This is a genomic window from Nonlabens agnitus (genome assembly GCF_002994045.1).
GTDB lineage: Bacteria > Bacteroidota > Bacteroidia > Flavobacteriales > Flavobacteriaceae > Nonlabens > Nonlabens agnitus.
The window spans coordinates 115,344-230,686 of the sequence record NZ_MQUC01000003.1 but is presented as its reverse complement, the minus strand read 5'-3'; the positions used below and the strand labels follow the sequence as shown (position 1 = coordinate 230,686).

113 protein-coding genes (2 of these 113 cut by a window edge) are annotated in these 115,343 nt (G+C 40.4%); 39 read left to right on the top strand and 74 right to left on the bottom strand.

Features of this window, described 5'->3' with window-relative positions:
• The 6 genes in view from BST86_RS01235 to BST86_RS01210 are tightly spaced (at most 2 nt apart) and all read left to right on the top strand, a layout consistent with a single transcriptional unit that may run on beyond the window.
• A protein-coding gene (locus tag BST86_RS01235) for a phytoene desaturase family protein (RefSeq protein WP_105981669.1) crosses the window boundary here: on the top strand, positions 1–664 show its end. The gene continues 803 nt to the left of window position 1, outside the view; the window shows 664 of its 1,467 coding nt (coding positions 804–1,467); the start codon falls outside the window, past its left edge; its stop codon occupies positions 662–664.
• Positions 661–1,500, top strand: a complete 840-nt coding sequence (locus BST86_RS01230) for a phytoene/squalene synthase family protein (RefSeq protein WP_105981668.1) — start codon at positions 661–663, stop codon at positions 1,498–1,500. The genes BST86_RS01235 and BST86_RS01230 overlap by 4 nt, the downstream gene beginning before the upstream one ends.
• A gap of 2 nt (positions 1,501–1,502) precedes the next feature.
• The gene (locus BST86_RS01225) at positions 1,503–1,949 is read left to right on the top strand and encodes a sterol desaturase family protein (protein WP_055412127.1); all 447 of its coding nucleotides are present in this window, start codon (positions 1,503–1,505) and stop codon (positions 1,947–1,949) included.
• A gap of 1 nt (position 1,950) precedes the next feature.
• Positions 1,951–3,408, top strand: coding sequence for a 1-hydroxycarotenoid 3,4-desaturase CrtD (crtD, locus tag BST86_RS01220; protein ID WP_105981667.1), 1,458 nt, complete (start codon positions 1,951–1,953; stop codon positions 3,406–3,408).
• On the top strand, positions 3,405–4,028 hold the full coding sequence (locus BST86_RS01215) for a carotenoid biosynthesis protein (RefSeq protein ID WP_105981666.1): 624 nt from the start codon (positions 3,405–3,407) through the stop codon (positions 4,026–4,028). Before crtD ends, BST86_RS01215 begins: the two co-directional genes overlap by 4 nt.
• On the top strand, positions 4,004–5,149 hold the full coding sequence (locus tag BST86_RS01210) for a lycopene cyclase family protein (protein ID WP_105981665.1): 1,146 nt from the start codon (positions 4,004–4,006) through the stop codon (positions 5,147–5,149). Before BST86_RS01215 ends, BST86_RS01210 begins: the two co-directional genes overlap by 25 nt.
• Here the strand turns inward: BST86_RS01210 and BST86_RS01205 are convergent.
• A complete protein-coding gene (locus tag BST86_RS01205) occupies positions 5,141–5,854 on the bottom strand; it encodes a DUF3291 domain-containing protein (RefSeq protein ID WP_105981664.1) in 714 nt (237 codons plus the stop codon). The genes BST86_RS01210 and BST86_RS01205 overlap by 9 nt on opposite strands.
• A 98-nt stretch (positions 5,855–5,952) precedes the next feature.
• Here BST86_RS01205 and ggt point away from each other — a divergent pair, with 98 nt between their 5' ends.
• From ggt to BST86_RS01190, 3 genes are read left to right on the top strand one after another with little or no spacing between them, the layout of a single operon-like run.
• The gene (gene ggt / locus BST86_RS01200; protein ID WP_105981663.1) at positions 5,953–7,641 is read left to right on the top strand and encodes a gamma-glutamyltransferase; all 1,689 of its coding nucleotides are present in this window, start codon (positions 5,953–5,955) and stop codon (positions 7,639–7,641) included.
• Positions 7,592–8,347, top strand: coding sequence for an acyloxyacyl hydrolase (locus BST86_RS01195; protein WP_146126683.1), 756 nt, complete (start codon positions 7,592–7,594; stop codon positions 8,345–8,347). The genes ggt and BST86_RS01195 overlap by 50 nt, the downstream gene beginning before the upstream one ends.
• Before the next feature lie 60 nt (positions 8,348–8,407).
• The gene (locus BST86_RS01190; RefSeq protein WP_105981661.1) at positions 8,408–9,190 is read left to right on the top strand and encodes an SDR family NAD(P)-dependent oxidoreductase; all 783 of its coding nucleotides are present in this window, start codon (positions 8,408–8,410) and stop codon (positions 9,188–9,190) included.
• 124 nt (positions 9,191–9,314) lie between these two features.
• On the opposite strand, the gene BST86_RS01185 is transcribed toward BST86_RS01190, so the two are convergent.
• The 5 genes from BST86_RS01185 to BST86_RS01165 form a co-directional block, all read right to left on the bottom strand.
• The gene (locus tag BST86_RS01185; RefSeq protein ID WP_055412119.1) at positions 9,315–11,582 is read right to left on the bottom strand and encodes an aconitate hydratase; all 2,268 of its coding nucleotides are present in this window, start codon (positions 11,580–11,582) and stop codon (positions 9,315–9,317) included.
• Between the two features lie 418 nt (positions 11,583–12,000).
• Positions 12,001–12,954: an AAA family ATPase gene (locus tag BST86_RS01180; RefSeq protein WP_105981660.1), complete on the bottom strand. Its 954-nt coding sequence runs from the start codon at positions 12,952–12,954 to the stop codon at positions 12,001–12,003.
• 19 nt (positions 12,955–12,973) lie between these two features.
• Positions 12,974–14,461, bottom strand: coding sequence for a peptidylprolyl isomerase (locus BST86_RS01175; RefSeq protein ID WP_055412117.1), 1,488 nt, complete (start codon positions 14,459–14,461; stop codon positions 12,974–12,976).
• The gene (locus BST86_RS01170) at positions 14,421–15,269 is read right to left on the bottom strand and encodes a hypothetical protein (RefSeq protein WP_242446429.1); all 849 of its coding nucleotides are present in this window, start codon (positions 15,267–15,269) and stop codon (positions 14,421–14,423) included. The genes BST86_RS01175 and BST86_RS01170 overlap by 41 nt, the downstream gene beginning before the upstream one ends.
• Complete coding sequence (locus BST86_RS01165) at positions 15,262–17,244, bottom strand: peptidylprolyl isomerase (RefSeq protein WP_105983909.1); 1,983 nt, start codon at positions 17,242–17,244, stop codon at positions 15,262–15,264. The genes BST86_RS01170 and BST86_RS01165 overlap by 8 nt, the downstream gene beginning before the upstream one ends.
• 122 nt (positions 17,245–17,366) lie before the next feature.
• Here BST86_RS01165 and BST86_RS01160 point away from each other — a divergent pair, with 122 nt between their 5' ends.
• The gene (locus BST86_RS01160; protein WP_242446428.1) at positions 17,367–17,840 is read left to right on the top strand and encodes an SRPBCC family protein; all 474 of its coding nucleotides are present in this window, start codon (positions 17,367–17,369) and stop codon (positions 17,838–17,840) included.
• A 46-nt stretch (positions 17,841–17,886) separates the two neighbouring features.
• Here the strand turns inward: BST86_RS01160 and BST86_RS01155 are convergent, their stop codons facing one another.
• Positions 17,887–18,522, bottom strand: a complete 636-nt coding sequence (locus tag BST86_RS01155; protein WP_105981659.1) for an SDR family oxidoreductase — start codon at positions 18,520–18,522, stop codon at positions 17,887–17,889.
• Between the two features lie 91 nt (positions 18,523–18,613).
• Between BST86_RS01155 and BST86_RS01150 the strand changes: the two genes are divergently transcribed.
• Positions 18,614–18,853, top strand: coding sequence for a hypothetical protein (locus tag BST86_RS01150; protein WP_105981658.1), 240 nt, complete (start codon positions 18,614–18,616; stop codon positions 18,851–18,853).
• Positions 18,838–20,223: an FAD-binding oxidoreductase gene (locus tag BST86_RS01145; protein WP_105981657.1), complete on the top strand. Its 1,386-nt coding sequence runs from the start codon at positions 18,838–18,840 to the stop codon at positions 20,221–20,223. Before BST86_RS01150 ends, BST86_RS01145 begins: the two co-directional genes overlap by 16 nt.
• A gap of 79 nt (positions 20,224–20,302) precedes the next feature.
• On the opposite strand, the gene bglX is transcribed toward BST86_RS01145, so the two are convergent.
• From bglX to BST86_RS01085, 12 genes are all read right to left on the bottom strand, one after another.
• Complete coding sequence (gene bglX, locus BST86_RS01140; protein ID WP_105981656.1) at positions 20,303–22,621, bottom strand: beta-glucosidase BglX; 2,319 nt, start codon at positions 22,619–22,621, stop codon at positions 20,303–20,305.
• A gap of 306 nt (positions 22,622–22,927) precedes the next feature.
• On the bottom strand, positions 22,928–24,154 hold the full coding sequence (locus BST86_RS01135; RefSeq protein WP_105981655.1) for a T9SS type A sorting domain-containing protein: 1,227 nt from the start codon (positions 24,152–24,154) through the stop codon (positions 22,928–22,930).
• 319 nt (positions 24,155–24,473) lie between these two features.
• Complete coding sequence (locus BST86_RS01130) at positions 24,474–25,382, bottom strand: glycoside hydrolase family 17 protein (RefSeq protein WP_105981654.1); 909 nt, start codon at positions 25,380–25,382, stop codon at positions 24,474–24,476.
• A gap of 1 nt (position 25,383) precedes the next feature.
• Positions 25,384–27,723, bottom strand: coding sequence for an MFS transporter (locus BST86_RS01125; RefSeq protein WP_105981653.1), 2,340 nt, complete (start codon positions 27,721–27,723; stop codon positions 25,384–25,386).
• A 16-nt stretch (positions 27,724–27,739) separates the two neighbouring features.
• The gene (locus BST86_RS01120; RefSeq protein ID WP_105983907.1) at positions 27,740–29,203 is read right to left on the bottom strand and encodes a glycoside hydrolase family 30 protein; all 1,464 of its coding nucleotides are present in this window, start codon (positions 29,201–29,203) and stop codon (positions 27,740–27,742) included.
• Between the two features lie 43 nt (positions 29,204–29,246).
• Positions 29,247–30,530, bottom strand: coding sequence for a glycosyl hydrolase family 17 protein (locus BST86_RS01115; protein WP_105981652.1), 1,284 nt, complete (start codon positions 30,528–30,530; stop codon positions 29,247–29,249).
• A 68-nt stretch (positions 30,531–30,598) separates the two neighbouring features.
• Positions 30,599–34,060 (bottom strand): hypothetical protein, encoded by a 3,462-nt coding sequence (locus tag BST86_RS01110; protein WP_105981651.1) that lies wholly within the window; start codon positions 34,058–34,060, stop codon positions 30,599–30,601.
• A 123-nt stretch (positions 34,061–34,183) separates the two neighbouring features.
• The gene (locus tag BST86_RS01105) at positions 34,184–35,029 is read right to left on the bottom strand and encodes a glycoside hydrolase family 16 protein (RefSeq protein ID WP_105983906.1); all 846 of its coding nucleotides are present in this window, start codon (positions 35,027–35,029) and stop codon (positions 34,184–34,186) included.
• A 31-nt stretch (positions 35,030–35,060) separates the two neighbouring features.
• Complete coding sequence (locus tag BST86_RS01100) at positions 35,061–36,512, bottom strand: Ig-like domain-containing protein (protein WP_242446427.1); 1,452 nt, start codon at positions 36,510–36,512, stop codon at positions 35,061–35,063.
• A 7-nt stretch (positions 36,513–36,519) separates the two neighbouring features.
• Positions 36,520–39,687 (bottom strand): glycoside hydrolase family 2 TIM barrel-domain containing protein, encoded by a 3,168-nt coding sequence (locus BST86_RS01095; RefSeq protein ID WP_105981649.1) that lies wholly within the window; start codon positions 39,685–39,687, stop codon positions 36,520–36,522.
• Between the two features lie 290 nt (positions 39,688–39,977).
• Positions 39,978–42,761, bottom strand: a complete 2,784-nt coding sequence (locus BST86_RS01090; RefSeq protein WP_105981648.1) for a helix-turn-helix and ligand-binding sensor domain-containing protein — start codon at positions 42,759–42,761, stop codon at positions 39,978–39,980.
• 58 nt (positions 42,762–42,819) lie between these two features.
• On the bottom strand, positions 42,820–43,587 hold the full coding sequence (locus BST86_RS01085) for a 3'-5' exonuclease (RefSeq protein WP_105981647.1): 768 nt from the start codon (positions 43,585–43,587) through the stop codon (positions 42,820–42,822).
• A 180-nt stretch (positions 43,588–43,767) separates the two neighbouring features.
• Between BST86_RS01085 and BST86_RS01075 the strand changes: the two genes are divergently transcribed.
• Positions 43,768–44,178, top strand: a complete 411-nt coding sequence (locus BST86_RS01075; protein WP_146126682.1) for a hypothetical protein — start codon at positions 43,768–43,770, stop codon at positions 44,176–44,178.
• A 2-nt stretch (positions 44,179–44,180) separates the two neighbouring features.
• Positions 44,181–44,561, top strand: a complete 381-nt coding sequence (locus BST86_RS01070; RefSeq protein WP_242446426.1) for a hypothetical protein — start codon at positions 44,181–44,183, stop codon at positions 44,559–44,561.
• Here the strand turns inward: BST86_RS01070 and BST86_RS01065 are convergent.
• The 5 genes from BST86_RS01065 to argS all read right to left on the bottom strand — a co-directional run bounded on the left by BST86_RS01065 (position 44,558) and on the right by argS (position 50,046).
• Positions 44,558–45,847, bottom strand: a complete 1,290-nt coding sequence (locus BST86_RS01065; protein ID WP_105981643.1) for an O-antigen translocase — start codon at positions 45,845–45,847, stop codon at positions 44,558–44,560. The two genes, BST86_RS01070 and BST86_RS01065, sit on opposite strands and share 4 nt — an antisense overlap.
• A complete protein-coding gene (locus tag BST86_RS01060) occupies positions 45,844–46,917 on the bottom strand; it encodes a DegT/DnrJ/EryC1/StrS family aminotransferase (protein ID WP_242446549.1) in 1,074 nt (357 codons plus the stop codon). Before BST86_RS01060 ends, BST86_RS01065 begins: the two co-directional genes overlap by 4 nt.
• A 65-nt stretch (positions 46,918–46,982) precedes the next feature.
• Entirely contained in the window at positions 46,983–47,282 is a 300-nt protein-coding gene (locus BST86_RS01055) for a hypothetical protein (RefSeq protein WP_105981641.1), read from the bottom strand.
• The gene (locus BST86_RS01050; RefSeq protein WP_146126681.1) at positions 47,279–48,205 is read right to left on the bottom strand and encodes a GNAT family N-acetyltransferase; all 927 of its coding nucleotides are present in this window, start codon (positions 48,203–48,205) and stop codon (positions 47,279–47,281) included. The genes BST86_RS01055 and BST86_RS01050 overlap by 4 nt, the downstream gene beginning before the upstream one ends.
• A gap of 56 nt (positions 48,206–48,261) precedes the next feature.
• The gene (gene argS, locus BST86_RS01045) at positions 48,262–50,046 is read right to left on the bottom strand and encodes an arginine--tRNA ligase (RefSeq protein ID WP_105981639.1); all 1,785 of its coding nucleotides are present in this window, start codon (positions 50,044–50,046) and stop codon (positions 48,262–48,264) included.
• Between the two features lie 79 nt (positions 50,047–50,125).
• Between argS and BST86_RS01040 the strand changes: the two genes are divergently transcribed.
• The gene (locus BST86_RS01040; RefSeq protein ID WP_105981638.1) at positions 50,126–50,551 is read left to right on the top strand and encodes a hypothetical protein; all 426 of its coding nucleotides are present in this window, start codon (positions 50,126–50,128) and stop codon (positions 50,549–50,551) included.
• Here BST86_RS01040 and BST86_RS01035 read toward each other — a convergent pair.
• The gene (locus tag BST86_RS01035; protein WP_105981637.1) at positions 50,548–52,224 is read right to left on the bottom strand and encodes an LIC_10190 family membrane protein; all 1,677 of its coding nucleotides are present in this window, start codon (positions 52,222–52,224) and stop codon (positions 50,548–50,550) included. The genes BST86_RS01040 and BST86_RS01035 overlap by 4 nt on opposite strands.
• Before the next feature lie 178 nt (positions 52,225–52,402).
• Here BST86_RS01035 and BST86_RS01030 point away from each other — a divergent pair, with 178 nt between their 5' ends.
• From BST86_RS01030 to BST86_RS01020, 3 genes are all read left to right on the top strand, one after another.
• The gene (locus tag BST86_RS01030) at positions 52,403–53,302 is read left to right on the top strand and encodes an ABC transporter ATP-binding protein (protein WP_105981636.1); all 900 of its coding nucleotides are present in this window, start codon (positions 52,403–52,405) and stop codon (positions 53,300–53,302) included.
• A 3-nt stretch (positions 53,303–53,305) separates the two neighbouring features.
• A complete protein-coding gene (locus BST86_RS01025; protein WP_105981635.1) occupies positions 53,306–56,977 on the top strand; it encodes a M1 family aminopeptidase in 3,672 nt (1,223 codons plus the stop codon).
• 104 nt (positions 56,978–57,081) lie between these two features.
• Positions 57,082–58,509 (top strand): SDR family oxidoreductase, encoded by a 1,428-nt coding sequence (locus tag BST86_RS01020; protein ID WP_105981634.1) that lies wholly within the window; start codon positions 57,082–57,084, stop codon positions 58,507–58,509.
• A 166-nt stretch (positions 58,510–58,675) separates the two neighbouring features.
• Here BST86_RS01020 and BST86_RS01015 read toward each other — a convergent pair whose 3' ends face one another.
• From BST86_RS01015 to BST86_RS01005, 3 genes are read right to left on the bottom strand one after another with little or no spacing between them, the layout of a single operon-like run.
• On the bottom strand, positions 58,676–59,365 hold the full coding sequence (locus BST86_RS01015) for a hypothetical protein (protein WP_105981633.1): 690 nt from the start codon (positions 59,363–59,365) through the stop codon (positions 58,676–58,678).
• Positions 59,366–59,400: 35 nt separating this feature from the next.
• A complete protein-coding gene (gene ctlX / locus BST86_RS01010) occupies positions 59,401–60,345 on the bottom strand; it encodes a citrulline utilization hydrolase CtlX (RefSeq protein WP_105981632.1) in 945 nt (314 codons plus the stop codon).
• Positions 60,345–61,265, bottom strand: coding sequence for a dimethylarginine dimethylaminohydrolase family protein (locus tag BST86_RS01005; RefSeq protein WP_105981631.1), 921 nt, complete (start codon positions 61,263–61,265; stop codon positions 60,345–60,347). The genes ctlX and BST86_RS01005 overlap by 1 nt, the downstream gene beginning before the upstream one ends.
• Before the next feature lie 194 nt (positions 61,266–61,459).
• On the opposite strand from BST86_RS01005, the gene BST86_RS01000 reads away from it, so the two are divergent.
• Together BST86_RS01000 and BST86_RS00995 are read left to right on the top strand one after the other, a co-directional pair.
• Positions 61,460–62,716: a DUF4198 domain-containing protein gene (locus BST86_RS01000; protein ID WP_105981630.1), complete on the top strand. Its 1,257-nt coding sequence runs from the start codon at positions 61,460–61,462 to the stop codon at positions 62,714–62,716.
• Positions 62,717–62,720: 4 nt separating this feature from the next.
• Positions 62,721–63,392, top strand: coding sequence for a HupE/UreJ family protein (locus BST86_RS00995; protein ID WP_105981629.1), 672 nt, complete (start codon positions 62,721–62,723; stop codon positions 63,390–63,392).
• Positions 63,393–63,560: 168 nt separating this feature from the next.
• Here BST86_RS00995 and BST86_RS00990 read toward each other — a convergent pair whose 3' ends face one another.
• The 35 genes from BST86_RS00990 to rpsL form a co-directional block, all read right to left on the bottom strand.
• A complete protein-coding gene (locus BST86_RS00990; protein WP_105981628.1) occupies positions 63,561–64,847 on the bottom strand; it encodes a citrate synthase in 1,287 nt (428 codons plus the stop codon).
• Between the two features lie 286 nt (positions 64,848–65,133).
• Positions 65,134–66,423: a phosphopyruvate hydratase gene (eno, locus tag BST86_RS00985; RefSeq protein WP_105981627.1), complete on the bottom strand. Its 1,290-nt coding sequence runs from the start codon at positions 66,421–66,423 to the stop codon at positions 65,134–65,136.
• On the bottom strand, positions 66,420–67,538 hold the full coding sequence (gene carA, locus BST86_RS00980) for a glutamine-hydrolyzing carbamoyl-phosphate synthase small subunit (protein WP_105981626.1): 1,119 nt from the start codon (positions 67,536–67,538) through the stop codon (positions 66,420–66,422). The genes eno and carA overlap by 4 nt, the downstream gene beginning before the upstream one ends.
• Before the next feature lie 76 nt (positions 67,539–67,614).
• A complete protein-coding gene (rplQ, locus tag BST86_RS00975; protein WP_055412086.1) occupies positions 67,615–68,091 on the bottom strand; it encodes a 50S ribosomal protein L17 in 477 nt (158 codons plus the stop codon).
• Between the two features lie 30 nt (positions 68,092–68,121).
• Positions 68,122–69,114 (bottom strand): DNA-directed RNA polymerase subunit alpha, encoded by a 993-nt coding sequence (locus BST86_RS00970; RefSeq protein WP_055412085.1) that lies wholly within the window; start codon positions 69,112–69,114, stop codon positions 68,122–68,124.
• Positions 69,115–69,134: 20 nt separating this feature from the next.
• The gene (gene rpsD, locus BST86_RS00965; protein WP_105981625.1) at positions 69,135–69,740 is read right to left on the bottom strand and encodes a 30S ribosomal protein S4; all 606 of its coding nucleotides are present in this window, start codon (positions 69,738–69,740) and stop codon (positions 69,135–69,137) included.
• An 85-nt stretch (positions 69,741–69,825) separates the two neighbouring features.
• On the bottom strand, positions 69,826–70,215 hold the full coding sequence (rpsK, locus tag BST86_RS00960) for a 30S ribosomal protein S11 (RefSeq protein WP_055412083.1): 390 nt from the start codon (positions 70,213–70,215) through the stop codon (positions 69,826–69,828).
• A 12-nt stretch (positions 70,216–70,227) separates the two neighbouring features.
• Entirely contained in the window at positions 70,228–70,602 is a 375-nt protein-coding gene (rpsM, locus tag BST86_RS00955) for a 30S ribosomal protein S13 (protein WP_055412082.1), read from the bottom strand.
• A 3-nt stretch (positions 70,603–70,605) separates the two neighbouring features.
• Positions 70,606–70,722 (bottom strand): type B 50S ribosomal protein L36, encoded by a 117-nt coding sequence (gene ykgO / locus BST86_RS00950; protein WP_015361145.1) that lies wholly within the window; start codon positions 70,720–70,722, stop codon positions 70,606–70,608.
• A 1-nt stretch (position 70,723) separates the two neighbouring features.
• Complete coding sequence (infA, locus tag BST86_RS00945) at positions 70,724–70,939, bottom strand: translation initiation factor IF-1 (protein WP_015361146.1); 216 nt, start codon at positions 70,937–70,939, stop codon at positions 70,724–70,726.
• A gap of 2 nt (positions 70,940–70,941) precedes the next feature.
• Positions 70,942–72,276: a preprotein translocase subunit SecY gene (gene secY / locus BST86_RS00940; RefSeq protein ID WP_055412081.1), complete on the bottom strand. Its 1,335-nt coding sequence runs from the start codon at positions 72,274–72,276 to the stop codon at positions 70,942–70,944.
• A 9-nt stretch (positions 72,277–72,285) separates the two neighbouring features.
• A complete protein-coding gene (rplO, locus tag BST86_RS00935; RefSeq protein WP_105981624.1) occupies positions 72,286–72,738 on the bottom strand; it encodes a 50S ribosomal protein L15 in 453 nt (150 codons plus the stop codon).
• A gap of 5 nt (positions 72,739–72,743) precedes the next feature.
• Positions 72,744–72,923 carry a 50S ribosomal protein L30 gene (rpmD, locus tag BST86_RS00930; RefSeq protein ID WP_105981623.1) on the bottom strand — a complete coding sequence of 60 codons (180 nt, stop codon included), beginning with the start codon at positions 72,921–72,923 and terminating at the stop codon, positions 72,744–72,746.
• Between the two features lie 5 nt (positions 72,924–72,928).
• On the bottom strand, positions 72,929–73,453 hold the full coding sequence (gene rpsE, locus BST86_RS00925) for a 30S ribosomal protein S5 (RefSeq protein WP_055412078.1): 525 nt from the start codon (positions 73,451–73,453) through the stop codon (positions 72,929–72,931).
• A gap of 17 nt (positions 73,454–73,470) precedes the next feature.
• Complete coding sequence (gene rplR / locus BST86_RS00920; RefSeq protein WP_105981622.1) at positions 73,471–73,818, bottom strand: 50S ribosomal protein L18; 348 nt, start codon at positions 73,816–73,818, stop codon at positions 73,471–73,473.
• A 12-nt stretch (positions 73,819–73,830) separates the two neighbouring features.
• Positions 73,831–74,373 (bottom strand): 50S ribosomal protein L6, encoded by a 543-nt coding sequence (rplF, locus tag BST86_RS00915; protein WP_105981621.1) that lies wholly within the window; start codon positions 74,371–74,373, stop codon positions 73,831–73,833.
• Between the two features lie 9 nt (positions 74,374–74,382).
• A complete protein-coding gene (gene rpsH / locus BST86_RS00910; RefSeq protein WP_105981620.1) occupies positions 74,383–74,781 on the bottom strand; it encodes a 30S ribosomal protein S8 in 399 nt (132 codons plus the stop codon).
• 19 nt (positions 74,782–74,800) lie between these two features.
• Positions 74,801–75,070, bottom strand: coding sequence for a 30S ribosomal protein S14 (gene rpsN / locus BST86_RS00905; protein WP_055412074.1), 270 nt, complete (start codon positions 75,068–75,070; stop codon positions 74,801–74,803).
• 2 nt (positions 75,071–75,072) lie between these two features.
• A complete protein-coding gene (gene rplE, locus BST86_RS00900) occupies positions 75,073–75,624 on the bottom strand; it encodes a 50S ribosomal protein L5 (protein ID WP_105981619.1) in 552 nt (183 codons plus the stop codon).
• Between the two features lie 2 nt (positions 75,625–75,626).
• Complete coding sequence (rplX, locus tag BST86_RS00895; protein WP_105981618.1) at positions 75,627–75,938, bottom strand: 50S ribosomal protein L24; 312 nt, start codon at positions 75,936–75,938, stop codon at positions 75,627–75,629.
• A 7-nt stretch (positions 75,939–75,945) separates the two neighbouring features.
• The gene (rplN, locus tag BST86_RS00890) at positions 75,946–76,314 is read right to left on the bottom strand and encodes a 50S ribosomal protein L14 (protein ID WP_055412071.1); all 369 of its coding nucleotides are present in this window, start codon (positions 76,312–76,314) and stop codon (positions 75,946–75,948) included.
• Positions 76,314–76,571 carry a 30S ribosomal protein S17 gene (gene rpsQ / locus BST86_RS00885; RefSeq protein ID WP_055412070.1) on the bottom strand — a complete coding sequence of 86 codons (258 nt, stop codon included), beginning with the start codon at positions 76,569–76,571 and terminating at the stop codon, positions 76,314–76,316. Before rpsQ ends, rplN begins: the two co-directional genes overlap by 1 nt.
• An 11-nt stretch (positions 76,572–76,582) precedes the next feature.
• Positions 76,583–76,765 (bottom strand): 50S ribosomal protein L29, encoded by a 183-nt coding sequence (rpmC, locus tag BST86_RS00880; protein ID WP_055412069.1) that lies wholly within the window; start codon positions 76,763–76,765, stop codon positions 76,583–76,585.
• Positions 76,766–76,774: 9 nt separating this feature from the next.
• The gene (rplP, locus tag BST86_RS00875) at positions 76,775–77,194 is read right to left on the bottom strand and encodes a 50S ribosomal protein L16 (RefSeq protein WP_041494977.1); all 420 of its coding nucleotides are present in this window, start codon (positions 77,192–77,194) and stop codon (positions 76,775–76,777) included.
• Positions 77,195–77,205: 11 nt separating this feature from the next.
• A complete protein-coding gene (gene rpsC, locus BST86_RS00870; protein ID WP_055412068.1) occupies positions 77,206–77,922 on the bottom strand; it encodes a 30S ribosomal protein S3 in 717 nt (238 codons plus the stop codon).
• A 5-nt stretch (positions 77,923–77,927) separates the two neighbouring features.
• Complete coding sequence (gene rplV / locus BST86_RS00865; protein ID WP_055412067.1) at positions 77,928–78,335, bottom strand: 50S ribosomal protein L22; 408 nt, start codon at positions 78,333–78,335, stop codon at positions 77,928–77,930.
• Between the two features lie 8 nt (positions 78,336–78,343).
• Positions 78,344–78,622: a 30S ribosomal protein S19 gene (gene rpsS, locus BST86_RS00860; RefSeq protein WP_041494981.1), complete on the bottom strand. Its 279-nt coding sequence runs from the start codon at positions 78,620–78,622 to the stop codon at positions 78,344–78,346.
• Between the two features lie 3 nt (positions 78,623–78,625).
• Complete coding sequence (rplB, locus tag BST86_RS00855) at positions 78,626–79,450, bottom strand: 50S ribosomal protein L2 (RefSeq protein WP_055412066.1); 825 nt, start codon at positions 79,448–79,450, stop codon at positions 78,626–78,628.
• 13 nt (positions 79,451–79,463) lie between these two features.
• Positions 79,464–79,754: a 50S ribosomal protein L23 gene (gene rplW / locus BST86_RS00850; RefSeq protein ID WP_055412065.1), complete on the bottom strand. Its 291-nt coding sequence runs from the start codon at positions 79,752–79,754 to the stop codon at positions 79,464–79,466.
• Positions 79,755–79,757: 3 nt separating this feature from the next.
• Complete coding sequence (rplD, locus tag BST86_RS00845; RefSeq protein WP_105981617.1) at positions 79,758–80,387, bottom strand: 50S ribosomal protein L4; 630 nt, start codon at positions 80,385–80,387, stop codon at positions 79,758–79,760.
• Complete coding sequence (rplC, locus tag BST86_RS00840) at positions 80,387–81,004, bottom strand: 50S ribosomal protein L3 (protein ID WP_055412063.1); 618 nt, start codon at positions 81,002–81,004, stop codon at positions 80,387–80,389. The genes rplD and rplC overlap by 1 nt, the downstream gene beginning before the upstream one ends.
• Before the next feature lie 71 nt (positions 81,005–81,075).
• Positions 81,076–81,381, bottom strand: coding sequence for a 30S ribosomal protein S10 (rpsJ, locus tag BST86_RS00835; RefSeq protein WP_041494987.1), 306 nt, complete (start codon positions 81,379–81,381; stop codon positions 81,076–81,078).
• Positions 81,382–81,391: 10 nt separating this feature from the next.
• Positions 81,392–83,533, bottom strand: coding sequence for an elongation factor G (gene fusA / locus BST86_RS00830; RefSeq protein WP_105981616.1), 2,142 nt, complete (start codon positions 83,531–83,533; stop codon positions 81,392–81,394).
• A 2-nt stretch (positions 83,534–83,535) separates the two neighbouring features.
• Positions 83,536–84,012 (bottom strand): 30S ribosomal protein S7, encoded by a 477-nt coding sequence (gene rpsG / locus BST86_RS00825; RefSeq protein WP_055412061.1) that lies wholly within the window; start codon positions 84,010–84,012, stop codon positions 83,536–83,538.
• A gap of 54 nt (positions 84,013–84,066) precedes the next feature.
• Positions 84,067–84,441, bottom strand: coding sequence for a 30S ribosomal protein S12 (gene rpsL, locus BST86_RS00820; RefSeq protein WP_055412060.1), 375 nt, complete (start codon positions 84,439–84,441; stop codon positions 84,067–84,069).
• A 167-nt stretch (positions 84,442–84,608) separates the two neighbouring features.
• Between rpsL and BST86_RS00815 the strand changes: the two genes are divergently transcribed.
• From BST86_RS00815 to rlmB, 5 genes are all read left to right on the top strand, one after another.
• The gene (locus BST86_RS00815; RefSeq protein WP_105981615.1) at positions 84,609–86,258 is read left to right on the top strand and encodes a BamA/TamA family outer membrane protein; all 1,650 of its coding nucleotides are present in this window, start codon (positions 84,609–84,611) and stop codon (positions 86,256–86,258) included.
• A 117-nt stretch (positions 86,259–86,375) separates the two neighbouring features.
• A complete protein-coding gene (locus BST86_RS00810) occupies positions 86,376–89,420 on the top strand; it encodes a SusC/RagA family TonB-linked outer membrane protein (RefSeq protein ID WP_105981614.1) in 3,045 nt (1,014 codons plus the stop codon).
• 10 nt (positions 89,421–89,430) lie between these two features.
• Positions 89,431–90,939, top strand: coding sequence for a RagB/SusD family nutrient uptake outer membrane protein (locus tag BST86_RS00805; protein WP_105981613.1), 1,509 nt, complete (start codon positions 89,431–89,433; stop codon positions 90,937–90,939).
• Positions 90,914–91,795, top strand: a complete 882-nt coding sequence (locus BST86_RS00800) for a DUF4843 domain-containing protein (protein ID WP_105981612.1) — start codon at positions 90,914–90,916, stop codon at positions 91,793–91,795. Before BST86_RS00805 ends, BST86_RS00800 begins: the two co-directional genes overlap by 26 nt.
• Positions 91,796–91,883: 88 nt before the next feature.
• Positions 91,884–92,615, top strand: coding sequence for a 23S rRNA (guanosine(2251)-2'-O)-methyltransferase RlmB (gene rlmB, locus BST86_RS00795; RefSeq protein WP_105981611.1), 732 nt, complete (start codon positions 91,884–91,886; stop codon positions 92,613–92,615).
• 2 nt (positions 92,616–92,617) lie between these two features.
• On the opposite strand, the gene BST86_RS00790 is transcribed toward rlmB, so the two are convergent.
• On the bottom strand, positions 92,618–93,298 hold the full coding sequence (locus tag BST86_RS00790) for a rhomboid family intramembrane serine protease (protein ID WP_105981610.1): 681 nt from the start codon (positions 93,296–93,298) through the stop codon (positions 92,618–92,620).
• Between the two features lie 88 nt (positions 93,299–93,386).
• Here BST86_RS00790 and BST86_RS00785 point away from each other — a divergent pair, with 88 nt between their 5' ends.
• A complete protein-coding gene (locus BST86_RS00785) occupies positions 93,387–94,682 on the top strand; it encodes a replication-associated recombination protein A (protein WP_105981609.1) in 1,296 nt (431 codons plus the stop codon).
• On the opposite strand, the gene BST86_RS00780 is transcribed toward BST86_RS00785, so the two are convergent.
• From BST86_RS00780 to BST86_RS00755, 6 genes are all read right to left on the bottom strand, one after another.
• On the bottom strand, positions 94,661–95,356 hold the full coding sequence (locus BST86_RS00780; protein ID WP_105981608.1) for a YjjG family noncanonical pyrimidine nucleotidase: 696 nt from the start codon (positions 95,354–95,356) through the stop codon (positions 94,661–94,663). The genes BST86_RS00785 and BST86_RS00780 overlap by 22 nt on opposite strands.
• Positions 95,349–96,656 (bottom strand): DUF7033 domain-containing protein, encoded by a 1,308-nt coding sequence (locus BST86_RS00775; protein WP_242446425.1) that lies wholly within the window; start codon positions 96,654–96,656, stop codon positions 95,349–95,351. Before BST86_RS00775 ends, BST86_RS00780 begins: the two co-directional genes overlap by 8 nt.
• Positions 96,653–97,351, bottom strand: a complete 699-nt coding sequence (gene radC / locus BST86_RS00770) for a RadC family protein (protein WP_105981607.1) — start codon at positions 97,349–97,351, stop codon at positions 96,653–96,655. The genes BST86_RS00775 and radC overlap by 4 nt, the downstream gene beginning before the upstream one ends.
• An 11-nt stretch (positions 97,352–97,362) precedes the next feature.
• The gene (gene yaaA / locus BST86_RS00765) at positions 97,363–98,124 is read right to left on the bottom strand and encodes a peroxide stress protein YaaA (RefSeq protein WP_055412050.1); all 762 of its coding nucleotides are present in this window, start codon (positions 98,122–98,124) and stop codon (positions 97,363–97,365) included.
• Positions 98,125–98,194: 70 nt separating this feature from the next.
• Complete coding sequence (locus BST86_RS00760) at positions 98,195–99,232, bottom strand: RluA family pseudouridine synthase (protein WP_394340895.1); 1,038 nt, start codon at positions 99,230–99,232, stop codon at positions 98,195–98,197.
• Positions 99,225–99,854 (bottom strand): PASTA domain-containing protein, encoded by a 630-nt coding sequence (locus BST86_RS00755; RefSeq protein ID WP_105981605.1) that lies wholly within the window; start codon positions 99,852–99,854, stop codon positions 99,225–99,227. The genes BST86_RS00760 and BST86_RS00755 overlap by 8 nt, the downstream gene beginning before the upstream one ends.
• 136 nt (positions 99,855–99,990) lie before the next feature.
• Here BST86_RS00755 and BST86_RS00750 point away from each other — a divergent pair, with 136 nt between their 5' ends.
• Genes BST86_RS00750 through BST86_RS00740 form a run of 3 tightly spaced genes read left to right on the top strand, consistent with a single transcriptional unit; the run spans position 99,991 to position 103,177 of the window.
• The gene (locus tag BST86_RS00750) at positions 99,991–100,971 is read left to right on the top strand and encodes a D-alanine--D-alanine ligase (RefSeq protein ID WP_105981604.1); all 981 of its coding nucleotides are present in this window, start codon (positions 99,991–99,993) and stop codon (positions 100,969–100,971) included.
• The gene (coaD, locus tag BST86_RS00745; protein WP_105981603.1) at positions 100,968–101,423 is read left to right on the top strand and encodes a pantetheine-phosphate adenylyltransferase; all 456 of its coding nucleotides are present in this window, start codon (positions 100,968–100,970) and stop codon (positions 101,421–101,423) included. The genes BST86_RS00750 and coaD overlap by 4 nt, the downstream gene beginning before the upstream one ends.
• Complete coding sequence (locus tag BST86_RS00740) at positions 101,420–103,177, top strand: M14 family metallopeptidase (protein WP_105981602.1); 1,758 nt, start codon at positions 101,420–101,422, stop codon at positions 103,175–103,177. Before coaD ends, BST86_RS00740 begins: the two co-directional genes overlap by 4 nt.
• Here BST86_RS00740 and BST86_RS00735 read toward each other — a convergent pair.
• The gene (locus tag BST86_RS00735; RefSeq protein ID WP_055413688.1) at positions 103,174–103,764 is read right to left on the bottom strand and encodes an NUDIX hydrolase; all 591 of its coding nucleotides are present in this window, start codon (positions 103,762–103,764) and stop codon (positions 103,174–103,176) included. The genes BST86_RS00740 and BST86_RS00735 overlap by 4 nt on opposite strands.
• 7 nt (positions 103,765–103,771) lie before the next feature.
• Here BST86_RS00735 and pyrE point away from each other — a divergent pair, with 7 nt between their 5' ends.
• Positions 103,772–104,422, top strand: a complete 651-nt coding sequence (gene pyrE / locus BST86_RS00730) for an orotate phosphoribosyltransferase (RefSeq protein WP_105981601.1) — start codon at positions 103,772–103,774, stop codon at positions 104,420–104,422.
• Positions 104,423–104,424: 2 nt separating this feature from the next.
• A complete protein-coding gene (locus BST86_RS00725; RefSeq protein WP_105981600.1) occupies positions 104,425–104,811 on the top strand; it encodes an orotate phosphoribosyltransferase in 387 nt (128 codons plus the stop codon).
• On the opposite strand, the gene BST86_RS00720 is transcribed toward BST86_RS00725, so the two are convergent.
• Positions 104,808–105,521, bottom strand: coding sequence for a biotin--[acetyl-CoA-carboxylase] ligase (locus BST86_RS00720; protein ID WP_242446424.1), 714 nt, complete (start codon positions 105,519–105,521; stop codon positions 104,808–104,810). The genes BST86_RS00725 and BST86_RS00720 overlap by 4 nt on opposite strands.
• A gap of 78 nt (positions 105,522–105,599) precedes the next feature.
• Between BST86_RS00720 and rsfS the strand changes: the two genes are divergently transcribed.
• From rsfS to BST86_RS00690, 6 genes are all read left to right on the top strand, one after another.
• Positions 105,600–105,971 (top strand): ribosome silencing factor, encoded by a 372-nt coding sequence (gene rsfS / locus BST86_RS00715; RefSeq protein WP_055412043.1) that lies wholly within the window; start codon positions 105,600–105,602, stop codon positions 105,969–105,971.
• A gap of 15 nt (positions 105,972–105,986) precedes the next feature.
• The gene (gene ftsH / locus BST86_RS00710; RefSeq protein WP_105981598.1) at positions 105,987–108,023 is read left to right on the top strand and encodes an ATP-dependent zinc metalloprotease FtsH; all 2,037 of its coding nucleotides are present in this window, start codon (positions 105,987–105,989) and stop codon (positions 108,021–108,023) included.
• 143 nt (positions 108,024–108,166) lie between these two features.
• Positions 108,167–108,712 (top strand): LUD domain-containing protein, encoded by a 546-nt coding sequence (locus BST86_RS00705; protein ID WP_231717774.1) that lies wholly within the window; start codon positions 108,167–108,169, stop codon positions 108,710–108,712.
• Position 108,713: 1 nt separating this feature from the next.
• Positions 108,714–109,535, top strand: a complete 822-nt coding sequence (locus tag BST86_RS00700) for a phosphatidate cytidylyltransferase (RefSeq protein ID WP_055412040.1) — start codon at positions 108,714–108,716, stop codon at positions 109,533–109,535.
• On the top strand, positions 109,525–110,175 hold the full coding sequence (locus tag BST86_RS00695) for a phosphatidylserine decarboxylase family protein (protein ID WP_105981597.1): 651 nt from the start codon (positions 109,525–109,527) through the stop codon (positions 110,173–110,175). The genes BST86_RS00700 and BST86_RS00695 overlap by 11 nt, the downstream gene beginning before the upstream one ends.
• Positions 110,175–110,453, top strand: a complete 279-nt coding sequence (locus tag BST86_RS00690) for an acyl-CoA-binding protein (protein ID WP_105981596.1) — start codon at positions 110,175–110,177, stop codon at positions 110,451–110,453. Before BST86_RS00695 ends, BST86_RS00690 begins: the two co-directional genes overlap by 1 nt.
• 106 nt (positions 110,454–110,559) lie before the next feature.
• Here the strand turns inward: BST86_RS00690 and BST86_RS00685 are convergent, their stop codons facing one another.
• Positions 110,560–113,193, bottom strand: coding sequence for a valine--tRNA ligase (locus BST86_RS00685; protein ID WP_105981595.1), 2,634 nt, complete (start codon positions 113,191–113,193; stop codon positions 110,560–110,562).
• 177 nt (positions 113,194–113,370) lie between these two features.
• On the opposite strand from BST86_RS00685, the gene BST86_RS00680 reads away from it, so the two are divergent.
• Complete coding sequence (locus BST86_RS00680) at positions 113,371–113,679, top strand: DUF1573 domain-containing protein (protein ID WP_242446423.1); 309 nt, start codon at positions 113,371–113,373, stop codon at positions 113,677–113,679.
• Here the strand turns inward: BST86_RS00680 and BST86_RS00675 are convergent, their stop codons facing one another.
• The gene (locus BST86_RS00675; RefSeq protein ID WP_172443287.1) at positions 113,680–115,020 is read right to left on the bottom strand and encodes an aspartyl protease family protein; all 1,341 of its coding nucleotides are present in this window, start codon (positions 115,018–115,020) and stop codon (positions 113,680–113,682) included. It lies immediately after the preceding gene.
• A gap of 73 nt (positions 115,021–115,093) precedes the next feature.
• Here BST86_RS00675 and BST86_RS00670 point away from each other — a divergent pair, with 73 nt between their 5' ends.
• Positions 115,094–115,343 carry the beginning of a pyridoxal phosphate-dependent aminotransferase gene (locus tag BST86_RS00670; RefSeq protein WP_105981593.1) on the top strand. The gene runs 941 nt beyond the window's last position, so the window shows 250 of its 1,191 coding nt (coding positions 1–250); the start codon lies at positions 115,094–115,096; its stop codon lies off the right edge, out of view.

The following is a 115,343-nucleotide window of genomic DNA, read 5'->3' as shown; positions in this document are numbered from 1 at the left end:
CAATGTGCTCTCTGGTGCAGATTATCATCATTCTGAAACTTTGCTTCCTGAAAAATTGAGACAATACTCAGAGAGTTATTGGGAAAGAAAAACGTTTGCACCTAGCTCTTTGATATTCTATGTTGGTTTTGACAAGAAATTAATAAATGTTGACCATCATAACCTGTTCTTTGATACGGATTTCACCAAACACGCTAATGAAATTTATGAGGATCCCAAATGGCCAGAAGATCCTTTATTCTACGCAAACTTTACATCAATAACGGATTCTAGCACCGCACCTGACGGCTGTGAAAATGGTTTTTTTCTAATCCCACTAGCTCCAGGATTAGAAGACACACCAGAATTAAGGGAAACCTATTTCAAAAAAATACTGGATAGGTTTGAAAAACTGACCGATCAAAAAGTGATGGATCATATTCTTTTCAAAGAGTCTTTTTGTGTAAACGATTTTAAAGAGGCTTATAATAGTTACAAGGGAAATGCTTATGGCATGGCCAATACTTTACTACAAACTGCATTTCTTAGACCTAATTTAAGAAGTAGAAAGGTAAAAAGTCTTTACTTTACAGGTCAGCTAACGGTTCCTGGTCCTGGCGTACCGCCTTCATTGATATCCGGTAAACTGGCTGCCCAATTGATTAACAAACATATCAATCGATGAAAAGTATTTTTGACGAGGTTTCCCGCCAATGTAGTAAGGCTGTAACTCATAATTATAGCACTTCATTTTCTCTTGCCAGCAAAATGTTGGGTCCAACTATACGCCAAGACATTCACAACATTTATGGTTTCGTTCGTTTTGCTGATGAAATTGTAGACACCTTCCACGATTTTGATAAACGCAGTCTATTGGACCGATTTGAGAATGATCTTAAACTGGCGATCGAAGAAAAAATTAGTTTAAATCCTATCCTAAATTCTTTTCAGGAAACAGTCAATAAATACAACATCACACCAGACATGTATGGAGCCTTTATCCACAGCATGCGTCTGGATCTAGACAAATCAGTTTATTTAACTGATGAAGAATATAGAAACTACATCTATGGCAGTGCAGATGTCGTAGGTCTTATGTCTCTCAAGGTATTTGTCAAAGGTGATCAACAGAAGTACGATGACCTTAAGGAAGACGCGATGAGACTAGGCAGTGCTTTTCAAAAAGTGAATTTTTTGAGAGACCTCAAGGCAGATCTTGATGTATTGGAACGCAGCTACTTTCCTAATACAAATCTGCACGATCTTAAAGAGGAAGATAAGGAACGGTTAATTGAAGAAATAAAAGCAGATTTTGATGCAGGTCTCAACGGTATTCAACGACTACCTGTAGAAGCAAAGTTGGGTGTCTACACGGCCTACATTTATTATCGTCGTTTATTGACAAGGCTAGAACGCACACCATCTGCTGAAATACGAAATACAAGAATTAGAGTACCCAACTATGAAAAAATTGGACTACTCGCAAAAGGTTACGTAAGTTACCGCCTCAACCTCATATAAAAATGCAAGTATTATTCTGGATCGCGATCTTTCTGGTTACCTTTTTAATCATGGAGTTCATGGCGTGGTTTATACATAAGTATGTCATGCATGGTTTCTTATGGAATCTACATGAAGATCATCATCACAAAACACATGATAGCTGGTTTGAAAAGAACGACTGGTTCTTTGTCTTTTTTGCCAGTGTAAGTATCACCTTTAAATTGCTCCATAGTTTTCTAGACCTGTGGTGGGCATTGCCCATAAGCGCAGGGATTTTTGCGTATGGTGTGGCCTATTTTGTAGTTCACGATATTTTTATTCACCAACGGTTCAAATGGTTGCGCAAGGCAAGTAACGTATATGCTAAAGGCGTGCGTCGAGCCCACAAGATCCACCACAAACATTTAGGCAAGGAGAAAGGTGAAAACTTTGGAATGCTCATCGTTCCATTGAAATACTTCAAGTAAGATGTTGCGCGCTGCCGTCATAGGCGCAGGTATTGGTGGACTTGCTGCAGCTTTAAGATTGCGTCATAAAGGTTACCACGTCACAGTTTTTGAAAAAAATGATTACGCTGGCGGCAAACTGCATGCTATAGAAAAGGATGGTTATAGGTTTGATCTAGGTCCATCGTTATTTACCTTGCCTGAGTTGATGGATGAACTGCACCAACTATTTCAAGAAAAAGTTGACTTTGATTACAGTTCTCAGGAGACTGCCTGTCATTATTTTTGGGAAGACGGCACTCAATTTCAAGCACCAGCACAACCTTCAAAATTTGCTTCAAAAGCTTCAGAGGTTTTCAATGAACCTAAAAAGAACATAGGTAAATATTTAGAAAACAGCAAGGACAAGTACGAAACCACAAAATCCTTATTTCTTGAAAAATCACTGCACAAGGCTAGCACCTATCTAAACCGAGACACCTTAAAAGCCATTGCAAAAATTCCGTTATTGGGAATAACGGGAACTTTGGACAGCTATAACCAGACGTTTCATAATCCAAAGCTCACGCAGCTATTCAACAGATACGCCACGTATAACGGCTCATCGCCGTATCAAACTCCAGGCATCATGAGCATGATCCCACATCTGGAGATTGGTTTGGGAACGTACTATCCGCAAGGCGGTATGCATCGCATCTCGCAATCCCTATATGAACTTGCAGACAAGGTTGGAGTGGAATTTCGCTTTCGCGAAAGCGTAACTTCCATCAATCAAAAGAACAACACAGTTACGGGAATCTCTACAGACCATCAGGATTATGAATTTGACCTAGTGGTGTCAAACATGGACATTTTCCCTACCTACAAAAAATTGATGCCAGACGTTAAGGAGCCTAAACGCACGCTGGAGCAGGAACGTTCCAGCAGCGCACTCATTTTTTATTGGGGCATCGATCATGAATTCCCGCAGCTAGGTTTGCACAACATTCTTTTTAGCGAGGATTATCCAACGGAATTCCAACACATTTTTGAACACAAAACACTTTTTGAGGATCCAACAGTGTACATCAATATCACCAGTAAATTGTCGCCAGAAGACGCACCAGCAGGTTGCGAGAATTGGTTCGTCATGATCAACGCGCCCGGTGATTACGGTCAAGATTGGGATCAAATGGTAAAACAGTCCAGAAAAAACATCATCGCAAAAATCAAAAAAGTCCTGAATGTAGATGTGGAACCACTCATTCAAACGGAATATATCCTCACCCCTCAAGACATAGAAAAAAACACAAGTAGCTATCGCGGTGCCCTTTATGGTGCGGCCAGCAATAATAAATTTGCTGCCTTTTTGAGACATCCCAACTTCAGCAAAATAAAAAACTTGTATCACGTGGGCGGTTCTGTCCATCCCGGTGGTGGCATTCCATTATGTCTATTAAGTGCAAAAATCACGGCAGATTTAATACCTGATGCCCAATGAAAAATGCAGCGATCATCTTTCTATGGGTCATTCATGTCAGTGCATTAATAGGTATTGCGCTGGGTTATGAGACTTTCTTTTTAGGGAAATCGCCGTTTACAATGCTTTACATTACGGCACTGTTAGCCGTCTTTTTTCCGATTATGGATCTCAAGACGCTTGGGCTTTTTGCATTATGTTTTGTAGTAGGAATGACTACAGAATGGATAGGCGTGCATACGGGCTGGCTGTTTGGCGAGTATAGTTATGGTGATAATTTTGGCCCAAAGCTGGATGGGATACCATTCTTAATTGGCATCAATTGGGCTGTGCTCACCTTTGTAACTCATGCCATCGCGAGTAAACAGACCTCAAGTCCTTGGGCTATTTCGTTCATTGGAGCAACTTTAATGGTGATTCTGGACTTTTTCTTGGAACAAATTTGCGACTATGCGGGATTCTGGAGTTTTACTGGTGGCGCTGGATGGTATAACTATCTATGCTGGTTTATCATCGCATTTATACTGCAATACATTGCCACGCTATTCAAGCTAAAAGGAGATTTCAAAACCTCTTTACACATTTACATCGTTCAACTCATTTTTGCCAGCATCCTATGGATCATCATCAGTACGATATAGCCATCATAGGATTAGGCAACGCAGGTAGTCAGGTGTTGCTGGCCATGCTGGAGCATCAAGGTTTTAAGGACCACAAGATTCTGGTTTTGGACGATTTTCAAGGTGAAAGCCTGGACAAGACCTGGAGTTTTTGGGAGAAGGGAACAGGAAAATGGGATCATCTCATTTCGTATGCATGGGACTTTGGAAGTTTTAAAACAGACGACTTAAAACTGGATTTTGATCTCACGCCCTATCGTTACAAACAATTGAAAAGCCGTGATGTCATCGCTTTCGCGAAAGCGAAACTCATCGACCATCCCAACTGCACCTTAGTAGAAAACAGAGTTGCCAACGTCATTGAAAATACCGAAACGGCCACCATCACCACCGAAGCAGGTTCCTTTGAAGCCAAGCTGGTTCTAGACAGTCGTATCCCAAGCGCTTTTTTTCAAGATACCCAATCGATCAAACTCCAACAACACTTTCTAGGTTGGGTGATCAAAACAGAAAAAGAGATTTTTGATCCGTCCAGATTCTTGATGATGGATTACCGTTTGCGAGATCCTGGCACGACAAGTTTTACATATATCCTACCCTATTCTGCCACAGAAGCTCTAGTAGAGTTCACATATTTCTCTTCAGAAATCGTGAGTAACCAGACCTACGAGAAGTATCTCAAAACATATTTGAGTGATTATTTGAATATTGAATCGTATGAAATCATCTCGACGGAACAAGGAAATATCCCAATGACGACGTACCGATTTGAACAGCATAATACACGGTTAGTGCATAAAATAGGAACAGCTGGTGGTTGGGTCAAACCCAGCACAGGTTACAGTTTTAAGCGCACCGAAAAGTTTGTGGGAATTTTGATAGACAATTATCTAAAAAGCAAACCTCTGGATGCTGGGATGTTCCTGAAGAAGTTTCGCTTTTATGATGACATCATGCTGGATGTTCTAAAACACCATAATGATCGAGGCCATCTCTTGTTCCAGAACTTGTATAAAAACAATCCTATCAAACGAATCTTATCATTTCTAGATGAGGAAACTGTACTGGCAGAAGAATTAAAAATCATGTTGCCACTTACCTCATGGCCTTTTATCAAAGGCTTTTTCAAAAAATTATTTTAGAGCCTCTGGGATTTCAAATTCTGGCCAGTCGCCAGTAATTTTATAGGGCTGAAATCTGGTAAAGAGTTCTTCTTTATACCACTGCAGTGCTTGGGTTTGTTGCACGGCATGTCTATGGTTCTTACCGCGATAGGCAAATTTCTTGAGGGCTTCTACATCATTCCACAAACTAAATGTAGCCATTTGGGTAACTGGTCTCTCGCCTATTCCAGCACTAAAAAGCAGATTGGAATTATCGACAAGATCCTTTTGTGATGTAGGCACATATTTCCAAAACCTCCTAAGCATCGATAGTTTTATAGTTGCTCTGGTAATCACAGCAATGAAAGGGTTTTCTGGATTCAGGTTTTGAGAAACCTCAAACGGATTCTGGCTGGACCATTGACCGTAAGCTTTAATATTTTTCAAATAAAATGTCAGTTGGTGGCTGCTATGTCGCTCATAACGGTTGCTCAAATTAGAACTTGAAAAATATTCCTGGGCGTGCGCAGCATCATCCCAAACCTGCAGCACTCCATAAACGGAGAAATCGGGACGTGGATCAAAATGTTCACGACCACTTCCCAGTAACTTATAAAAATGCAGTCCTTTCGTTTTCTTGAGCTTGCCATGTGCAAACTGCATCATCCCAAAAGCCCATAACTGATCTTTCCAGTTGGCATACTTGTAAAAGGTAAGCGTGGTGATTTGTTGAGTAGCTTTCATAGTCTATCGCAAAGTTATGGATAACTTGTTCTGTGGTCGTATAAAATCGAGACTGCTATCCACAATAGGTTGTATCTTTTTACCCTTAAAATGATACTATGCTGGTTCGTACCAAAAGTTTTCTAATTCTTATCCTTGTCAACCTCGGCTGGACCATTAGTTATAGTCAAACCTATGCTCGCAACGGCATGGTGGTTTCTGACAACCGCATAGCTAGCGAGATAGGTGTTGACATAATGAAAAAAGGTGGTAATGCTATTGACGCCAGCGTAGCGACCGCCTTTGCTCTGGCCGTAACGCATCCAGCGGCAGGGAACTTAGGTGGTGGTGGTTTTTTAGTGTATCGTCCTAATACTGGTGAAGCCACCACAATTGACTTTAGAGAAAAGGCACCTCTAGCAGCACATCCTAAAATGTTTTTGGATAAAAACGATTCATTGATTGTAGGCAGCAATCACAACAGCGCACTGGCCATAGGCGTACCAGGCACCGTTGCAGGATTGTATCTCGCACACCAAAAATATGGAAAGCTGCCATGGAACGAATTGGTTGAACCATCCATTGAAGTAGCTAGGAATGGATTCCCATTAACCTGGGCGCTTTATAACGAGGCGAACTATTTGAGAAATTCGACTAGCGCTCCTTCCTTTTTAAAGAAATACGTTTTGGATGACGATGGACATGCGCTGGAATTTGGCGATGTATGGAAACAACCCGAGCTGGCTCAAACCTTACAGATCATCGCAGATCAAGGACACGATGGTTTTTATAGAGGTCAAATCGCCCAGCAGATTGAAAATTTCATGAAGGAATCTGGTGGTATCATAACTAAAAAAGATCTAGAGAAATATCAGGCCATAGAGCGTGAACCTATTGTTTCTACTTTTGATGAATTTACCATTTACAGCATGCCACCACCTAGTTCTGGTGGTGTTACCATGGCTGCCATGCTCAACATTATGGAACTGGCAAATAAGGAGAGCATACCGTTCAACAGTACCGCTTATGTCCATTTAATGATCGAGTCCATGCGACGAGGCTTTGCAGATCGCGCCGAATTCCTTGGTGATCCAGACTTCAATCCAGACTTGCCGTTAGATCGCTTGATATCCAAAGAACACGCTAGAAAAAGATTTGAAAACATCAATATGGAGAAGGCGTCCATGAGTGAACCTCAAACATTTGGTCACCCCTATGATGGTGACAACACCACGCATTTCTCTGTAATTGATAAAGATGGAAATGCGGTAAGCGTTACCTATACTTTGGAACAATCCTATGGATCTGGATTAGGTTCTAGTAAACTTGGATTTATTTTCAACAATGAGATGGGTGACTTCAATCCAGTACCAGGAGAGACCAAAACCAATGGCCAGATAGGAACCGATCCCAATCTTATCGAGCCGGAAAAACGCATGTTGTCATCCATGAATCCTACTATCGTGGTAAAGGACGACAAGCCTTTTTTAATCATGGGAAGTCCAGGCGGGCGCACCATTATTAATACCGTATTTCAAGCCGTACTCAACGCTATGTTATATGATATGGACGTGAAACAATCCATTGAGTCCATGAAAATCCATCACCAGTGGTTACCAGATGTCACCTATTACGAGCAGGGCAAGCTGTCACCAGACACAGTAAACAATTTGAAAGAAATGGGACATCAAATGGTTCCCGTGGATCAATTGGGTCGCCTCATGGGCATACAGTTCAACCCGTCTGAAAACATTATTATTGGAGCTTCAGACAGCTCCAGTCCAGATGGTGCCGCCATTGGTTATTGAAGACTTTTCTATGCAACAAAAATATTTATGGAGTTCGCTTTCGCGAAAGCGTCACTACCCACAATTCCGTATTCAAACTACTGTCCTTTTTCTTATTTGTTTGCTCATTGCACAATTGGCAATTGCACAGATCGAAACAGTTGCCAATGATAAAGGCAAAAGAATTGGCTTGAATTTAGGGTATTCACAGCAGGATCGACCTCCCTTCAATGATGAGGATTATGCACATATTACTAGGTCCATAAAAATTCAATTAGCGCAGAAAGTCTGGAAAAAAGACCGACAAGCCCTAGAAATTTTGATCGAGCCATCAGTGTATTATGTGAACCACCAGCTTCTCAATCTGTTTTTTATAAAGCCAGACAAACCCAATTTTGAAGCACAACGCGCTCTTTTTACACAAAACCGATCTTATGAGGAGTATGCGCTCAATCTAGGATTATCCTACAGTTATAATTTGACATACGATTTACTAGCCTACGGGTTGGTCAGCATAGGCCCGATGACCGCAACCGCTGATACGGAACGACAGAAAAAAGGGTTTTCATTTTCTGATGTTTTAGGCGCTGGAATGCGCTACAGAATTGAAAATCTATCGTTTGACCTAAGATTTAGTTTGAGGCATGTGAGTAATGCCAACCTGCGATCACCCAACAACGGTCACAACAGCGCTGGAGTCGAATTGGGTTTTTCTTATCATTTGTGATATTTTTTGAATATGGATCGAAATTTGTAAAGTAGATTTCCATATTGCTACTAAATTGATATGAAAGAAACTGCCCTTATCACTGGTGCTAGCAGCGGCATCGGTAAAGAAATGTGTATCCTACACGCCCAAGCTGGAAAAGATTTGGTCATCATTGCTAGAAATGAAAAGGACCTCAACGGATTAAAAGCCCAATTAGAATCCCAATATGATATTCAGGTTCATGTGATCTCAAAAGATCTCACTGACGCTACTGCCGTCGATGAAATTATCAAGGATCTTGAGCAACATAGTATACAAGTGGAATACCTCATCAATAATGCAGGATTTGGAAAGGTAGGAATGTTTGCCGATAGTGATTGGGAAACTAGCTTGAGCATGATACAACTTAATGTAATTGCATTAAGTCACCTGTGCCGTAGAATATTACCTCAAATGCTAGAACGGAACAGTGGTAGAATCCTAAATGTCTCTTCAACGGCCAGTCTCATGCCAGGTCCTTTACAAGCTGTATATTTTGCTTCTAAAGCCTTTGTTAGATCTTTTAGCAATGCATTGTCAGAAGAGCTTAAAGAGTCCAATATCACCGTAACCAACCTAATGCCTGGAGCAACCGAAACAAATTTTGCCAAAACCGCTGGATTACAAGACACAGCATTATTTGACGATACCGCCAGCGCACATTCTGTAGCATCCACTGGTTATAAAGCGATGATGGAAGGCAAAATGGATGTCACTGCCGGTATCACTTTAGGTCAAAGCCTTATGCTCAAAGCAATCCCATTTACTCCTAAGAAATTAGTACTCAATCAAGTTCGAAAAATGCAAGAAGATAATTCGTAGCTCGTTGGCTTGTAATCATATTGACTTCATACCAATTTGGCTTTGAGTTAGATTTCATTTTATCCCATTAAAAAAAGCGTTGCCCTTGGCAACGCTTTTCTTTAAGGTATAAACTAAGCTTTTATTAAGCAGCGTTTTCTTCTTTGATCAAGTTCAAGGCACTTCCCTTGCGATACCACTTAATCTGGGCATCGTTATAGGTATGATTTACCTTAAATGTATCCTTAGAACCATCCTTGTGAACCAATTCTACCGTTAATGGTGTATCTGGTGCAAAGTTTTCTAGGTCTATGAAGTTGAAGGTATCATCTTCCTGGATCAGATCATAGTCAGACTCATTAGCAAAGGTAACACCTAACATTCCTTGTTTCTTAAGGTTGGTCTCGTGTATACGTGCAAACGATTTAACGATGACTACATAAACACCTAGGTGTCTAGGCTCCATCGCAGCGTGTTCTCTTGAAGAACCTTCACCATAGTTATGGTCTCCAACTACAACAGTTGGGATACCAGCTGCCTTGTATGCGCGCTGTGTCTTAGGAACAGCATCATACTCTCCATCAATCTGGCTCTTAACTAGATTGGTTTGTTTGTTAAATGCGTTTACTGCACCTATCAAACAGTTGTTGGAGATGTTGTCCAAGTGGCCACGATACTTCAACCACGGACCTGCCATTGAGATATGGTCTGTCGTACATTTTCCAAAAGCTTTGATCAATAGTTTTGCTCCCATGAGGTTCTTTCCATCCCAAGGTTCAAAAGGAGTCAATAACTGCAGTCGATCGCTATCTTCTGCTACACTTACTTTTACATTGCTTCCATCTTCTACAGGTGCTTCATAACCAGCATCCTCTACTTCAAAACCTTTAGGTGGTAGTTCAATTCCTGATGGCTCTTCCAACATCACCTCATCACCGTCTTCATTGATCAGCTTATCTGTCATTGGGTTAAAATCCAATCTACCTGAAATCGCAATCGCGGCAACCATTTCTGGTGAACCAACAAAGGCGTGTGTATTAGGGTTACCGTCTGCTCGTTTAGAGAAGTTACGGTTGAAGGAGTGAACGATCGTGTTTTTCTCATCGCCTTTCATATCACTACGATCCCATTGACCTATACAAGGTCCACAGGCGTTAGTAAATATGGTAGCATCCAAATCTTCAAAAATCTTAAGGATACCATCGCGCTCTGCGGTGAAACGTATTTGCTCAGATCCAGGGTTGATCCCAAAATCTGATTTAGGTTTTATTTTTTTCTTGACAGCCTGCTCTGCAATAGATGCAGCTCTAGTCAAATCTTCATAAGAAGAGTTGGTACATGATCCTATCAATCCCCAATCTACCTTAAGTGGCCAACCGTTCTTTTCTGCTTTTTCACCTAGTTGACCTACTGGTGTAGCAAGGTCTGGTGTGAATGGTCCATTTAAGTGCGGTACCAATTCGTCAAGATTGATCTCGATAACTTGGTCAAAATATTGCTCTGGATTTGCATAGACCTCATCATCTGCCGTTAGGTACTCTGCTACTTTGTCTGCAGCATCTGCAACATCTGAACGATCTGTAGCACGTAAATAACGAGACATGGACTCATCATACCCAAAGGTTGATGTCGTCGCTCCTATTTCAGCACCCATGTTACAAATGGTTCCTTTACCCGTACAGGATAGATTTTTTGCACCTTCACCAAAGTATTCTACAATGGCTCCAGTTCCACCTTTTACGGTTAGGATACCAGCCACTTTAAGGATAACATCCTTGGCGCTGGTCCATCCATTAATTTTACCGGTTAGTTTTACTCCTATCAGTTTTGGGAATTTCAATTCCCATGGCATTCCTGCCATTACATCAACGGCATCTGCACCACCAACTCCTACAGCGACCATTCCCAATCCACCAGCGTTAACCGTGTGGGAATCTGTACCTATCATCATACCACCTGGAAATGCATAGTTCTCAAGAACTACCTGGTGAATAATACCAGCACCTGGCTTCCAGAATCCAATTCCATACTTATTGGAAACAGATCCCAAAAAGTCAAAAACCTCACTACTTACATCATTTGCACGAGCAAGATCTTTTGCTGCACCTTGTTTTGCCTGGATCAAGTGATCACAGTGCACTGTAGTAGGTACGGCAACTTTGTCCTTACCAGCTTGCATGAACTGCAATAGCGCCATCTGGGCCGTTGCATCTTGACAAGCGATACGGTCTGGAGCAAAATCAACATAATCCTTACCTCTTGTAAAAGGCTTATCTGTGGTTTCATCCCACAAGTGTGAGTAAAGGATTTTTTCTGAAAGTGTCAATGGTTTACCTACCAGTTCACGAGCTTTATCCACTCGTCCAGGCATGGTCTCATACACTTTTTTGATCATGTCAATATCAAAGGCCATATATATGTTTATTTGTTAAAATCTTAATGTAGCGAATTTACGAAAACCTAGGGCTTTTTTAAAATAAAGCGCTTAACAAAGAGGTGTTCTTTAAAAGCACAGAATTCATTCCTAAAGACCGTAAATATTCCGATAATGGCAGCGAAATGATGTTGTAATTACCAGATTCACATTCTTGTTGTGAGGATGGATATGTATTCGCTTTCGCGAAAGCGAACTATCTACCAATCCACTGATTATCGACGGCTTTTTAACCACGTTTTTACGGCAAGCACAATCGCAACCGCATCGATAAGATAACCTAAATAAAAGAGGACTGTAGATAATACCGTGTTAACTTCTCGCAAGGGCGCACTTATTGCGACTAGTAGGCCGCCTAGAAATAATAAAAAGAGTGGCAAGGAGTAAGCGGCCATGTTTACAGAATCTGAGAAATCAGACTGTCCTCGGTATGACCTTCTGCCTCGGCTTTGTAATTTTTGATGATGCGATGCCTGAGGATTCCAGTTGCCACGGCCTTTACATCTTCAATATCTGGACTGTATTTTCCATGAATTGCTGCATGCGTTTTTGCGGCAAGAATCAAGTTTTGGGAAGCTCGTGGTCCAGCGCCCCAATCTAGGTATTGTTTGATGACCTCTGGCGCGGTATCTGATTTGGGCCTGGTTTTCCCTACCAACTTTACGGCATATTCAATCACATTATCTGCCACTGGAATGCGACGTACCAAATGCTGGATGTCTACTATTTCTTGAGCGTTGAATAATGGATTAATCACAGGCTTGTGGTTTGAAGTGGTTGATTTTACAACCATGACTTCTTCCTCATAAGTTGGGTATTCCAAATTGATGGCAAACATAAAACGGTCCAGCTGTGCTTCTGGCAACGGATAAGTTCCTTCCTGCTCGATAGGATTTTGAGTGGCTAGTACAAAGTATGGATTAGCCAGATCATAACCATGACCTGCAACGGTAACAGATCGTTCTTGCATTGCTTCCAGCAATGCGGCCTGTGTTTTAGGTGGTGTGCGGTTGATCTCATCTGCCAGGACGATGTTTGAAAAAACGGGTCCTTTGATAAACTTGAAATTGCGACTCTCGTCCAGGATCTCACTACCCAAAATATCTGAAGGCATCAAGTCTGGTGTGAATTGAATACGCTTGAATTCTAATCCCAAAGCATTAGAAATGGTGTTAACCATTAAAGTTTTGGCAAGTCCAGGAACACCTATCAATAGCGCATGACCACCAGAAAAAATACTGATCAATATCTGATCTACCACATGATCTTGACCTATAATGATCTTAGAAATTTCTTTCTTTAATTCTTTGTGTCTTATTACAAGTTGATCAATAGCGGCAACGTCTGACATAATCTATAGTGGGTATTTTCTATTTATTCCATTCTTGAAGCAACTCACAATCATCAAAGTCATCACCTATCTTGATGTAGGTATCCTTGATTTTTTCCTCGCGCCATTTTTCAATCTTGCGCACTTGCTTATCTCTAAGAGCAAGATCCTTGATCTTACCATAATCTGAGGAATAATCTGCCTCGTGGTCTTTTACTTTTCTAATCAGGTTCACGATAGTAAAAGAAGTAGATCCTGTACCTCTTGGATCCTTTTCTTCAATAATCCCACTAACATCACCTTCCTGTAAAAACTGTACGGAAGAAACGATACTGGACGATATGTATCTAGGAGCAATTTTTGCCAGGTCCAGCAAATTTTCACCAGTAATAGGATTCACAAACTGACCTCCTTTTTCTGCAGTTTCCTTTTCATCGCTTATGGCTCTTGCAGCATCTGCAAAAGTGGTGTCACCTTGAACGATCTTATCACGCATGGCATCAAGCTTAGCGCGAGCTTTAGACTCTTGCGCTCGACTAATGTATGGATACAAGAGAATGTGTCGCACGTCTCTTACTTGACCGCGTATTTTTTCTACGTACAAAATGTGCCACCCGAAGGACGTTTCAAACGGCTCGCTGATCTCACCTTCTTCCAAGGAAAATGCCGCTTCCTTAAACTCCTTTGCGTATGGGTCTGAACGTCGCATGGACAGTACGCCACCTTGACGCTCTGTACCTATATCCTCAGAATACAAGGTTGCTTTGGCGGCAAAATTGGCACCATTATTCAATACATCGTCTCTATACTGATTGAGCTTATCGATGGTTTCTTGAATAGCTTCTTCGCTAGGTTTTGAATTCACAACGATACGTGCAATCTCCACTTCTGAATTGATGAAGGGCCTTTTATCTTCTGGGATGGAATAGAAGAACTGACGCACCTCTTCTGGAGTGATTTGTACATCTTCAGTAAGTCTTTCCTGCATACGGCTGGCGAGTAGTTCTTCTCTATTAAGCACATCCAACTCGTCTCGCAGTTGTTGGAAACTATCCTTTCTAAAGAATGCTGCCATTTCTTCATCGCTGGCTCCATTCATTTGACTACGTAAAAAATCTATACGATTGTCTGTGGCACTGGCAATCTCTCTGTCAGAAACCGTGATACTATCCTGTATGGCATGGTGAGCATAAAGCTTTTGTCCCATTAGGGACTGCATCACGTCACATTTTGTAATGTCAGAAGCTCCAGTGCTTCTTCGTGCTTCTTTCAATTGCTTGTCGATATCGCTATCCAGCAACACATAATCACCTATAACGCCAGATACTCCATCGATCTTACGACGTATTTTGGTAGGCTTGACGGTATCATTCAACGCAGCAAGCACTTCTTGCTTGATGGCTTCATCCTGTTGAACGTTAGATGTTGTAGATGTTTGTGCTGTTGCCGCTTTCGCGAAAGCGAACACTACCAAAACACTAACCCAGCTACGGATTGATTTTAAGTCTATTGCTTTGAATTGCATCATTTAATAAGTCCTTTTCTATTTTTTTAATATAAGCCAACTTGCGCTGGTTGCGTAAAATCTGTTTAATGGTTGGGTTCACGTAGGAAAGAGGAGCCTGCTCGCCACGTCGCAGGATATCTTTAATGTGCAGCAAATATACGCCAAGACTATCTTCCAGCTTCCAGGTGCGACCGGGAATTAGGTATTGGGCCTCGTTTGCCGCAGTGATAGGTGTCAAGCGTTCCAACAGAATGCTTTTCTTGATCCAGATGCTGTCATTGAAAGAATAATTACGGAATCCCAACGACATGTCTTCCAGTTCCTTCAGGTTTCTTGTGCTGCCACCTTGAAAGAGCTCGTTCACTTTCTCCAATTCTGAATAGGTCTGATCTACCAGTAGGTATCTAAATTTGACCAAATCCTCATTGAGTATGAACTCATCTCTATGCTGCTGGAAATAATCCTTAGTTTCAGAAGCGGGTACGGTGGTGTCAAGATTTTGCTTGATGAGTTCCTGTAGGTAGGCCTGAGTATAAAGCTCTGTTTTATAACGTGAGATAAGTAGATCCAGATCATCCTGCTTTTCCTCACTGATGTTTTGCAAGGCGTTCTTCATCAACATCTGGTCTGTGGTCCAGTCGTCAATGTATTTTTGAACGATCAATACAGAGTCATTAGGTGTATAATCTGCCGGTAGGATATTCTGAATTTCAGAACGCAACAGATAGGAATCACCTATTTGAGCAATAGCGTCCACTTCCTGTTCCTTTTCAAAATAGGAACATGAAATGATGGTAAGCGAAATGATTCCTACTATAAGTCTACGCACGCGTTTTCTCTTCTATTTCCTTTTTGACTTTTTTGAGCACCTTATCGTGGATCTTAATGTCGCGACCTTCTCTTAAAGATTTCATCCACTCGTTCTCCAATTGCTGTTGGTAATCGTTGATGACCGCGCCACGAGCTTCTTCAAAAGTCTTTGCGGTAGGTTCTAAAACTTCCTTGACGTTGACCACCTTGTAAAACCCACTATCTTCTTTATCATAAACTCTGGAAACGCCTTCTTTCACCTCAAAATTTTGGGGTAATCTAGAATAGCCTTCTTCTACCACACCGCTGGACACCATCACCTTTGTGTTTCCTTTTTCATTGATTTGCTCTTTGATTTGATCAAGAGCCGTTCCATTTTCCAACAATTGCTTCACCTTGACAGCGGCTTCTTCCGTTGTGTTTTGAGTGAGATCAATGTCTAGTCTACGTTTCCATTGGTACTTTTCCTTGTTCTTTTCATAATAGGCCTGTTGCCCTAGAGAATCTACTTTGGCAGCTTCCCAAATTTTCTTCTCCATCAATTCAAACAACAACAATCCTTCTTTGTATTCTCCATAGATGAATGCAAAATCTTCATTGTCTCTTTCCAGGTGGTCGTCATAATAATCAATAACTGATTGGTTGACGAAATCCTTAAAATACATCTTCAATTTTTCTTCAAGACTTCCAAACTTCCTGTAATCCTTGACCTGTTTCTCTTGAACAAACTGGTAAAAATCGTTTTGCGAATACTCTTTATCTTCAATCTCAAATAAGCTAGCCGACGCTCCAGTGCCTATTTCCATGTTCCAACTACCTTGCATGAGAGAATCTGTTACCGCAGGAAATCTTTTCTTATACGAATTGATCCTCGGTAGTTTGACGTCGTATTTTGCTAAAAGTTTATTGGTGAACGACTCAGTTATTTTTCTGGATCGTGCAGATTTTTTGATTTGGTCTCTCAAACCAGATTCAGCGTCTTCAAAAGATGGTACTGGGAATCTTTCCAATAACTTGATGATGTGCCAACCAAATCTTGTCTTCACCGGCTCAGAATAGCTTCCTATTTCGGTTAAGTCAAAGGCGGCTTGTTCAAATTCTGGAGCATTAAGTCCACCAGTTCCAAACCTGGGAAGCTTGCCGCCATTTCTAGCAGAATTGATATCCTCAGAAAACTCTGTCGCCATCGCACTGAAATCTCGTCCAGATTCCAATTGTGAATAAATCTCATCGATGCGCTGTTTTGCAGTTATTGTAGTATCCTGGCGTTTGTCATAGGTCATGATATGCGCCACGACCACATCATCTGGTGTAGCCCTTCTATCATTTACTTTTAGGATATGATATCCAAAATCGGTTCTAAAAATATCGGATACCTTGCCGGTCTCAGTCTCATAAGCCGCAGTTTCAAACTCAAAGACCATTTTAAAGGGTCCAAACCATCCCAACTCACCACTTTCCTTGGCACTAGGTCCTTCACTGTGATTTCTAGCCACGGTGGCAAAATCCTCACCATTTTCCACTCGATCTTTGAGCTCTTTGATCCTGTTGTAGGCTACGAGTGTATCTGCCGGTGCCGCACTGCGATCTACTTTGATCAAAATGTGGCTCGCATTGACCTCGCTATTCATGCGCTCATAGGCCTCTTCCACCAAAGCTTCAGTGACTTCGTTATCAGTCAGATATGATTCGGCGAGACCGTCGCGGTAGGATTGTAATTCTGTTTTGTAAGACTCGTTGTTTTGCAAACCCATTTCTTTGGCTTGCAACAGTTTAAGACGGTAATCTATGTACAGCTGTAGGTAATTGTTCAGGTCCTTTTGGGATTCATCTTGAACGATATCGAGGTTTTTAAGATAAACCCGCATAAACGTTCCAGCGTCATAATCGTTCCCATCAATGGTCAACAAGGTTTGATCCTTCAAATCCTGAGCAACACAAAAAACTGAAAAACAAACAGTTACTAAAAACAATAAATTCTTAAATCGATTCATGATCATGTTTTAACCAGAGCGTTCAAAAATAGGTAAATCACTCAGGTGAACAAAACGCAGGCGACACCAGCTTATTATGTGAATTTTGTTAAGTTGACGGCTTATTCTCGTACTTAAGAACTATGCAAAACGAGTACCGTATCACAATCGACCAGCCATTGGAAAAACTCATGGAGTTATTTCTCAATCAAGACAACTTCAAGCACTGGCAACGCGGACTCATAGGTTTTGAAAACTTGACGCCCCAAATAGGCATGAAAGGCAGCAAACGTAAACTCAAGATTAAAACGCTTGTGGGAACGGTTACCATGACCGAAGAAATCACGAAACGAGATTTGCCTCGCCAGTGGGAAGCCACCTATCGCACAAAAGGAGTCGTGAATTATCAGAGTAATCGCTTTCGCGAAAGCGAAATAAATACAGAGCACGGCACCCAAGTTCAAACCGTCTGGGAAGCTACCAGTATTTTTAAATTCACCGGAATGATGCGGCTGGTAGCCGCTGCAAAACCAGAGCTTTTTGAAAAGCAAACGTTCCAATTCATGCAGGATTTCAAGGATTTTGCCGAAAACGGCACCTCTGTCAGTCAGCTATAAAAAAAGCGAGCCTAGAGCTCGCTTTTTTATCAATGTTGATTTTGGGTTATGATTCAGATTTCTGTTCCAGTGCTTTACCTATCAAGGTATCGCCTTCTAAAATCTCGAACGTAGAATGGTTTGCCACATCATCGTGCAATACACGACTCAAGACTTGTGCTACATCTGCACGCGGTATCTCTCCTTTTTTCTCTAATTTGTCAGTGAGAACGATGTGGTCTGTCGCGTCATTGTTGTTCAACGTTCCTGGTCGCACGATGGCATAATTAAGATTGGACTTTTTCAAATGCTCATCGGCATTGTGTTTTGCCCATAAATAATCTTGAAGCTCTTCTGCATTGGATGGAGCGTCTGCACCTCTCGAGCTGAGCATCACAAACTTTTTAATATTGTGTTTTTGAGACGCGTCGATCAATTTTTTGGCGCCTTCTTGATCTACTTCCACCACTTTTTTACCACCAGAACCAGCTGCAAAAATGACTTTGTCCATACCTTCTACGGCATGTGCGACATCCTTTTCTAGATCTGCCATGACTGTCTTGATGTTCTTGCTCTCAAATTGCTCTCTTTGTTCCTCTTTTCGTATCATCGCAATAGGCTCAAAGTATTGAGATTCCTGCAATAGATTTACTACTATATTTCCTGTGGTGCCTGTTGCACCTGCTACTAATATTTTTTCCATAGCCCCAAGATACAAGCAAAACCAGAGTGACATTGTGAATACTATGTTGTTTAACGCCTCTTTAATACGCACTGTTTAGTACTTTTAACCCATGAGAAACCTCAAACTGATCTGGGATTTTAAAGGTCCCGATGCCGCACAAACCGCGAGACATCATTTAATACACCTCAAAGAATATATAGAGGGCAATGAGGTAGACACTCTAGCTACTGGTGTTGAGGAAGTCACACCAATGCATCACTTATGTTTTGTAGCGGTCAAGGAACCTGATATGCCACAAGTGCGAGACGATCTTAAACCACATCGCGGACAATTATGGATGGAATCATAGAACAACTTAAAGATCTTTTGCCTCATGCTCGGCTATTTATGGGCGATTCTTTAAAAGAACGCTATAGCCACATATGGCGCATGAATGAGTCGCTGAAAGCGATGTGCCTCTTGTTGCCAGAGTCCACTGAAGAAGTGAGCAAAATCCTGAAGATATGCCATCAACACGACCAACCTGTCGTTGTTCATGGTGGCTTGACAAATCTTGTAGGTGGCACAGAGTCTAAAGGACATGAGGTCGTCATATCGCTGGAACGCATGAACGCCATTGAAGAAATTGATGAAAGTAGTCGCACTGCAACGGTACAATCTGGAGTGATCCTAGAACATCTACATCAATCTGTTGAGAAAAAAGGACTGTTATTTCCGCTCAATTTTGGGGCACGAGGCAGTGCACAAATAGGTGGTATTATTTCTTCCAACGCTGGTGGTTTACGCGTTCTCAAATATGGTATGACCCGTCAATTGGTTTTAGGAATTGAAGCTGTCATGGCAGATGGCACCATCATCAATTCCATGAAAAAGATCATTAAGGATAACTCTGGTTATGATCTCAAACAGCTTTTTATAGGATCTGAAGGTACTTTAGGGATCGTTTCTCGAGCGGTATTGCGTCTGCAGGAAGCACCCAGCAGCAGAAACGCCGCGTACCTTGCCGTCAATGATTATGAATCTGTGGTCACATTACTTAAATATTTTGACCAAGGACTGGCTGGCAAACTAAGCGGTTTTGAGCTCATCTGGAAAAACACCTATGAGCAAATGACGGCAACCAGTGAAGCTGTGCGGCCGCCATTGCAATATGATTATGAGTTCTACATCTTAGTAGAAACACTAGGAAGCCAGCCCAAAACCGATCAAGCAGAATTTCAAGAAATGCTGGAGAATGCCATTATTAATGAAATGGCTCTGGACGCAGTGATGGCGCAATCGCCTAGCGATGTGGACTGGTTTTTTAGGATTAGAGAAGATGTCAATAATCTGACCGACTTTATGACCCATGATCAACATTTTGATATCAGCATGCCGGTAGCGCTTATAGGCAGCTACATCCAGTCCTGCTATGATCGACTAGAGCACATCGAGGGCATTGAACAGATTTATGCCTTTGGCCACGTGGCAGATGGAAATATCCATTTCATGATTGGGAAGGAAAACCAGAGTGATGCCTTGAGACTGAAAATCAATGATGTTATCTACGGCGGTCTTGAAGCCATAGGCGGATCTGTAAGTGCAGAGCATGGAATAGGAATTGACAAAAAAGCCTATCTCAAAATAAGTCGCACGGCTCAGGAAATTCAGCTAATGAAAACGTTGAAACTTGCCATAGATCCTAAAGGCATTCTCAATCCCAATCGTATTTTTGACTAGATGGAGAATAAGTTCGCTTTCGCGCCTGCCTGTCGGCAGACAGGAAAGCGAACCCATCAACAATCATATTGCTCACCACCTATTGTTCCAATGTGAATCTGGCTTCTAAAGTCGCTTGCGAAGAACCACCTATCCAGACCTTAAACGCGCCATTTTCCAGTATCCAATCACCTTGATTATTGAAAAAACCTAATTGATCGCTGGTCAATTCAAAAGAGACTTGCCTTGATTCACCTGGCTGCAGGGTTACTTTCTCAAAGCCCTTCAACTCTTTGACGGGCCTAATGGTGGTCGCAAACTCATCCTGAATATATAGCTGGACAATTTCAGTTCCAGCAAGATCACCTGTGTTAGAGATCCTTGCGGTTACGACTACTTTTTGATTTTGACTGTAGTTATGATCTACCTGTACATTATCGTATTCAAAAGTGGTGTAACTAAGACCAAACCCAAACGGCCACAAGGGTTCATTAGGAGCGTCTTGATAATGCGAGTAAAAAACCGTTCCCTCATTATAACCGTCGGGACGACCGGTATTCTTATGGTTGTAGTAAATAGGAACCTGTCCTACATCAACGGGAAAGGTCATGGGCAACTTACCTGACGGATTGTAATCACCGTGCAAAACCTGTGCGATGGCGTGACCGCTTTGGGATCCCAACTGCCAGGCCTCTACGATAGCCGGAATGTTTTTCTTTGGCCATGGCAGCGCCAACGGGCGACCATTAGTAAGAACTAAAACGATATTGGGATTCACCGCGTGAATTTGTTCCAAAAATTCCTGCTGTAAACCTGGTAATCCTAGATCTGTCCTACTGCGCGCCTCACCACTTTGAAGTCCGTGTTCTCCCAGCATGACGATGACCGCATCTGCATTCTCGGCAGCTTTTAGGGCGGCAGCGGTACCTGTAGTATCGGTCTTATTGTATACCAACTCTTGGGTGAATTCTGCTTTTTGATCCACAAACACGGGACCGCGTTCAAAAACGACTTCGTTCTCCGTATAATTGGCAAAGCCTTCTTTTAGGCTAATGGCCGTGTTTTCTATGGCTCCTATTCTCCAGTTGCCCAGCACGCTGTTTTTATCCATCGCGAGATCTCCTAGCACGGCAATTTTACGTCCGCGTTTTAAGGGTAGCATTTCATTCTCGTTCTTCAACAAAACAATGGATTTTAGCGCCATGTCGAGCGCACCAGCTTTCATTTCTTCACTATTGATCACTTGCTTCTCAATAACCTCATCGCAATATTTGTAGGGATCATCAAAAAGGCCCAATTCAAACTTGACCTTTAGGATGCGTTTCACCGCATCGTCAATGATTGTTACAGGTACTTTTCCTTCTTCGACAAGTTGTTCCAAATGGTTCATATATACATAGGATTCCATATCCATATCTATACCGGCATTGACTGAAAGTCTGGCAGCAGCCTCATCATCTGGAGCGTAATGGTGATTGATCATTTCTTTGATGGATGCCCAGTCAGAAACTACAAAACCTTCAAAACCCCATTGATTTTTGAGAATATCCCTAAACAAAAATTCGTTAGCTGATGCTGGAATACCGTTCAAATCATTGAAGCTGCTCATAAATGTGCGAGCACCGGCATCCACAGCCGCTTTGAAAGGTGGTAACACAACATTGTACAAGGTAGAGTTCCCAATATCCACTGTGTTGTATTCACGTCCCGCTTCTGAAAAACCGTAAGCCGCAAAATGCTTTGCACAGGCCGCGATGGTAAATCGGTCAGATAAATCGTTCCCTTGAAATCCGTTGACTCGGGCTGTAGCGATCCTACTACCTAGATAAGGATCCTCGCCTGCGCCTTCCATCACACGACCCCAACGGGCATCTCGTGAAATGTCCACCATAGGTGCAAATGTCCAGTTCAATCCTGCTGCGGCAGCTTCTTTGGCAGCCAGTCGTGAAGAATTCTGAATAGCCTCCAGGTCCCAACTGGCAGCCTCGGCCAGCGGTATGGGCGCCATGGTCTGGTAACCGTGAATCACATCAAAGCCAAAAATCAATGGAATACCCAAACGTGTTTCTTCCACTGCTATTTTTTGAACCGCTCTAACATTCTCGACGCCTCTCACATTAAGCATGGAACCCACCAACCCATCACGTATGTCCTGCGTTTTACTTGCAGCATCGCTCGTTTTAGAAACCGGACCAGTAAAATCCCTAAATCCAGAGTATTGATTCATTTGCCCTATTTTTTCCTTTAGGGTCATTATATTCAAAACAGAATCTACTTTTCTGTCTAACTCGTTCACAGGCATATTTTTTTCTTCTTCTACTTTTGGGGTATGACTTTGGTTCATTGATGTGTGACAAGAATAGATGGTGACCAATAAAATCAGTATCACTATTCTATTTAAATAATGTTTGAAACTCATAAGGTTTTTGGTTTGATGGATTTTAATGGCTGTGGATGGACGTTCAGAATCTACCTAGAATCACAAAGATCTAGATTTAGAATTGTAAAAACGAATCACAGCTTCCTAAAGCTGTGGAATTGTGGTTAGACCAATGGATGTAAGAGAATTTTGGGGTAGTTCGCTTTCGCGAAAGCGATATTATTGATTTTTTATCGAATTACAATCGATCACAATCGATCACAATTGATCATTCTAAAACGGAGTCAAATAAAAAAATGGATTGTCTTTTCAAACAATCCATTTCTTGAGTCAAGAATTAAATTACTACTTCTTAATCAACTTAATAGTCGTACTTCCTGCGGAAGTATTGAGCTTAGCAAAATAGATACCATTGGATAAAGCAGAATTGTTAATAGATAAAGAATTACCATTCACAGTCTGGCTAGACACTTTGTTACCAAGTGTAGAGTATAAATCTACAGATTGAATAGTTACATCGTTACCTACAATATTCCAAACATCACTAGACGGATTAGGATATACTCTAATTTTAGATAAGTCCACATTTTCTGTACTAGCCGTTGCCTGCTTATACAAATAAACATTATCAAGATAAATGGTGCGAGCCTGAGGTTCTGCGCCTACCACTGTCAATACAAATTGACGCAACGCGTTACGTGGAGCACCGGCTGGAAGGGCTACATCGTAAGAAACCCATTCGCCAAGAGTTGTAACAGGATTATTTAGATCGATAGCAGATGTTTCACCATTGTTCCCATCATGATTAGATAACTTTGGATTTGCTACTAAGCCGGTGGCAAAGTCGGTTTGAATCCAATAATCCATGTGAAAATTTGTCATTTCTGAATTGTCTACAACAGTTCCCCAGTCAGTAAATAAAAATTGTCTATCAGATGGTTGTGTCGTAATTTTTAAAGTGTTGTTACCCTGGATAGATACCTCTTCAATATTTTGAGTTCCCACGTCAAAAGCTCCAAAAACTACATCTGGTTGATTTGTATATGCATCACTGAAAATAGAAAAATAATCTGCGCTATTTCTCGCTGGAGGATTTGGGGCAGCAACCTCTGGTGCTGGAGCAGGTTCATTAGTACCCTCATTTTTTGTCAGAGTAACATTATCAATTACTACGACTCCTACATCAGCACCCATATCAAAAATCACTCTACAATTAGCATCACCAAAATTTGAAGCCAAAAGAGTTAAACTATAACTAGTATTTGCGGTAGTTAAACTTACGGACTTCACATCAGCATTAAAAGGTGCTGCATTTTGTCCTATACCAGCTAGCATGGTTCGGTTACGATCTGACGATGCATCAAAGGTCATTGTGTAAGTCGCTCCTTGTTCAATCGTTAGAACCTGACTTAAATTAACAGTAAATGCTTGACCAGCCGTAGCTACATTTGCAAAGTTAAAACTGTTACCATTGTCCGTTTGAAGATTTGCGGCATTACCTGTCCATGGCGCAATACTTCCAGATTCAAAATCTCCATTAACAACCAAATTGGTTTGCGCTTGCAGAAACAAAGTTGTTAAGCTTAAAATAAATAATAAAGTAATTTTTTCATGTTAATATGTTTAAATTATTAATGAGTAATTGTTATAAATCTAATTACAACTATCTTAAAATAAGAATTTCATAATGCTACAAAAAACATACAATCATAATTTTTCCAAAACATAAGGAAAATCAGCTAATACGTTCGTTTATAAGGTTATCTAGCTACAAGCTAATCGATATTATCGACTGATGATGTAGTAATGTTGTATAGTTCATTAACAATTTGACGGTCCAAGACCTTTACTAAAACGTTTGAGTCTATATTAATTTTGAGGTTTTTGGTGACTAGAACTTTAAGTTCTCATGCTTATCCCAAAGTCCCCAATAGGCACCTACTTCTCCTTCATCACCTTTTTTCCAGGATTCATCAAATGATGAGAAATAAAATACATCAATGTTGTTTTCGTCAGACCAGCGTTGCGTATCAATAAAATATTTCATCGCATTAACCTCAGACGGATGAGCTCCTTTTAGACTTTCACCTCGGCTGGGCCATCCTGTTTCAGTTACGATAACAGGTTTTCCCTGACAAACAGAAGTTACCTGGTGGTACATATTATTCATGTGTCCCAAAGAGTATTCTATAGGAGTACCTTCCCAGAACGGATAGCAGTTGGTCAGTATGACATCTGAGTTTTGAACCAATTCTGGATGTACTACAAACTCATAATAGGCGTCCACATAACCTACTGGAATATCTGGCAGCGCATCTTTTACTCTTTTCATATAATCCAACAGTTGCTGCAAAGTGAGGTCGTTGCGGTATAACACCTCATTTCCTACCGCTGCAATATCGATATGACCATTTTTGCCTAAATCGATAAGTGCCTCGATCTCTTGCTCGTTCTTTTCTAAATCATCGCTAAGCCATGCACCAACGAGCGTTTTCAAACCTTGTTCATGGGCAATCTGTGATACGTAGTCATTTCCTTCTATACAAGAAAACGATCTGATCCATTTGACATGTGGCTTTAGGATTTTTATGCGTCGTTCTACCTGTTCTCTGGTGATATGATCTCCAGGTTCTTGACCATCTTCATACATGCTAAAGCAAATCCCGTGCATTCCTCGATTTAACGTATCACGCCATAGCTGTTTTAGACTCTCTTCATTAAAACAATCTACATTGATTCCTGTGGTCTCCGTAAAGTTCTTGCTGTTCCCTTTTACGAATTGTTCTTCTCTAAATGACATGTCAATATTTTAAGTTTTCGTTTTTATCCCAAATTCCCCAACGTGCACCTACTTCTCCTTCTTGACGCGCTTTCCATGATTCGTCAAAGGAAGAAAAGTAGAAGGTTTCAACATCTTTTTGTGAAGACCAGTTATTGACGTTGATAAAATATCTCATCGCATTTTCCTTAGAAGGGACTGCGTCTTGATTTTCCTTTCCTTGATTAGGCCATCCTGTTTCTGAAACGATGACTTGTTTCCCTTGGGAAACTTCCAAAACCGCACTATACATCCCATCCAGATAAGCTGTGGATTTGTCGATGTGACAACCTTCCCAGAACGGATAACAGTTGGCCAGTATGACATCAACTTCATCAATGAGTTCTGGATTCTCAACAAATTGATAATAAGCATCTACGTATCCAACTTTTAAATTAGGCAACTCTGCCTTGACACGTCGTATGTATTCAATAAGTTCAGTTACAGATAAGTCTTCTCTTAACAATACCTCATTACCTACAACAGCAATATCGACCATACCGCTTTTGGCTTGTTTCAACAAACCAGCGATCTCCAGTTCATTGCGATCTCTATCATTGCTGATCCAGGCTCCAGCGATACTTTTGATTCCTTTGGATCTTGCAGAAACCGGAATGAGTTCATTACCATCGGTACACGAGAATGATCTCACCCATTTTGTATAAGGCTGGATAACTTCCATCCTACCATCAATTTGGGTTCCTGTGAGTTGGTCACCTATATTCTGTCCTTCCAGATAGGGACTAAAACACAAACCGTGAACTCCCGCATTTAAAGTTTGATGAAATCGAGCTGCCAAGTCATCATCAGATAATTCAGACTCCACATCGGTTGGATAATTTGCCTCGCTATTGATGGCGATTAATGATTTGAGCTTGTTAAGTGCATAGAAGGATGATGTAGGTCTAATAGCTTTTCTCATTCTTCGTTTGGCAAGTTCTGCACTAATGACGTGAGATTTCTGCTCAGTTAATTCATATTTACGCATGATCCACATGGCACCTAATGTTCCAGCAATAGGCAAACCAGAATAGAACAATCTAATTCCTGTAACGGATGCTTCTGTATTTTCAGCATCAGGAACGAAGCCTACTAAAGTCATTATGGCTCCAGTTAATAAACCTGCGATCGCAAATCCAAATTTCACCATCCACCAATAGATTGCACCAAAAACTCCTTCTCGACGCTTTCCAGTGTTGAGCTCATCCACATCAATAACATCAGAAGTCATGGACATCATCAGTGTAAATAAACTACCTATACCAAAAGAGAAAAATGGTAGTGCAAACAAGAATAGATAAGGCTTTCCAGGCACAAATAAGAACCATAGCATGATGTAGCCTAGAATTGAAATTCCCTGAGATACTAAAAAGGCTTTCTTCTTACCTAGTTTTTTGGACATTCTTGCCACTATCGGAATTACCAAGAAGGTTGTTACCAACGCACCTATACTGCCCAAAAGCGTAGGCCATATTCCAGCAGCTGCGGCATCACCTGCAAACAAATAGTAGACGACTATAAAGAATGAAAAACCAGCTACCGTGTTAAAAGCGTTGAATATCAGAAATGTAGCATAACACAACCTTTTAAAGTCGTCAATTTTAAAGGCCTCTTTAAAATTCTCCACAATTTCCTTTAAACTACCACCAACTGTTTTAAGCGTTAATGGCGCCAGGCTATCATCATCTTTAGTGGATTTACTGTCTACAAAAAATGCTGGAATCATTGCCAAAATCGCACAAATCACAGCCACCCATATAGCTATGGTACGTGTTGCGACAGCGGCGTTTTCAAACCAATCTGGATCGTACATGATCACCCAAAACCATGGTGCAATCACCCAAGCCCATTGCCCTATCCATTGAGCCACAGCCATGATATCTGTTCGCTCGTGAAAATCATCGCTCATCTCATAACCCATCGCCACATAAGGCACGCTAAAAACCGTTAAACCCAAATAAAAGACCAGCGACCATAGCAGGAAATAGGTAAAATTATAACTCAAGCTATCCACTTCATACAACTGCCACATCATGGAAAAGGAGATTCCCATTACTATGGCACCAATAAAAACATACTGCCTACGTCTACCCCAAACTGACCTTGTATTATCAGAAATGAATCCCATAATGGGATCTGTAATGGAATCAAAAACGCGTGGTAAAAAGAACAAGATTCCCCACATCCAGGTAGGGAAACCCAAGTTTTGAACCAATACTACCATGAATATTCCCAGCGCAGCTGGAAACATTTGATTGGCCAGCATCCCTAAACCAAAGGCTACCTTCTGACCGAAATGAACTTTGTTTTTTGCAGTGGACATAATGTGATGGTTTAAGTTAGTTGTTTGGTAGGACTACGGTCTGTAAGCTTTGTGGGCCTAGCTTGATGTTGATCTCGCTTTCGCGAAAGCGTAATGTATAATCCTTCTGCTCCATTCCTTCATTGAAAATGACGAATGCAATGCTTCCGTCAGGATTCTTGGCTGCCGTAGCAACGAGATCCTTATCTGGATTATCTACCTCTATCATTTGCGCACCTGGCCTGATAAATTTGCTGAAGTGAGCCATCGTGTAATATAAAGGCGTGAAATAGACCTCATCTGCATCTGGATCTACAATAACAGGTGCTACACACCAGTTCTCAAACCAGTTGGGACCACCTTGCCTATCCAGCACCATGTTCCAGTCTACCCATCCATCTACCCAGTTGTTGAGACAACCTATAATGTCGCGCGCATAGCGGTTAACCGGCGCATATTTGGGATGCAAATATTTTTGCTCTTCACTGGCCCAGTCCCAACCCCAATCCGTGGCTTCCTTGGACCAATACCATGCGTCATCTCTCCAGTGCGGGATTTCAGAATCCACACAACCTTCTGTTTCAATCAAATACTTATCTGGTGCCTTGTTATGCGCATATTGTAATTCTTCTGGAAAAACTTCATAAGTACTTTCATACCAGTGGATCGCCGTACCGTCAAAATATTTAGAAGTTTCTTCATTTTCATACATCACATCTACCCATTCTCTTAATCCAGCTCTATTCTGATCGTATCCTAATATGATCTTATCACCATAACCATCGGCTTCAAGTTTAGGTCCCAAGTGAAACTGAACAAAATCTGTCATTTCCTTAGGTGTAAAATGCATGCTTTCCCAGTTGTTCCCGTTGCCGTGTGGTTCATTCTCTACCGTAAATCCCCAGATGGGAATACCTTCTGCCTCGTAGGCATCGATGTATTTTGAAAAGAAAAGAGCCCATGTGTCGTAGTATTTAGGCAATAAACTGCCGCCTACCCATGCGTTGTTGTCTTTCATCCATGGCGCTGCGGTCCATGGTGAGGCAAATATTTTGAAACCATCTTGTGAGGCTGCCATGGCATCCTTGATCATGGGAATTAAATCGTCACGATCTTCCTCAATCGTAAAGTGTTCCAATTCCATATCATCCTCTACTGGTGAGTATGAATATTGATCCAACGAGAAATCGCAACTGTTCATGTGCGTGCGCGTTAGCGAGTAATTGGCTCCTTCTCGAGAGAAGTAGGCGTCGATAATCGTGTCCCGATTTTTTTTACTCAATCGATTGAGTAAATAGGCCGAAGATTCAGTAAAAGCGCCGCCAAATCCAGTAATGGTTTGATAGGTTTTTTGGTCGTCAATAGTTATGATGCGGTCGCTCTTAGAATCCTGCGACGCTTCTATTTTAGCAAGCTGATTTCCAGCTGCAGAGGTCTCGTAGATCTCCACATTTAGGGCAGCATCTGATTCTTTGGTTTCTTTACAACTCATCAATGTCATTATAAAAATGGCTGACCATATTCCTTTTGATCTGTATATCCATTTATTCATAGCCTTTAAAATTTAGTCGCACTGGCGGCAGTTTAACGTGGCCCAGTAATTTTTTCTCGTCACCATCAAAACTTTTGGTAATCGCATGACCATTTCTGGTAAGTCCTTCAAACGTTCCTTCATCCACCAGATTCCACATCGCATATTTTGCCTCACCATCGATATTGAAAAGACCAAAATGATTCTCTGACCCTTGAGGATTTCCAGCATCCTTCCATTGTTCATCAAAGGCCTCAAAATAAAAACAGGAAATATTGTTTGATGTGGTCCATTCTCTCATCAAGTGATAATAACGACCTGACTTGTACTGATCTGCCGCGTGGGAACCTTCATCACCATAAAGATCGTTGGCATAGGTCGCCCAGCCTGTTTCTCCTATATGTATAGGCTTATTAACGCCTAGCGATGTCATGTATGCTTGAACACTGTTGTATTGATCCTTGGCATAATTGACCGACCTGATCATTGCATTTTCAACTTTTTGCTTTTTGGACAACAGCATGTTTTTAGGAGAAACTCCCCAAAACACAGGATTGTAATGAGTATCGTGCATGGGATAGGTATGCATGGAAATATAATCCACAGCCTTAATAAGCTCTTCTAGTTCTGGTACATGATATAGGTCCTCGCCGCCGCCCCAAGAGGCAAAATTATCTGAACTGGTGATCCATAGATCCTTAGGCAGTTCTCCTTTGGCTTTGAGATTTTGCAAGTGATTGACCCATTTAAGGATGACCGCTGGCTGTACATAATAACTGGTAGCCCATTTGACCATGGCCTCGTTACCTACCGCAATGATCTTGATGATTTCAGGATATTCCTTAGCTAGCGCGACAGCCCGATCAATTTCGGCAGCGTTAAGCTCACTCTCTACATTATGGTCAGGTGCCTTATCCGTCCAGGCGTTCTTACAATCAATCCATGCTCCCAACATCACATACATTTCAAAACCAGGTTGTTCCTGCTTGAGTTGTGCGATGGCCTTAACCACATTTGTGGCGTGCGGCAACTGCATATTGTAGGTGCGTAAAATTCTAACGCCCATAGCAGATAGAATTTTCAAATCATCTTTGAGCTGCGGTATGGTAGGCTGTATGGTACGCGTGGTATCGCGATAGCCACCATAGGAAATCGCTAGGTATTCTGGATTTGATAGGATATCACTTGCTGTCATTGACTTCTCTTCTGTTACTGGTATTTGATTTGGAGCCACATCCTTACAACCCATTGCGAGCAGCAACAGCATTGCGATCATTGATGTGATTCTTGTTCTCATACCTCAATGGTTGTGAAGATGATTTTTTATTTCGCTTTCGCGAAAGCGAACTCATTCACAATCCCTTTTTATTTATCAATAAATACCTCTATGTTGTCGATCTCATCTGTGCGTTTGAACAATTGATGGCTTGTAGCAAGATCCAGCTTCAAGTCTTCAAACTGCTTTGTTTTGCCATCCTTGAAGGTAACTTTGACGTGTTTCTTATCGCTCAAAGTGTACACTACGGGCACCTGACAATAGGTGAAGGCCAGCGATCCTGAATTGATCTGGATGGTTTGTTTATTCTTGTGCAGATCTACATATTCAAAATCATGCACCGATTTCAAAAATTCCTGCTTGCGCAATAAACTAGGCTTGAAATTCAAGATGCCGTTTTTCACAACCAATCCCAGTTCGCCAAAACGGCTTAAGATATCTTCTTTCACCTGACCAGTCATTCCTGGTTGCTGCGCACCCTTTGTAGCAGGTGTGTGAGAATAAGGGTCTGTAGGTACTGCACCATAAAGTTTAGGCGACTTATGTGAACCTATTCCTGCCTGGATCTCGTAATAGTGATCCAACATATTACCTACAATTTCATCACTCGCGCCGCTGCTGATAGCATCAAGACAGCACTCCTGAACGGCCAATAATAGTTTTGAAACCATGTGCCAATAGATAGAACCCAAACCTTCATAACCGAAGAACGTACCTGATCTACCTGTAAAGGCTTTGTGGTTGAATACTGCTTCAAAGGTTTTTTCCAATTGCTGCTGTTCCTTTTCAATCAAGCTACCATAAACAGATTGTGGAAGTTGTTTCAAGGCAGCCTTTAAACTATTGGCATTATTGAAATTAGCATTGAAATGGTAATCGCCATGATTGTCTTGTACGACCACTTTTTGATTGCCATCCTTTAATAATTGTTGCAGTAGCTGTGACTGTTGGACATGATCTTTTGGAATGATATTCTTCTCCTCAAAACCAGGCAACTGCTTGTTGGGATATAAAATGTAACTGTATTGGTCTTCTCTAAAAAGGGCGCTGGACTTGAGGCCATCCATAACCGATAATGCCTGAGTTGGGTTAAGGTAACCAGAACTTAAAACAGCCACTTGGCCTTCCAGCATTTCAGATAAATAGGAAATACTGATGTCGCCATTGTCCTCAATGGTCATTAGGTTGTATGCGTGATACATACCATCTTGACGCAAGTTGGCATCAATACTATGATCTAGATAGTCCAAGGAAACAGTGACAAAATCCAACAGGTCCTGTTTTGAGACGCTTTTTTTCACGCCAGAGAAATTCTGGCAGTAAATTTTTGTTCTATAATCACTGGCCGGTTGTGCCACACCATCCAGTATCAAACGACGCTGGTGATCATCGATGGAACCACTAATGACATCTTTATGATCACTCAAGGTCTTGTGAACCGCATTGAAAAACTCATACAACTCAACAGATATTGAAGAATCTTCAAAATCTGAATCTGTGATGAATTCCTTGAAGTAATTCAGGAATCTTCTTAAGTAATACAAAGTCACCATGGAAACACCATTTCCTACTAGGGCATTGTTGGCATCATTCCATTCAGGTCGCTGTGTGTTCAACCAGATACCACCTTCTGGGATGAAATTGGAAACTTTGGCCAGTGTGGTTACCAATAGTTTTTCCAATAAGTTAACACGGTAGATTTCACCAGATTGATTCTTGAGCAAGGCGCCATCAGCGCCTAGGTGGTTGCGTCGTTCCTCTATGGTTTCCTGTAGGTCGTAATCAAAGTCTATGGTATCCTTAGGATTCTTTTTGATATCTGCATAGCTCTTGATTTTATATGGAACGTTAGCATAAACAAAAATATCTTCATTAAGGAAACCTTCTAATTTCTCTGGATAATAGGATTTAATAAACTCAAGGAATTTGAGCAAATAAATAATCTGGTGGTCACCCCAATATCCTATATAACTCCATGGATCATCCTCTTCAATGACTTCCCAGTCAAAACCGCCTTTAGTGACCCTGTAAGGATTGTACCCATCGAGCGTTGTCGCGTTTAGAAACTTGTGGATCATTCCTTCAATAAATTCAGGATAGGAATGTGCTAGGGCTTCCCAGTTTTGAAAGATGTCGCGCCAGTTTCCCTCGTAATCCAGAATTTTTGAACCATCTACCTCACTGCGCGTATTGATGGAGAACTTATTCCAAGGACGACTAGGGTCGCCATGTCTACGGCTAAATTTAAGTGGCAGATATTCTATCGCCAGACGTTTGAAATCTGGATTATCGTGAGCATTTGCAATCTCAATAAGCTCCTGCTGATTGAAATCTGATGAAAGGTGTTCCAACCATGGCTGCGCTTCTTTGAAAACCTGAGCATTGGCTGCTTGCAGGTACTCTAAAAAATCTTCCTTTTCAACAGTGTAGTTGTCGTCAAAAATACCACCACGCATGATGTTGAACATGGTATTTGAAAAGTGACGATTGTTAGTCAAAGGATCTGCGGTGCATTGCAATCCATCAGATGCTGCTACCAGCGCATTTAATTTTTGGGATCCCAATTCGATATCATCGTTGATCTTTTGAATCAAGTCTTTATCATCTTTGATCTGTGCAGAAATTTCGTTGATGGTAACGATGTTCTGATTGACATCAGCTAGGTAATACCATTCCTTTTTGTCTCCTGCCGCGATGGTCATTTCTGAAACCGTGAAATAGGCGCCTTTTTCTGCCTTCACATCTGTTTCTGGAGTTACTTGGTGGCCCTTTCTGAATGGATCCAATTGCAATGTTGAAATGAGGTAGGTAGGATTTTCAAGACCTAGTGACCAGGCAATATTTGCTTTGAGTGCCTCGCTAGGCTCTGCCTTATCGACGATTACAGCACTTAACGCAATAATGCCTATTCCAGTGTCTTCCTTTAATTCTGTTCTTTTGTAGGCATCAACTAAGTTACTGGATGCTTTTTGAAGGTCTTCACCAACGGTCGCCGGCAGTATATTCTGCAATCCATCTAGTACGGTTAGATTCACTTTTTGATCGCCACTGTTGATCAATTGCGATCTCTTGACAAAGCCATATTGATCACTTGAGTTCCAGTGATATCGATAGGTTAATTGTAAGTCTTCATTGATCTCTTCAAAAATGAGTTTGTTCCCGTAAACATTTTTATAAAGATTTCGTGTGATGGCATAAATACCCGTGTACCTATTGGAGAACGGCTCCCAAAGCTGGTCGCGATCGCTGGTATGCACTCTTATGATGGTTTTGCTTCCCGTAATATCAAAGGACTCTGTAATCTTATCGTCCGTATAATAGGGAAACAATGCTGAGTCACTATTCTTGCGACCTGCAGTAAGCCCACCATTACTGGAGATGAACATCCAGTGGTTGGAATCGCTAACGATGCTCATGAAAAATGGGCGCATCGCGTCGTGGTTACTTATCTTATAATAGGTTTCGCCTTGGAAATCTACCAGTTCTCCCTTCACTCCGTGATTTGGGAAAGTGGCTTTTTGTTCTCCTAGATAGGTTTTGTTTTCGGTCATTTCTTTGGTCAGATTCTACTTTCTTACTTGTTTAATTGGTCTGTATGAAGCACATGGAATATGGAAATGTTACGCTTTCGCGAAAGCGTATTCCCTCAAAATCTCATGAACTAGAATTATTTCTTACTCGTAAACCCTCACATAATCCACAAATAGAGTTTGCGGAAGCACGGTGTTTTCATTGGGTGCGCCTACAAAGGAGCCGCCTACAGCAAGGTTGATCAACATATAAAATTCATTGTTGTTGAAAACCCACTCGCCATCGACATCGTCTGGAGTGATTTGATTGTAAAGCACATCATCCACATAATAGTTGATGTAGTTAGGTCCCCATTCTATTCCAAAAATGTGGAAATCTGTATCAAACCTATCATTGGTAAGCATGTAGGATTTTGATTGCGCATTGCCACCAGAATATCCTGGTCCGTGAACGCTTCCCAAAACTTCAGTAGGATTCTGACCGCGATACTCCATAATGTCGATCTCGCCCAATTGTGGCCAGACCAGTGTACCATTCTGATCATCGCCCAGCATCCAGAATGCCGGCCAGATTCCCTGGCTGTAGGGCAGCTTCATTCTCGCTTCAAAGCGACCATATTTCTTTTGGAATTTATTTTCAGTCAGAATTCTAGCTGACGTGTATTGGGATCCTTGAAAGTTTTCTCTGATCGCAGTGATCTTTAACATACCATCTTCCACCACAATGTTTTCTGGTCGGTCGGTATAAAATTGGAGTTCATTGTTTCCCCAACCTACCAGTCCACGTGCCGTACCATCGCCTAGATCGTAACTCCATAAGTTAGGATCTGGAGCACCGTCCACATCAAACTCCTCTGCAAGGACTAATTTATTCAAAGTGGTCACCGTCTGCTTTTCATCATTCTCACAGCTTACAATTGTGCAAATCAAAAAGATCGGAACTATACTGTTAAGTTTTAATTTTAACTGCTTTATAAATGGCGTATTCATATTTCTTATTTTAAGGTTATCAAATTTGATTTTACTGATTATAGAAATAGACATTATCTACCCAGATATTTGATATTGTATTGTCAGAAATAAAGAAAACCTGCCCTAACCTAGATCGATTATTAAACCCGCTAAAACTTGATAGCGGTATATCAATACTAGCCCAACCGTCATCATCAACGTTTCTTAACATCGCAGCTGAAATGGTAAAAGAGCTACCAGATACCTGGCCGCTTCCTGTTCCAGTTTCCAATTCTATTCGAATAAAGTCCCCATTATTAACTGTTTCTCTCACGTTAATATCTACATGAAAAGTGGTTCGTGAGCTGACATCTACATTAGGAACCGTTTCATACATTCCTATACTCACAAAGTTTAATTGCGTATAATTGATAATATTGTCTAAGGAGCCATCTGCAAAAGGAGCCTGTATATCAACATTATTTGGGTCAGATCCGGCGCCGCCTTGTGTGGTTTGAAAGGGTGCAAAAAAACCATTATAGTGTCTCACTGGTACGTTTTCGTAAGCGTCGCTAAATAATGAAGTGACGTTTGAGGCAGGCCTGGTAGGTACGGGAGCATGTGGAAATGCTCCTACAGACTCTATGTTTAGTGATCCAGTAGCGTCAACCCCATTTAATGAGGCCGTGATTATTGCTGTTCCTGCACTAACGACTGTAACCCGACCTTGTTCGTCAACAGCAGCTACGGAAGGATCTGAAGATCTAAAATCGAAATAGGCAGGTGCGGGAATCACGGTAACATCTTGTCCGTTTGCTGTATTGAAAGTTTGTCCCAAACCGTCAATTGTCAATGAGGAACTAATAAAAGATTGTTGTGCTAGATCTTGACCATTCAAAATTGACGGCCTAGGTTGAGCTACTGTTCCTAATTTTTCAAACTGTACATTATCAAGCCAGAACGTATAACCGTCACCATCTTCTGGACCTTCTGAATACCATAGCAATCCAGATTCTTGAGTAAGTACAGAAGGGTCTGGAATAGGGATAACGTATTTTCTCCAATTTGTAGTCAGTCTAAGATTCAGGCGAGTCACTAAGTATCTTGCCTCTCCAAAATCTTGACCAAAACCAATTTCATTTATGGTACCAGCCGTTGTAGCCTTGGCATAGAATGTAAGTGCGTCATATTTAGTTAGATTTCTTCCACCATTCAAGTCTGGAAAAATAGCACCTGCAAAGGCACCATCAGGATCACCGACGTTAGGCACATCAAATCGCATGGATGCAGAACCTTCAAAGACCGTTTCAGTATCGACTGTAAAAGCATCTTGCTTTGAACCACCAAAAGGTAAATATTCAAGTCCAGAGCTAAAGCTATCAATAAAAACGTCTGGATTATCTGAGAACAACGCTTCTACAGCATCGTCTGAAATTTCACGTTCACAACCTATCAAAACAGCTGCGGCCACGCCCAGAAGTGCTAGGCTTTTCCAAATTATATTATATCTCTTTTTCATCATTGCTATATTATTTTCCAATATTGATATGAACGTAAGTTCTTATTTCCCATTCGGATCCATTAGGGAATCCTACAGGGCTGATGGTTGGCTGGTCGGCAAATTCGGCAGCATTATTGGGGCTGTATCTAGGTGAGAATTGATCCAAAGATCTCCAGGTACCTCTTATACCCATTACTGTGCTTGGTAAAATGAACCAATCCGGTTTACCAATTGAATATGAAAGATCTAACATCAATTGCAGTGGGAATGTTAGGTTGAAGTCTCTGTGATAATCATAAGGACCCCAATCATTAAACTTAACTTCTGAAACCAATTTCATTTTATTGTACACCAATCTTACATCACCACCATATCGATAGATTAGTCTTTCACTATCTCCATTAGGTTGGGACTTACCGTAGTATAGGTTACCAATTAATGCCAATTCTGGCGAAATCTTAGAAACAATTCTACTATTTGCTTCCCATAAGTCTTCAGCAGGAACTGAATCTGGGAAAGGAAAAAATTCTCTATTGGCATTAAAACCAATGTGGGCATCCTGCTTCGTTGGTAAATGCCAGAAAACAAATCCGGCACTAAATGCAAGCGGAGCGTCTTCAGATCTATCATTGTCCCATTCATAAAACCATGTACCGGGAGTCGGGTCGAACGTCAGCAACAATTCTCCAGCGGTAGTTTCCCGGTTAGCTCTTACGGCAAATGGATCATCAATAACATTTCTCAACCTTGCGGGTGCTCCAGCATCACTAGGAATCGCCTCCACTAATGGTTTTTGGTATAAGAAATTGGGTGCTATTTGCCAATCACCTAAAGAATAAGTAAATCCAGTTAGAAAATTAGACATATTACCACTACCGATATCTCTCAGCCTCCAACCAGTAAATGTTTGGGTTTGATCTGCACCACCTTGAGCTACCAAACCATTGATACCACCTTGTGCATACCAATTGATTTTACCGCCTTGGTATGTGATTTTGGCTTTTCCACCCCAATTGTCGCTTGACTTGACTCTATCTTGAAAAACAGTATAGTTTCCAGGACTACCTGCAACATCTTGATAGGTAGTTCCATTAAGAGGACTTCCAGCCCAAATACCACCTAAAGTAAATCCAAATTTACCAATCTCCTTTTCTAAAACGATGGTAGCTCTTTCTGTAGGGAATGGAGGAATGATACCACTACGTAATTGATTTGGATTTAATTCCCTACGACCATCATCTCCTAAAATTATTTCAGTTTCAACATCTCGATGGTAGATTCCAGTAACATCTACTCCAGCTATGTTTCTACGGTACTTGAAGAGAGCGGTTGGGTTGGCACCCCACCAAAGTTGCGGACCAAAAGCTGCTTTTGCGCCATCTAATACTCCTTTACCATCGATTTCAGCTCCTAAAATTTCACCGCCGTAAATATCTAAGTTAGGTCCATAATTTGCTTCTGGATACAACCCGAAGAAGTCACCTTCATAACCCCAATGATAATGTCCGGTCCTGTAGAAACCACGTAAATCAAAGTCTTTAGCGTTCCATTCAAACTCTGCATCATAAACATTCACACGATTCACATCGTCAATGATAACACGCTGATTATTCTGATCCAAGGAGACAACAGGTCTTGCTCTATTCTCGTAAAATATTTCGTTGATAGGATTTTGCGCCACTTTGCCAATGACGTTGAAGTTGACATTAGCACGCATATTAGCAGCTGGCTTTCCTTCTATACCTATAAAATAAGATTGCATGTGATCAAAGCCCAATTCGTCTGGAAAGGCGTTGGAATCTGGATCTGCTGTCTCTGGAGTGGTGATCAAGGATCCACCAGTAGTAAAAGTGGTAAATCTGGCACTAAGGTTACTGATTGCTAATTTTGGCCCACTACCGCCGCCACCCAAAGCAGCTGCATCACCACGACCACGTAGCACCGCATCCATCAGACTAATGCTGTCAAAGTAATTCTTCATACTTTCTAAAGTCATATTGCTAGCATATGGGTTAAGTTGATGAACTTCTTTTAAGGTGTAGTAGGCCGCTCGCGGATACAAATCATAAAGACCTCGTTCATTTGAAAATCCTTTGGCACAAATCCCAAACCATTCTTCATTCATGTTTTTGGTAGTACCATCGGTATCTAAGGTATAACCACCACTCAACCAACTTGCTTCTGTATTATGAATGTCGAGATCTTTGGTTTGTCCACGTTTCCACCAACCGTCACTAAATTGAAAAGTGAATCCTCCTAAGGAGTTTTCAGCTTTTCCTAATCCAGCAACGTTCTCGTAAATCTCCTTCCAATTATTCAGCATATAGTACGCCTGCATTTTTTGATCTTCACGGTTGTCCAATGCGTTAAAGGCATCTGCACCAAACTCTGAAAACATGATGGGTTTACCTAATTCATTTTTCACCCTTTCAAAAGCGTCACTAAAAGAAACACCACGATACATGTTGGTTGCATAAATATCAATATCTGTACAGTATTCAGCTACTAGATCCAAGTATAAAAGGTCTCCATTACAGATTGCCACTGGATGCTTTGTATCAAGTTTTTTCATCTCAACAACAGCCTCATTAAACAATTTATACATTGCTCTAGCTCTTGTGATAACTGTACCTTCTGTCTCTATAGGAATATCTTCGGTCTCTGCTCCACCCCAAGAAAGTCCATAGTTGTTTTCATTTCCTAGCATAAACATTAACAATCCAGGCGTGTCCTTAAACTCCTCAACCATAGCTTTCGTTTCCCTAAGTAGCAGCTCTTGAGTGGCTGGATCAGCATACTCTGTATTTGGGAACCAAGTGCCATTGATGGTCAATCCATATCGCCCAAAGGAATGATTGATCATGGTATATATTCCATAATTCTCATATATGAACTGCACCCATTTAGGTTGAATACCTACATAGACACGTATTGTATTCACGCCCATGTTTTTTAGCAATCCCATCTCGCTATCTAAGGCTGCCTTTATAAAGTCATCCGACTGTGCCCAGAAATTATAGGAGTAGTTCTTACCTATAGGTACGTAATCCCAGTTCATACCATTAATGATGAATGGTTTGCCGTCAACAATCAATGTCTGACCGTTAACATCGTCCATCACTGATACTTTCTGAACCTGAGAAAAACTCAGGGATATTGAAAAAATCAATAAAATGCTTAAAAAGAACTTTTTCATACGGGTCAGTTATTTAAAAATTATGTAATCCTTGATCGAAAATTTATAGAACATGATACGTCCGTCGATAAGATTTATAAATATAGCTTTAGTAAAATTTTAAGTAAAATTTAGAACCTCTACAATAAATATACAAACCCAAACAAATCATGTGATCAATAAAAATAAGATAGTTTCTTTATACTTATCTAAGAAACAGCAGTATTAAATTATCGTCTTGGTAAAAAATGATATGAAATACTGGTTTTGATGTAGTGATGTTGAGTTAGTTTTAGAAAAAATATTCCTAATTAAATCTCAACAATGTATCCAGTAAGACTATCATCTCGAGATAATCCCATTTTTTTACGCAAACGATATCGCTTAATTTCTACACTACGAGGAGAAATATTTAAAAGCGGAGCGATCTCTTTAGAAGAAAGATTGAGTCTTAAATAAACACATAGGCGCAAATCACCAGACGTCAAATTAGGATGTTTCTCCTTTATCTTTTTGAAAAAGTCTTTATCCGCATTATTGAAAGCTTCTTCAAAAGCAACCCAATCTTGTTTGCTGTTTAAACTCTTATCCAGCATCTTTTTTAATGATTTGGATTCTTGTGTGGTAGGTAGGTTATCTAACTCACCTCTCAACTGATTAAGAGTTTCGTTCTTCCTAATCATAGCCATTGTTTTAATGGCTAAATCTCTGTTTCTGGATTCAATATCAGAATTGAGTTGTTTGTTTTTTAAGTCTGCAATATCCTTTTGACTTTTTAGCAAATTAAGCTCCATTTGCTGACGTTGCTTCTCTAGATCCAGATTTCTTTTTCTATTGTAATACCATCTAAAAATGCGTCCCATTAGAAACAGAATACCTAATATTATGATCACATAAATTACGATTGCTGTTCTAGAAAAATAAAACGGCGGTTCAATTGTAAAAGAAAAAACAGCCTCATCCTCTGCAAGAGAACCGTTAACGACAGATCTTAATCTCAGTTGATAGTCTCCATGACTAAGGTTTTCAAAGAGAATGGAACCTTTCTCAAAAACATTGGACCATGAGTCACTGTCTCCATCTAAAAAATATTGATACTTAACGCTATCGAATACGTTATAATCGGTCACATGAAAAAAGAACTCAACTGCATTAGTTCTGTGATCCATACTATTGTTTTGATCAAGATCCAATAGTTTACTAGAGCCATTCCTGTTACTTATCCGCACTCTATCTATTACTACTTTTCCTTTGACCTCTTCAGTGTCCTTATTATCCCAAAGTAGATAACCCTGAGACGTTGCGATGAGATAGTTTTGGTTGGGTAATTGAATCAGGCTTTCATACCCTTTGGTTTCAGATCTTTTAAAGTGCGGTATCAAGATATTCTTAGCTTCAAACGTGTCGTTGATGGGCTCTTTGTTAATTTGAATCAATGATTGATCAGAAAACATCCAGAAGGAACCTTCATTGATTTTGATCATCTTACCAGAAGTATATCCATTGGATTCTATAAATGATGATAGCACCTCATTTTTTTTGAAACTATCAGATGTCTCGGTCTTGACATAAATACCTCGTGGTGTGGAATACAGAACGTCACCACCTAATTGAATCACATCAGAATTAATTCCAGTACCTACGGCATCTATAAGTTTATAATTTTCAACGGTGCGGAAATCGTCGCTTACATCAAGTTCATACAATCCTTTGTACTCATGTCCTACAAAAATCTGTTGACCATCTATCACCAGATCTTTAGAGCTTATGTCAAATCCTTCCAGTTTATTCCTGAGACTCCACGTGTTATTTTCTCTTTGTAAAACAAAAAGACCACTATAATTTCCCTGAAGAATAAGGTCTGTAGTTCCTTCTAGTGGTTGTACGTCCCACGTGCCTTCCTCAAAAGCAATTTGGGTGGCTATCTTTCCGTCGATGATAAAGGTTCCAAGGTTGTGACCACAGAACAAGGTTCCATCAATCTCCTTTAAACTCCATACCTGACCTTTAGTTCCTTCAATAAATTCAAACGTTTTTTGATTGGGTGGTCTAACATACAACCCTTGATTAGATCCCAGATACAGATGTTCTTTATGATAAATAGCGTCATAAATAGTTCCCAGCTTGCCTTCCCTATCTATGAAAGTTTTGAACCTTGAGGTAAGGTTGATATAATCAATACCATTATCTAGACCTGCCCATAAATTGTCATCTGCGTCTACAAATACAGATAAAACGGTATTGTTTGACAGTCCATTGGATTGATTTATTTGATAGTCCACCACACCAGCACCATCCATGACTAACAAACCGTTGGATATGGTTCCTACAGCAAAACCATCACCTTCAATGGCCACTGCGGAATAAACCGTGACCGGCCTGAAAAATTGATTGGTCGAGATAAGTTCCAGAGAATCATTCTCAAATATATAAAGGGAATTTGCGGCAGTAACAAGCTTGATTCCTCGATCACTATCTCGCATACCTATGACGTTACCATCTATCAAATCCTGTTTAATGATGAGCTGCGGTTGACCGCTAACAATCTGATAAAGGCCTTGCCCAGTTACATGAAAGTAGATCCCATTCCCAACTTTGAAGATTTTGGTGAGTCCTTGTTTTTCTACGACAGTTTGAACCGTTTTATCTTCTGGATTATAGGCATAAATACGACTTAAGGACTGTATCAAAACGATAGATTCACTAGAAATGATGTCCCAGAATTGCTCATCTTCCAAGATGGAAACGTTGAGGGAATCAACCATGGATGTATAAGTCAGTGTCCCATCGTTTTGTCGCTCCCAGTAACCAAAATCCATGTAAGATCCTGTATAGACACGATCTTCATGCCACTCAACAGACCGCATAATGCTCTCGTTAGGTGTAGGATATAGATACCAATGTTCTCCATTGTACTCTAACAGTCCTTGATTGTTCGCGAAAAACAAATTTCGGTCCTCAGACTGTGCGATCTTCCAATTTTGATTTTCGGCGCCGTAGGTTGCTGGTGAAAAGTTGCGCACCGGTGGCAACTCTTGCGCCTGCACCAAGAGAAAACTAAAGAAAAAGCTAGCAATAAATAGAAATACCTTCAAGCAAGAGTTTTGCCTAAAGCTAAGATAAATCTCAATAATTTTAGGGAATTAGATTACTCTACTGGTTAAATCCGCGCAGTTTGATCGCCGTCAAGACCTTTTTAGTATAAAGTGGGAAATCAGCGTTCTGAATCCAGCTATAATAACCTGGCTCGTTTTCAAGCACATCCACGACACGTTTGCCTTTGTGCTTACCAAAGTTAAAGCACTCCTCACCTTTCTCGTTATAAGCTAACATACCTGCAAAATCCACAGGTTTGCGTCTGGTAGAAAATTCTGCTAGGGATTTCATGTCATTATCAAGCTCTGGATAACGTTCCAACTGGCCCTTGAGCACCTCATAGGTCGCGATGGTATCTGCCTCTGCGCTGTGCGCGTCAGTGAGGTCCTTATCACAATAGAATTTATAGGCCGCCACTAGTGTGCGCTGTTCCATTTTGTGGAAGATATTCTGCACATCGATCGCATTTCTATTGCCCATATCAAAATCCACATCGGCACGTAACATTTCCTCGGCTAACAATGGGATATCAAAACGGTTGGAGTTGAACCCAGCCAGATCAGAATCCTTTATAATGTTATTGATCTCGCGGGCAAGCTCTTTAAAAGTGGGCTCATTAGCCACCATATCATCTGTAATACCATGGACTGCGGTGGTTTCTGCTGGAATTGGGACTGTTGGATTAACCCTGTAGGTATACGTCTTTTCACTACCATCAGGAAATACCTTGTGTATGGAAATCTCAACAATTCTATCCTTGGAAATATTGGTTCCAGTGGTTTCCAGATCAAAAAAACAGATGGGACGATGTAGGTTGAGCTTCATGGGTATTGGTTATTTAAAATGGATTCAGGTCAGTATTTGACGTTGAGGATGTTTTGATGTTTCGCTTTCGCGAAAGCGAACTTAACTAAAGCCAGTAACTTATTTACCCTCAATTTTATACTTTTACAAAGATAGCTGGTCAAAACAGGATAAGCCTTACTTCCATCGATAAGAAACACTATGAAATATTCTTTACTACTTCTTCTCTTCCTTACGGCACAGCTTTGCGTGGCACAAGTCGTCATCACCACCGGTAAAAAGTCAGAGCAACAACCTGAAAATCTAGAAGTTCTTGTCGCTAATTCCAATGCTTCGGTTTTACAACCCATAGGCCAGCAAGGCACCAGTTCTGGTCTGATATATGTTACCTTGGGAAGTTTGACGGGACAGCTTAGTAAATTTGAAGTCTTTTTTAGACAATATCTTATCCAGAATTACAATGTAGGCTATGAGTTCTACGGTTGTAATTTGATGGGACCTGAACTGGCTTACATGAATAAAAGGAACAAAGAATTGACGGACGCATTTGGCGAAGACTTCATTGCCACACAACGAGAGAAAGCCAAAGAATTATTCAATAAAAAAGCATGACCATGTTGAAGTACCTCTTATGGATTCCCATCTTTCTGTTTCATACTGCAAGTCAAGAACCGGAAGGCATCGAGATTAGCGTCAGAAAAGAACATAAGAAAATTGTTTATGTAGCCACTAATGTAACAGACAAGCCTTTGAGCCTGTTCTTTAAAGTGGAGAGCGATGGTTTCCGTCGACGGGCAGATCGTCCCATCATTACCAGCATTCCTGCAAAATCCTCCAAAGATCTACTGACGCTTATCCCGAAAAAGGACGCAGATACCACACATACCTATGTGGCGGTAGTGACTAAACCACAGGATAATATCCAGATAAGAAAAACCGATAGTCTGGGACGCGAGATTCGACGCATCGATACAGATAGCGTTCGCAGTCGTTAATTGTGGAATAATTCCTTACGCAACATCACCACAATCACTACCAGATAAATCAAGTAACTGGCGAGGTGCGCCATGACGACGCCTTCACTGCCATAGATCCTGATCAAAAAGTAGTTTGCGATAAAAAAAGAGGCTAGACTGACCACCTCAGCGATCGCATAACGCTTCAAGTCATTCACCGCAATGAATCTAAAGGCAAGAACCGTGGTGATTGCTTTGATGAAATCACCAGCGAGCTGCCACTTGAATAAAGGCAACATTCCTGTAAACTCTTCAGAAAAGAGATAGCTGACAATAAGATCTCTACTCAAGTAAATAGCGACCAAACCTAAGCTGATAGGAATCAATATCGTTTTATAAAAATGGAAAACGGTAGATCTGTAATTCTGATAAGATGCGTCTTTACTTAAATTAGGTAATACATACAAACTCACTAGGGTCGTTACGAACATCATGTAGTATCCAGAAATACGTTGTAAACCTTCCCAATTGCCTGCGGTACTATCGCCCAAAACGCCGCGCACATCCTGTCGTATCGCAATGAAAGTTACGGGTATCAACAAAGCACTGATCAGTGCCATGCTGCTGTAACTCATCAACGGCTTGAATTTATCTTGAGAAAAACCACTGGATAGCAACGTCTTCAAGGTAAAAGTTTTTTTCAAACGCCACCAGATAATCACCGCGATCACACACTGTAGTACTGGAGTCGCAACAATGGCAATCATTGCTCCATCCAATAAATAATTGTAAATCAATAATACGCTAGTCCCAAAAGCGATCAAATTGATCACAATATTGACCGAAACATAGGTCTTATACCATTCGAAACCCTGTAATATGGAACTGACCACAATGAATAGAATATAGAACGGCATGGTGATCGCAAGACCTCTAAAAATGAAGGCGTAGCTGCGTTCTAAGCCTATGAGATAAGCATCTAGAAATGTGGCCGAAAAAAAAATGGTTACTCCAATAAATAAAGATGCCGAAAGCGCAGCGATCCATGCGGTAGAGAAAATGGATTTAAGTTCTTGAGTATTGTCTTTATGTTGGGCAGCATAGCGCACCAATCCGTTTTCCATTCCCAAAACACTAAAGGTTTGCAGCCCTTGAAAAAAATTGCGGAAATTACCCATCACAGCCATTCCTGTTGTCCCCAGAAAATTAGCCACTACCCAAGACATGACCGCACCAGTAGCGATGCGTATAACAATATGAATGGAATTGAAACCGGCAACTTTAAGCAACAAATTGCGATTGAAGTATCGCAGCAATTGTCTCATGAATACTCGTTTATGGCAATCACAATTTCCTGGACTTCATGATCTTCCAGTAAAGGATGGCAGGGCAAACTTACCTCACTATCATGAAGATATTCCGTTTGTGGGAAGCTCATGTCATTGAATTCCTTAAATGCCAGTTGCTGGTGCGGTGGTATGGCATAATGCCTATTGGTTTGAATGCCGCGATCTTCCAGATAGGCCACAAATTGATCTCTTTCTTCCAGAAAAATTGGAAACACATGAATGGAATTAGACTCTAGAAAATCAGCTGGAGGTAGTTTGACTTTGGGATTCTCAATCTGCTCCATGTAAACCTGCGCGATCTTTTTCCGTTTTTTATTGTCGTTATCCAGAAACAGCAACCTGTTATTGAGAAATGACGCCTGCAAGGGATCCAGCCTGCTGTTAACACCTTTCATATCATTGACAAACCGTGAGGTCCTACCATAATTAGCCATACGACGTGCCATTACGGCAAGTTCTTCGTCATTGGTCGTGATCGCACCGGCATCTCCTAGAGCGCCCAGATTCTTTGTGGGATAAAATGAAAATGCGCTGGCCATACCACGACTTCCAGATCGATCACCGTTGCTGGTTTTAGCTCCATGGGATTGTGCCGCGTCTGTATAGATGGGTTTGTGGTTCGCTTTCGCGAAAGCGTACACCTCATCATCCACCAGTTTTCCATAAATATCTACGGCCACTATCGCATCCACATTTTCAAGGTGTTTCTCTACCACATCCTTTGTGATCAATAGATGGTGGACATCCACGGGAATAGGATGCATGCCAGCCTCTGTAATGCTTAAAAAAGTGGCGATGTAGGTATGCGCTGGCACGAGTATACGAGCATTTTCAGGTAGTCTTCCCAACTGCTTTTCGGCACGTAGAATGATCGTCAGTGCATCGAGTCCGTTACCGGTTCCTATACAAAATTGAGTGCCACAATATTGGGCATAATCCATTTCAAACCTTGTAACAGGCTCACCACCAATGTAAATACCCAGATCCTGCAATTCTTGCAGGGCCTCGCTATCTCGTTGGGAAAAACGACGCTGTAGTGCTTTGATATCCAGATATGGAATGTGAAAGTCGATAGGTTCTAGATTAGGTTATCGTAAAAGTAATCAAGTAATTAGGAAAATGCCTTTGAGATGGTGGATAGATTTTGGAGCGTGTGGTAAGTGAGCAACAACGCCAGGCCTATGTTCACTACCAGGGCTATGTGCTTTTTCAAACTCGCTTTTTCCTTAATGCTGAGTAGAGCCAGTACAAAACCGATGATCACGGTTACAAAAAATAGGGTGATCAGATAACCCACCACACTATCCAAAGCGGTACTTCCATTCCTGTTACTCATGGACAAAATGAGAAAGGCCACCATCAGAACGATAGAAAATACCGAGAAGTGAAAACTGCGTTTGGAAAAATTCATAAGCTTAAAGTTAGTTCAAAAACTGAGGTGGTTGTGGCGCCTAATTGCTGTTTGAATCTCTTAAGGCCTTCATTGACACTGCCATCTGGATGATTGACAGTTCCCAAGTCGACGAATTCTTTCTTCTGCTCTTTAGCTTCCTTTATGATTTCTAGGTATAAAAAGTCCATCGCATTGTGCTCAAAGCCTTGCTTATTTGCGGCGGCATATTGAACCTTAAGAATGTTTCCAAAATCAAACAAAGTGATACCAGCGACTAACATATCATCAACCTCAACACCATATTGTAGAATTTGATCAGGAAACAACTTTTGCAACAATTCAATTTCCTCAATGCTGTGGACCGGTCTCGCTTGATGTCTGGCCATTAATTGAGGTTCTAACAAATCACTCCAGAAATCTTTAAGATGAACGTCCTTAATCAACTTCAACTTTTCAAACTTTCCGTTGCGATAACCAATTGTTTTTTTGGGACTAGGTTGCCATTCTTGGGTCAAATCCACTACTAGATCTACAGATTCCTGGCTCGTTTCAAAACTGTTGTTTTTGAGAACGGACCATTCCGCATTAAAATTTGGATTATAATACTGTGGTGGCAATTTTAGGTCTAATCTGTCAAAACCTTGGTTTTTGGAGTAATCGATCAACTCTTGCAAGAAATCTGAAAATAAATTCGCTTTCGCAGAAGCGAAGAATCCACCATAAGTCAAGCCGCGATGGCTTTTCAAATTGTTGTCAATGATGTGCGCGGGAAAGCAAGCAACAAGTGTATCGTTATCAAAAAACATTAGGCTATGATCTTCAAATCGATGTGCGTGATATTCCATAAAATCACGCTCATGCAAGAAACAACCACTATGAGACTCGCGGACGCATTGATCCCATTGGTCTTTAAATTGTGGTGTGTAAAGGGTGATTTGCAAATTCAGAAAATTGAATTGTGAATATAACCTAGTAAAACCAAAAGCCTATCGATGCCTTACATCTGATCTGGCACCTGGATGCCTAGAAGGGCGCAACCGCTCTTAATAATGCGAGCTGTTTTGTAGCACAACAAAAGTCTAAAGTGTTTGAGGTCGGCATTTTCTTCCTCAACAATCTTAGGCACGTTTTGATAAAAACTATTGAACTCCTTCACCAAATCAAATAAATAGTTGGCTATCAATGCCGGACTATAATTGCGAGCTGCTGAAGCTACTGTTTCTGGATATTGCTGGATCAACTTAATGACGGCAAGATCTTTCTCAATGAGCGGTAAATTTATAGCGGCCTGTAGGGCTTGATCATTAAAGTTGGCCTTCTTAAGAATCGACTGAATCCTAGCATGTGCATATTGGATAAAAGGACCTGTATTACCCTGAAAATCTACAGATTCCTTAGGGTCAAACACCATGCTCTTTTTAGGATCAATCTTGAGCATGAAATATTTCAAGGCGCCCAAACCTATCATATGGTATAACTCTTCTTTCTCGTCATTGGACAGACCTTCCAACTTGCCTTGCTCTTGGGCGATTTCGCGAGCGGTATCAGTCATCTCTTGAATCATATCATCAGCATCGACGACGGTACCTTCACGGGATTTCATTTTACCAGACGGCAATTCAATCATTCCGTAACTTAAGTGGTACAGGTTATCTGCCCATTCATAGCCCAGTTTTTTCATGATCAGGAACAACACTTTGAAGTGGTAATCCTGCTCATTACCCACGGTGTAGACCATTCCATCCACATCATGATCACGTACACGCTGGATCGCGGTACCTATATCTTGCGTCATATAGACGGCAGTACCATCGCTGCGCAATACAATTTTTTCATCCAGACCATCGTCAGTCAGATCGATCCATACAGATCCATCTTCCTTTCTATAAAATACACCGGTGTTAAGTCCGTGGGCAATCACATCCTTTCCTAATAGATAGGTGTCACTTTCATAATACAAACTATCAAAAGTGACGCCTAGACTGCGATAGGTCGTATCAAAACCAGCATATACCCAGCCGTTCATCATTTTCCATAATCGCACTACCTCATCATCGCCATTTTCCCATTTACGCAACATTTCCTGCGCTTCAAGAATGGACGGCGCTCGTTTTTTAGCCTCTTCTTCTGGAATACCGTTGCGTATCAAGGCAGCAACTTCCTTCTTGTATTCCTGATCAAATTTTACGTAAAAGTCACCTACCAGCTTATCGCCTTTGACACCGGCAGATTCTGGAGTCACTCCTTCACCATACTTGAGCCATGCCAGCATGGACTTACAAATGTGGATGCCTCGATCATTGATGATCTGCGTTTTGACTACGTACTTACCGGTAGCTTCTATGATCAATGCAGTAGAATACCCCAGCACAATATTTCTAATGTGTCCTAGGTGTAATGGTTTATTGGTGTTAGGCGAGCTATACTCTACCATCATTCCAGGTACATCACTATTTACAGGCGTAGTGCCATAATTAGCATTGAGTAAAATGGAATTAAAATCTTTAAGGAATGCTTTATAAGAAAGCGTCAGGTTAAGGAAACCCTTAATTACTTCAATATCAGAAACCAGATCACTCTCCGCTCGCAGGCGTTCACCTATCTGCTTGCCTATCACCGCTGGATTGCCTTTGATATGGCGCAACATAGGGAAAACCATGACGGTATAATCGCCTTGTTGATCTTTACGGGTGAGCGATATATCTACTTTATCCAGCGTTACATCAAACAGCGAATAAACAATTTCAATCGTACTTTTTTCCAGTTGTTCCGGCAGTGTCATAGGTAATTTGTAAACGCACAAATATAACTATTATGAAAGGCTTGTCCCTAAGCACAGACTAAGATTGTAACTTTACGCTATGCTGCACAACGTCTCCTACAACAACCCAAAGATCGATAGAGAAATACGTGAAAAAGTGGGCAATATGCTTACTTTAAAAGAACGCTGGAAAATCAAGGGTTCTGGATCGCCCAAATTGATCATGACCAGCTGCAGCATACAGATCCATAACCTGATGGTACTGGACAATAATGCCAATACCTGCAATATTGAGATAAGAGAAAAAGGGATAATTCTAAGATTCAGGTCTTTGTTGGAAACCTATGCGCTACCTATACCGTTCTACAAATTGACACTGTACAAAGGCCAGGCAGAAGAATATAGTGTCTACATGGATAATTATTTTGTCAAGATAAAAGCCGACCGCAAGAGCATACATAAATATTTCAATAAGCTTCAGGATATCAAAAATGATCAAGGCTTTACCTACGTGGACGATCTCTAGTTTTTCACCGCTCTAAAACCTTCTACTGGTGTATCGCCACGATACTCTGGCGAGACCTGATAATAGGTTTTGAAATAATCCAGATATTCTTTCTGGGCTGCCGGCAAGGGCACGTCATAGGTCCCATAAAAGAAATCATCACCTGTGGGATCGTTGTACTGGATGTTGTTGATGTTCGCTTTCGCGAAAGCGTCACTATACCTACTTCTCTGCAATGGAAACAGCAAGTTGCTGTGTTCAAACTCAGGTACATTTTTCATGCGCTCATTATCTGTTGATAGCCGAATGATGGATGGCAGCAACAAAATACAGACACCAGAAATCACCGCGAACCTTGCAATTCCCAAACTATAGTTCCTTGCCATGCTGAAGGTCGAAAGCAACAACACCATGGTTGCGGGAATCAAAAAAGGAAGAAAAAATCGCGCTTGCGGCGAGCTTAACGCCATGATCAAAGCAAACGACACAAATACCAAAAGCACGGTAACGATTTTGGGCTTATGCCTGTAAAAAAAGGCTCCACATACGCTAGAGATGACCAGTAGAAAAATCCCTTTATTCATCAAACCTTCCATTCCAGCTTGCTGGATCCAGAGCAAAAAGCACTGCCATCCATTCAGCTGATTCAATTCTGTAAAGGAAATTCCATAAGCCTGCGCGATTGTCGCATCCTTATAAAATCGAATCATTTCCACAGGCACCAGCCAGTCGACATCCAGAGAAACAGACGTCAACGGAAATAAGGGATAGGCACTCGCAAGGATATTTTTTGCCATAAACAATCCGCCAAATAGGAGACCTAATCCACAGAAATGCAACGTAGATCGCCATCGATCCTCTTTAAGCCTAAATATCATGAGCAATGGAAAAACACCGAGTAAAACAGATGTTATCTTGAAATAGCAAGCCATAGCAGTTAGCACACTAATCATAAACACATTGGTCCACTCGCTAGCTCCAAACAAAAATTTATATATCACATAATAAGACAACAATATGACGAGAACGTCTGGCGACGGAGCAGTTCCCAATAAGAGTATTAATGGGAATGTCATAGCAAGCAAGTTTCTAAAGGCCTTTTGAAAGACTGTTTCCTCAATGCTGCTGGGAAGTGTGGACCACAAAATCATCGCTAGGGTCATGAAAAGTCCAAGATCATTAAATTCTAGGTCTAAAAATTCCAGATTTAAGGCCGACTCCAAAATATGAAAACCGCTTTGTTGCGCCAGAAACAGATGCCAGTTCGCAATTCCAGGAACCAATCCATAATTATCCAACCATTGAATGGTTTGCAAATAATAACTGTCGTTATCGAGTACATAACCAGAGAGCGTTCCAGCTGCCAATACCAATACCGTGCATATCACGACCCAAACCAAGTTCTTAGTTGCAATCGTTGATATAAAATGCTTCGCGCTGGAGCAGTGTAATTTAATCAGGTCGTGACACACCCATATGGCGAGAATAACACAAATTATCAATACGATCACAAACTTGAAATCCAAAGGCAGAAACAAGCACCAGACGCCAGCCATGACGGTAATTAGGGCCATACCTAACCAGAATAGATCGAGCAGTGATAACGCCTGGATTCTCATGATTTTTTGAATGAGCAATCCGCAGGGTACGGTGACGCCAATTAAAAAAATAAAATACAGCAGCAATACAATCACAGTTAGGACTTCTTTAAATCAAAAGCTGCTACAATACTAGGATATTTTGAGTTCATCACTCGCACTGCGCTTAAACAGAAGTTGTTTGAATTTCTAAGAGCGGTTCACCTCCATTTCCCTAACATTTCTGTAACGTTTTGTACTTTGGGCAGTCCAACTGCAAACTAAAAAGACTGGAATGATACTAAGTTTAAAAAACGTTTCCAAAACATACAACAACGGCGTCAAGGCGCTGGATGGAGTTACTATAGATATACACAACGGCATGTTCGGCCTACTGGGACCCAACGGTGCCGGGAAATCCTCTCTAATGCGTACCATCGCGACCTTGCAAAGTCCTGATAGCGGAGAAATACATCTAGAAGACTTGAATGTTCTGGAAGAGAAAATTGAATTTCGCAAAACATTGGGGTATTTACCTCAAGAGTTTGGTGTGTATCCTAAAATGAGTGCCGAGGATCTCTTGCATTACTTCGCCAGTCTTAAAGGCATCACCAATAAATCAGAGCGCAACGCTATTGTAGAAAAAGCATTGGAGGTAACTAATCTAAGTGATGTCAAGCATAAGCATGTTGCTGGTTATTCTGGTGGTATGAAGCAACGTTTTGGTATTGCCCAATTACTGCTCAATGATCCTAAGCTTATCATTGTAGATGAACCTACCGCAGGTCTGGACCCAGCAGAAAGACACCGTTTCCTAAATGTCCTGCGAGAGATAGGAACCAATCACATTGTAATTTTCTCAACGCACATCGTGGATGATGTCAAGGAGCTTTGTACGGATATGGCAATCCTTAATGGCGGTAAAATATTAGCTCACGCAACTCCTAAAGAACTTGTTGCAAGTTTACAAGGGAAGATTTGGACCACTGTTGTAGATCGAGAAAATATTGAAGAGCTTCAAAAACAATACAATGTTATTTCTTCCAGTTTTGACGAGAACAACAACCTCAAGGTTCGAGTGCTTGCCGTAACCCAACCCAGCGATCAATTTATAGCTGGCGCTCCTACATTGGAAGATGTTTATTTCACCACATTGAGCAACGACGATTTGGTCGCACAACCTGAAACCCTATAGTCGATGTTTACAACTATTTATACACACGAGATAAAAACCTGGTTCAAAAAACCATTGTTTTACATCTACGCAGGTGCCCTATTTATACTCGCCATGTTGCTGTCTGCTATCGCTGTAGGCGTATTTGATAGCGATAATGTAACGGTAACCTCATCCATCGAACTCAACAGTGCGGTGGGAATTTATAGCATGCTTGGTTTTTTTGCGTTGCTCACCTACCTATTGATTCCTTCGATCATGGGTGGCACCATACAGCGTGATTTTGACAATAACATGCATAATGTCCTGTATTCATATCCGCTAACTAAGTTTACCTATCTGGTCGCAAAATTCAGCGCTGGAATGACGATCACTTTGTTAGTCATCTTCGCCAGCGTTTTAGGTACCACGTTAGGTTTCTATCTGCCAGGTGCTAATGAAGCATTGGTAGGTCCTTTTGAGATCATGAATTATTTGCAACCATTCCTGTTGTACATCATTCCTAATGTATTTTTCTACGGGATTATTGTATTTTCCATTACAGCCTTCTTACGCAACATCAACATAGGCTTCATGTTTGTGTTGGTAATGATTATTCTGCAGCTAACGGCAAGTTCGAGTCTACAATCCATGGATGATACCTACTGGGTAGAATTGCTGGAACCTACTGGTGATGCCGCTACCTACATCAAAATAAGATACTGGTCTCCAGAAGAGCAGAGCAATCAACTCATCCCAGTAGAGGGCACTTTGTTGTATAATCGTTTGTTATGGTTGGGTATCTCACTCATCATTTTCTTTGCGGTTCTATTTGGTTTTAATTTTTCGCAAAATCCAACCAATCTAAGGCTAAAGCCTAAAAAAGCCCAACGCGCCATCAAGCGCAATTTTGGCACCATTCAGTCCATTAAAATGCCTAAAGTCACTGCAGACTTTACCTTTATAGGACAGCTCAAAACAGCTTGGGTTCTGGCAAAATCAGACTTGAAATATATCGTGACCGGTTGGCCCTTTATCATTATTGTCGTCATCGCGTTTGCATTTTCTCTGGTGACCATGCTCGTGTCTGGAGAGATTTATGGCACAGGTATCTTGCCTAAAACCTGGTTAATGCTCAGTATTGTCACGGGACTCTTCACCATATTCATCTACTTGTTGATTTTTCTTTATGGTGGTTTGATTATGGATAGAGCCAACTCGTCACATCTTAAGCAAATGATTGATGCGACACCTACACAAAACTGGACCATCCTGATATCCAAGTTTATCGCGTTATTCCTCATGACATTGACCTTATTGCTAATAGTCATGATAAGCGGTATGATCATCCAAGGTTACAACGGCTTCTTTGATTTTGAGATACCGCTATACCTTTTTGACTTATACGTAATCAATTCCTGGAATTTCATCCCATGGATCCTACTTACCCTATTGGTTCACACATTGATCAAAAACAAATGGCTAGGATTATTGACCTTATTAGTTTTTGCGGTAGGCGTACCATTATTGATGAGTGCGATAGGCGTTGAGCAAGGTCAATTCATCTTTAATCAAGGTGGCAGTTCTCCATCGCCTAGCGACATGAACGGTTATGGCGTTGGACTACCTAGTTTCTACACGTATCGCATCTATTGGATTGCTTTGGGAATAGCCTTATTTACACTGGCCGTCTTGTTTTACCGTCGTGGCATGGGAAGCAGTATGAAGGAGAGATTCGCTTTCGCGAAAGCGAGAACCACAACAACCACTACTGCAACCATCGCAGTTTCATTAATCGTATTTCTAGGTATAGGTGGCTATTTGTGGTACCTCAACAATGTCCTAGATGAGCAAATGACAGGCAAGGAACGTGAAGAGCTACAGGTCAACTTTGAAAAAGAGTTGGGCAAGTTTGCTGGCGTGCCGCAACCTATTACGGTCGCCATCAACACTTATATGGATATCTATCCAGAAACCAGAGATTTCAAGGCTGGCGCTACGTATACCATGGTCAATCAGACGCAGTATCCCATTGATACCCTGCACGTGAATTATCCTGATCGTCCCACAACAATTGAAATGGATCGCAAGAGCGAAATTGTTTATGACAACGAGGATTATGATTATCGCATGTATCAATTTGAATCGCCACTCATGCCAGGTGATACACTTCAATTTTCATTTACCACAGAAAATGAACCCAATACCTTACTCAAGAACAATTCACCGGTTTTGGATAATGGTACATTCATCAATAACGGGATTTTTCCCGCGATAGGTTACAACGAGCAATTTGAAATACGCAATACTCAAGTACGTGAAAAGTACAATCTACCGCCTAAAGATCGTCTACCAGCTCCAGAAGCTCCTGGCGCTAGAGATCGTAACTATTTAGGTCCCAACGCTCATTGGATTGATTTTGAGGCGACCGTAAGCACATCACCTGACCAGATCGCAATAGCTCCTGGTTATTTGATCAAGGAATGGGAAGAAGATGGCCGCAGATACTTCCACTATAAGATGGATTCCAAAATGCTCAATTTCTATGCATTCTTGAGTGGTCGCTATGCAGTGCTCAAGGACAACCATAAAGGTGTAGCGCTTGAGATTTATTATCATCCACAGCATGACTACAACATCGACAGGATGATGAAAGGTCTCAAGAAAGGACTGGATTATTATAATGATAATTATACGCCTTACCAGCATAGACAAGCTCGCATTATCGAGTTCCCTAGAACTGGTGGTGGTTTTGCACAGGCGTTTCCCAATACGATCCCATTTAGCGAAGCGATAGGATTTATTGCAGATGTAGATGATGAGTCCAATGACAATGTGGATTATCCATTTAGCATCACGGCCCATGAGCTTGCACACCAGTGGTGGGCGCATCAAGTGATAGGAGCTAATGCAAAAGGTGCTACACTCCTATCAGAAAGTATGTCAGAATATAGTTCGCTCAAGGTTCTTGAAAAGACCAATGGAAAATACCAAATGCGTAATTTCTTAAAAGATGCCATGGACGGCTATCTACTAGGAAGAACAACAGAAAGCATAGGTGAGAATCCTTTGATGTACAACGAGAACCAGCAATACATTCACTATCAAAAGGGATCGCTTATTCTTTACGCAATTAGTGATTACATAGGTGAGAAGAACTTTAATAACGTGGCAAAGCGTTTTGCAGAAAAGTACCAATTCAAAGGAGCTCCTTATCCTACCGCTACAGAATTTGTCGATGATATAAGAGCAGCGACACCAGACAGCCTGCAATATTTGATTAAGGACATGTTTGAAACCATTACGCTCTATGACAATCAGATAAATGATGGTAGCTACAAGCAACTTCACGATGGCACCTATGAGGTCGACATCAATGCACAAGTGATAAAAGCGAGAAGTAATGCCAAAGGAAAACTACGTTACAAAAACGAGATGAACGACAGCATCACATTCACTCCAGAAGGCAAGAAAAAAGCTCTGGAATCTCTACCGCTGGCAGATTACATAGAGGTTGGCGTCTTTGGCGAGAATGACGAGGAAAACGATCAGCCTAAAGTGCTGTACCTTCAAAAACTGAAGATAACCGACATCAATAATGATTTCAAAATCAAGGTAGATGAGAAACCAGTAGAAGTAGGTATCGACCCGTTCAACAAATTGATTGATCGCAACACTCAAGACAATCGCAGGAATATATCTGAAAAAAAGGAATAAGCCTTTATTCCACTAATTATACAAACGTCGCTCCCAGGAGCGGCGTTTGTTGTTTTAACACCATCGTATCACAACCACGAGCTGCCACCACCTATCTTTATGATATGAAGGTACTACTTACAGGAGCAAACGGTTACATAGGCGTGCGCCTACTCTACGAACTACTCAAAGAAGACCACGAGGTCGTTTGTGCCGTGCGTAGTGCGAGTCGATTATCCGTGCCTGATGAGGTGCGATCGCAGGTCGAGATTATCGAGATCGATTTTCTAGACTTACCAGAGGTCAATCCCATACCAGCAGATATTGATGTCGCGTATTACCTGATCCATTCCATGACCAGTAGTACAGAGAGTTTTGACAAAATGGAAGCCGATAGTGCGACTAATTTTTTGGAACAGCTGGCTCACACAAGTTGCAAACAGATCATCTACCTATCTGGAATTGTGAACCAAGATGTTTTGAGCAAACACTTGCTTTCGCGAAAGCGAGTTGAAGAAATTCTTAGTGCAAGTGACATTCCTACGACGGTTTTACGTGCTGGAATCATCGTGGGCAGCGGTAGTTCTTCCTTTGAGATCATACGGGATCTATGCGAGAAGCTACCTATCATGATCACACCTAAATGGGTCAACACCAAGACACATCCTATTGCCATACGCAACGTGATGAGTTTCCTGATAGGTGTATTGGGTCGCGAGGTGAGTTATAATCAATCCTATGATATAGGTGGTAAGAATGTACTCACCTACAAACAGATGATGCAGCAATATTCTGAAAACAGAAACTTGCACCTGACCATCCTGACGGTACCGGTCATGACTCCTAAACTAAGTTCCTATTGGTTGTACTTTGTGACGAGTACGTCTTACAAATTAGCTCGCAATCTGGTAAACAGCATGTCTGTCGAAGTGGTAGCCAAAGAAAACTCACTTGCGGAAGATCTAGGCATCGAGCTCTACACCTATAAAGAAGCCTTGAATATGGCTTTTGCCAAAATCGAGCAAAACAACGTTGCCAGTAGTTGGAAGGACAGTATGGTGAGCGGTAGGTTCAAATACAACATCAACAAGTTTAAACAAGTACCTAGATTTGGTTGTTTGCGAGATGCTCAAACGTACAAGACAGAAGAACCTGAAGAGGCGCTCAATCGCATATGGGCGATAGGCGGCAACAATGGATATTATTATGCCGACTTCTTATGGAAGATACGCGGTTATCTGGACAAGCTTTTTGGTGGTGTTGGTCTGCGCCGTGGACGTACCAATCAAGATAAAATCTATTCTGGTGATTCCCTAGACTTCTGGCGTGTGATCGTAGCAGACCGTCAAGAAAGACGCCTATTACTTTTTGCCGAAATGCGTGTCCCTGGAGAAGCCTGGTTGGAGTTTGAGATCGATGAAGATAATGTCGTTCACCAGACGGCTACTTTTAGACCGCTAGGTCTTTGGGGCAGGTTGTACTGGTACAGTATGCTACCCTTTCACTATTTTATTTTTGCGGGTATGATCAAACATATTGCGACTGGGAAGTAGTTTCTCTTTTCTGATTGGATATTGTGTGCTTCAGCAAAATCCAGTTTGAAGTTCAGTCTTCAAATAAGATTTGTATTTTTTATTGTAGATACACATTGAAAATTAAGTTTAAATTCATTCAGAGAGATTTTATAATAAATCCACTTTTGATTGATGAAGATAAAAGTTAAGTCCTATTGTTATGTTCATTCCGCAATATCCATTCTTGATTGATCGCCTTTAAATTTTGGCAGTTCGAGGCAAAGACCCATTCGGAAATCCTTCTTTTTTCCTTTTTTTTAAACTTACAATTTAAGTCAAATCTCAACTTAGTATTTTCATTTGAAGCGAAGTCAGTTATGGTCGGAAAATAAACTTTTCCCAAATCCTTATTTGTTCCATTTTCTATAACATGGAAATGTGCAGGTCCGTGCTCATTCCTACCAGCTCCCGATGTTTCGCCACCTCGAATATCCAAATAGAATTTTGAAAAAATTCTAGCACTCATATTTTTAAGTTGTAGTAAAATGGAATTGGCATTTAATTTTGCCTTGTCAAAATTTACGTTCTCAACATTCGTTCTTTCTACAATATAGAATTCAATTATTTCATCATTCTCAAAATATTTCCAACCAGAATCAATATTAATTCTTACGTACCAATCACCTCCGGTAAAATCAACGTTTTTTATACGAGATGAAACTTCCTTTAAATCAGTTACCTGAAATAACTCAACTACAAAACCTTCTAATGATGGAAACCCTTTCGATTCAATCTTTGCACCTGCTAAATTGAATTCGCAATGACCTACCTTCCCAATTAAACATTCGTTCTCGTGGTCAAGATTAAAATCACTAATTAAGGATTTAATTTTCATTTGAAGTAAGTCATTTTGGTCTCTAAAGTTTCCTGCTACACTTTTCTAGGCAAAAAAACCTCTGCCATCATACAGCGTACGCTGCCACCGCCTAAGGTCTCAATAGTTTTAATGTCTGGATGGATGATCTCGTTGTACTTCCGTAGTTTGTTAATCTGCGCTTCGGTAAGTGATTCATAGGCCTGGTTGCTCATGACGAGAAACTTCTTGCCTTCGTTGTTCTTCACTTGTATCATATTTCCAGCAAAGCTTTCAACTTGTGCCTCGGTAATATTGATGATTTCCTTATTGGTGCGCTTTAAATGGTGGAGCACGTTTTTGACCTCGGCTTTGCTATCGATAGCATCCAGACAGATCACAGCATATTCTTCACCTAGAGCCATCATCACATTAGTATGATAAATGGGTAATCTGGCATCGCCTACATTTTGATAGGCCGTAAACACGACTGGTGTATATTCAAAATCTTCACAAAATTCGATGAATAAATCCTCATCAGCTCGTGGCGATATGCTGCAGTAAGCGACGTCATTAGCACGATCCAATAAAAGGCTGCCGGTTCCTTCCAGGAAGATCCCTTCATCTTCAGCGCTGGTGTAGTCCATCACATCTTCTATTACAAAGTCATTTTCTTCCAGCGCTTCTAGGACTTCTGGCCTGCGTTCCAGCCTGCGGTTGGGTGCAAACATGGGATACAAAACTGCGGTACCATTCTCGTGTGTAGACAGCCAGTTATTTGGGAAAACAGAATCTGGAGTGTCATGTTTGTTGTCATCCTGGACGATGATAACGTTAATGTTGTGGTCTTGTAACGCTTTCGCGAAAGCGTCAAACTCTTCCTGCGCTCGTTGATTAGCATCAGCATTTTTGATCTCCTTATGGAACTGCTGATCCTGATAATAGTTATTTACTGCAGTCTCTTCGTTCAAACGGAACTGCACTGGACGCACCATAAGAATGGTATCGGTAATTTGTTTCATTAATCTCTAATTAGGGGCAATGTGGAACAACGTAAAAGGCCTTCTTGTTTTGAAATTTCGGCATAGGGAACTTCTTCTACGGTAATGTTATGGCTGCGCAGCCAGGTATTGAGTCTGGTAAAATTACGCTCTGAAACCACTACATCTGGCGCGATGGAAAAAATATTGGAGTTCATGTGGTACATTTCTTCTCTAGTAATCTCAAAACAGTTTTCTGCACCAAAAAGGTCTACCAAAAACTGATATTCTTCTTCCTGTAAAAAACCGCCTTTATAAATGATGCATTTACCATTGCCTACGGGTTGAAAGCAGCAATCCAGGTGTAGTGCATTGTTATAGGGATCTAAGTTATCCTTCCGCAGATTGAAGGATACTACCTTTTTATGTGGGAACGTGTCCTTGAGCCAATCAACTCCTTCTACATTTGTCCGGGCGATGATATAATCAGCATAATCGGCACCGCGATAGGTACCTACAAAAATGTACTCTCCATAAAGCATCACGTCGCCACCTTCAATATGTACTTCTTCTGGTGGTCTAATCACTTTATTTAGGTCGACTAGTTCTATGACGTGTTTGATCGCCTCGAGTTCTTCCTCGCGATCTGGTAGAATATTAGCCTTGACAAAAACATCATCAATGACAAAGCCTATGTCCCTGGTAAATATCTGGTTGCAGTCTTCAATCTGTTTGGGCCTAAAAATCTGAACATCGTACTTTTCAAAAACTGTAGCAACGGCTTCCATTTCACTCACGATATCCTCAATTTTAGGATAGGTACCTGCAAGGATATGCTGTCTAGATTTAGGATCATAAGCGTCCTTAAGATCTGGCACAGGACCATTGCTGCGCGCCGTTCCCAGCACTACGGCTCTTAATCTTGAGGTCTCGTCCTTAACATGTAAATTCAGTCGATTCATGCCGCAAATTTACCACTTAAGCAGGTTGATAATGCAAGTAGACCGTTAGGATTTTCCAAGAGCTTTTTAACTACTCCTATAAATAATCTACCGTCCTGAACAGATAAATTATAGTGTCTTTTCTAAAACCATACATGATCAAGTTGATGTTGTATTTTTGAATAACTTATTTACCCTTATTAAGATCTAATCTTATGAAAAAGAATTTTTTGTTATTGGCATTAGTACTGCTGTTATGCAGTCATGATATGTATTTAAAACTAGACAGCTATTTCCTGCAGCCAGAAAGTAAAGCTACCGTTCAATTATTTAATGGGACTTTTGATAAAAGTGAGAATGTTATTGATCGTGACCGCATGCTTGATGCAAGCATTTTAAATAACGGTGAACGTACTGCAGTTACAGCAGATCAATGGACAGAGAAAGATAGTATCACACTCCTAAACTTCAAGACCGGCAAGTCAGGAACCTATGTTGTAGGCGTCTCTACTAAAGCTAGAAATATTGAAATGGAATCTCAAGCTTTTAATGACTATCTGGAACATGATGGCGTTAAAGATATGCTCCTATCAAGACAAGAAAACGATCAACTTAAAGAAGACGCTATTGAAAAGTACTCAAAACACGTAAAGGCGATATTCCAGGTAGGTGATTCTTTAAGTGATGACTGGCAAGCAGAATTGGGTTATCCCATTGAATTCATACCCAAAACTAATCCATATGATCTGCATACTGGTGATGATCTAGTAGTACAATTATTACGCGATGGAAAACCGCTTTCAAATCAGTTAGTTTATGCAGACTATAAACCTTCCATGAATGGTCATACTCACGACGATCAAGAAGAAATGCACTCTCATGATGGCGGTGAACCTCATTCCCACGGCACGAATGAGCACGAAAATGAAATGTCAACCGAAGAACATGAACATCCACATCAACACGGAAATCAAGAGCATTCTCACGGTGATACCCAAAATGATCATGATAACAAGGAAGGCAGTATAGAAAATCACGAGCACACACATACACATGACGACGGCAAGAAACATAGTCATGATCATGAGCACGATGCAGATAATGACACTAGCCATGAGCATAAGCATGAGGACGAGGGCGCAAAAGGCATAGTAGATAATGAAGTACCACATACGCACACTACTGGTCAAGAATTGAGAACCAATCAAAAAGGAGAAGTGACGGTGCAGCTAGAGGCTGATGGTGTGTGGTACTTACGCACCATTCATTTAGTCAATAGTGAAGAGGAAGGATTGACCCATGAATCCAATTGGGCTACACTGACCTTCGAGGTTGCACACGGTCATGATAATCAAGTTGGTCACGGCCACGATCACGACGATAGCAGTGATGAAATTCCTACTTGGGTCTTTATCGCGGGTAGTATTATCGTGATAGGCGGCCTATTTATATTCTTCAACAAGAAGAAATAAGGTAATGACAAGAGAATCAAAGCTTTTTGTCCTTTTCTTTATTTTAATACCGGCCCTAGGGATGGCACATGGTGTGAGCTCTACTGACCAGGCTACCTTAGACAACGGCGACTTATGGTCTTACATCTACGTGGGAGCAAAACACATGCTCACAGGCTATGACCATTTGTTATTTCTAGCAGGAGTTGTTTTTTATCTTAAAGGATTCAAGGACATCCTAAAATTCATTACTGTTTTTACCATTGGACACTGTGTCACCCTTATAGGTGCAACCTATCTCGAGATCACGGCAAACGAGCATCTGGTAGATGCTGTGATCGCATTAAGTGTTCTTTATAAAGGGATAGAAAACCTAGGTGGATTTAAAAAGGCTGGTATTCCATCGCCTAATCTTTTGCTCATGGTGCTTATTTTTGGACTCATCCATGGTTTTGGGCTATCCACGAGGCTACAATCCTTTGATATGGGAAATAACCAATTTCTACTCAAAATATTAAGCTTCAATATTGGTGTGGAGTTGGGACAAATTCTGGCGCTGGTTCCCATCGTATTTTTGATAACGAGGTCAAGACATCTTAAAAGCTACGATTCATTTTACAAGGCAGCCAACGTTTATTTAGTAATCGCTGGAATCGGTTTATTCCTTTATCAATTGTATCATTATTTTACTTCGTAACGATTTCTTGTTTTAGGTTATTGGTGAGTTTTCGCTTTCGCGAAAGCTAAAATAATTTATCATTTCGGCACATCAAATGATTTATTTTGGTTAAAAACCTCAACGAAATTTTCACAAAAAAGAAACCCAAGCTTTGCGGCTTGGGTTTTATTGTTGAGATTCCGAAAATTACCTTTCAGAAACTTCTTTGAAAGGTCTGTGCGCCTCACCAGTATAAATTTGACGAGGACGACCTATAGGCTCTTTATTCTCACGCATTTCTTTCCATTGCGCGATCCATCCTGGCAATCTACCTAATGCAAACATTACGGTAAACATCTCAGTTGGGATATTCATTGCTCGATAAATAATTCCTGAGTAGAAATCTACATTAGGATATAATTTGCGATCAACGAAATAAGAATCTTCTAAGGCTTCTTTCTCTAATCCTTTTGCGATATCTAGTATAGGATCTTCTACACCTAAATCGCCTAAGACCTCGTCAGCAGATTTTTTGATGATCTTAGCCCTTGGATCAAAGTTTTTATATACCCTATGTCCAAAGCCCATCAAACGGAAAGGATCTTCCTTATCCTTAGCCTTACCCATATATTTTTTAGTGTCACCACCGTCTTCTTTGATAGCCTCTAGCATTTCAAGAACAGCCTGATTGGCACCGCCATGCAATGGTCCCCACAAAGCGTTGATACCAGCACTTAAGCTAGCAAATAATCCTGCGTGTGAAGAACCTACAATACGCACGGTACTTGTAGAACAATTCTGCTCATGATCTGCGTGCAAAATAAGTAACTTATCTAGGGCATCCACTAAGGTAGAATTCTGCTTGTACTCAGAGTTAGGTTTTTTGAACATCATTTTTAGAATGTTCTCTACATAACCTAAGTTATCATCGCCATAATCCAAGGGTTGACCAGTCTTTTTACGCAACGTCCAAGCGACTAGAACTGGAAATTTACCCATTATTTTTACGATCGCCTTGTACATGTCACCTTCACTTTCTACGTTAACTGAAGATGGGTTAAAAGCAATTAAAGCACTAGTTAAAGAAGACAAGACGCCCATTGGGTGAGCTGACTTAGGAAAACCATCTAGTATTCTCTTGACATCCTCATCTACATGAGAATTTGCTTTAATGTCATTATGAAATTTGTCTAGCTGAGTAGCGGTAGGCAATTCTCCAAAAATGAGCAAATATGATACCTCTAAAAAGCTTGCCTTTTCTGCCAATTCTTCAATAGAATATCCACGATACCTTAGAATGCCTTCTTCTCCATTTAGAAATGTGATCGCGCTCGTACAACTACCTGTATTTTTATATCCAGGGTCTATCGTTACAACACCGTTTGTCGCGCCACGCAAGGATTTTATATCGATTGCTCTTTCGTTCTCTGTTCCAGTTATAATGGGAAACTCAAACTTTTCTCCATCTATATCCAGTATTGCTTTATCTGCCATTATTTATTTTTTCATTATCGTTCTTTCAAAAATACGACTGGAACTTATCAAATTGAAATTTTATCGATTGATGTTTCGGACTTTAGTATAAATTTTGGAATAATCGTAGTGAATCAAGATCACTAAATGCAAGAAACTAAAATTGTAGGTTAATTTAAGATAGTTCGCTTTCGCGAAAGCGAACACAACCATCAACATCATCGCATCAAATACCATCGGGAAAACAAAAGTTCATAACGCAAAAAGCCATCCCGAAGGATGGCTTAGTTTCAATTGACAATATCAATTAAGAAATACGGAATGCCTTGCGTCCAGGGAAATAAGCTGACGAATTCAATTCTTCCTCGATGCGTAGCAACTGGTTGTATTTTGCCATACGGTCAGATCGAGAAGCAGATCCTGTTTTGATCTGTCCGGTACTTAGGGCAACGGCAAGGTCTGCAATGGTATTATCCTCAGTTTCTCCACTACGGTGTGACATTACAGAAGTATAACCAGCTTTATGTGCCATGTTTACGGCAGCAATCGTTTCAGTTAATGTTCCTATCTGATTTACTTTAATCAAAATAGAGTTTGCGATATTTTCTTTAATACCGCGTGATAAACGCTCTACATTAGTTACAAAAAGATCATCACCAACAAGTTGAACTTTATCGCCTGCTATTTCAGTCAGCATTTTCCATCCATCCCAGTCGTTCTCGTCCATTCCATCCTCGATGGAAATGATAGGATATTTTGATGCTAGGTCTGCAAGATATTCTGCTTGCTCCTTGCTGGTGCGTTTCACGCCTTTATCACCTTCAAATTTGGTATAATCATATTTGCCGTCTACAAAGAACTCTGCAGCAGCACAATCTAGGGCAATCATGATTTGTTTGCCTGGTGTATAACCAGCATTTTTGATAGCCAATAATATAGTATCCAAGGCATCCTCAGTACCATCAAGTGTAGGTGCAAATCCACCTTCATCACCTACTGCTGTACTAAGCCCTCTATCGTGTAGTACTTTTTTCAAGTGATGGAAAATCTCAGTTCCCATTTTAAGGGCCTCGCTAAAGGATTCTGCCTCAACGGGCATTACCATAAATTCTTGGAAAGCAATAGGAGCATCACTATGCGAACCACCGTTGATGATATTCATCATAGGTACCGGCAAGGTCGCTGCACTCATACCACCTATGTATTTATATAGTGGTTGATTCAACTCGTTTGCTGCAGCTTTGGCTACAGCAAGGGAAACGCCCAGAATCGCGTTGGCTCCTAGATTTGCTTTATTAGGAGTACCATCAAGTTCAATCATGGTTTGATCAATGAAGTTTTGCTCAAAAACAGAAACTCCACGCAATTCATCGGCAATAGTTTTGTTGACGTTGTCGACAGCTTTCATCACACCTTTGCCCATAAAATCACTACCTCCATCGCGCAATTCCACTGCTTCGTGTTCACCAGTAGAGGCACCAGAAGGTACGGCCGCTCTACCCATGATACCATTTGAAGTAAGAACGTCTACTTCTACTGTTGGATTTCCACGGGAATCAAATATTTGTCTTGCATGAACATCTATTATCGTACTCATATTGCTTGTTTTTTTGTTGATTGAATTAATTCTAAAAATTGATCGAAAAGATATGTGGCGTCGTTAGGTCCTGGTCCTGCTTCTGGGTGGTATTGCACTGAGAAACATGGCTTGTCCTTGATACGTATGCCAGCCACTGTATGATCATTTAAGTGTGTATGTGTAATTTCTACAGCTGGATTTGATTCTGCATCTGATTTGTCGATGGCAAAACCATGGTTTTGAGATGTAATTTCACCTTTACCAGTCACCAAATTTATAATAGGATGATTGATACCGCGGTGACCATTATGCATCTTGTAGGTTTTGATACCATTTGCCAAAGCGATGATCTGGTGTCCCAGACATATTCCAAATAATGGATGGTTGTTGTCTAGCACCTTTCGCGCAAGCGATATAGCGTCTTTTAAAGGCTCTGGATCACCAGGACCGTTGGAGATAAAATATCCATCTGGCTCAAAAGCTGCTAAATCCTCATAGGAGCTATCGTACGGAAACACCTTTATATAGCAATCACGGCTGGCGAGGTTGCGCAAGATATTAGTCTTGATTCCCAGATCTAAGGCGGCAATACGGTAGGTAGCATCTTCCTTACCAAAGAAATAGGGTTCTTTAGTAGAAACCTTTGAGGCCAGCTCTAAACCTTTCATGCTTGGTATTTGAGAAAGCTCCTTTTTAAGAGCGGCACGGTCGTCTACACGAGAGGAAACGATGGCATTTTGCGAACCATGTTCACGAATATGCGCAACCAAAGCTCTCGTATCTACATCTGAAATGATGATCAGATTTTGCTGCTGCAAAAACTCTGCTAGTGATGTGGAAGCCAAAGGCCTTGAAAAATCATTGGAGAAATTCTTACACACTAAACAAGATATCTTGACCGAACTAGATTCCAGATCTAAATCTGTAGCACCGTAATTCCCGATATGTGCATTAGTGGTTACCATGATTTGACCATAGTAGGAAGGATCTGTAAAAATCTCTTGATATCCTGTGGTACCAGTATTGAAACAGATCTCACCCGTTGCAGTTCCCTCTGGTCCAACCATCTTACCATGGAAAATGGTTCCGTCATTCAAAAGAATGATCGCGTCTTTTTTCTCTAAATATGCCATAATTCAAAAATAATGATAAAAAAAAAGGATCAATGCCGAAACATTAATCCTTTTATAATTGTTTATGAAGGGTTTTTTACTCTTCCTCATTAGTTGCTTCTGTAGTTTCCTTTTTAGGAGCTTCAGTTTTTGCCTTTCCACCACGACGACTACGTCTTGTAGTTTTCTTAGTGTCGGCGCCTGCTTTGTAAACATCGTTGTAATCAACCAACTCGATTAATGCCATATCTGCATTATCTCCTAGTCTATTACCCATCTTTATAATTCTAGTGTAACCACCTGGACGGTCACCCACTTTTGCAGCTACTTCTCTGAACAATTCTGTCACTGCTTCCTTACTACGTAATTGAGCAAAAGTCAATCGACGATTGTGAGTTGTGTCTGCCTTTGATTTAGTTATAAGTGGCTCTACGAATTGTTTAAGAGCTTTTGCTTTTGCAACAGTAGTGTTAATACGCTTATGCTCAATTAATGAACAAGCCATATTAGAAAGCATTGCCTTACGGTGTGCTGTCTTTCTACTTAAATGATTTACTTTTTTTCCGTGTCTCATTGTCTTCTATTTCTACAACTAGGTGAAAACCTAGTCACGGTCTAATTTATATTTTGAAAGATCCATACCAAAATTCAAACCTTTCACGTTTACCAACTCTTCTAACTCTGTCAAAGACTTCTTACCGAAGTTTCTGAACTTCATTAGATCATTCTTGTTGTAAGAAACAAGATCTCCAAGAGTTTCAACTTCTGCAGCTTTCAAACAGTTGAGGGCACGAACTGAAAGTTCCATATCCACAAGTTTAGTTTTAAGCAACTGACGCATGTGAAGACTTTCTTCATCATAAGTTTCAGTCTGGGCAATTTCATCTGCTTCAAGAGTAATTCTCTCATCAGAGAATAACATGAAGTGGTGAATCAAAGTTTTTGCAGCCTCAGTAAGAGCATGCTTTGGGTGAATGCTACCATCTGTGATGATTTCAAACACCAACTTCTCATAGTCAGTTTTTTGCTCTACACGATAGTTCTCTATACTGTATTTTACATTCTTGATAGGTGTAAAAATACTGTCGATTGCTATAGTTCCAAGAGCAGCGCTGCTGTTCTTGTTTTCTTCAGCAGGAACATATCCTCTTCCTTTCTCGATAGTTAATTCAAGATTAAGGTTTATGGAGGATTCTGTATTACAGATTACCATTTCTGGATTCAACACTTGAAAACCAGAAATATATTTTTGCATATCACCAGCGGTAAATTGATCCTTTCCAGAGAAAGAAACATTTACGACTTCACTATCTACCTCGTCAATCTGACGTCTAAATCTAACTTGTTTGAAGTTTAGGATTATTTCGGTAACATCTTCAACCACTCCTTCAATGGTAGAGAACTCGTGATCAACGCCTTCAATTCTGATAGATGTTATTGCGAATCCTTCCAAGGAAGAAAGTAATACTCTTCTAAGAGCATTTCCAACGGTCAATCCATATCCTGGTTCTAAAGGTCTGAACTCAAACTTACCTTCAAAATCGGTTGAATCGATCATGATTACTTTATCCGGCTTTTGGAAATTTAATATTGCCATAAGAATAATGTGGTTAAAAATTATTTAGAATACAATTCAACAATTAACTGCTCCTTGATGTTTTCAGGTATCTGAATTCTTTCTGGAACTGCTACAAATGTACCAGACATGCTGGCCTTGTTGAATGTAATGAAATCATATACATGCTCATTTGAAGAAAGTGCATCGTCAATAGCTGTAAGTGATTTTGATTTTTCTCTAACTGCAACAACATCACCTGCCTGCAATTGATAAGATGGAATGTTTACCAACTGACCGTTTACGGTAATGTGTCTGTGTGAAACAAGCTGTCTTGCACCTCTTCTGGTACGAGCCATTCCCATTCTGTATACTACATTGTCCAAACGAGACTCTGCTAGTTGAAGTAAAACTTCACCTGTAATACCAGAACTACGAACTGCTTTTTCAAACATTAAACGGAATTGCTTTTCAAGAATTCCATAAGTGTACTTAGCTTTTTGCTTTTCCTTAAGTTGTACCGCATATTCGGACTCTTTTCCACGTCTTCTTGCGTTACCATGCATGCCTGGAGGATAGTTTTTCTTCTCCAGTGCTTTACTAGGGCCAAAAATTGGTTCTCTGAACCTACGAGCAATTTTTGCCTTAGGACCTCTATATCTTGCCATTATAAAATTGTTTAAAAGTGATGTACTGTGAATTCAGGTCTATATCCTTCAGCAGTCTGATAATCACCAGATATTATTAAATTAATTATACTCTTCTTCTTTTTGGAGGGCGACATCCATTGTGTGGCAATGGAGTAACATCGATAATTTCAGTCACCTCAATACCAGCATTGTGAATCGTACGTATCGCACTTTCACGACCATTCCCTGGTCCTTTTACATAGGCCTTAACCTTTCTAAGTCCTGCCTCGTGAGCAACTTTAGAAGCATCCTCTGCAGCAAGTTGCGCTGCATATGGAGTGTTCTTTTTTGAACCTCTAAAGCCCATCTTACCAGCAGAAGACCATGAAATGACTTCTCCTTTTTTATTTGTAAGCGAAACAAGTATGTTGTTAAATGAAGATGAAATGTGAGCCTCACCTACACTTTCAACGATTACCTTACGCTTTTTTGCTACTGTTTTAGACTTTGCCATATCAGTTACTTATTATTTAGTTGCTTTCTTCTTGTTAGCGACAGTCTTACGTTTTCCTTTACGAGTACGAGAGTTATTCTTAGTACGCTGACCTCTTAATGGAAGCCCAGATCTGTGACGTATACCTCTGTAACAACCGATGTCCATCAAACGCTTGATGTTCATTTGAGTTTCAGAACGCAATTCACCTTCAATGGTAAATTCACCGATGGCATTACGAATCTTACCGATCTCGTCATCATCCCATTCACTTACCTTCTTATCTACACCAACACCAGTCGACAATAAAACTTCTTGAGCTCTACTTCTACCTACACCATAGATGTAAGTAAGTGCTATTTCTCCTCTTTTGTTTTTAGGTATATCTACCCCTGCGATTCTAGCCATAGCTTAACCTTGTCTTTGTTTAAATTTTGGGTTCTTTTTGTTGATAACGTAAAGGCGACCCTTACGGCGTACGATTTTACAATCTGCACTTCTCTTCTTTATCGATGCTCTAACTTTCATATCAATATCTATAAGTAATCCTTGCCTTAGTCAAATCGTAAGGACTCATTTCTAATTTAACTTTATCACCAGGAAGTAATTTAATATAATGCATGCGCATCTTTCCTGATATATGCGCTGTAACAACATGACCATTTTCCAACTCTACCCTAAACATCGCGTTTGATAAAGCTTCTATTATTGATCCATCTTGTTCTATCGCTGATTGTTTAGCCATAATTATGCTACTGCTTTTCTATTTTTACCAGTCTTTATAAGACCGTCGTAATGTCTATTCAATAAATATGAATTGATTTGTTGCATTGTATCAATTGCAACACCTACCATAATCAACATGGAAGTACCTCCATAAAACAATGCCCATGATTGAGTGACGCCCATTAGTGATACAAAAGCGGGAACAATCGCAACTAGCGCTAAAAAGATCGAACCTGGCAATGTTATTTGAGACATAATACGATCCAAATACTCTGAAGTTTCAGTTCCAGGTCTAATACCAGGAATAAATCCACCATTGCGTTTCAAATCATCTGCCATCTTATTAGTAGGAACCGTAATCGCTGTGTAGAAGTAAGTAAATACTATAATCAACAATGCAAAAACTAAATTGTACCAGAACCCGAAAATATCACCGAAAGCCGTAGCGACAGAAGTTGCCCAATCTGACTCCAATTGACCTAAAGCTTGAGGTACAAACATCAATGCCTGTGCAAAGATGATAGGCATAACACCAGAAGCGTTAAGTTTTAATGGAATATATTGTCTTGATCCAAAAACATTCTTTTCATATCCACCAGATGCAGTTCGTCTAGCGTACTGTACTGGTATCTTTCTTACTGCCATTACAAGCATAATACATGCCATGATGACTAATAACCAAATAACTATTTCAATAATTATAACAAAAGGACCACCTACGCCCTCAAATCGGGATACAAATTCTTGTGCAAAAGCTTGAGGTAAAGTAGCAATAATACCTACCATAATTAAGAGAGAGATTCCATTACCAATACCTTTATCAGTAATTTTTTCTCCTAACCACATGGCAAACACACATCCAGTGACAAGAATAATCGTCCCTACTACTAAAATCAACGTTTGATTATCGATCAAGTAAGCTTCAGGTGGCACACCTAAAGAACCTAGACTTAATAAATAACTAGGAGCTTGTACAAGACAAATACCTATGGTAAGCCATCTTGTGATCTGATTGATTTTACGTCTTCCAGACTCACCTTCCTTTTGTAACTTCTGTAAATATGGAACCGCAATACCCATTAATTGTACAACAATACTTGCAGAAATGTATGGCATGATACCCAAAGCAAAAACGGAAGCATTCGCAAACGCTCCACCCGTAAAGGCATTGAGTATGGAACCTATACCACCACCTTCAAAATTGGAGGCAAATCCCGCTAACTGAGTGGAATCTATAAAAGGTAATACCACCTGAGCACCAAAACGGTACACAAGCAATAAACTGAAAGTCATAAGAATACGATCTTTCAGTTCCTCAATCTTCCAGATATTTTTAATTGTATCAATTAACTTCATTGGGATTGATTATGCAGTTTCTATTTTACCACCAGCCTTTTCTATAGCTGCTTTCGCGGAAGCGGTAAATTTATGAGCTGTAACGGTAATAGCTGAATTGATTTCACCTCTACCTAGTATCTTAACAAGATCGTTTTTGTCAACCAAACGCTCTCTAATTAGATCTTCTACAACAATTGTATCACCCAATCTACCTTCTGCGTGGTACGCTTGAAGAGTATCCAAGTTAATTCCTTTATAGTCCTTGCGGTTAATGTTGGTAAAACCAAACTTAGGGACACGTCTTTGTAAAGGCATTTGACCACCTTCAAAACCGATCTTTTTAGAATAACCAGAACGAGACTTTGCTCCTTTGTGACCTCTTGTTGCTGTACCACCTTTACCAGAACCTTGTCCACGACCAATAATCTTTGCAGATTTCTTTACGGAACCTTCAGCAGGTTTTAAATTATTTAGACCCATTGTTCTTATGCTTTTTCTACGGTAACTAAGTGAGACACTTTTGCTATCATTCCCATAATAGCTGGTGAATCATCATGCTCAACTACCTGATTCATTTTATGCAAACCTAAAGCTTGCAGCGTTTTTTTCTGACGTGCCGTGCGGTTGATTGCACTACGCACTTTTTTTACGTGTAACTTGGCCATGATGCTTATCCGTTAAATACTTTATCTATTGAAACACCTCTTTGTTTTGCCACAGTCGCTGCATTACGCAGTTGTAACAAAGCATCAAAAGTTGCTTTCACCACGTTATGTGGATTTGAAGAACCTTGGTTTTTAGAAAGTACGTCGTGTACACCAACCGCTTCAAGTACGGCACGAATAGCACCACCTGCGATTACTCCAGTACCCGTTGCTGCAGGAAGTAATAAAACTCTTGCACCACCAAACTTACCTTTTTGCTCATGAGGAATAGTTCCCTTTTGCAAAGGTATGCGGACTAGATTCTTCTTTGCGTCTTCTACTGCTTTAGAAATAGCTTCAGAAACCTCTTTAGACTTTCCTAGACCATGTCCAACAACACCGTTTTCATCACCAACTACTACAATTGCAGAGAAACCAAAGGCACGACCACCTTTTGTTACCTTTGTAACACGTTGTACACCAACAAGGCGATCTTTAAGATCTAAACCACCTGGCTTTACAGTTTCAATATTTTTATACTTCTGATACATTACGTAAATCTTTCTAATTAAAATTTCAAACCGCCTTCACGAGCTCCTTCAGCTAGAGATAAAACTCTACCGTGATAAAGATAACCACCTCTGTCAAAAGAAACAGACTCAACGCCTGCAGCCTTTGCTTTCTCGGCTAGCTTCATTCCAACTTCTTTTGCAGCATCCTTCTTAGGTGCAGAAGATTTCAACTCACGTGAACTAGCTGAAGCGATTGTTATTCCATCTACATCATTAATAACCTGAGCATAAATCTCCTTGTTACTACGATATACTGATAGACGTGGACGATCTGCAGTACCAGAAACTGTTTTTCTGATACTACGACGGATCTTTTGTCTTCTAACTGACTTTGAAAATGCCATAATACTATATTCTTATGCTGATTTACCAGCTTTTCTTCTAATTATTTCTCCTACGAACTTGATTCCTTTTCCTTTGTATGGCTCAGGCTTTCTAAAAGCTCTAATTTTTGCGGCAACTTGTCCAACCAACTGCTTGTCAAAAGAAGTCAACTTCACGATTGGATTTTTTCCCTTTTCAGAAATGGTTTCAACCTTAACTTCAGGTGCAACGTCGATAACGATATTGTGTGAAAAACCTAAAGCAAGATCCAACTTCTGACCTTGATTAGAGGCTCTATAACCTACTCCAACCAACTCTAATTTCTTTGTCCAACCCACAGAAACACCCTGAATCATATTATTCACGAGTGAACGGTATAAACCGTGCTTAGCCCTGTGGTCCTTAGAATCTGAAGGACGAGTTACAAAAACTTCATTATCCTCAACTCTAATATCAACATCAGAAAATGGCTGAACCAATTTTCCTAGTTTACCTTCTACATTAATCTCACCGTCAGCAACCTTAACTTCAACTCCTGATGGTATTGCTACCGGATTATTTCCTATTCTAGACATAACTCTTTTTTAATAAACGTAACAAAGAACTTCTCCACCTACATTCTCAGATCTTGCCTGCTTATCAGTCATTACACCTTTTGATGTAGAGATGATAGCAATACCTAATCCATTTAGAATTCTAGGAAGCTCAGTAGACCCAGCATATTTTCTAAGACCAGGCTTAGACAAACGCTGAATATCCTTAATCACTGATTCTTTTGTGTCGCGGTCGTACTTAAGTGCAATTTTGATAACATCTTGAGTAGATTGTTCCATGAATTTATAACTCAAGATATAACCTTGATCAAAAAGGATTTTTGTAATTTCCTTTTTCAAGTTAGATGCTGGTATCTCAACTACTCTATGATTCGCACGCATAGCGTTACGAATTCTTGTTAAATAATCTGCTATTGGATCTGTATTCATAATCTTATCTTTAGACTAGTTACCAACTAGCTTTTTTAACACCAGGTATTAAACCTTTATTCGCCATTTCTCTAAACATTACTCTGGACAAACCAAATTGTCTCATATAACCTTTAGGACGACCAGTTAACTTACATCTGTTGTGCAATCTTACTGGAGATGAATTTTTAGGCAACTTTTGAAGCTCTTCATAATCACCTGCCTCCTTCAAAGCTTTACGCTTTTCAGCGTACTTTTCTACTAATGCTTCTCTTTTGCGCTCACGCGCTTTCATTGATTCTTTTGCCATCCTTAGTCCTTTTTAAAAGGTAAACCTAGCTCACCCAAGAGTGATTTAGCCTCTTTATCTGTTTTAGCAGTAGTAACGAATGTAATATCCATCCCTGCAATTTTATTTACTTTGTCAATATTGATCTCTGGGAAAATGATCTGCTCAGTAATACCAAGATTATAATTTCCTCTACCATCAAAACCAGTAGCTTTAATCCCTTGGAAATCTCTAACTCGTGGTAATGCTACAGTGATCAAACGATCCAAAAACTCATACATGCGTTCACCTCTAAGAGTTACTTTAGCTCCGATAGGCATACCTTTTCTCAATTTGAAAGAAGCTACATCCTTTTTAGATAATGTCGCTACCGCCTTTTGACCAGTAATCATGGTAAGCTCCTCTACAGCATAGTCGATAAGCTTCTTGTCAGCAACCGCTGCACCAACACCTCTACTCAAAACGATCTTCTGAAGTTTAGGTATTTCCATTACATTGGAATATCCAAACTCTTCTTTGAGTGAAGCAGCTACACGCTCTTTATATTCTTCCTTAAGTCTTGGAATGTATGACATGACTATATTTCTTCTTTAGTTGTACGTGCAATACGTACTTTTTTACCATTCTCTAGTTTGTAACCTACGCGAGTAGTTTTACCATTACCATCCACAAGCGAAAGGTTGGATACTTGAATAGCAGCTTCCTTTTGCTTTATTCCTCCTTGAGGATTTGTTGCACTAGGCTTCTCATGTTTGGAAACCATATTCACACCTTCAACGATGGCTTTATTCTTATCCAAGAATACTTTAGTCACTGTTCCTTCGCTGCCTTTGTGTTCACCAGCAATGACTCTTACAGTATCTCCAGATTTAATTTTCAATTTTCCCATAGCTTAATTATAATACTTCTGGTGCAAGTGATACAATCTTCATGAATTGACGATCACGTAACTCTCTTGCAACTGGTCCAAATACACGCGTACCGCGCATCTCAGAGTTAGGGTTTAAAAGAACACACGCATTATCATCAAATCTGATGTACGATCCATCAGGACGACGTACTTCTTTTTTAGTACGTACTACAACAGCAGTAGATACAGCTCCCTTTTTAATATTTCCGTTAGGTGTAGCCTCTTTGACAGAAACAACAATTTTATCACCAACAGACGCATAACGTCTCTTAGTACCTCCCAAAACACGAATACACAAAACCTCTTTGGCTCCAGTATTGTCTGCGACCTTTAATCTTGATTCTTGTTGTAACATTATTTAGCTCTTTCTAAAATTTCGACAAGTCTCCAAGTCTTGGTTTTACTAAGTGGACGAGTTTCCATGATGCGAACAGTGTCACCTTCATTACACTCATTCTTTTCATCGTGAGCAACGTACTTCTTAGTATTCAATACGAATTTTCCGTACATAGGGTGTTTCTGTCTCTTTACTTCTGCAACAACTATAGACTTATCCATTTTGCTACTGCGGACAACACCGATACGCTCTTTTCTTAAATTTCTTTCTTCCATTACAATTCGTATTATGAATTATTAAGTGCTGTTTTAAGTCTAGCAATCGTTTTACGTGCCTTAGTAATCTGTGATGGATTTTCTAATGGCGAAACAATATGCGTACGCTTCAAGTCAGCATATGACTTCTGAGACTCTGCAAGCCTGTCTTTCAATTCTTCCTGAGAATAACCTTTAACCTCTGATTGCTTCATGATATGCTTTTATTCTTGATAATCGCGAGCGACTATAAACTTGGTTTTTACTGGTAACTTTTGTGCAGCTAGTCTTAATGCTTCCTGTGCAGTAGCTAGTGGTACACCGGAAACTTCAAAGAGAATTCTACCCGGCTTCACAACAGCTGCCCAATATTCTACAGCACCTTTACCTTTACCCATACGAACCTCAAGAGGTTTTTTGGTGATAGGCTTGTCTGGGAATATTTTGATCCATAAAGAACCTTCACGCTTCATATATCTAGTAGCCGCAATACGAGCTGCCTCTATTTGACGAGAATTGATAAATTCTGAATCTAAAGACTTGATACCAAAAGTACCATAGGCTAGTTGATTACCTCTACCAGAATCTCCTTTCATGCGGCCTTTCTGCTGCTTTCTAAACTTTGTTTTTCTAGGTTGTAACATCTCTAGCTATATTATTTTCTACGACGACGACTGTTTCCACGGTCAGCGCCACCTTGTTTACCTTGTTTCTTTGAAAGACCAGCTAATGGAGAAAGTTCACGTTTTCCATAAACCTCACCTTTCATAATCCAAACCTTTACACCGATTCTACCGTAAGTAGTATGAGCTTCAACTAATGCATAGTCGATATCTGCTCTAAAAGTTGAAAGTGGAATACGTCCATCCTTGTATGATTCACTACGAGCCATTTCAGCACCGTTCAACCTACCAGAAATCTGTATCTTAATACCTTCAGCATTCATTCTCATCGCTGCTGCAATAGCCATTTTGATGGCACGACGATAAGAAATTCTATTCTCAATTTGTCTAGCAACACTAGCTCCAACTAAATGAGCATCGAGTTCTGGTCGTTTGATCTCATGAATATTGATTTGAACATCTTTTCCAGATATTTTCTTCAACTCTTCCTTAAGACGATCAACCTCTTGTCCACCTTTACCGATAATAATACCAGGTCTGGCAGTCATGATAGTTATGGTAACTAATTTAAGAGTGCGCTCAATTATGATTCTTGAAACGCTAGCCTTAGCTAAACGAGCATGTATATATTTTCTAAGCTTGTCATCTTCTGCAAGCTTATCTCCATAATCGTTTCCTCCGTACCAGTTAGATTCCCATCCACGGATGATTCCTAACCTATTACCTATTGGATTTGTTTTCTGTCCCATATTAACTATTTCTTCTCGGTATTGGATTCACCCAACACTAGAGTGACATGGTTAGATCTTTTTCTAATTCTGTGAGCACGACCTTGTGGAGCTGGTCTTAATCTCTTAAGCATTGTTCCACCGTCAACTCTAATTTCTTTGATGAACAACCCTGCATCTGCAACATCACCATCTTCATTTTTAGCTTGCCAGTTAGATACAGCAGACAGGACTAACTTGTCAAGTCGTCTAGCTGCCTCTTTAGAGGAAAATTTAAGAATATTAAGTGCATCCTCTACTTTCTTACCGCGAATAATATCAGCAACCAATCTCATTTTACGTGGAGATGTTGGGCAATTATTCAACTTTGCAAAAGCTATGCTCTTCTTTTCTTCCTTCAACCTTTCGGCCGTTTGTCTTTTACGAACTCCCATAGCTTAAGTTATTTTTTTCCCTTATTCTTAGCAGCTGCGTGACCACGGTAAGAACGTGTTGGAGAGAATTCTCCAAGCTTGTGTCCAACCATATTCTCTGTTACATAAACGGGAACAAATTGTCTACCGTTATGAACTGCTATAGTTTGTCCAACAAAGTCAGGTGTGATCATTGACGCACGAGACCAAGTCTTAATTACTGTTTTCTTTCCAGACTCAACATTTTGAGCCACCTTAGATTCCAACTTATGAAATACATAAGGTCCTTTTTTTAATGAACGAGCCATAATTTATTTCTTTCTACGTTCTAAAATATATTGAGTACTTGCCTTGTTCAAGTCACGTGTACGGTATCCTTTGGCAGGTACACCATTACGAGATCTTGGATGACCACCTGAAGCGCGACCTTCACCACCACCCATTGGGTGATCGACTGGGTTCATCGCAACCGGTCTTGTTCTTGGTCTTCTACCTAACCATCTGCTTCTACCAGCCTTACCACCAACAACAAGTTGATGATCACTGTTAGAAATCGCACCGATAGTAGCAAGACATTCTTGTAAGATCAATCTGATTTCACCAGAAGGCATCTTAACAGTAGCATACTTACCATCTCTTGCCATTAATTGTGCAAAGGATCCAGCACTACGAGCTATAACAGCTCCTTGCCCAGGTCGTAACTCAATACAACTAACAATCGAGCCCAATGGAATATTTGCAAGCTTCATTGCATTCCCTACTTCAGGAGCAACATTATCACCAGAAACAATGTTCTGACCTACTTGCAGTCCGTTTTGAGCAATCACATAACGCTTTTCTCCATCTTGATAATTTACAAGAGCGATAAATGCCGTTCTATTAGGATCATATTCAATAGATGCAACCGTTGCTGGCACACCATGACGATTTCTTTTGAAATCAATGATACGGTAGCGTCTTTTGTGACCACCACCTAAGTAACGCATAGTCATACGACCTTTTGCATTACGACCACCAGAACGTTTATTCGGAGCGAGCAAGCTCTTCTCCGGCTTATCAGTCGTGATGGCATCATAGCCATTCACAACTCTAAATCGCTGTCCTGGAGTTACAGGTTTTAATTTTCTTACTGACATTACAGTATTTTATTTATAGATTACTATAAAGATCGATGGTATCACCATCCTTGAGTTGTACAAAAGCTTTTTTAACTGCTGATGTTTTACCAACTTGCGTCCCTGTTTTAGTATGTTTAGTTTTACGAGCTATTCTAGTATTCATAGTTCTTACTTTAAGAACAGTCACACCGTACACCTCTTCAACTTCTTTCTTTATTTGAACTTTGTTAGCCTTGGGAGACACCTCAAAACCATATCGATTCAACAGCTCACTATCGCTAGTCGCCTTTTCTGTAATTATGGGTTTTATTAAAATGCTCATGGCTTATTTACTTAAATTTTCCTGAATTCCTTCTAGAGAACCTTCCAAGACGACCAAATTATTGGCGTTAATAATCTTGTAAGTGCTTAATTCTGAGTAAGTTATCACTTCGATACCCTTCAAATTTCGCGAAGACAAATATACATTATTATTTGATTCACCCAACACAAACAGGGATTTTTTATTTGAAAGTCCCAAGCTGCTTAAAACTTCCTTGAAATCACTGGTTTTAGGAGCATCAAAATTGAAGTCTTCCACAACCTGCAAGTTACCTTCAGAAACCTTCATGCTTAAGGCACTTTTACGTGCTAGACGCTTTTGTCCTTTATTAAGTTTGAAAGAATAATCTCTAGGCACAGGACCAAAGATTCTACCACCACCTCTAAACACTGGTGACTTGATAGATCCAGCACGAGCAGTACCCGTACCTTTTTGTTTTTTAATCTTACGTGTACTACCTACGATCTCTGCACGTTGCTTTGCTTTGTGAGTACCCTGGCGTTGATTAGCCTGATATTGCTTAACATCTAGATAGATAGCGTGATCATTAGGCTCAATTCCAAAAACATCATCTGATAACTCTATCTGACGACCCGTTTCTTTTCCTTTAATGTCTATAACTGCTACCTTCATTATTTCTGTACGATTACATAAGCATTCTTGTGACCAGGAACACAACCTTTAACTACAAGGATATTTTGTTCTGGAACAACTTTAAGAACTCTTAAATTTTCAACTTTTACTTTTTCGTTACCCATCTGTCCAGCCATGCGCATTCCTTTGAATACACGTGCAGGATAAGATGCCGCACCGATGGAACCAGGAGCTCTCAAACGGTTGTGTTGACCGTGTGTCGCTTGACCTACACCACCAAAACCGTGGCGCTTCACAACACCCTGAAATCCTTTTCCTTTTGAAGTACCACTGATATCGACAAATTCACCTTCAGTAAACATATCAACACTTACAGTGTCACCTAATTTGTACTCCTTATCAAAACTCTTGAATTCAGCAACTTTTCTCTTGACAGCAGTACCAGCTTTCTTAAAGTGCCCTTGAGCAGCTTTAGAAGCATTTTTGTCTGATTTGTCATCGAAACCTAATTGCAGCGCGGCATAACCGTCTGTTTCTTCAGTTCTGACTTGGGTAACTACACAAGGGCCAGCTTGGATAACGGTACATGGCATATTCTTACCATTCTCGTCATAGATGCTGGTCATCCCTATTTTTTTTCCTATTAACCCAGACATAATTATTAATTAATTGTTATTGTATTTTGTTTGTTGCGCTTTCGCGAAAGCGAAATATGATCAAATATTTATCACACTTTAATTTCTACTTCAACCCCACTAGGAAGTTCAAGTTTCATCAATGCATCAATCGTTTTTGAAGAAGAACTGTAGATATCCAACAATCTCTTGTAGGAACTAAGTTCAAACTGCTCACGTGACTTCTTGTTTACGTGAGGAGATCTCAATACGGTAAATATTTTTTTGTGAGTAGGCAATGGAATCGGGCCAGTTACGACTGCTCCAGTACTTTTCACGGTCTTTACAATCTTTTCAGCAGATTTATCTACCAGCATGTAATCGTAAGACTTTAACTTGATTCTGATTTTTTGACTCATCTCTTGAAAATTAATTGTTACCTTTTGCTGCTGCGATTACTTCTTCACTAATACTAGAAGGAGTTTCTGCATAGTGAGCAAATTCCATAGTGGATGTTGCACGACCTGAAGAAAGCGTTCTAAGTGTTGTAACATAACCGAACATCTCTGAAAGAGGAACTTCTGCCTTTACCACTTTTGCACCAGCTCTATCGCTCATATCATTTACTTGTCCACGGCGACGGTTCAAGTCACCAACGATATCACCCATGTTTTCTTCTGGAGTGATGACCTCTACTTTCATGATAGGCTCAAGAATTACGGCACCAGCAGCTTTTGAAGCAGCTTTGTAACCCATTCTAGCAGCAAGTTCAAATGATAGAGCATCAGAATCTACCGGGTGGAAAGATCCATCCTTAAGAGTTACTCTCATACTATCCATCTCAAATCCTGCTAAAGGACCGTTATTCATTGCTTCTCTAAATCCTTTCTCAATCGCTGGGATAAATTCCTTAGGAATGTTACCACCTTTGATTTCATTGATAAATTGAAGACCTTCTGCTACTTTACCTTCTGCATCTTCATGAGCAGGCTCCATAGTAAATACGATATCTCCAAACTTACCACGTCCACCAGATTGCTTTTTGTAAGTCTCACGGTGATCTGCAGATCTAGTGATGGCCTCTTTGTACTCTACTTGAGGCGCACCTTGATTTACCTCTACCTTGAACTCACGTCTCAAACGATCAACGATGATATCTAAGTGAAGCTCACCCATTCCTGAAATGATCGTCTGGCCAGAAGCCTCGTCAGTTCTTACTTGGAATGTTGGATCTTCTTCAGCCAATTTAGCCAAAGCCATCCCCAATTTATCTACGTCTGCTTTGGTTTTAGGCTCAACAGCAATACCAATTACCGGATCAGGGAAGTCCATAGATTCCAATACGATTGGGTGCTTTTCATCAGACATGGTATCACCAGTCTTGATGTCTTTAAATCCTACCGCAGCACCTATATCTCCAGCCTCGATATAATCGATAGCGTTTTGCTTGTTGGAGTGCATTTGGTAAATACGCGAGATACGCTCTTTCTTACCAGAACGATTGTTCAATATATAAGAACCAGCATCTAAACGACCTGAATAAGCACGGAAGAACGCCAAACGACCTACAAATGGGTCTGTAGCAATCTTGAATGCAAGAGCTGCAAATGGTGCAGTTACATCAGGCTTACGTAATTCCTTCTCATCAGTATCAGGGTTGACACCAACGATTCCTTCCTTATCAGTTGGAGCAGGCAAATATCTACACACAGCATCCAATAAGAATTGAACACCTTTATTCTTAAATGCAGAACCACAAATCATTGGAATGATTGCCATATCCATTACTGCGGCACGTAGTGCTGCATGGACTTCTTCCTCAGTTATGGAATCTTCATCTTCCATATATTTCTCAAGAAGGGTCTCGTCATAAGTAGCTACCTCTTCGATAAGCATACCTCTATATTTACGAGCCTCAGCCTTAAGTTCTTCTGGGATTTCAATAACATCAAAGGTTGCGCCTTGAGTATCATCATGCCATACAATCGCACGATTTTTTACAAGATCCACAATTCCTTTAAAATCACCTTCCTCACCAATATTCAATACGATAGGCACCGCATTAGACTTCAACATATCTTTTACTTGCTGACAAACAGCAAGAAAGTTAGAACCTTGACGGTCCATTTTGTTTACGAAACCTATACGTGGCACTTTATAGTTATCAGCTAGTCTCCAGTTTGTTTCTGATTGTGGCTCAACACCATCAACCGCACTAAACAAGAATACCAACCCATCAAGTACACGCAATGATCTATTTACCTCTACAGTAAAGTCAACGTGTCCAGGAGTGTCAATAATATTAAAGTGATAATCTTTAGTTTCTGGTAACGGCTGTGCGTTCTCCATAGGGAATTTCCAGGTACAAGTTGTTGCAGCAGATGTGATCGTAATACCACGCTCCTGCTCTTGCTCCATCCAGTCCATAGTAGCTGCACCATCATGCACCTCTCCTATTTTATGGCTTACCCCAGTATAAAAAAGAATACGCTCTGTCGTAGTGGTTTTACCCGCATCAATGTGCGCAGCAATTCCAATATTTCTTGTGTATTTTAAGTCTCTTTGTGCCATTTTTAGAATCTAAAGTGTGAGAATGCCTTATTGGCTTCTGCCATTTTATGAGTATCTGTTTTCTTCTTAACTGCCGCACCTTCTTCCTTTGCCGCGGCAAGGACTTCAGCAGCTAGTTTTTGGGAGAAAGATTTCTCATTACGCTTTCTAGAATAGCTTATCAACCATTTCATTGCGGTTGAAATCTTTCTATCTGGACGTATTTGCATTGGAATCTGGAAGGTCGCTCCACCTACACGACGGCTACGCACCTCTACGTGAGGCATTACGTTTGATAACGCATCTTTCCATATTTCAAGTGAAGTCTTTTCCTCATCTTGGTTTTTCTCTTCAACGATATCCATCGCATCATAGAAAATTTTAAATGCTACCGACTTCTTACCATGCAACATCATCATGTTGACAAATCGAGTCACTAGCTGGTCATTGAAACGCGGATCTGGAAGGATCGGGCGTTTTTTTGCCTGTCTTTTTCTCATTTCTTCTCTTTGAGTTTGTTATTAGATGCCCACATTGTGGACACTAAAAGTTAATTACTTCTTAGGGCGTTTTGCACCATACTTAGACCTACGTTGTGTGCGATCTGCAACACCTGCGGTGTCCAGCGCCCCACGAACGATGTGGTATCTAACTCCTGGTAAATCCTTTACCCTTCCACCTCTAACCAATACTATCGAGTGCTCTTGTAGATTGTGTCCTTCTCCTGGAATGTATGCATTCACTTCCTTACCGTTGGTAAGTCTTACACGTGCCACCTTTCTCATTGCTGAGTTAGGTTTCTTAGGTGTAGTAGTGTAAACACGAGTACAAACTCCACGACGTTGAGGACAAGAATCTAAAGCAGCCGATTTGCTCTTCTTGGTTATTTTGGACCTTCCTTTACGTACTAATTGTGAAATCGTTGGCATATTGTTTTACGCTAATAAATTAATCCCCTATTTTAGGGTCGGCAAAGGTATGAATAATATTTACTTATTCAAATCTCATTTCCAAGTTTTTACCATAACTTTTTTTGACATAATCTTAAAAAGATTCGTTATCCCATTTTTGCGGCATAGGCTAAATAGAGATTCCCTTGATAAAGAAATCAGTCCTTATTATATATATACTTTTTAGCATAGGTCTTTTTGCGCAGACAGATCACACCCAAATATTCTTATTCCCAGATACACAATCGGTACAGCCGACGGATACTATTTTTCTAAAGAAAACAGAAAATCAGATCTCCAGCCGTCAATTAGATAGCATTAAAATCAATTTATTCCGTAAAGGCTACCTCAATCTAATCATTGCGGACACATTAAGAAAAAACACCAACCAGTTAAGCATCGTTCTCAACAATCTTTTCACGACAATCATCATGAAGGAGAATGATAACCTGGAAAATGGAATAATAATGGAGAGTTCGCTTTCGCGAAAGCGACCTAAAAAAACAACACCAGATAAATTTCTTGAAGAACTTGAAGCAGTTCAAAAAAAATACAACAATCAAGGTTCTCCTTTTGCAGAAGTCATGATCAACCGTTGGGATTTCACCAAGCAAGACACGGCCACTTTATTTTATGAGGTGAAAAATATCGAGCAGCGGCAAATTGACAGAATTATTGTGAATGGATACCCAAAGTACCCAAGAAATGTTATCGAAAATCTTGTAGCCAACCATACAAAGCTTAACAGTAAAAATATAGATCGGCTATCGACGAGGTTGGCAAATTTGAAATACTTGGAAAGCATCAAAGAGCCAGAAGCTCTTTTTAAAAAAGACAGCACCCTACTTTACGTTTACTTAAGGAAAAAAAATGCGAATAAAGCCGATGGATTGATTGGTTTCAATACTGATGATGATGGCAAACTGAATATAAATGGGTTTGTAGATGCCAGTCTGATCAACAATTTTAATCGTGGTGAACGATTTGACTTTGAGTATCGCAATGATAATAATGATCAAACTAATGTCTCGTTACAACTAAGCGTTCCATCATTATTATTTGAACGAATAGGAATTACAAGTAGCCTCAACATAACGAGAAGAGATTCTATTTATCAAAACTCAAGTTTTGTTGTAGGATTGAGTTACCAATTTTTGGGCAGCTGGAACACGCAACTGAATTATTACAGCAAATCCTCTACTGAGGAAAACAATCTGATCAATGTAAACAACTTTCAAACGCGTGGTGTTGTAACACAATTAACTTATGGAGGGAATTCCGCAAATGCACTTCAACCAGAAACCCTGAGCTTTTTGTTGGGCATGGGCTATTACCATAGAAATTTGGAAAATCAATCCGATGGTCAATATTCACTGGACTTGTCGTTTGAAAATCTCTGGCCACTATTGAACAAGCTGCACCTCAAAACAACGCTAAATGCTCATCTTTTGAAAACGGAACGATTGCAATTTAACGAGCTGACACAAATCGGTGGCATCAAGACAATTCGAGGATTTAATCAAAATAGCATCGACACAGCGGCTTACACTTTACTGCAAACAGACGTTAGATACAGTTTCAACGACCGGTTTTACATCAACTTATTGAACGACGGTGGCGTTTTTGAAGAATATATACAGAGAAAACCTCAATTTTTATACTCGTTTGGTGCAGGATTCGGAATATTAACACAGGCAGGAATACTGAGATTAGAGATTGCAAATGGGCGCTTTTTAAATTCTAATGAGAGCATTTCCAGTACGATAGCCCATCTAAATTTTACTATATTATTTTAGTAAAGTTATCTTATTGTTAAGCAGCCCTTAAATAATTCCATAAATTAGTCTTGAAAAGTTGTTTTATTAACTGTTTTTTGGCACTTTTGGCTCTGGCTAATTCAAATAAATCTAAACATGAAAACAAAATTAAATGGAATTTTGACGCTTTTACTAGCGTTAGTTGTGCAAGTAGCTTTTGCACAGCAAACGGTTACCGGTAAGGTAACTGATCCAGAGGGTCAACCTATTCTAGGTGCAACCGTATTGGTAGAAGGTAGTTCAAAAGCTACCACAACAGATTTCGATGGTAACTATGCTATATCTGCTAGCCCAGAAAATACGTTAGTTATTTCATTCTCTGGATATGAGCCGCAAAGCTTTGTGGTAGGAAACAAAACTGTTATCAATGTTTCGCTCAAAACCTCACTTGAAGCAGTTGTGGTCCAAGCTTATCGCACAACAACAACTAAAGAGAATAACATTGCAGCATCCCAATTAAATGCAGAAGAAATTGTGGATCGTCCAAATGCGTCTGTAATTCAAAGACTTCAAGGTCAAGTACCAGGTTTGACCGTTCAAACTAGTACAGGGCAACCAGGAGGAAATGCATTTATTCAATTAAGAGGTGCATCATCTTTGAACGGTAACACAGAACCTTTGATTATAGTAGATGGAGTCCCGGTTGATGAAGATGCATTTGCTACCTTTAATCCAAATGACGTCGAAACGATTGTCACTTTGGTAGACGGTGCTGCCACGGCGATTTATGGTAACCGAGGTGCTAACGGTGTTATACTTATAACAACTAAAGGGGGTAAATTTGATTCTCCACTGCAAATTTCCTACAGTGGTCAAACAGGTTTTACCCAATTTATAGATACCGATTATAATAGATATGATTCAAGAGGATTATTAAGATTAGAGAATCGATTAGGTGCCGGTCTTGGACAAACTTTAACTCAAGAAGAGATTGATAACTTTAATATCAATACCGATTGGGAAGATATATTTTTCCAAACAGGTACGAATCAAAATCACAATCTAAGTTTAAGATCTGGAGGGCAAAATGTTTCTCAATTTACATCAGTAAGTTACAACGAATCAGAATCTGCTCTTGTAGGCAGAACTCTTCAAAGAATGTCCTTTAGAACAAATGTAAACGGAAAATCCAATAATGGTAGGTTTAGATTTGGAACAACTACCTATCTAGGTTTTTCAGATTCTAGGACCGCAGGTGCAGACGGTAGCGGTTCAGTATTTTTTAACCCTATCTGGCCTGCATATAACGGACTGCCATATTTAGATCCTAATGTCAATACATCCGAACTTTTAACAGGTGCTGCGGCATTTAATTTTGCCAATGCGCCTTATGTTAATCTTAATAGTATCGACTTTGATCGTGATGAACAGGACGAAATAAAACTTATCCTAGGTGGTGACGCGGCATATGATTTGAACGATGAATTTACTCTTAGATATAGAATAGGTCTAGATTACACCCAAGTAAATGATCTTGATGCAACAAGCCCACTCTCTGCCCTTGCAAGAGTACGTGCAGGAAGTAACGACTTTGAGCCTTTTGAAGGGACTACCACTCAATCGACTGCGAGAGATATCCGTTTTAACTCAAACGTAAATTTGGGTTGGTCAAAAAAGTTTGGAGACGGAACCGAAGCAGAAAAGAAGCATAAAGTTGATGCAAATGCTTATCTAGAGTATGTAAAAGGTCATTTCGAAAGCTTCGGCTTCAATCAAGTCGGGCTAGATCCTAGGACCTACGCTCCTGGTTCTGGTATATCCTTTATCGACGATAATGGAAATAGTGATGAGGTAGGTGCTGATGCTTTTGGTACTAAACTTGAAACTGGACTGTTCTCTATCTTCGGAAACGTTGCATATGATTACGATAAAAAATATGGAGCTGAAGTAACTGTGAGACGAGACAAGTCATTTAGATTTATTGAAAACGATGGTTGGGGAACTTTTTTCTCTGCTGCATTACGATGGAATATTAGTGAAGAAGATTTTTTGAAGGATAGTGATGCAATAGACCTTCTTAAGTTGAGAGTCTCCTACGGTGAAGCAGGTAACGATAGGATATCTGGAGGATTTTATGGTGCTTTGAATAATACACGACAGCTATTTGTTACTGGAGTAGGGTACAGAGATGTACAAACGTTTGTGCCTAGTAATACTGTTCCGGTTGCTGATCTTACATGGGAAACTGTTTCAACAATAAATGTTGGTGTAGATTATGCTCTATTCAAAAATCGTCTTTACGGTAATCTAGAATTGTACAATCGAGTAACTACAGATTTATTTGCACCACAAAACATCTCATTAGTTAACCCTAGTTCTAATGTTAACACGAATGTGGGAAGCTTGAGAAATAATGGTGCGACTTTAGTAGTCAACTATGACTTGATTCGTGCAGAAGAACCTGGGGACTTCGAGTTTACAGTTTTTGCTAACGGTACCTATAACGAAGATGAAATACTTGAACTTGCCCCAGAAGATGGAAGGATTGACAATGGTGGATTAACAATTCTTCAAGAAGGGCAAAGAATCAATGAATTTTTTCTTGTACCTTATGTAGGTGTGAATCCAGCGAATGGTAATCTGCTTTTTAGAGATATTGACGATAATATTACTGAAACTATTGATAATGAAGATCGAAGATTCAATGGAAAAAGCTTAAACCCAGAGTTTTTTGGAGGATTTGGATTTAGAGCTGCATATAAAAACTTCTTTATTGAATCTCAATTTAGTTATGTTACTGGTACAGGTTTCTTGGATGGAGATTATGAGAATTTGTTAGATACAAATTTTGCGGGTAATGGTACATTGTCAGCAGATCTTGAAAGAGCTTGGACTCCTGATAATCGTGTTACAGATATACCTAGTAATAACGCCACAAATTTAAATCCAGCGGCAAATAGCGATCGCTTTTTCGTAAACTCTAATTTTTTGAGATTACGCTTTGCGCAAATAGGATATAATCTACCACAAACTCTCGTGGAGAACTCTTTCTTAAACAGTGCAAGAATTTACGTTACGGGAGAAAACTTATTAACTTTCTCAGAGTTTAGAGGTAGTGACCCTGAACAAAGACAAGTCCAAACTGCTTTTGATTTTCCTCAAGGTAGAATAGTTGGATTCGGTCTAGATCTTAACTTTTAAAATAAAAAAAATGAAAAAATTAATAATAGCATTTACGTTAGTTGCTGCTATGTACTCGTGTGAGGACGCAACTGATATAATCCAACCTGGGGAATTAGGCGAAAGCGCCGCGTTTGTAAACACCAACGACCTAGTCATAGGGAACTTTGGTATATATTCTTTGGTAAATAGTAATACATCCATAGCGTTCACTTCACGTTTTACAGATGAGGTTTCCATTGGATCTTCTCATGGAGGACAAGATATAGCGATTCACCAGGGAATACTTAATGAGAACAGTGGCTATGCAGAGGCTCTTTGGGCAAATAACTATAGAGTTATTTTTCGAGCTAACAGTTTATTGGCAGCTGCAGAAAACATTGTCCCAGAAGAAGGTGAACAAGAGGCATATGATGAGGCTATTGGTACAGCCATAGCTCTAAGAGCCTATGCATATAGTCAACTGTTAGCCTATTATGGCGAAGATCTTTTAGACGACAGTTCATTAGGAGTTATATTGATTGATTTCCCGGCAAATGCGAGCACCTCTCTACCGAGGAGCACAGTTGGGGAAACTTTTGAATTTATTTTTGATGATTTAGAAACTGCCGAAAATTTATTGATAAGTGCGAATACCGAGTTTAATGAATTTTTAGTTTCCAGAAGTTTTATTCAAGCTTTGAGAGCTAGGGTTGCTAATTACAGAGGAGATAACAGCCTTGCATCATCAAATGCGAATGCAGTATTAGCAAATTTCACGCTACCTACAGAAGGTGATGAGGAAGAGTTAAGTGAATTTTACGGTGACGTACCTGGAGCAGGAGGAGATGAAGCTATCTTCACTCTTGAGGTAACATTGAATAGTGGCCCTGCATTAGTAAGTCTATTTAACACTAATGCAAGCGACTTGGATGGTGGACCAATTTTTGAAATGAGTAGAGATGTATTTAATATCCTTCAGTCAAATTTCGAAAGTAATGGCGATGTTCGTCGTAACGTTTATGTTGATCCTTCTTCTGAAATTTCAGCAACCCCTATGGATGATGTAAACCCAAGAGATAGTGATCAGATTGTTATAGACAAATATCCTGGCAACCCAATATTAGGTGGTCTTGCTGGTGGTTTACGTAATAATAATAAGATCATACGAACGGCCGAAATGCATTTCATTTTAGCAGAAGTAGCAGCTCGAACAGCAGGCTTTACTGAAGCGGCAAGACAAATTGATTTGGTGAGAAATGCACGTTACACCACCCCAGTAGTAACACCTGCATACACTTCAGCGTCTGAGGCTTTTACTGATATCCTATTAGAACGACGACTAGAATTGTTTGTTGAAGGACATCGTTATATTGATGTTAGAAGGTTAGGTGCACTAGCAGGAATAGGGTATGATAGAAATCCGGTAGACTGTACATTATACCAGTCACCCCTATGTGACCGTCCAGCAACAGACACAGAAACTCAGTACTTGCCTATTCCATTGGCTGAATTTACTGGAAATCCTGCTATAAGTGGACAACAAAACCCAGGTTATTAATTTAAAACAAAGCATGATGAAAAATTTATATAATTATACAGCAATACTATTGGCCTGTATCATGGTTAGCTGTGAAGAAGAACCTGTCATTTTTGACAATGTTGGCGGCGCAGAGTTAGTTAGTTTCGAAGATACGTTTGTTCAAGTTCCTGTAAATGTCGGTGAGGGATCTGGTACAGCTTCGGCAACTGTAGAGGTGTCTACTATTTCCAATGTAGATAGAACGTTTAATGTGAGTGTGGTATCCGAAGAGTCTACAGCTCCGAGCTCTTTTTATTCCGTTCCAACTACTGTTACTATACCAGCTAACTCATATGAAGGAGAGTTAATTATTACTGGAAATGAGGATGCTGCTTTAACACCAGCTGGTAGTACAGTTATTGTTGAATTGGCAGATGGGTCAGGTGATGCTATTACAAATAAGAGAACTACCTTTAATGTTTTCTTAGCCTGTCCACTAGATGACCAATTTCTAGTGGGAGAATATAATCTAATTGTAACTGCATCTGCAGGTGCCTTCGGCGCTCCTATTTTCAGAGGTCCAGCGGGAGGTACGTCTACAGTCGTTACTTTAGAGGTGGATTCGCCGACAAGCAGAACCTATAGAGCCATTCCTAGAGGAACTAATTCTGCTAATGCACGTACTTTTACACTAACTGTTGGATGTGATGGCATCAACTTACTTGGTAATGTTGCTGATCCTGTAAATCCACCATTGTTGTACGGGCCAGGTCAAGTAGACGGAACATATGACCAATCAGATGATAGTGAGGCCATTATCAACTTCACAGGAAATGTTAACTCTGCATTCGGTGGTAGTGCTTCGCAAGGAGAATTCGTATTACAAAAAAGATAGTATAAAAGTTTTTTAGTTAACCCGCTTAGAAATTCTAAGCGGGTTTTTTATTGCGCAAAACTCAGCGATCAAATGCTATCTTTGCCTCATGGAATCAAAACAACAAATTCACGGTCTCAGACCTATTTTGGAAGCTATAGAAAGTGGAGAAGAAATCTCTAAGATTTACTTTCTGAAGGAAGGAAATGGAGTATTGTTCAATCAGCTGAAGTTTGCTGCTAAAAAAGCAGGGATAGCAACATCCTTTGTTCCAGAAGAAAAGCTTTATAAACTAACTAAGGAAAATCATCAAGGTGCCGTAGCGGTCCTTTCCCCTATTTCCTACCAAAATCTTGAGGAAGTTTTAGAAGCTACCGATCTAGAAACAAATCCCGTATTTCTATTACTTGACGGTATTACAGACGTTGGTAATTTTGGTGCCATTATTCGTACGGCAGAATGCACTGGTGTATCTGCAATTATTTTGTCTGAAAAAGGATCAGCTCCTGTTAATGGAGTGGTTGTAAAAACAAGCGCTGGGGCAGTTTTCAACATCCCTATGTGTAAGGTAAATCACCTTAAGGATGCGATATACCTTATGCAAGCTTATGGGATAACCATTATTGGAGCTTCTGAAAAAGCCGAAAAATCGATTTTTGATACTGAACTTAACAAACCTATTGCCATAGTAATGGGTTCTGAAGATCGAGGTATCAATCCTTCTACCCTAAAAACATTAGATGAAACTTTCAAATTACCTATGTTAGGTAAGATAGCGTCTCTAAATGTATCCGTAGCATGTGGAGCGATGTTGTATGAAGTGGTGCGTCAAAGACAATAGACCTACTCTTCTTCATCAACAGGAATCGGTGAGAAGTTTCCATCTTCATCAAATTGTTGCAGGAACCAATCTTCCTCATCAGATAATACTTTCTGATTCGCCTTTGCAAAAGGCTTTTCTTTTGGGATGCTTACCTTTAGAAATATGGCAAGTATCAAACCGGCAACCGCACCGCTTAAATGACCTTCCCAAGACATATTGGGTTTGATAGGAAGCATATACCACACAAGGCTACCATACAAAAACACGACAATCAAACTGGCGGCAATTTGGCGGTAGTTATTGAGAAATATTCCTTTGAAGAAAATGAAACTGGCTAAAAAGTAAACGATACCGCTAGCACCTATATGGTAGGAATCTCTACCAATGAGCCATGTCAATATCCCGCTCATCAAAATCCCGTAGATAAGCACTTTAGAACTCCAATTATAATAGAATAGACTCAGGAAAAATAATAGTACGGCAATAGGCGCAGTATTACTCCATAGATGAGAAAAACCTGAATGAATAAACGGACTTGTAAAAACACCAAGGATACCTTCCAGAGTTCTAGGCCGAAGACCATATTTTGTAAAATCTGTATGGAATCGCATCTCGATCCAGAATGCAAACCACATCAGGAAGACGAATAAGATAGGCTTCATCAACCACTTCATCTCAAATGTGGATACATTGTTGTTCATGGATCTGTGAAATCAATAACCTAGCCTTTGTGACAAGAGCCGTAATATTGTCATAGGAATATATACCATTATAAGAAACCTTCGTATCATGACACAAATACCTTTAGCGGAACGAATACGACCTACTAATCTCACAGAATACTTAAGTCAATCACATCTTGTGGGTGAAAAGGGTGCATTAAGAAATCATATCCTTAATGGTACCATTCCTTCCTTTATTTTATGGGGACCACCTGGTACTGGTAAAACAACACTGGCAGAAATAATAGCCCAAGAATCACAACGCCCATTCTACAAGCTTAGCGCAATCAACAGTGGTGTTAAAGACATACGAGAGGTTATTGATAAAGCTAAAAATGCTGGTGGAATATTTACCCAAAAAAATCCGATTTTATTTATAGACGAGATCCACAGATTTAGTAAATCACAACAAGATTCGCTACTAGGTGCTGTAGAACGCGGCTGGATTACATTAATAGGTGCAACTACCGAAAACCCAAGTTTTGAGGTGATTCCTGCTCTGTTGAGCCGCTGTCAGGTTTACGTACTTGATGCTTTCTCCAAAGATGAACTGGTTCAACTACTTCATCGAGCGTTGACCACAGACAAATACCTAAAGGAAAAACAAATAGAGCTCCAAGAGACCGATGCACTTTTGAGAATTAGTGGTGGTGATGCCCGCAAACTCCTGAATATTTTTGAGCTGGTCATCAACTCCCAAAACGAGCCTAAGATCACCATTACCAACGAAATGGTATTGGATCAAGTGAGTTCCAATCCTGCCAGATATGACAAAACCGGCGAGCAACATTATGATATCATAAGTGCATTCATAAAAAGCATAAGAGGTAGCGATCCTAACGCATCTGTCTACTGGCTCGCTAGAATGATAGAAGGTGGAGAAGATCTCAAATTTATTGCACGACGCATGTTGATTCTAGCCAGTGAGGATATTGGAAATGCCAATCCTACAGCACTCATCATGGCTAACAATACCTTTCAAGCGGTGAGTACTATAGGCTATCCAGAATCGAGAATCATATTAAGTCAATGCGCTATTTATCTTGCGACTAGCATCAAAAGCAACGCCTCCTATCTCGCCATTGGGAACGCACAAAAGATAGTGAAGCAAACTGGTGATTTATCGGTTCCATTAGGTTTGCGTAATTCACCAACTAAATTGATGAAAGAATTGGGCTACGGCGATGACTACAAATACGCTCACGATTTCAATGGCAACTTTGCTTTCAATGAATTTTTGCCTAAAGAAATAAGCGGCACTACCCTATTTGAACCAGGAAACAATCCAAGAGAGAAATCACAACGAGAATTTCTAGAAAAACGCTGGGGCAAACATTACAATTACGGCAGCAACAAGGAGTGAATCTGCTTAAGATCACTTACTACAATTTCATCTTGGGTATGATGAGCGGTATCTGTGAACCAGATAGTACGCAAACCGATCTTGCGAGCGCCTAAAATATCTGCCTCATGACTATCTCCTATCATCACACTATTGCCCGTAGTTGCGCCTGTATCTTTCAAAGCGCGCTCAAAAATAGCTGGATCTGGTTTTTTCACACCAGCCGTTTCCGCTGTGAGGACATATTTAAAATAAGGCGATAGCCCAGAGTTCTGCAGTTTTCTTGCTTGAACCTCATCAAAACCATTGGTGATGATGTGCAACTCAAATTGATCCTTAAGGGTGTCTAACAATGGCGTACAATTGGGAAACAAATGATTATGATTAGGCAAGTACTCCAGATACAAATCTGCCATTTTGTTGATGTGATCGTCTGCCACACTAAAATTACAGGCATCAAAAGTATCCTTGAGTCTGCGGTACCTCAACTCTTCTTTGGACATCTCGCTTTCGCGAAAGCGTTTCCAATATTGCAAATTCAAAGGCTGGTACACCTCGATAAACTTTTCGAGATCCAGGCCTATCTGTTCTTCTTCAAAGATCTGTGCATAGGCCATTTTGCTGTTTCGGTCAAAATCCCACAAAGTGTGATCCAGATCAAAAAAAACGTGCTTGATTCCCTTAAAGTTACTCATCTATTATAGATTCTAATATTTCTAACGCGTGACTCTTGATGTCACGGTCAAAATGTTCATAATGAAACTGTACGATAAAGTTTCCATGCACGTTGTCGACCACTTCCTGTATTTCTTTCAATATGGATTGCTGGCCACTGCGCGTTTGCAATGCCATCGTGTTATAATGCAAACAATACGGATGGATAAGCAAAGGTGTTTGCACCTCATAATCCAGATCATAGAAATAAAAAGGCAGGCTTGTGGAAGCTCTAAAACCAGGTTCTGCCACATAACCCATGCTATAATCCTCCATGGTTTTTGTATCTACCAGCAGCTTGTAGTGTCCTGGCATACTTATTTTGGAATTTGCCGCCATGGTGTGCTGTAACGGTCTTTTTACTAGTTCCTCAAAGCGTTTTTCCTCCTGGTAAACGTCATCACTAGATGTGTTTGAGGAGAAGCGCAAACCAACTTTTACATAGTCAGCAATATGTTTGATCGCCTCAACATAGCTTTTGCTTTTGTAGGTAACACCTGTGTTGAAATCATTGTAATTCCCCAAATGGAAGAAGAAAACCATATCTGCACGATTTTTTTTAGCTCGAGACCTATCAAACCTTATTTTCTTGATAGGTACCAAGATTTCATCACTGTTGTCATATGGATCTTCGCGTAAATTGAGTAAGGTTTTGATCTGCTTCCAGGCACGGTTGAGTCTCAAATTGCGCACGTGACGTGAGAAAAGAGTCGCATTGACAATAAGTCCACGTTTTCTGTATTTATTGAAGGTAGCTACTTCTATGGCGACAGTTCTTTTCGGAGTTCGCTTTCGCGAAAGCGAATTAAAATCCTGCTTCAAGACTACTTGAGAGAATTTTTTAATCCATAGATCTATGAGCGGCTCTCGCAAAAAATCATGCTTGTAGGCGATACTCTCGTACGGACTGTATCTTCCCAAATCATCCTTTACCTGCGGGAAGTATTCCTCATACCTTGTGATAAGGTAAAACGATGCCGCAAAGATATCGAAAGGAACATCGCTCCTTTCTGGTGCCTGGAAAAATGCCGGTAAATCATCCCATTGAATGATGTCAATGTCATGATCGTCAATACCATGCTCGCTTAATAAACCGTTAGACCAGATAAAAGTTTCCTCTCCTAATGGTTTGTCCCCATAAGAAAATTTAGTTCCCTCATGACCCACGAACACGTTGAGCTCTCCAGTAATCTCATACTCCACTTCCAACATCCTGCGGAAGATGTGCTTGAAAATATATTGCTTTCTAGAAGTTAGGTCAGGACAGTAAATGAGTATCATAGGAGCTGGTTGTCTGCAAAGCTATAGTAGTTTTCTTGCGTAACGATCAAATGATCCAATACTTTTATGTCGAGTGTATCACCAGCTGTTTTGATCTTGCGCGTGATATCTTGATCTGGTTTACTGGGCTTGAGTGTGCCGCTGGGATGATTGTGTGCGATTATAATGGCCACGGCACCAGCAGCTATGGCTTGCTTAAACAACAACCGATGATCTACATGGGTTGCTGTGATGCCACCTTTGCTTACCTGATGTTTCTCCAAAACTTTATTACTGTTGTCAAGTAACAATACCCAGAACTCTTCATGAGGCAACTCGCCTATAATGGGCTGCAATACCTTGAACGCGTCTTGCGAGCAGGTAATCTTGACTACTTGAGTAGGCATCTCCATAGCCCTACGTCTTCCTAGTTCCATGGCTGCAGCGATGGTAATGGCCTTAGCCTCTCCTATGCCTTTATGAACCATGAGCTCTTTGAGCGTCTTCTTCCCTAACTGTTGCAAGGACTGTCCTGCATCGCTCAAGATGTTTCGGCTCAACTCCACAGCACTCATAGAAACGGTCCCGCTACCCAAAAGAATCGCAAGAAGCTCTGCATCTGTCAAGCTCCTGCTGCCTTGTTGTAGCAATTTTTCTCTAGGGCGATCACTTTCTGACCAGTCCTTTATGGATATGTAAGATCGCGGTGTCGCCATATCTTAATGACCTATCTTGTGAAGACTGGTTCGTTCTCCTTAACGGTATCCTTCTCGCTGTATTTATAATCGTCGCCACTAAATTTCAGAATGTCTTCCAGGCTATTGGCCTTTTGCTCCACTAGAAATCTTGCCATCGTGCCTCTGGCTTTTTTGGCATAAAAAGCGATCACTTTAAGTTTACCATTTTTATAATCTTTGAAAATGGGACTTATAAGCTTGCCTTTCTGATTCTTCTTATCAACTGCTTTGAAATATTCATTGCTGGCTAGGTTTACCAGCAATTCATCATCTTCCATCTCATCGTTAAGGCGTGGTGTGATTTTGTCTTTCCAAAATTCGTAAAGATCTTTATTTCGTTCTATGGGAAGCTTGGTTCCCATTTCCAAACGATAAGGTTGCAGCAGGTCCAAAGGTCTCAACACTCCATACATACCAGATAGAATTCTGATACGATCTTGCGCAGCGTCTAAGAGTTGGGTATCTAGTGAATAGGCATCAAATCCAGAGTACACGTCACCTGCAAAGGCATAAATAGCAGGCCTCGCAACAGATTTATCATGTTCTTCCTTAAAATCCTTGTATCGCTGGTAATTGAGATCTGCTAGATTTTCAGAAATACCCATAAGATCTTGAATGTCCTTTTTGGACTGACGCTCCAGCTTGGCGTTGATCTGTACCGCTTCTTCTACAAAAACAGGTTGGGTTCCTCTTGTTGTAGGAAGCTTTGTTTCATAATCCAAAGTTTTTGCTGGCGAAAGTAGAATCTTCATAGAAATGTTTTAAATCTCTAAAATAAGGATTGAAGGCCAAAAAATAACTACACTATTCTGCTAGTTTGAATTACTCTAGGTGCGCATGACTGGCATAACTGCGCCATTTTTCAATGCAGGCTGCCATATCTTCTGGAATCTCGCTTGAGAAACTCATCCATTCCTTAGTAACTGGATGTTCAAAGCCTAATGTTTTAGCGTGTAGCGCCTGTCTGGGCAGCACTTTAAAACAGTTATCTACAAACTGTTTGTACTTAGTAAAGTTGGTCCCTTTTAAAATGCGATCACCGCCATAACGCTCATCATTAAACAAGGTATGACCTATATGTTTAAGGTGCACCCTAATCTGGTGCGTACGACCCGTTTCCAGTTTACATTTAATGACAGACACATACCCCAAATCCTCAAGGACCTCATAATGCGTTACCGCAGGTTTTCCTTTATCGCTATCATCGCCTTCCCAGACGGTATTCTGTAATCTGTTTTTAGGATGCCTGCCTATATTGCCTTCTACGGTTCCCTTAGGTTCTACAAAATTTCCCCAAGCGATGGCTACATATTCACGCTCACTGGTTTTGGCAGCAAACTGGGCTGATAAATAAGACATGGCGTGTTCAGTCTTTGCAACCACTAACAAACCACTGGTATCCTTATCAATCCTGTGGACTAGACCTGGACGTTCACTTGAATTATTGGGTAGATTTTCAAAATGATAAATAAGTGCATTGATCAAAGTACCTGAATAATTACCGTGACCTGGATGAACCACCATTCCAGCTGGTTTGTTGACTACTACAAGTGTGTCATCTTCATAAACAATATCTAACGGTATATTTTCTGCCACCAGCAGGTTCTCGTGCGGTGGATGATTCAATAGTACCTTGATATCGTCCTCTGGTTTTACCTTGTAATTAGATTTTACGATATCGCCGTTGACTCTAACAGATCCGTCCTTGATCGCACTCTGGATTTTATTGCGTGTGGAATTCTCGATAAAATTCATCAAGAATTTATCAATCCTTAAGGGTACCTGACCAGCACTCGCAACAAAATGGTAATGTTCATGGAGATTATCCTCATCCATGTCCTCATCATAGCTATTAAGCATCATCTTCAACAGCTTCTACATCGATATTCTCATCTTCGATATCCTGAGATTCTTCTTCATATTCCTGACCTTCTCTAGTCCCATCTCCTAAAACCAGATCAATGACTGATGCCTTGCGCAGCTGCGTTCCAGATTCTAGATTCTCACCTTTATGCTTGATTTCAAGCACCATATCCTTGGCGATGTTCTGTTTGTAGGTAATGTCACCTATTTTAAATCCTAGGGCTTCGAGTGTAGGTATGGCTTGACGTTTAGTTTTGAAAACTACGTTAGGCACCAACACCTTTCCATAATCAGAAGGATTGAGCTTGATGTATATCTGTCTATTCTCTTTTACAAATAAACCGGCCTTGGGATTTTGTTCGATCACAGATCTAGGTGGAAAATCAGGATTGAAGCTGGCGCTGTCAATGATATGACGGCGCAGATCCAGTTCTTCCAATATTTCATCAGCCTCTGATAAACTCTTGCGGGAAAGATCTGGAACCGTGATTTGTTGACCGTGATTGGTATGCCAGTCCAGCCAGTAGAGATAACCAAAACACAAAACCACCACCAATAGGACGGCAAGCAACATTTGAACCCAAAAAGTCTTGGTAAACATGAACTGCAAAAAATTCATAAATCAGGCGTTTCATCTTGAAGCACAAGGCTTCAAATTAGGGATTAAAATAAGTCTCAAAGATAAGAATGTATGATCTAACTAAGAACGACACCTTTCGTAACTTTGTTGTACCTCTCCAATTCAAGAGTACTTTATGAGAAACATCGCAGTCATCATGGGCGGCTATTCCAGTGAGAAAGAAATTTCCATCAAGAGTGGTCACGTCATTATGGAAAATCTAGATCCTAAATTATTCAAGGGGTTTCCCATCATTATTGAAAAAGATAGATGGTTTCTCAAGACCGAAAACAACACCTATGACATTGATAAAAATGACTTTACGGTAACTGTAGATAGCGAACGTATCAATTTTGATGCGGTTTACAATACGATACATGGTACGCCAGGCGAGGACGGTATTTTCCAGGCTTATCTCGAGCTTCTTGACATGCCGCAAACTTCTTGCGACTCCTATCAATCTGCCATTACTTTTAATAAAAGGGATTGTATTGCGGTGTTGAAGCCCTGGAGCATCCATACCGGCAGGCATTTGTATCTTAATGAAGGTGAAGACGTTAATTTTGAACATATTGTAGAAGTGGTAGGTCTGCCCTGTTTTGTAAAGGCAAATCGCAGTGGTAGCAGTTTTGGCGTTTCAAAAGTCTATGAGGTTTCCGCTTTCGCGAAAGCGTTACAAACCGCATTTGCAGTGGACGATGAAATCATTATTGAATCATTCCTGGATGGAATGGAAGTATCTGTAGGCATATATCAAATAGGTGATACCGTTCATTCTTTACCTCCAACTGAAATTGTGAGCGAAAATGACTTTTTTGACTATGAGGCAAAGTATATGGGTAAAGCCCAGGAAATCACGCCAGCAAGACTCACAGAGTCTGCCACACTGGCGGTTCAAGAATTAAGCAAACGCATTTATAGCATTTTGAAATTAAAGGGAATTGCAAGGGCAGACTTTATATTCCATGAAGGAACACCGCATTTTATAGAAATCAATACCAATCCTGGAATGAGTCGCGAGAGCATCATCCCACAACAAATCAGGGCTGCAGGCAAAGAATTGGGTACTGTACTGACTGCGATTATTGAAGACACCATAAAAAACCACAAGAAATGAGAAGAGCCGTTTTCCCGGGAAGTTTTGATCCCATAACCTTAGGGCATAGCGATATCATCAATCGTGGGTTGAATCTTTTTGACGAGATTATCATCGCTATAGGTATCAATGCAGACAAGAAATACATGTTTGAATTGGATCAACGTGTTGCGTTTATAAAAGAACTGTATAAAAATGAGCCTAAGATCAAGGTCATGACCTACTCAGGACTAACCGTGGACTTTTGTAAGAAACATGAAGCCAACTTCATTCTAAGAGGCCTCCGCAATCCTGCCGATTTTGAATTTGAAAAAGCTATAGGCCATACCAATAGATTATTAAGCGAGATAGAAACCGTGTTTCTGCTCACCAGTGTGCGTACCAGTTACATATCATCTTCCATCGTACGTGATGTGATGCGTAACAATGGTGATTACAAACTACTTGTCCCTAATACCGTAGAGAAAAAATGAGAAAGACCTATTTACTTGCCATCGCTTTTGCAGTTTTGAGTTGTAAGGACACGTCGAATGACTCCAATTCAGCAACTACAACCACAGATAAAGAATATCTTACTCCTTTTGAAAAAGGTAATGGCAACCAAACCGCTACCTATCAAGAATGTATTGATTTTTACCAGCAGCTGGCCGCAGGTTTTAGTACCATCACGATAGAAGAAGTAGGCAATACAGATGCCGGTAAACCACTTCACGTCGTACACTACTCCAATAAAAGCATAGATTGGGATTCTCCTAATGAGGATCGTATCAAGATCATGATCAATAATGGTATCCATCCAGGAGAAAGCGATGGTATTGATGCCACCATGATGTTGATGCGAGACCTTGCCACAGGCACCTTAAAAGTAGACGACAACGTCATCTTTAGCTCTGTTGCGATTTACAACATAGGTGGTTCCCTTAACCGAAACTCTACCACAAGAACCAACCAAAACGGCCCAGAATCCTATGGTTTTAGAGGTAACGCGAGGAACTACGACCTCAATCGTGATTTTATAAAGGCAGACAGTCGCAATGCCAGAGCCTTTGCCACTGCATTCCATAAAATCAAACCAGATCTTTTTATAGATAACCATGTTAGCAATGGTGCAGACTATCAATATACTTTGACTCATCTTTTTACACAGCACAATCGATTGGGCGGCGCTGCAGGCGATTATTTGCATGACAGTCTACAACCAGCACTGGAAAAAGCGCTTGAAAAAAGATCGCTACCCATTACACCTTATGTAAACGTTTTCAATCAATCGCCAGAAGATGGCTTTAGCCAGTTTGTGGATTATCCCAGATATTCTACGGGATACACTTCACTGTGGAACGTGCTGGGAATGATGGTAGAAACACACATGTTGAAACCCTATAAAGATAGGGTGATGGGAACCAAGGCGATCATGGAAGAAATGATTGCCATAGGCAGTAGAGACATCAAAAAAATCAAAGAAGTTAGAAAATCAAACTTCAAGAATTTTCAAGAGAATCCGTTTTATGCTTCCAGTTTTGAATTGGATCAAACTAAAGCCGATACGCTTAACTTTTTGGGCTATGAAGCGATCAACGAGGAAAGTGATTTGACGGGAAACAAATTACAGACTTATGATAGGAAACAGCCATTTAGCAAGAAAACGGCTTTTCAAAACTATTTCAAGGCGACAGACTCCATTCGCGTTCCTGAATATTATGTGATCCCACAAGGTCAATGGGAAGTGTTGGATCTATTGAGGCTCAACAATGTGATCATGAAACCTCTGGAAAAGGACAGCACCTTTACAGTAGGAACCTACAAAATAGAAAGTTATGACACGGCCAGCAACGCCTATGAAGGTCACTACCCGCATAGCAATATTGTTGTTAGTGAGAAGGTTGGTAAAGTTCGCTTTCGCGAAAGCGATATCATCATACCTACCGCACAACCTGGAATCAAGTACATTCTTGAAACGCTCGAGCCCGCGATGTCTGACTCCTTTTTTAAGTGGAATTTCTTCGACACGATACTACAGCAAAAAGAAGGTTATTCTACCTATGTTTTTGAAGCTACGGCCAAAAAGATGCTGGATGAAAATAAAGAACTTAAAAGAGAATTTGACTCACTCAAGCGTACCGATGCTGGATTTGCCGCCAGCAATGGTGCACAGTTGTCATGGCTTCATAAAAGGTCTCCCAATTATGAACCGGCGCACCTTACGTATCCTATCTATCGATTGAATTAATCGTTGAGAAATACGTCTTTGATATTGGCATAACTTTGTTCCAGTGATTCACGAGCTTGTTCATCATTGAGCCACACGGCTTGATCAATACCTTCTTTGTCTTGAGGCACCAGTTGACCAGTATAATCGGTGGTCATGGCATACCAGTGAGTCAACTTAAGCCGGTATTTGTTATTGCGTGAAAACACATGGTAGGTAGGACCTATATAATTATTGATGGAGAGATTTTCTACACCAGTTTCTTCCTCTACTTCTCGAAGAGCCGTGGCTTCCATACTCTCGTTTTTTTCGGTCTTTCCTTTGGGCAGGTCCCATTTTCCGTTACGATGGATGAATAGATACTCGCCTTTTTGGTTTTTTACCAGACCACCTGCGGCCAGTACGAGCGGTATTTTTTTGTGCAAACGTTTGAGCAGCTTGTCTTCATTTTTAGAGTAAAGTAAAGGTCGCTCCACTTTATTTTTCTTGATGGCCTTGATCAACTTTTTGAAATTGACCGTTTTGAGATTGAAAGCATCATGATCAGGAAAAAGATCCCTGTCAGAGGTCACGATAACCGCGATGTCTTTGACAAAAACTTTATACATTTGCGGCATGGTCAGAGATAAAAACGTTGGGATAAAAACTGCTGAATTGCTGTTGCAAATAAAGGCAATAAAATTACAACCACAAAAACCTTTCACATGGGCCAGTGGTTGGAAATCTCCTATCTACTGTGACAATCGCATTACGCTCTCCTATCCTAGCGTTCGCAATTATCTTAGAGAACATCTTGCTTCCCAAATTGAACACCTTTACGGCAAACCAGATGTGATCGCTGGTGTCGCTACGGGCGCCATAGGTATAGGTATGCTGGTAGCAGATTATATGAACCTACCCTTTATCTATGTACGGCCAGAAGCAAAAAAACACGGTCGTCAAAATCAGGTAGAAGGGCAACTTAATAAAGGTCAAAAGGTAGTGATCGTCGAGGATCTGATCAGTACCGGAATGAGCAGCCTTAATGCTGCCACCGCTTTAAAAGATGCTGGTGCAGAAATTAAAGGCATGGTCGCTCTTTTCTCTTATGGATTTGACTTTGCTGTTCAAAACTTTGAAGATGCCCATATGGAACTCACGGTTTTGAGCGACTACAACCACTTGATAGAAGTAGCTACCAAACAAGGTCACTTTGACAGTAAGACTCTTGAATTGCTTACCAGCTGGAGAAAAGATCCCAGCAACTGGAACAACAGTAACTCCTAATTATGAATCTAGAAAGCCGTGTTGCCAAAACACAAAAATCACCAGAAGAACTTTATAATTTTCTGACCCAAGTAGAGAATTTCAAACACCTCTTACCTGATGATGCAAAATTTGAACTGTTAGGAGAAGATAAATTCCTATTTGGCCTTAAAGGCATGCCAGAAATTAAATTGACGCTTAAGGAATCTACTCCATATTCTAAGGTTGTACTGGGTTCACTAGGTGATAAATTGTCGTTTACTTTAACGGCAGACATTGAAGAAGACCCTCAAGGTGCCGCAGCACAACTGTTTTTTCAAGGAGATTTTAATGCCATGATGGCAATGATGATCAAAGGACCTATCAATAAGTTCTTGGAGCAACTTGCTAACGGTATCGAGAAACTCTAGTAGATCCAGGAGATTTCCTTTAGCCCGTAGATTGTTTCAATTCCTTTGACGGATAGTCTTAATTTACCATCTGAGGTTACACCTTGAACTAGTGCTTCGAATACCTCATTTTGACATTGAAATGTCATCTTGCGACCCAACTTGAAAAGTAGCGATTCATATCTATCGGTAGATTCCTGTGGTGATTGAATGCTCTTTTCCAGAAAAGTCATAAAGTCTATAAGCAAATCTTCCAGATCCCAAGATTTACCGGTGATCTGTCTTAGGGAAATTGCCTTAGGCAGCTCCTGAAAATCTGTTTGATTGATGTTTAAACCTATACCAATGATGGTCGCCTGGCGCTTTCCGTTTTGTATGATGTTTTCAATTAGAATACCTCCTAGCTTATGATTTACTGACAGGATGTCGTTGGGCCATTTTATAACTGCCTGTATTTGTAATTTTTGACGCAACCACTCTACTACTGTAACGGCAACCCATTTATTGATTTCAAAATCTGTTAAACCATTAAGCAAATCAGATATCAATATGCTGAATGTCAAGTTCTTATAAGGTTCTGAAAGCCACTTTGCTCCCATTTGACCTTTACCGGCCATCTGGTGGTCTGTATATAGTGTAGTGAGTTGTGGCAGTTCGCTTTCGCGAAAGCGAACTTTCAAATCCTCATTAGTGGACTCAGTGGCATGTATTTTGACTAATTGAAAGGACACAAATAGGATAAGTTTGAAGGACCTTATTTTCAAGGACATTCAAAAAAAGAATAAATTTGTGGATACAAAAAATTTTTAATGATTAAAGAAAATGTTTCTACCGATGCTCTTATCTCGCAAATCGTTGCTGGGATTGAAGATGTAAAGGGAAATGATATAACGATACTAGACTTGAGAGAAATTGAAAATACGGTGACCAGCTATTTCATTATCTGCAATGGTACCTCAAATACTCAAGTAAACGCCATAGTAAATTCAGTACAACGAAAGGTAAGCAAGCAACTTCAGGAAAATGCCTGGCATGTTGAAGGTGCATCTCAAGGTGAATGGGTGCTTATGGATTATGTGGATGTAGTGGTTCATGTTTTTCAAAAACAGATACGTGAATACTATGATCTGGAAGGATTGTGGGGCGATGCCGTTACCACAAATATTGAGAGTACTTACTAATTTCAAAAAAACTTAATGTCTCAGGATAATAATAGTAACCCAAAAAATAAGGCGCCTAAAAAAATGGGCTCGCCACTTAATCAAAAACCTAAGTTTAGTATATGGTGGGTCGTAGTACCTATCATTTTGCTTTTTCTAGGTTATAATTTTGTTTCTAGCCAGTTGACGGCGCCGCAAGTAACTACTCCTAATGATTTCTTTGAATATCTGGAGAATGGTGAAGTGAGCAAGGTGGTAGTTGTCAAAAACAGAAGTATTGCTAGAGTCTTTCTAACCCAAGAAGCCCTTAAACTTCAAAAACACAGCAAAGCCATTAAAGATGGTGTTTTAGCTGGTGGTGATATTCCACAATACAGTGTAGAATATGGAGATCTTGAAATTTTTGAGCGCAAGATTGATGAAATCATTACAGAAAAAGATCTATCAACCACTTTAAAATTTGATGCGGAAGATGATGGTCTATGGAGCTTGTTGATCAACGTGCTGCCTTTCATCATCATTATAGGTATCTGGATATTCTTAATGCGACGCATGTCGGGAGGTGCTGGTGGTGGCGCTGGAGGACAGATATTCAATATAGGAAAATCCAAGGCTAAGCTTTTTGACCAGAAAACTGATGTCAAAACAACATTTAAGGACGTTGCCGGTCTAGAAGGTGCCAAAGAAGAAGTTCAAGAAATTGTTGACTTCCTTAAAAATCCAGAAAAATACACCAGTCTAGGTGGGAAGATTCCTAAAGGTGCGCTTCTTATAGGTTCCCCAGGAACAGGTAAAACATTGCTGGCCAAAGCCGTTGCCGGTGAGGCAAAAGTTCCATTCTTCTCATTGAGTGGTTCTGACTTTGTCGAGATGTTCGTAGGTGTTGGTGCCAGTCGTGTACGTGACCTGTTCAAGCAGGCAAAAGAGAAGAGTCCTGCCATAATTTTTATCGATGAGATCGACGCAATAGGTCGTGCTCGTGGAAAATCCAATTTCTCTGGGTCAAACGACGAGAGAGAAAATACATTGAACCAGCTATTGACTGAGATGGATGGTTTTGGAACCAATACCAATGTAATTGTTCTTGCAGCAACAAACCGTGGTGATATTCTAGACAAAGCGTTAATGCGCGCTGGACGTTTTGACCGTCAGATCTATGTAGATCTTCCAGACGTACGTGAACGTGAAGAAATTTTTGAAGTACACTTGAGACCTATCAAAAAGGTTGCTAACGAACTTGATATCGAATTTTTAGCAAGACAAACGCCTGGATTTAGTGGTGCAGACATTGCAAACGTTTGTAATGAAGCGGCACTTATCGCAGCACGTAAAGGAAAGAAAGCAGTTGACAAACAAGACTTCCTAGATGCGGTAGACCGTATTGTAGGTGGACTTGAGAAAAAGAATAAACTGATCACACCTAGTGAGAAGAAAACGATCGCCTATCATGAGGCTGGACATGCTACGGTGAGCTGGATGACAGAGCATGCAGCACCGTTAGTTAAAGTGACTATCGTGCCTAGAGGTCAATCATTGGGAGCTGCTTGGTATCTACCTGAAGAACGTCAGATCGTGAGACCAGAGCAAATGCTAGATGAAATGTGTGCTACGATGGGTGGTCGCGCAGCTGAAAAAGTCATTTTTGACAATATTTCAACTGGTGCGTTGAGTGACCTTGAAAAGGTTACTAAACAAGCTCGTGCCATGGTAACTATTTATGGTTTAAATGAAAAAGTAGGTAATATTACCTACTACGATTCCAGCGGTCAACAAGAATACAATATGACCAAACCTTATAGTGAGGCTACTGCGGTCACTATTGACGAGGAAATATCAAAGATCATTGAAGCGCAATATCAACGAGCGATCAAATTATTGACAGATAATAAGGATAAATTGACAGAGCTCGCAGAATTACTTCTTGAGAAAGAAGTGATTTTCAAAGATGATCTTGAAAAGATTTTCGGTAAACGTGCTTTTGTAAAAGAAGAACCCATAGCCTTAAAGTCCTCAAGTCGTTCTATCGCTGCACCAGAAACTACTGAAGTAACTGACGTAAGCGAGGAAGAATAGTTTGTCTTCCATAAATAAGTAGCTATATTTACATTAATCTGCTATTATAGGTAAGATCAACAATGGGCATATTCAAAAAAATCTTCAGGAAGGTTTCCGTTACCAGTGAATCTGGGCGGTCAACCGCTGAACGATCGAAATATATGCCAGAGGAAAAACTACCTCTAGATGAGCAGTTTATACATAATTTCTCTAGACAAGGCGGTCGTTTTTTATATGCCGTTGATGAGAATGAAGTACAGCAACATTTTGAGGATATTCTTGTAGAACACGACTTTTTTGAAACGCCTGTTTTTTGCTATGACGAGCAATTGAAGGAACGTTTCAACGGTTTTAATCTGGATTTTAATCAGCATTTGCGAGAAAGTAGTTTTTTTCTAAGCACTTGTGAATACATCATTGCAGATAACGGTGCGATATTATTTTCCTCAAACCAGATCAAAGAGAACAAACCCAAACAACTACCGGATACTTTTGTGGTCTTAGCAAGTACAAGTCAAATTGTAGAATCCATAGGTGAAGGATTGAGAGGCATCAAACACCACAATAGCAGAGGTTCTATTCCAACAAATATTACCACTCTAAAAAACTTCCAAGATCAAAGCCTGACCAAAGAGAAAGAAAAAGATCTCATGAATTATGGAGTACCTAACAAACGTCTTTATCTCATCCTATTAGAAGACTTGTAGCATGAGAGAATTGTTAGTTAGATCCATGTCGGGAATCATTTATGTCTCGTTGGTGGTCATTAGTGCGCTTTATGCACCAGAATGGGTTTTCACGTTACTGTTTTGCATTTTTGCCTTTATATGTTTGGTAGAATTGATGCCCATGATACGATTGAGGCAATGGGTCATTTATCCTATGCTACCACTAGCCTATTACTTTATTGTATGGAAAGGTGTCCCCATCAATTTTATTTACCTATTGCTTATCGCTACCCTATTAGTAAACATCTACTTAATAAGAGATTTAGTATTAGTAGATCGTATCGCACTTTTCAATACCAAGAAGCACATTATAGCTCTTTTGTATCTCATAGGATCTAGTTTGTTTCTAGCCTTGCTTCCCAATATTGTTGAAACCTATCGACCAGAATTACTCATTGGAATTTTTGCGATTATCTGGACAAATGACAGCTTTGCCTATATCTCAGGTAGACTGTTGGGAAAGCACAAATTGATGAAACGTATATCACCTAAAAAAACGATTGAAGGCTTTATAGGTGGATTAGTCATGGCCATTGTTGCGGGAATTGCACTTCACTACTATCTAGTTTCTACGGGTATCGACGACTATTCTGTTTATGATTGGGCCATTATTGCTTTTGTGGTTGCGTTTTTTGGCACCATAGGCGATTTGATACAATCAAAAATCAAAAGACAAGCTGCAGTCAAGGATAGCGGTAGTATCATGCCAGGGCATGGTGGCATATTTGATCGTATGGACAGCATTATCTTTGCAGCACCTTTTGCATATCTCACTTTTTTAATCATCAATCATGTTTCATAAAGAAGGTACACCATCTATAATCATAGCCATCATTGTATCTGCAATATTAGTGGGCGTCGCATTTAGCGTTCCCATGCCTATATGGTTGCATTTTTTACTGGTTGGGCTTGCCATTTTTGTCATTATCATCATTCTTCAATTTTTTAGGAACCCAAAGAGAAACACCATACTAGATGATGCCACCATCGTTTCACCAGTAGATGGTAAGGTGGTCGTGATTGAAAAGGTTACAGAAAACGAATATTTCAAGGATGAACGTATCATGATTTCTGTATTCATGTCGCCTATTAATGTACATGTGACCAGATATCCTATAGGTGGTAAAGTGGCGTTCTCAAAATACCATCCTGGAAAGTATTTAGTGGCTTGGCACCCTAAGGCTAGTGAAGAAAATGAGCGTACAACAGTAGTAGTAGAACATAAAAACACCGTACAGATCATGTACCGACAAATTGCTGGTGCTTTGGCTAAGCGTATCGTGAACTATGCTGTAGAAAATGAGGAAGTTGTCCAAGGATCTGACAGCGGATTCATTAAATTTGGTTCCAGAGTAGATGTTTACTTGCCACTTGATGCCAATATCAAGGTAGAATTGAACCAAAAAGTACGTGGTGGCGAGTCGATCCTTGCAAATTTTTAATGACCGAAGAAGAACTAGATAGAGAATTTGAAGCCGCTTTCGCGAAAGCGAGCTCTCAAGAGCAGTCTGAGGTACCTCTTGAACTGCAGTTACATCTTTATGCCTATTACAAAAGAGTCATTGACGAGCCCTATGTGAGCAATCGTAGTTTTGAGACCAACGACTTGAGGTCTGGATTTAAAATGAATGCTCTCATTCAAGTCCAGCAACTCTCCAAAAATGAAGCGAAGGAACGTTACATTGAAATCATCAAAAAGCTTTACCCTAAGCCCTGGTAAGTAGCAGCGCTACCTACTTTTTTCTCATGATGTAGATCGCGAGTGCGATCAAACAAATCATCATCGCCCCAAAAAATATAATGATAAAATTGAATGGATTCATGATTTATGATTCTAGGGCGGTAAGGCTGGATTGAATGGTTTCGATTTTGGCAAGTGCGTCAGCTTCCTTTTTGCGTTCCATGGCTACAACCTGTTCTGGAGCACCGGCCATAAATCGCTCATTGGATAACTTTTTCTGTACGCTCATCAAAAAGCCCTGAGCATGTTGAAGCTCTGCTTTAAGCTTCTCAATCTCTGCAGCCGTATCGATATTTCCTTCCAGAGGCACGAAATATTCATTTGATCGCACGCGATAACTGGCAGCGCCAGCCACTTGATCTTCAACGATCTTAATGGAAGTTATATTACCCATCTTTTTGATGAGTTCATCATAAGCGCTGGAAAGGTTCTCATTATTGATGACCAAAAGATCAATTTCATTCTTGAAGCTTATCTGCTTTTCCTTACGCACTTTGCGCACACCGGAAATAGCTTCCTTAACCAACTCAAAATCGGTAAGTAAATCTTGATCAATCGTTCCAGTTTCTGGCCAGGTATTGATAGACAAGGCCTCACTAGGCTGGCGATTATGGATGCTTTGCCATATTTCTTCTGTAATAAATGGCGTGAACGGATGCATTAACCTCAGGTTATCCTCAAATAGATCAATTACTTCAGCCAAAGTTTGTGCATCAATGGGCTGCTGGTAGGCTGGTTTTATAATTTCCAGCAACCATCCACAAAAGTCGTCCCAGATCAATTTATAACTGGCCATGAGGACATCGCTTATGCGATATTTAGAATAATGATCCTCGATCTCTTCCATGGCCTGTGCAAACCTACTGCGGTACCAGGCAATGCCTTGCGCGGCATAATCTGGCTGCGGTAGTTGTTTGTCCACTTCCCAACCTTGTGTAAGCCTAAAGGCGTTCCACATCTTGTTGACAAAGTTTTTTCCCTGCTGGCATAGATCCTCATCAAACATGAGGTCATTACCAGCCGCACTACTCAACAGCAATCCCACACGCACGCCATCTGCGCTGTATTCTTCCAATAGTTTCAGGGCGTCTGGTGAATTACCCAGCGATTTGGACATCTTGCGACGTTGTTTATCACGTACCAATCCTGTGAGGTATACCTTGTCAAAAGGCTTCTCGTCCCGCAATTCATATCCAGCAACGATCATGCGCGCTACCCAGAAAAACAAAATATCTGGACCGGTTACTAAATCCCTTGTAGGATAATAATAATTGATCTCTTCGTTCTCAGGTTCCAAAACACCATTAAAAACACTTATGGGCCATAACCAACTTGAAAACCAAGTATCGAGAACATCACTCTCTTGACGTAGATCTTTTTCTGTTATGGTGTTGTCGTTAGTTCGCTTTCGCGAAAGCGTAACGGCCTCTTCCACACTACTTGCCACCACAAAATCATCTGTACCATCGCCGTAGTAATAAGCAGGAATGCGTTGTCCCCAAACCAGCTGGCGTGAGATGTTCCAATCGCGTACGTTCTCCATCCAGTGGAAGTAGGTACTCTTGAATTTTGAAGGCAAAAGCTCTACAATATCTTCCTTAACCGCTTTGATAGCGGGCTGTGCCAGTTCTTCCATCTTAAGGAACCACTGGTCTGAGAGTCTGGGCTCTATGACTGCTTTGGTACGTTCACTCGTACCCACTTTATGAACATGGTTTTCCTTTTTGACCAAGAAACCTTTCTCTTCAAGCTCTATTGAAATTTGCTTGCGCACCTCAAACCGATCCAATCCTTCATAGTGCAAACCAAAACTGTTGAGTGTCGCATCTGCATTGAAAATATCGATGACTTCTAGATTATGCGTTTCTCCTATCTTTTTGTCATTTTCATCATGGGCTGGCGTGATTTTCAAACAACCAGTACCAAACTCCACATCCACATAATCGTCTGCGATTACTGGGATTTCTCTATTAACAATAGGAACAATAACCGTGTTACCGATTAGATGCGTGTAACGCTCATCGGCTGGATTAACGCAAACCGCGGTGTCTCCCAAAATAGTTTCAGGTCTTGTTGTGGCAATGGTGACCTTATCGCTACTTCCTTTAATGGGGTATTCTAGGTAAAATAAATTCCCATTACGCTCTTCATAAATGACCTCTTCATCGCTCAAGGTTGTTTGTGCCACTGGATCCCAGTTCACCATGCGGTACCCACGATAGATCAAACCCTTGTTATAAAGATCTATGAAGACCTTGATCACGCTGGCAGACATATCATCATCCAGTGTGAATTTTGTTCTGGACCAGTCACAACTGGCACCTAATTTTTTAAGTTGCTCGAGAATGATCCCGCCATACTCATGTGTCCACTGCCAGGCATGCTCCAAAAATTCCTCGCGAGTCAGGCCATTCTTATCAATTCCTTGTTCCTGTAGCTTTTTAACGACTTTAGCCTCTGTCGCAATGGATGCGTGATCTGTTCCAGGAACCCAACAAGCGTTATAACCTTTCAAACGAGCACGACGTATGAGTACATCCTGAATGGTATTGTTCAACATATGACCCATATGCAACACGCCAGTGACATTAGGTGGTGGTATGACTATGGTATAACTCTCTCTATCATCTGGAACTGATGTGAAAAAGTCGTTCTCCATCCAGTATTTGTACCACTTTTCTTCGGCGGTTTTAGAGTCGTATTTGGATGCTTTAGTCATGTTTGGCTTAATTATTGAAAATGAATGGCAAAAGTAATTATAACTTAAATCATAAGCCAATAAGCAGGCAATTATGAACTTTGAGTATTTTTATAAAAACAACTGGTTATGAAACCTATTTTAATTCTGATTTCGACGCTTTTTTTTGGATACAGTTCCCTAGCACAAACTGCTGAAATGACATCCATAGAATTTGAGAACAAAGTCATTGATTACGGCTCGATTAAAAAAGGTGAAGATGGAAAACGCACCTTTGTGTTTACCAACACTGGTAATGCTCCTTTTGTGGTATCTGATATATTTTCTTCCTGCACCTGTGATGTTATCTCTAAGCCAGAAATGCCTATAGCTCCAGGTGATAAAGGTAAAATTGTTGTAACCTACGACACCAAAAAATTAGGCCCTATCGTAAAAACTTTGACCGTCAAAGGAAACATCCCGCAAGGAATCATCCCTTTAAAATTAAAAGGTGTTGTGGTGGAGTAGCTAGATGACCGGAACCAATTCAAATTTAACTTTGAAAATGGCCTCACCTCTCTTGACGGTAAATCTGATGGTAGAATAAGGTTTTCTGAAAAACTTTTTTGAAACATTTGTCAAGCTCAAACTCGATTGGGAAACGCTATTGACTTTAATAATCTCATCTCCTACTTTGAGACCAGCTTCATCAGCTGGCGATTCTGGCCTGACGTAGCTTATCAAAAGTTTGGGTGTAATCTTAATAACCCTTCTTCTTGAGTTGGGCTGAAATGAACCTTCGGTATTTACTCTTCCGTAATTCCCTTTTGTCGATTCAGTTTTTGCATTCTCAATAGTGGTAAACACTTCCAAGTCACCTTCTATCAATTCAAGTCCAGCCATGTTGTAGAAAAAACCTTCCTCTAGATTTGATTCAGGCCTTAGGTACATGGACTCATTTTTATAGTCTAAAACAACTTTAAATCTGCTCAGAACCTCGCCACCTATCGAACCCTTATAATCCTCTTCTTGATTAACATCCACCTTTCGATTGGTAAGGCTTTCCATTTCTGGTAAGGATACAGTAACCTTATTTAATTTGTGCTTACCAAGATAAACTCGGTCTACTTTAGATCTTTGTCCTTTTACCTTACCGCTCAATCCCATTCCGAGAAAATCCTCAAAACTTTTATTAGGCGTCACCGCCTTTTTTAAAGGAGGTAACAACCAGAGCGCATCACCATTTCCAGTATCGATTAAGGTATTCAACTCTATCTCACTACCGTTATTTTGCACTACAGATTGGAAATAGGGCTTTCGATTTTTGATCGTTATAGGGATACGGGTAGATCGGCGTAACTTCCTTTTTAAAAAGGATGGATCGCGATAAAGTTTCAAGACTTCATTCTCATAATCTATGACTACTAGAAAATCAGCGAAGAAATCACATCCCATCAATCCATGAATGGTAACGCCCAAGAATCCTGATAAATTAATATTATCGTTAGCCATGACAAACAAGCCCGCATTCTTATTGGAGTAACCATAAATGTCTAAAACATTTTTATCGCTGTAGTAAACATCAAACGGTTTTCGTTCACCATAACCTGATATTTTAAGAGGTTGACCGGTCCGTAATTCAAGAGAATCAATTTCTTGCAGATTAAAAATGATGGACCTAGAGGCACCGGTATCTAGAATAAAGTTTAAAGCTGTCCCATTGACTTTTACGGGAATCACAATAAGATTTTGGGAACGAGTGAACGGAATAGTGACCTCATCAACACCGTCAGGCAATGAAAAACCCTGCTGCCCTAGAGCAGAAAAACAGTTCAAGAAAAAGAAAACACTAACTAAAAGTCGACTCATAGTACTAAATATACGCCATCGCATTTGAGCGAGACATGCCCTATTCATACCTTTGCATTGCAAAATTAATTCCATGCCACAGATATCAGAAAAAGGAAGGTCAATGCCTTCATCTCCAGTTCGTAAACTTGTCCCATTTGCAGAAGCTGCAAAACAGCGAGGAACACACATCTACCAGCTTAACATAGGCCAGCCAGATATTAAAACGCCTAAGCAGGCCATTGATGCGGTTAGACAAAATGATATAACCATCCTTGAATATAGTCATAGTGCAGGGAACTTAACTTACAGAGAAAAGTTGATATCTCATTACAATAAGTTAG

What these genes read in the sequence shown, in the direction of transcription:
- BST86_RS01230 (WP_105981668.1), top strand. Translation starts at nt 661, where the DNA reads ATGAAAAGTATTTTTGACGAGGTTTCCCGCCAATGTAGTAAGGCTGTA.
- BST86_RS01225 (WP_055412127.1), top strand. Translation starts at nt 1,503, where the DNA reads ATGCAAGTATTATTCTGGATCGCGATCTTTCTGGTTACCTTTTTAATC.
- crtD (WP_105981667.1), top strand. Translation starts at nt 1,951, where the DNA reads ATGTTGCGCGCTGCCGTCATAGGCGCAGGTATTGGTGGACTTGCTGCA.
- BST86_RS01215 (WP_105981666.1), top strand. Translation starts at nt 3,405, where the DNA reads ATGAAAAATGCAGCGATCATCTTTCTATGGGTCATTCATGTCAGTGCA.
- BST86_RS01210 (WP_105981665.1), top strand. Translation starts at nt 4,004, where the DNA reads ATGGATCATCATCAGTACGATATAGCCATCATAGGATTAGGCAACGCA.
- BST86_RS01205 (WP_105981664.1), bottom strand. Translation starts at nt 5,854, where the DNA reads ATGAAAGCTACTCAACAAATCACCACGCTTACCTTTTACAAGTATGCC.
- ggt (WP_105981663.1), top strand. Translation starts at nt 5,953, where the DNA reads ATGCTGGTTCGTACCAAAAGTTTTCTAATTCTTATCCTTGTCAACCTC.
- BST86_RS01190 (WP_105981661.1), top strand. Translation starts at nt 8,408, where the DNA reads ATGAAAGAAACTGCCCTTATCACTGGTGCTAGCAGCGGCATCGGTAAA.
- BST86_RS01185 (WP_055412119.1), bottom strand. Translation starts at nt 11,582, where the DNA reads ATGGCCTTTGATATTGACATGATCAAAAAAGTGTATGAGACCATGCCT.
- BST86_RS01180 (WP_105981660.1), bottom strand. Translation starts at nt 12,954, where the DNA reads ATGTCAGACGTTGCCGCTATTGATCAACTTGTAATAAGACACAAAGAA.
- BST86_RS01175 (WP_055412117.1), bottom strand. Translation starts at nt 14,461, where the DNA reads ATGATGCAATTCAAAGCAATAGACTTAAAATCAATCCGTAGCTGGGTT.
- BST86_RS01165 (WP_105983909.1), bottom strand. Translation starts at nt 17,244, where the DNA reads ATGAATCGATTTAAGAATTTATTGTTTTTAGTAACTGTTTGTTTTTCA.
- BST86_RS01160 (WP_242446428.1), top strand. Translation starts at nt 17,367, where the DNA reads ATGCAAAACGAGTACCGTATCACAATCGACCAGCCATTGGAAAAACTC.
- BST86_RS01155 (WP_105981659.1), bottom strand. Translation starts at nt 18,522, where the DNA reads ATGGAAAAAATATTAGTAGCAGGTGCAACAGGCACCACAGGAAATATA.
- BST86_RS01150 (WP_105981658.1), top strand. Translation starts at nt 18,614, where the DNA reads ATGAGAAACCTCAAACTGATCTGGGATTTTAAAGGTCCCGATGCCGCA.
- BST86_RS01145 (WP_105981657.1), top strand. Translation starts at nt 18,838, where the DNA reads ATGGATGGAATCATAGAACAACTTAAAGATCTTTTGCCTCATGCTCGG.
- bglX (WP_105981656.1), bottom strand. Translation starts at nt 22,621, where the DNA reads ATGAGTTTCAAACATTATTTAAATAGAATAGTGATACTGATTTTATTG.
- BST86_RS01130 (WP_105981654.1), bottom strand. Translation starts at nt 25,382, where the DNA reads ATGTCATTTAGAGAAGAACAATTCGTAAAAGGGAACAGCAAGAACTTT.
- BST86_RS01125 (WP_105981653.1), bottom strand. Translation starts at nt 27,723, where the DNA reads ATGTCCACTGCAAAAAACAAAGTTCATTTCGGTCAGAAGGTAGCCTTT.
- BST86_RS01120 (WP_105983907.1), bottom strand. Translation starts at nt 29,203, where the DNA reads ATGACATTGATGAGTTGTAAAGAAACCAAAGAATCAGATGCTGCCCTA.
- BST86_RS01115 (WP_105981652.1), bottom strand. Translation starts at nt 30,530, where the DNA reads ATGAGAACAAGAATCACATCAATGATCGCAATGCTGTTGCTGCTCGCA.
- BST86_RS01110 (WP_105981651.1), bottom strand. Translation starts at nt 34,060, where the DNA reads ATGACCGAAAACAAAACCTATCTAGGAGAACAAAAAGCCACTTTCCCA.
- BST86_RS01105 (WP_105983906.1), bottom strand. Translation starts at nt 35,029, where the DNA reads ATGAATACGCCATTTATAAAGCAGTTAAAATTAAAACTTAACAGTATA.
- BST86_RS01100 (WP_242446427.1), bottom strand. Translation starts at nt 36,512, where the DNA reads ATGATGAAAAAGAGATATAATATAATTTGGAAAAGCCTAGCACTTCTG.
- BST86_RS01095 (WP_105981649.1), bottom strand. Translation starts at nt 39,687, where the DNA reads ATGAAAAAGTTCTTTTTAAGCATTTTATTGATTTTTTCAATATCCCTG.
- BST86_RS01085 (WP_105981647.1), bottom strand. Translation starts at nt 43,587, where the DNA reads ATGAAGCTCAACCTACATCGTCCCATCTGTTTTTTTGATCTGGAAACC.
- BST86_RS01075 (WP_146126682.1), top strand. Translation starts at nt 43,768, where the DNA reads ATGAAATATTCTTTACTACTTCTTCTCTTCCTTACGGCACAGCTTTGC.
- BST86_RS01070 (WP_242446426.1), top strand. Translation starts at nt 44,181, where the DNA reads ATGTTGAAGTACCTCTTATGGATTCCCATCTTTCTGTTTCATACTGCA.
- BST86_RS01065 (WP_105981643.1), bottom strand. Translation starts at nt 45,847, where the DNA reads ATGAGACAATTGCTGCGATACTTCAATCGCAATTTGTTGCTTAAAGTT.
- BST86_RS01055 (WP_105981641.1), bottom strand. Translation starts at nt 47,282, where the DNA reads ATGAATTTTTCCAAACGCAGTTTTCACTTCTCGGTATTTTCTATCGTT.
- argS (WP_105981639.1), bottom strand. Translation starts at nt 50,046, where the DNA reads ATGACACTGCCGGAACAACTGGAAAAAAGTACGATTGAAATTGTTTAT.
- BST86_RS01040 (WP_105981638.1), top strand. Translation starts at nt 50,126, where the DNA reads ATGCTGCACAACGTCTCCTACAACAACCCAAAGATCGATAGAGAAATA.
- BST86_RS01030 (WP_105981636.1), top strand. Translation starts at nt 52,403, where the DNA reads ATGATACTAAGTTTAAAAAACGTTTCCAAAACATACAACAACGGCGTC.
- BST86_RS01025 (WP_105981635.1), top strand. Translation starts at nt 53,306, where the DNA reads ATGTTTACAACTATTTATACACACGAGATAAAAACCTGGTTCAAAAAA.
- BST86_RS01020 (WP_105981634.1), top strand. Translation starts at nt 57,082, where the DNA reads ATGAAGGTACTACTTACAGGAGCAAACGGTTACATAGGCGTGCGCCTA.
- BST86_RS01015 (WP_105981633.1), bottom strand. Translation starts at nt 59,365, where the DNA reads ATGAAAATTAAATCCTTAATTAGTGATTTTAATCTTGACCACGAGAAC.
- ctlX (WP_105981632.1), bottom strand. Translation starts at nt 60,345, where the DNA reads ATGAAACAAATTACCGATACCATTCTTATGGTGCGTCCAGTGCAGTTC.
- BST86_RS01005 (WP_105981631.1), bottom strand. Translation starts at nt 61,265, where the DNA reads ATGAATCGACTGAATTTACATGTTAAGGACGAGACCTCAAGATTAAGA.
- BST86_RS01000 (WP_105981630.1), top strand. Translation starts at nt 61,460, where the DNA reads ATGAAAAAGAATTTTTTGTTATTGGCATTAGTACTGCTGTTATGCAGT.
- BST86_RS00995 (WP_105981629.1), top strand. Translation starts at nt 62,721, where the DNA reads ATGACAAGAGAATCAAAGCTTTTTGTCCTTTTCTTTATTTTAATACCG.
- BST86_RS00990 (WP_105981628.1), bottom strand. Translation starts at nt 64,847, where the DNA reads ATGGCAGATAAAGCAATACTGGATATAGATGGAGAAAAGTTTGAGTTT.
- eno (WP_105981627.1), bottom strand. Translation starts at nt 66,423, where the DNA reads ATGAGTACGATAATAGATGTTCATGCAAGACAAATATTTGATTCCCGT.
- carA (WP_105981626.1), bottom strand. Translation starts at nt 67,538, where the DNA reads ATGGCATATTTAGAGAAAAAAGACGCGATCATTCTTTTGAATGACGGA.
- rplQ (WP_055412086.1), bottom strand. Translation starts at nt 68,091, where the DNA reads ATGAGACACGGAAAAAAAGTAAATCATTTAAGTAGAAAGACAGCACAC.
- BST86_RS00970 (WP_055412085.1), bottom strand. Translation starts at nt 69,114, where the DNA reads ATGGCAATATTAAATTTCCAAAAGCCGGATAAAGTAATCATGATCGAT.
- rpsD (WP_105981625.1), bottom strand. Translation starts at nt 69,740, where the DNA reads ATGGCAAGATATAGAGGTCCTAAGGCAAAAATTGCTCGTAGGTTCAGA.
- rpsK (WP_055412083.1), bottom strand. Translation starts at nt 70,215, where the DNA reads ATGGCAAAGTCTAAAACAGTAGCAAAAAAGCGTAAGGTAATCGTTGAA.
- rpsM (WP_055412082.1), bottom strand. Translation starts at nt 70,602, where the DNA reads ATGGCTAGAATCGCAGGGGTAGATATACCTAAAAACAAAAGAGGAGAA.
- ykgO (WP_015361145.1), bottom strand. Translation starts at nt 70,722, where the DNA reads ATGAAAGTTAGAGCATCGATAAAGAAGAGAAGTGCAGATTGTAAAATC.
- infA (WP_015361146.1), bottom strand. Translation starts at nt 70,939, where the DNA reads ATGGCTAAACAATCAGCGATAGAACAAGATGGATCAATAATAGAAGCT.
- secY (WP_055412081.1), bottom strand. Translation starts at nt 72,276, where the DNA reads ATGAAGTTAATTGATACAATTAAAAATATCTGGAAGATTGAGGAACTG.
- rplO (WP_105981624.1), bottom strand. Translation starts at nt 72,738, where the DNA reads ATGGGTCTAAATAATTTAAAACCTGCTGAAGGTTCCGTAAAGAAATCT.
- rpmD (WP_105981623.1), bottom strand. Translation starts at nt 72,923, where the DNA reads ATGGCCAAGTTACACGTAAAAAAAGTGCGTAGTGCAATCAACCGCACG.
- rpsE (WP_055412078.1), bottom strand. Translation starts at nt 73,453, where the DNA reads ATGTATCAGAAGTATAAAAATATTGAAACTGTAAAGCCAGGTGGTTTA.
- rplR (WP_105981622.1), bottom strand. Translation starts at nt 73,818, where the DNA reads ATGGCATTTTCAAAGTCAGTTAGAAGACAAAAGATCCGTCGTAGTATC.
- rplF (WP_105981621.1), bottom strand. Translation starts at nt 74,373, where the DNA reads ATGTCTAGAATAGGAAATAATCCGGTAGCAATACCATCAGGAGTTGAA.
- rpsH (WP_105981620.1), bottom strand. Translation starts at nt 74,781, where the DNA reads ATGAATACAGATCCAATAGCAGATTATTTAACAAGAATTCGTAACGCT.
- rpsN (WP_055412074.1), bottom strand. Translation starts at nt 75,070, where the DNA reads ATGGCAAAAGAATCAATGAAAGCGCGTGAGCGCAAAAGAGAAGCATTA.
- rplE (WP_105981619.1), bottom strand. Translation starts at nt 75,624, where the DNA reads ATGTCATACATTCCAAGACTTAAGGAAGAATATAAAGAGCGTGTAGCT.
- rplX (WP_105981618.1), bottom strand. Translation starts at nt 75,938, where the DNA reads ATGGGAAAATTGAAAATTAAATCTGGAGATACTGTAAGAGTCATTGCT.
- rplN (WP_055412071.1), bottom strand. Translation starts at nt 76,314, where the DNA reads ATGTTACAACAAGAATCAAGATTAAAGGTCGCAGACAATACTGGAGCC.
- rpsQ (WP_055412070.1), bottom strand. Translation starts at nt 76,571, where the DNA reads ATGGAAGAAAGAAATTTAAGAAAAGAGCGTATCGGTGTTGTCCGCAGT.
- rpmC (WP_055412069.1), bottom strand. Translation starts at nt 76,765, where the DNA reads ATGAAGCAATCAGAGGTTAAAGGTTATTCTCAGGAAGAATTGAAAGAC.
- rplP (WP_041494977.1), bottom strand. Translation starts at nt 77,194, where the DNA reads ATGTTACAACCTAGAAAAACAAAGTTTAGAAAGCAGCAGAAAGGCCGC.
- rpsC (WP_055412068.1), bottom strand. Translation starts at nt 77,922, where the DNA reads ATGGGACAGAAAACAAATCCAATAGGTAATAGGTTAGGAATCATCCGT.
- rplV (WP_055412067.1), bottom strand. Translation starts at nt 78,335, where the DNA reads ATGGGAGTTCGTAAAAGACAAACGGCCGAAAGGTTGAAGGAAGAAAAG.
- rpsS (WP_041494981.1), bottom strand. Translation starts at nt 78,622, where the DNA reads ATGGCTCGTTCATTAAAAAAAGGACCTTATGTATTTCATAAGTTGGAA.
- rplB (WP_055412066.1), bottom strand. Translation starts at nt 79,450, where the DNA reads ATGTCAGTAAGAAAATTAAAACCTGTAACTCCAGGACAGCGATTTAGA.
- rplW (WP_055412065.1), bottom strand. Translation starts at nt 79,754, where the DNA reads ATGAGCATTTTAATAAAACCCATAATTACAGAAAAGGCGACTAGCGAT.
- rplD (WP_105981617.1), bottom strand. Translation starts at nt 80,387, where the DNA reads ATGAAGGTAGCAGTTATAGACATTAAAGGAAAAGAAACGGGTCGTCAG.
- rplC (WP_055412063.1), bottom strand. Translation starts at nt 81,004, where the DNA reads ATGTCTGGGTTAATAGGAAAAAAAATAGGGATGACCAGCATCTATGAC.
- rpsJ (WP_041494987.1), bottom strand. Translation starts at nt 81,381, where the DNA reads ATGAGTCAAAAAATCAGAATCAAGTTAAAGTCTTACGATTACATGCTG.
- fusA (WP_105981616.1), bottom strand. Translation starts at nt 83,533, where the DNA reads ATGGCACAAAGAGACTTAAAATACACAAGAAATATTGGAATTGCTGCG.
- rpsG (WP_055412061.1), bottom strand. Translation starts at nt 84,012, where the DNA reads ATGAGAAAAAGACAGGCAAAAAAACGCCCGATCCTTCCAGATCCGCGT.
- rpsL (WP_055412060.1), bottom strand. Translation starts at nt 84,441, where the DNA reads ATGCCAACGATTTCACAATTAGTACGTAAAGGAAGGTCCAAAATAACC.
- BST86_RS00810 (WP_105981614.1), top strand. Translation starts at nt 86,376, where the DNA reads ATGAAAACAAAATTAAATGGAATTTTGACGCTTTTACTAGCGTTAGTT.
- BST86_RS00805 (WP_105981613.1), top strand. Translation starts at nt 89,431, where the DNA reads ATGAAAAAATTAATAATAGCATTTACGTTAGTTGCTGCTATGTACTCG.
- rlmB (WP_105981611.1), top strand. Translation starts at nt 91,884, where the DNA reads ATGGAATCAAAACAACAAATTCACGGTCTCAGACCTATTTTGGAAGCT.
- BST86_RS00790 (WP_105981610.1), bottom strand. Translation starts at nt 93,298, where the DNA reads ATGAACAACAATGTATCCACATTTGAGATGAAGTGGTTGATGAAGCCT.
- BST86_RS00785 (WP_105981609.1), top strand. Translation starts at nt 93,387, where the DNA reads ATGACACAAATACCTTTAGCGGAACGAATACGACCTACTAATCTCACA.
- BST86_RS00780 (WP_105981608.1), bottom strand. Translation starts at nt 95,356, where the DNA reads ATGAGTAACTTTAAGGGAATCAAGCACGTTTTTTTTGATCTGGATCAC.
- BST86_RS00775 (WP_242446425.1), bottom strand. Translation starts at nt 96,656, where the DNA reads ATGATACTCATTTACTGTCCTGACCTAACTTCTAGAAAGCAATATATT.
- radC (WP_105981607.1), bottom strand. Translation starts at nt 97,351, where the DNA reads ATGGCGACACCGCGATCTTACATATCCATAAAGGACTGGTCAGAAAGT.
- yaaA (WP_055412050.1), bottom strand. Translation starts at nt 98,124, where the DNA reads ATGAAGATTCTACTTTCGCCAGCAAAAACTTTGGATTATGAAACAAAG.
- BST86_RS00760 (WP_394340895.1), bottom strand. Translation starts at nt 99,232, where the DNA reads ATGCTTAATAGCTATGATGAGGACATGGATGAGGATAATCTCCATGAA.
- BST86_RS00755 (WP_105981605.1), bottom strand. Translation starts at nt 99,854, where the DNA reads ATGAATTTTTTGCAGTTCATGTTTACCAAGACTTTTTGGGTTCAAATG.
- BST86_RS00750 (WP_105981604.1), top strand. Translation starts at nt 99,991, where the DNA reads ATGAGAAACATCGCAGTCATCATGGGCGGCTATTCCAGTGAGAAAGAA.
- coaD (WP_105981603.1), top strand. Translation starts at nt 100,968, where the DNA reads ATGAGAAGAGCCGTTTTCCCGGGAAGTTTTGATCCCATAACCTTAGGG.
- BST86_RS00740 (WP_105981602.1), top strand. Translation starts at nt 101,420, where the DNA reads ATGAGAAAGACCTATTTACTTGCCATCGCTTTTGCAGTTTTGAGTTGT.
- BST86_RS00735 (WP_055413688.1), bottom strand. Translation starts at nt 103,764, where the DNA reads ATGTATAAAGTTTTTGTCAAAGACATCGCGGTTATCGTGACCTCTGAC.
- pyrE (WP_105981601.1), top strand. Translation starts at nt 103,772, where the DNA reads ATGGTCAGAGATAAAAACGTTGGGATAAAAACTGCTGAATTGCTGTTG.
- BST86_RS00725 (WP_105981600.1), top strand. Translation starts at nt 104,425, where the DNA reads ATGAATCTAGAAAGCCGTGTTGCCAAAACACAAAAATCACCAGAAGAA.
- rsfS (WP_055412043.1), top strand. Translation starts at nt 105,600, where the DNA reads ATGATTAAAGAAAATGTTTCTACCGATGCTCTTATCTCGCAAATCGTT.
- ftsH (WP_105981598.1), top strand. Translation starts at nt 105,987, where the DNA reads ATGTCTCAGGATAATAATAGTAACCCAAAAAATAAGGCGCCTAAAAAA.
- BST86_RS00705 (WP_231717774.1), top strand. Translation starts at nt 108,167, where the DNA reads ATGCCAGAGGAAAAACTACCTCTAGATGAGCAGTTTATACATAATTTC.
- BST86_RS00700 (WP_055412040.1), top strand. Translation starts at nt 108,714, where the DNA reads ATGAGAGAATTGTTAGTTAGATCCATGTCGGGAATCATTTATGTCTCG.
- BST86_RS00695 (WP_105981597.1), top strand. Translation starts at nt 109,525, where the DNA reads ATGTTTCATAAAGAAGGTACACCATCTATAATCATAGCCATCATTGTA.
- BST86_RS00690 (WP_105981596.1), top strand. Translation starts at nt 110,175, where the DNA reads ATGACCGAAGAAGAACTAGATAGAGAATTTGAAGCCGCTTTCGCGAAA.
- BST86_RS00685 (WP_105981595.1), bottom strand. Translation starts at nt 113,193, where the DNA reads ATGACTAAAGCATCCAAATACGACTCTAAAACCGCCGAAGAAAAGTGG.
- BST86_RS00680 (WP_242446423.1), top strand. Translation starts at nt 113,371, where the DNA reads ATGACATCCATAGAATTTGAGAACAAAGTCATTGATTACGGCTCGATT.
- BST86_RS00675 (WP_172443287.1), bottom strand. Translation starts at nt 115,020, where the DNA reads ATGAGTCGACTTTTAGTTAGTGTTTTCTTTTTCTTGAACTGTTTTTCT.